Here is a 115,343-nt window from a genome sequence, read left to right as displayed (position 1 = left end):
TTGGTGATGGGATTGTAGTCGTTGACATCCAGGACGAGGTGGCAGACCTGCAGCGCGTTGTGCGCCGAGTCCCAGACGAGGTAGTTGACGAGAATCTCCGTCTCGCCCTTGCCGGCGCAGGCCGATACGCCCTTGGAAAAGACCTTCGCGGTCGCCTTGCTGGCACCGGCTGTGGCGGCCGGCAGCGAGAGCTGACACCAGTCCGTCTTGGAGCGGGTGCTTCCGGGGACGATGCGGACCGCGCACAAGGCGTTGTTCTGGGTGTCAATCCAGAAGATGTAGACGAGGTCGCCGAGCGAGACCGCGCCGATGCGCTTCTCGGTTTCGAAAGCGAGGGCGGACTGCGACGAGTCTTTCTCGATGGTGAAATGGGTCCAGGGGTCCAACCGGCTCGGATTCCCCGAGGTGCGGCTGAGGTAGGCGACGGTGGACGAGCTGATGTAGCCCTGGAGCGTGTCGTCGTCGACGCCCACCATGGCGAGGGAGGAGCCGGTCTGGATGAGGCGGAACTCTCCATCGTCACCGTCGACGTCCAGCGGCTCTTCAACGGGGATGCTGATGACAGGGGTGGGAGTGGGGGGGACCTGCGCTACCGAGGAGGACATGGATGTTCCAATCGCGCGGCGGTGTCTGGGCTTGATGTCGGCATGGAGCGCGTCATCGCGCTGTTGCGTTAGCAACACAGAGGCCACTCACGGAGGCGGGTCCATCCCAGGGAACGCCTGGGGTTTCTCGCTCGGGTCCGCGGCGTCTGCGTCCAGCGAGGACGCAGGTGCGTTCCCGTGGATGCGGGGAGCCGTGTGACCGCTCAGACACAGTGCCGCCCTGCCGTAACCGCTCACGGGGGCAGGCCACCAGAAAGGTGAACCGAGGTGCACCTGTTCACCGGGCTGCGCCTGTAGACACGCTCAGGAGCTCCAAGGCTTCGGAGCGTGGCAGGGATGTCCTGGATGTTCTCGAATCCCGGTTGTCGCTGATAAGGTGTTTCGTTGTCTCGCGCGTCCTCCCGACGCGTGGGGAGGGACGGCACACATGGCAATGACTGGCTGGAGACGCGGTGCGTGGATGGCGCTGCTGTTGTGGTCGCAGGCGGCCTTCGCTGGCACGGCGACTGTCTATTACTACACGCCCTACAAGGCATGGAGCACGGCGTACCTGCACCACGACGCGGGGGGCGCCTGGACGACGGTGCCGGGGGCTTCCATGTCCGCGGCGTGCACTGGCTGGGTGACGGCCACCGTCACCACCGGCACGGCGAGCACCTTCCAGGCGGTCTTCAACGACGGGCAGAACCGCTGGGACAACGCGGCCACCTCCACCGGCAACTACAGCGTGCCGACGTCCGGCACGCACCAGGTGAAGAATGGCCAGGTGCTGGCGAACGCTGGCAATCCCTGCACCTCCACGGGCACGAACAGCGCGGAGGTCTTCTATTACACGCGCACGCGCGGCTGGAGCGCGGTCAACTTCCACTATGCGCCCACGGGCGGCTCATGGACGACCCCGCCCGGCGTCGCGATGAACGAGACGGCCTGCACGGACTGGGTGAAGAAGACCGTGTCCCTGGGGGCCGCCACCGGGATGAAGGCGGACTTCAACAACGGCAGCTCCTGGGACAACAACAACGGCGCGGACTACACCCTGGGCACGGGACGAATCACCGTGAAGGACGGGGTCGTCACCGCCAACGCCGCCTCTCCCTGCGTGGCGTTGCCTCCGGACACGACGGCTCCCTCCGTGCCTTCGGGCGTCACGGCGACCGCCTCCGGAACGACCATCACCGTCACCTGGAGCGCGTCCACCGACGACCGGGGCGTCACCGGCTACACGGTCACCCGCACGGACCCGCAGGGTGTCTCCACCTTCATCACGAGCGGCACGAGCTACTCCGACAGCGGCCTGACGGCCCTGACGACCTACAGCTACACCGTGAAGGCCTCCGACGCGGCGGGGAACACGTCCGCCGCGAGCAGCACGGCCTCCGCGACGACGGGCTCCGCGCCGCCGCCTCCTCCGGCGGGTACACCCCTGGGCGGCGACATCCGCGAGGACTCCATCTACTTCGTGATGACGGCGCGCTTCTACGACGGCGACGCGAGCAACAACCGTGGCGGCAGCATGCACACGAAGTCCGGCAACGCGGCGAACAACGACCCGATGTTCCGGGGGGACTTCAAGGGGCTCATCCAGAAGCTCGACTACATCAAGGCCCTGGGCTTCTCCGCCGTCTGGATCACCCCCGTGGTGCTCAACCGCTCCGACTATGACTACCACGGCTACCACGGCTGGGATTTCTACCGCGTGGATCCGCGCCTGGAGTCCAGCGGCGCCTCCTACCAGGACCTCATCAACGCGGCCCACACCAAGGGCCTGAAGATCATCCAGGACGTCGTCTACAACCACTCCAGCCGCTGGGGCGCCAAGGGCCTGTTCTCCGCGAAGGTGTATGGCGTTCGGGACACCCAGTGGAGCTGGTACTACGACGCGCCCGCGTCTGGCTTCGAGTACGACGGCCTCACGGTGGAGCCGGCGAGCGGCAAGTCCTATTACAACGGCGACATGTGGTCGACATCGGAGCCCGTGGGCAACACCTGCCGCAACTGGGGTGTCCCGACTTCCTCCACGAGCCAGGAGGGCTACCGCATCTACAACTGCCAGTGGCCCAACCCCACCTCCGGCATGTTCCCCGCGAGCCTCTTCCACCAGTGCTGGATTGGAAACTGGGAAGGGGAGGACTCGCGCAGTTGCTGGATCCACGAGGACCTGGCGGACTTCAACACGGAGAACGCCACCGTCCAGGCGTTCCTCATCGACGTGCACAACCGCTTCATCGACCGGGGCGTGGATGGCTTCCGCGTGGACACGGCGGTGCACATCCCCCGCGTGACGTGGAACCGCCGCTTCCTGCCCGCCGCGCATGCCTACGCCGAGTCGAAGTTCGGCGCCAAGGGCCGCGACTTCTTCATGTTCGGCGAGGTGGGCTCGTTCGTGAACGACAAGTGGAACCGGGGCTCGCCCAACCACTCCGCGCAGTTCTTCACCTGGAAGGAGCGCCGCACGTACAGCAGTGACGACGTGGCGGCGGCGCTGGAGCAGTACAGCCATGAGCAGACGCAGGGCACGGCCAACCAGCCCACGTCCACCAACGCCTTCCTCCAGGGCAATGCGTGGCACGCGCCGGATGCGAGCCAGTTCTCCGGCATGAGCGTCATCGACATGCGCATGCACATGAACTTCGGCGAGGCGAGCAACGCCTTCTGGAATGGCAAGGACTCCGACGACAGCTACAACGACGCCACCTACAACGTCGTGTATGTCGATTCGCACGACTACGGTCCCAACAAGTCGTCCACGCGCTACGCCGGGGGCACCGACGCCTGGGCGGAGAACATGAGCCTGATGTGGACCTTCCGGGGCATCCCCACGCTGTATTACGGCTCGGAGATTGAGTTCCAGGCGGGCAAGCCCATCGACTGCGGACCTACCTGCGCGCTGGCCACCACCGGCCGCGCCTACTACGGCGCGAACCTGGAGGGCAGCGTCACGGCCAGCGACTTCGGCACGGTGGGCAGCGCTTCCGGCGCGGTGGCCACGACGCTGGGCAAGCCGCTGGTGAAGCACGTGCAGCGGCTCAACCAGATCCGCCGCCGCATCCCCGCGCTCCAGAAGGGGCAGTACTCCACCGACGGCATCTCCGGGAGCATGGCCTTCAAGCGCCGCTTCACGGACACGGCGAAGGGCGTGGACAGCTTCGTGCTGGTGACGGTGTCCGGCGGGGCCACGTTCAACGGCATCCCCAATGGGACCTACCGGGATGCCATCACCGGCGATGTGCGCACGGTGACGGGCGGTTCGTTGACCGCGACGGTGTCCGGCAAGGGCAACCTGCGCGTGTACGTGCTGGACCTGCCGGGGAACGCCGCGCCCGGGAAGATTGGCGTGGATGGGCCCTATCTGAAGCCCTGACACAGCAAGTTGGAGGGGGACGCATGGGTTGACAGCCCATGCGTCCCCCGACGTTCAATGGGGTTCCTCGCATGCCTCTCATTCCTCCCCTCCGGAAGCAGGGTGCGCCCGTGGCGGCCCCCGACACGACACCCGAGCGCGTCCTCGATGCCTGGACGGCCCTCGAAGTGCTTTCCCCGCCCGCGTTCCAACACCCCCGGGAGTTGGCCTTCGGGGATGCGGATGCGATTGTGCCGCTCGGGGTGGAGCGCCTTCCCTGGGACGCCCAGGGGGCGGTGCGTTCGGGCTATCAGGTCGTCTTGGGCACGGTGATGCTGGAGGCCGCGGCGGCGCAGCTCCTGGCGCGTCATGCGGATGCGCGCATCGATGGTCCGCCGGTCCGGGGCGAGGCACCCCTGGCGGTGGTCTTCCTGGATGAAACAGGTCGTCCTCGGGAGGGAGTCTTCACGGCCGTGTCGAGCCATGCCTGGGGGTTGCCCCTGGCCCTGCGCGGCGAACTGGCGCCCCTGGCTTCGTGGAGCGTGGTGGATCCGACGCTGGCGGAAGAACTCGGCACCCGGCTGAGACGGACGGGAACCGGGGGCGAGCCTCTGCCCGTCGATTGGCAATCCCTGACAGAGGCATTTGACGGGTTGGTGCGGACGCTGGGCCTGCCGCCGGAGCTGGTGCGGGCTCCGGCGTTCGCGGTCCGGAGTTCCGAGCCCGTGCCTCTCAACAGTCCCTTCCTCGCGGACCTCATCCAGGCACGTATCCAGTTCGGAGGGCAGGGGGCTTCGCAACAACTGCTCAGCTACCTGCGGGGCCTCCGGTCCGAACACCAGACGGGCCTCATCCGGAACGATCACCGCAGCCTGTATTACCTGCGGGACCTTCCTCCGGACTCCCGAACGAAGCACCTCCTGGACTCCGATGTCTTCGAGGGTGTTCTCGCACCGGAGCGGACACCTCCGGCGCGCTGGCCGGAAGACGGCCGTGAGCCGCTCGTGCTCATGGAGCAGGCGGCGGTGAACGTCGCCACTCTCGGCGGGGACGGGATGACCGCGGTCAATGCCCTCCCGGGGACGGGAGGAACCGCCGTGCTCCAGGATGTGGTGGCCGCGCTCCTCTGCTCCCGCGCGGAGGCCATGGCCCGTTTCGACGACCCCGCGTCCGCCTTCACCGCCACGGGTGCGCGCCTGGGTTCGACTTCCGAGGGGCCGGAGCTTTGGACCCTGGAGGGCAGCAGCCTGTGTGGCTTCGAGATGCTGTGGGTTTCCCCCGATGCGTCCCCAGACGTCGGTGCCGCGCTGCCCGTCTTGAAGGCGGAGGCCTCCGGTCTGGGCGCGCCCGCGTCGGATGCTGGCTCACGGAATGTCTCACTCTGGGGGCTGGCCGCCGAGGCGTTGGGAGACAAGGCGCCTCGGGTCGCGCTCGAAGCTCCGCCCCCCAGCCCCCAGGAGGCGCGTCAGCAATGGCAGACAGCCCGCGCCACCTTCCTCCAGACTCTGCAGGAGAGCCGCGACCTGCTCCAGGAGCGGGAGGAGGTCCGGAAACGCCTTCGCCTGGCGGAGAAGCTGCACGGCGATGCCTACTTCCAGGAGGGAGATCTGCGCCGCGCGGAGTCCGAGTTCAACGACGCGGAGGCCGCGCGGCAGCAGGTTCGCATCCGTGAGGCGCAGGCGCGTGAGGCCCTGGCTGCCGCGGAGGACGCGCTCGCGGAGCATGAGTCCGCCAGACCCTCGGCGATGTTGCGCATGCTTCAGCCTCAGCGGCTGCGCGACTGGTCGGCTGAACGGGCCCGGTTGGAACAGGCCCACCAGAAGGCCTCTCGGGACGTGCTGGGCACGCAGCCACACCTCACCGCGAGCGGGAACACGCTGGCGGCGGCTTCCGTCCACCGCGATGAGGCCGCGAAGGCGCTCGCGACCCTTCGCGTCCGGCTCGAGCAGACCCAGGAACAGGTCCGGGAGGATCGCCAGCGGCTGGGTCGTCGGTTCGTGGACGATGCCTTCTTCGAACAGGGCCACGATGCGGTCCAGCAATCCACGCCCTGGTTGGACCCCATGGAGCAGGGTCCCCGGGACGCGGTGTTCGTCGCCGCCGTGGCGCTGCATCAGGCGTTCAACGCCGTCGCGGCGAAACCCCTCCGGGACAGCCTGTGTGCGCTCCGGTTCGCATTGAGAGAGGGATTGCCCGCGGAGTACGCGGCCCTGCTTCCCCAGCTCTGGTCTTCGCTGTTCCTTGTCGCACCCTTGGTCTCGACGACGTTCGCGTCGGTGGGCCGGCTGTTCCGGGGCCTGCCGCCGGAGTCGCTGGGATGGCTCCTGGTGGAGGACGCGGGACAGGCGGCTCCCCAGGAGGCGGTGGGAGCCCTGCTGCGGACACGCCGTGCGGTGGTGGTGGGGGATTCGCGGCAGCTCCGCCCCGTCGTTCCACTGCCTGACGCCCTGACCTCGGCGGTCTGCGCGGCTCGGGAAATCGACCCCCAGCGCTTCAATGCTCCCGAGGCCTCGGTGCAGACGCTCGCGAACGCCGCCTCCCGGTATGTCCTCGGCAATGGGGGACCTGCGGGAAGCCGGACGCTCGGCATCCCCTTGTGGGTCCACCGGCGATGCGCGGAGCCGATGTTTGGTGTTTCGAACACGCTGGCGTACGCGAACCTGATGGTGCACGCCAATGCGTCCGCGCCTTCTCGCATCCGGGAGGTACTGGGCCCGTCCGCGTGGATCGACGTGCGGGAAGACGCGGGAGGCGAACGCGTCCTGGCGCTGTTGCGCCGCCTGTCGCAGGCCCGCGTCGAACCGGATGTCCTGGTCATCACCCCCTTCGAGACCGTGGCGGAAGACCTGCGACGTCTCATGCTCCAGAGCGGAGTCCTGCTCGGATGGGTGGAGGACCCCGAAGCCTGGGTCCAGTCACGGGTGGGCGTCGTCGATGCGCTCCCGGGCCGCGAAGCCGAAGCCGTGATGTTCGTGCTGGGGGCTTCCGCCGAAGCGCAGCGGAAGGAGCGGGATTGGGCGGCCCGCCAGTTGAACCTGCTCAATGCCACGGTGACGCGCGCACGGGAGCAGCTCTACGTCATTGGCAGCCGGAGGCTCTGGAGCGAAGCGGGCGTCTTCCGGGTGCTCAGCGAGGTGTTCTCACCGGAGGGCGCGATGTTTCAGGGGCGGGTGCATTGACTTCCCGTGTGTCACCGGGATTTGAATGCGCGCGTGAGGGGTGGACAGGCCGGGCCGTTCCTTCACGGACAGGGTCACCCCATGTCGTCGTTGCCCAAGGTCATGCTGTGCGGGGGGCTGCTCACGGGCCTCCTCGCCGCGCCACCCGCTGAAGCCCGCTTCGGCAAGCGCTCCGACTCCTCGGATGACTCGAAGCCCGTCCACGGGGCCTCCGCCATCGGCACCGACGACGGCAAGAAGGACGGGACGTCGGACGAGAACGAGAACCGGGCGGCGGCCGCTCCCAGGACGGTGTCCTCGTCGGACGACTGCTGCCGCTCCAGCGCGTCGGGCGACATCGCGGAGATCATCGCGGGCGCCGTCTTCGAACTGGTGCTCCGGGGGCTGGGTGAAGTCATCGTCAGCACCGGCACCCACCGCACCTTCCACCCCGAGGATCCGGAGACGCCGCCCCCGCAGCCGGGCTCCGGAAGGCACGCGGTGCCGTTCTCCTTCCGCACCGGCGTGCTGCTGTCGCCTCTGCAGGGGGGACCGGGCATGGACTTCTCGCTCGGGTGGGACCTGCGCCGCTTCGGCGCGGACCTGCGCGTCTCACGGTTGGACCTGATCCAGGGCGCCGAGGGCTCGCGCAATGAGCGCACCCTGGGGGAGCTGCACCTCACCTATTCGCCCGTCATCCACGAGGCCGTCCGCGTGCGCGCCGAACTGGGCGTCTCCACTGCGGACCTGCCGCAGGGCCTCTACGTGGGGCCCAGCTTCGGCATGTCCCTGGAGGCGTGCGTCCTGGGCCCCCTGGATGTGGAGGCGCGCATGCAGGTGACGCCGTTTCCGTACCGGCAGGTGGATGTGCGCTCCGGCTTGGCGCTGCACCTGGGCGGCTTCATGCTGCGCGGAGGCATCCGCGGCCTCTACCTGGATCCGTCCGTGAGCATCAGCTCCCGCGACAGGCTCTTCGGTCCGGAGTTCGGCGTCGGCTTCGCGTTCTAGCCTCGGAAAACACCACGGGCCCGGCCGCGAGGGTGAGTCGCGGTCAGGCCCGTTGGACGTCATGGCCCCGGCGTACGGGGCACGCGACCTGCGTGTTGCCTACTTCTCCTTGGACGCCAGCTTGCGCAGGGCCTTCTGGTCACGCACGCAGAGGATGCGGCCGACGTTGCCGAGCACGCCCTCGCGCTTCATCTCGTTGATCAGCGTGGACACGAAGGAGCGCGACGCGCCGACCAGGTCCGCCAGGTCCTGCTGCGTGATGCCGCGCAGGTCCGTCTCGCCGCCGTGCGGGCAGCGCTCGCCGTGGGCTTCCACCAGCGTCAGGAGGGTGTCCGCCAGACGGGCCGGCACTTCCTTGAAGGTCAGGCCGAGCACGCGCTTGCGCAGGGAGCGCACGCGGTCCGCGTAGGCGCGCACCACGTCCACCGCCAGGGCCGGACGGGCCTCCAGCTGGGCGCGGAAGTCACGGCCCTCGATGCTCCACACCTCGGCCTCGCCCGCGGCCACGGCCATCTCCTCGATGGGCGTCCCCTCGGGGCGGAACAGCTCGCCGAACAGGTCGCCCGGGCGAAGGATGGAGACCACCGAACGGGTGCTGTTCTTGCCAATGCGCATCAGGCGCACGCGGCCGGACTTCAGCAGGTACACGCGGTCCGACGTGTCGCCGGGGCGGTAGATGGTCGAGTTGTGCGGGAAGGACTCGACCTTGAAGTACCCCTTGAAGTCGATCGCCTCCTGGCCGGGAACCAGCTTGTTCGCCGTCACCATCATCCCGGAGCTCGTCGCCTGCAGGGGCGCCACGACGTTGGAACCGATGGGGCCGAGGGGGCGATTGAAACCGTGCATGGGACTCTCCTGGGAAGCGAAGGAAGCGGAAGGTTGGCTGGCTTGTCTGCTGCGAGCTGACCTTGCTCTTTCCAAGAGCCGTGCCATGGGCACTTCAAGTATTCCCAGGGGAACAGTTCCAGGAATGGCGGGTACTTAGCGCTACGGCAAAGTTCCAGCCCCCCCACTGTGTCCGAAACCTGAAACAAAACGTTCAAACAGTCTGATCAATTTGAACGAAACGTTAAAGGGGGCCCGGGGACTGTCGGGCCAGGGACAGTGTCAGGAAGCATCCTTCACCGGGTAAGGGTGCACCTGTGGACCCTGTCCCTGTGCAAGACCGAACTTTTGAAGCTTTCGTTCAAGGGTCGGACGGCTGATTCCCAGAATCTGACAAGTCCGTCCCTTGTGGCCCTTGGTCACCGTCATGGCCCGCGCGATGAGCTGCCGCTCGGCCTCTTCCAGGGTAGGGATGAGGCTCACATCGTCCACTGCGGGGGCGGCGAACATGGCGCCCGCGGTGCCGGGGGCCCGGTGGGCGTCGGGGCCCGGCGGGGCTTCCAGCGCGGGCAGGTCGTCGCCCCGGAGCACGTCGCCAGGGGCGAGCACCACGGCGCGGGTGAGGACGTTCTCCAGCTCGCGCACGTTGCCGCGCCAGGGCAACAGCGTGAGGCGCTCCATCACCTCCTGGGGCACGCGGGTGACGCGCTTGTGCACCTTCTCGTTGATGCGCTCCAGCATGTGCGTCACGAGCAGGGAGATGTCCTCGCGGCGCTCGCGCAGGGGCGGGATGAAGAGGGTGATGACCTTGAGGCGCTGGTAGAGGTCCTCGCGGAAGCGCCCTTGCGCCACCTCGTCGGAGAGGGTGCGGTGGGTGGCGGCGATGACGCGCGCGCGCAGCTTCACGCGCTTGACGCCGCCCACGCGCTCGAACTCGCGCTCCTGCAGGACGCGCAGCAGCTTCGCCTGGAGCATCAGCGACATGTCGCCAATCTCATCCAGGAACACCGTGCCGTCCTCGGCCATCTCGAACTTGCCGGGCTTGCCGGCGACGGCGCCGGTGAAGGCGCCCTTCTCGTGGCCGAACAGCTCGCTCTCCAGGAGCGTGTCCACGATGGCGGAGCAGTTGATGCCGATGAAGGGTCGCGCCTCGTCGTAGGAGTAGTTGTGGATGACGCGGGCGATGAGCTCCTTGCCCGTGCCGCTCTCTCCGGTGATGAGCACGGTGGCGGCGCTGCCCGTCACCTTGCCAATCTCCTTCACCAACTGCTGCATGGACGCGCTGGTGCCCACGATGTCGCCCAGGCGGACGACGGCGTTGTCGCGGTGGACTTCGTCCGCGCGGCGCGACAGCTGGCGGTACTCCAGCGCGCGCTCCACGACGAGGTCCAGGGCGGCCGGGTCGGGGAAGGGCTTGTGGATGTAGTCGAACGCACCGGCCTTCATGGCCCGGATGGTCGTCTCCATGTCGTGGTAGGCGGTGACGAGGATGATGCGCGCGTCGCCGCACAGGCCCTTCATCTCCTCGATGATCTCCAGGCCCGTCCGGTCCGGGAGCATCATGTCCAGGATGACCACGCTGGGCATGTTCTCCTGGGCCGCCCTGAGGCCCGCGGCGGCGCTCGTGGCGGTGAACACCTGATAGCGCGGCTGCCCGTCCTGCTCGATGTCCTCGAAATGCATCGTGAGGGTTTCGAGCAGCGACACGTCGTCGTCGACGATGAGGAGGGTCTCCATGGGGCTCTCAGGCAGCGAACGTCAGCGTGAACACCATCCCCGGTTCGGCGCTTCCCTCGGCGACCACCTCACCCCCCACGCCCGTCATCACCCTGCGCAAGGCGGCCAGGGACAGGCCCGCCCCCCGTGCCAGCCGGGAGCCGAACGGGTCGAACAGCGTGCCCCTCTCTTCGGGGGGCAGGGCGGCGGCCGGGTCGTCCAGGATGAGGCTGACCTGGCCCGGGGCGGCCTGACGCAGGGTCACCTGGACGCGGCCCTCCTCGGGCAGGCCCATGGCCACGTTGAGCAATACCTGAGCGAGCACGGGCCTCAAGCGGTTGGGATCCACCCTCACGCGGGGCAGGTCGGCCTCTTCCTTCACGTCCACTTCGATGCGGCGCTCGGCCAGTTCCGGCGCCACCATGGCGGTCGCCTCCTGGACGACCGAGCGCAGCGGGTGGGAATCCAGGTTCGCGGCGCCCTCGCGGCCGTACTCGGAGAGCAGCCAGAGCATGCGCTCCATGGTGCGGATCTCCCGGTTGGCGATGGTGAGCCGTCGCTTGTCCCGGTCCGACAGGCCGGTGTTCCGGGCGAGCGTCTGCACCGCCATCTTCACCGACGACAGCGGGTTGCGGATCTCATGGCTGAGCGAGGACGACAGCCGGGAGATCTGCACCGGGGGGGCGCCCTCCAGCACGGCGCCCAGGTCGAGCACGCCACAGGAGGCCTCCTCGCCGTCCATCCCCAGCACGAGGCGCAGGTAGGTCGCGGGCGGGCCGCCGGGCGAGGTGGAGACGAACTCCACCGCGCGGCGGTCCTCGCGGGCGCGGGCGTCCAGCTCCCGGGCGCGCTCCTGCGTGACGCCGAGGACCGTGTGCAGGGAGCTGCCGACCAGCGTGGAGGCAGGGCGGCGCAGCACCGTGGCGCAGTCACCCTCCGCGCGGGTCACCCGGAGTTGGGGAGACCAGGCGAGCTGTGCGGCTTGCAGGAGTTGGGCATTCATTGGTGGGCCTGAAACATACCGGTTAACGTCGCGCGCTGTCCCTATGACCCACACACCACGTCCTCCGAAGAACCTTGTGGCCGCGCTCCTGTTCCTGTCCGGTGCGACCGCGCTCGTCTACGAACTGGTGTGGTCCAAGTACCTGGGAAACGTCCTGGGTAACAGTGGCCAGGCGCATGCCGTGGTGCTGGCCACCTTCATGGGGGGGTTGGCGCTGGGGGCATTTGTCTTCGGGCGGACAGCGGACCGGGTGAAGAACCCGCTGGCGCTCTACGGCGTGCTGGAGCTGGGCGTGGGCCTCTACGCCCTGGCGTTCCCCTACGTGCTGGGCGCGCTGGAGCACGTGTGGCTGTCGGTGGCGGTCCATGTGCCGGAGCACCTGCGGGTAGGGCCCCGGCTGCTGGTGTCCTCGCTGTCGCTGGTGGTGCCCACGCTGCTCATGGGCGGCACGCTGCCGGCGCTGGTGCGGCACTTCGCCGCGAGCCTCGCCGGGGTGCGCAAGGAGCTGGCGCGGCTGTACGCCATCAACAGCCTGGGCGCGGCGGTGGGCGTCTACATCGCGGGCACGCGGCTGGTGCCGCTCATCGGCCTGTCCGCTTCCGCGACGCTGGCCGCCGGGCTCAACGTGTTCCTCGCGCTGGCGGCGCTGGCGCTGGCCCGTCAGCATCCGCCCGCGGTGGTGGTGGGGGCGGCGGCGGCCGTGGAGGACGTGGCCTATCCCCGGCGGGCGGTGCGCGCCGCGCTCCTGGGCGTGATGCTGTCGGGCTTCACGTCGATGCTGTACCAGGTGACGTGGATCCGCCTGCTGTCCATCGTCCTGGGGGCGTCCACCTATGCCTTCACCCTCATCCTGACGGCGTTCATCCTGGGCATCGGCCTGGGCAGCTTCTGGCTGATGACGCGCAAGGAGGGTGGGGATTCGCTGAAGCTGTATGGCTGGACGCAGGTGGGGCTGGTGCTGAGCCTCTGCGTAGCCCTGCCGCTGTACGTGCGGCTGCCGCACCTGTTCCGCTGGTCGGAGTGGATGCTCGCGCGCGAGGTGGAGACCTGGCCGCTGTTCCAGGCCATCACCTTCGCGTTCTGCTGTCTGGTGCTCCTCATCCCCACGTTCATCATGGGCGCGGCCTTCCCGGCCGCCGCGCGGGTGGCCACGGCGAAGGTGTCCGAGGTGGGGCGCCAGCTGGGCGGCGTGTACCTGTGGAACACGCTGGGCACCATCTCCGGCGCCGTGCTGGGCGGACTGGTGCTGATGCCCTTCTGGGGCATGCAGGGCAACTTCGTCGCGGGGGCGGTGGCGAACCTGCTGGCCGCGGGGCTCGCGTTCGAGGCGACCTCCCACGGCAAGCAGGCGGAGGGCGCGAAGCCAGTGCCGGCGTGGCGGGTGTTCGCGCCGGTGGGCGGGGCGGCGGTGCTGGCGCTCCTCGTGCTGGGCGGGATGCACGGCTGGCCGCAGCGGCTGAGCGACATCGCGGCGATCCGCGTGGACCGCAAGCCCCCGGAGAGCTACGCGACGTTGGTGGAGCGGACGAAGCGGCTCATCCGTCCGCTGTTCTACGCGGACGACACCTTCGCCACGGTGATGGTGGGCGAGTTGTCGAAGGAGAACCTCCGCTTCATGAAGATCAACGGCAAGGTGGACGCCTCCAACGGGGGCGACATCGAGACGCAGGTGGTCGCGGGCCACCTGGGCGCGTTGCTCCAGCCGCGCGAGCCGCGCAACGTGCTCCTGGTGGGTTCGGGGGCGGCCATCACCGCGGGCAGCGTGCTGGCGCATCCGGTGGAGCGCCTGGACATGGTGGAGATCTCCCCGGCGGTCATCGAAGGGGCGCGCCTGTTCAAGGCGGACAACCGCAACGCGGTGGATGATCCGCGCACGCACATCCACATCGACGATGCGAAGACGTTCATGGCGCTGGCGCCCATCAAGTACGACCTCATCGTCAGCGTGCCCTCCAACCCGTGGGTGGCGGGCGTGTCCGGCCTCTTCACGCGCGACTTCTTCCAACTGGTGGACAAGCACCTGGCCGAGGACGGCGTGCTGGTGCAGTGGATCCACACGTACGAGAGCAACCGGGAGCTGGTCCGGCTGGTGATGCGCACGCTGCGCGACACCTTCCCCCACGCCACCACGTGGCTGGGCCCCGAGGACCTGGTCATGGTGGCCAGCCGCAAGCCGCTGTCGTTCGACGCCGCGTCGGTCGCCGCGCGCATGGCCCGGCCGGAGGTGAAGGCGGACCTGGAGCGGGTGGACATCAAGGACCTGTTCGCGCTGCTGTCCAAGCAGCTGCACAGCGACGCCGGACAGAAGGCGTTCGCGGGGGAGGGCCCCATCAACACGGACGACCACAACCTGCTGGAGTACGCCTCGCCGGTGGCCTTCTTCCTGTCGCAGTTGGACGTGCGGGTGAAGGACGAGCGCCGGGCGCCGGACTCGGGCCCCGGGTTGCTGCTGCACGACTACGTGCGCCAGCACCCGCCCACCGCGGAGCAGGCCGCGGGGCTGTACCGCAACATCGAGCGCTACCACGCGGAGAAGGATCCGCTGGTGCGCGGCGTGGCGACGCTGTGGCACTCGCTGGCGCCGGAGGATCCCGCCGCGGTGCTCGCGCTGGGCAAGGCGCTGGTGGCGCAGGGCGAGCTGAGCGTGGCGGCGTCGCTGTTGGAGCCGGAGGTGGCCAAGGGAGGCCGTTCTCCGGAGCTGACGACGGCCTACCTCAAGCTGGTGTCCGCCCGGGCCTGGGCGGCCCGGACGGTGTGGACGCCCCGGAGCGATGACGTCGCCATCGCGCTGGCCCGGGAGGTGGTGCCGCGCCACCCGCAGGATGCGAAGCTCCAGAAGGCCTACAAGGAGTTCTGCGAGGCCATGCCCCCGGTCGCATGTGATCCGAAGGCTTCTGTGGTGCCGACGGCGGCCCCCGGAGGGCCGTGAAACACCCCTGCAAAGGCCTTGAGTGGGTCCAGGTGGCTGGAATCACTGGATCCGCCCCCCCATCCTCCCGATGACGGATGGAGGTTCGTGTGGGATCCTTCTACTGTCCGTTTCGACCCTGACATTCGCAGGGTGAGTTTTTCACCGCTGCAAGACCCCTGGAGAGACCCCCATGAACGCGATGGCGAAGAAGAAGAACCAGCTCCGTAAGTCCCGTGGTCAGGGCATGACCGAGTACATCATCATCGTCGCCCTGATCGCGATCGCGGCCATCGGCGTCATCACGCTCTTCGGCGACAACATCCGCAAGCTGTTCGGCGCGTCCGCCGCGGCCCTCTCCGGCAAGGACAACGTCGAGAACGACGGCCAGGAAGCGTCGGACGCGCTGAAGAAGAAGACGATGAAGACGTTCGGCCAGAACAACACGTACAACTGAGCCGCGACCCGGCTCCGCTGGGGGGCTTCGGCCGCCCTCGCGTCGCCAGGTTCTTCTCGTGAATGGCAGGTCCTTCCACTTGGAAGGGCCTGCCATTTTCATTTTCGCGGCGGTGGGGCGGGCCCGGCCCCTCGCGCCTTGCGGCCTACCGCGCTCCGGCCGCGGGGCTCGGCGAAGCGTTGGAGAGGCCCAGGCGGCGCAGCATCACCTGCCGGATGGAGGGGATGCGGAAGCGGAAGATGAAGGCATCCGCGTAGTAGTGGGCGAGCACCACCGCGAAGCCCAGGGACGTCAGGCCGCGAAGCAGGGGATGTGACAGCGCGCCGCTGCCGATGCTGAGCGAGCCCTTCACGGGCCCGTCCAGCAGGAAGCCATGCACCACGCCCAGCGCGAGCAGCGGGAGCATGGCCAGGACCATGGCGGGCCAGATGAACGCGCGGCGCAGGCGGGGCGCGTCGCCTTCGCGCGGCTCCAGCATGCGCGCGCTGAGCATGTAGTACTCCAGCCCGTGCATGCCCGGCAGCATCACGTAGCCCCATTCGGGGGCCACGAGCGCCAGGCCCGTCGCCGTCGCCATGCCCAGGAGGTAGAGCACCTTGGGGCCGCTGGCGGTGCCGGAGCGCAGCACGGAGCGGAACAGCAGCAGGAAGTAGCCCAGCCACAGGACGATGAGTACGGGCAGCATCTGCCACGGCAGCACGCGGCCCTGGCCCACATCCAGGTAGGCGCTGGCGTTGGGCGCGGCGGACTCCGCGACGAAGAAGATGCGGACGAGCAGGATGGACAGGAGCAGCGGGACGTAGAGCTGCTGCAACTTGCGCTCGAGCGGGGTGGGGGGCGAGAGGCCCGCCTGTCCACCGCGCAGGCCGTGCAGCGACCACAGGCCCCGGTGTTGCGACAGGGTGTGGTGCATGCCGAAGACGTTGAAGATGACGGCCACGGCGAAGGTGTGGATTGTGCGGTCGGCGTAGAAGGTGAAGAAGAACCCCGCGCCCACCGCGAGCATGGCGAGGGTGCCCGCGAGGATGTTCCGGGGCTGGCGGGGGGCGGCGGTGAGCACGTCCCGGTGCACGCCGAAGAGCAGGAACGTGAGCACCACGTGGGTGGCGTTGCCGAGGATGTTCTGGGCGGTCCAGGACATCAGCCGGTGGGCCCCATCCGAGGACGCGGGCGCCAGGAACGCGCTGGCCCCGGCCGCGCAGAGGGTGAGGGCCAGGGGAATGGCGAGGATGGCCAGGTCGGCCCCGGGAGAGAACAGCCACAGGCGGCGGAAGCGCAGCGAGCCGGGCACGGCCGGCGCGTCCTGCTCTGGGGAGGTGGCGACTCCGGGGCTGAGCGGTGTCATGGCCCGGGGAGTATAGCGGGGCCCCGGGGTCCCCAGAACCCCGGTGGTCCCTGCTGCCCTGCACGCTGGCCTGGAGAGGGCGGGACTCCTGCGCGGGATCCGGATGCTCTTCGTGGTGGCCGCGCCCTTGGCGGCCCTGGTGTCGCGGACACCGACCCCTTCGGGCACGTCGAGGTGTGGGATTGTCCTCATCCCGAGGGAACGGCTGCTAGCGTAGGATGGACTTCTCCCGGGGGTACGGGCGGTCCGTGGACGATTCCCCCGAATCTCCATCCATGGCGGGGTGGGGAGGTGCAGATGCGGTTCGTGCAGTTTGTATGGGTTGCTGTGGGAGCGTTCGTAGGCCTTCAGACGCTGGGTCTGCTGATGCTTGCCCTGCCTCGTCGTTTTGGACGGTGGCTGATGGCCGCAGACGTTTCATGGGGCGCAGGCACAATTCCAGTTGTCGTGATTGTCTGGTTGCTGAGCGCGACTTTGGGTGCCATTCTTTCTGTCTATGCTTGGAGGTGGAGGTTCAAGCGTTGAGGCTTCTTGATTTGGGGGCACTCATCGCGCAGGTGCCCGTGCTTCCCGGTGACTGGGGGGAGGGGCGCGTGTCGCGACTGGATCGTCGCTCCTGGTCTCGTGGACTGTTCCTGGAATCGGGACTACCACTGCGCAGCCCTGTCAGAGGGATGCGGATTGTCCTGCGGGCTGCGGCGGAAGTGCATGGGTCATGTGGGCCCTGATGAAATTACTTGTCCATGGAGCGATGCCGGGCTCGTTGAGGTGTTTCTGGTCCCTCTGCTGGGCCCACGGAATGAGGCGCGGCAAGGACCAGGAGTGCCCTGGTTCGTATGGGGGCAGAAGCATCGGGTGGATGGTTGGGTTGATGGTCTTCATGGCAGGTGAAACGGGCTGCCTCCGCGCGGTTCATGAAGATCGCTTCAACGACCTCCTCCCTGGGTGCCGCGATCTTCCAACGGTCGATTCTCCGTGCGACTGTCCTCCCTCGGCGCTGCGAGACGAGTTCTGTCCAAAGGGGGCGGATGGGGGCGTCGGTGAGGCATCGTCGCGGAGGGATGTGCATGGCTACCGTGCGAAGTGAAACCCTGGATGTGGCTGGAGATTTCTGCCTGCGCCTGGATGGGCGCCAACGTCTTGAAGTTGTACTGGCGGATGCCTGGCGGTCTTCAACCCACTTCGCCCTTGTTCGCCGTGGCCGGACGCGAGTCGACGGGGCCGACGCTGCGGTGCCTACTCCTGCGTTGAGGCGGTTGCAGCACGACTTCGAGAGGCTTCGACCGGTGGCAACGGAGGCGTTGTGGGTGTCGTCGTGGCCTGGAACGACTACCAGTCCCAACGTCCTGTGGGTGAAGTGTCGTACGAACGGTGGGGTGGATGTTCCTCTGGACGACGAGGCGCTTTGGAGGGGTATTGGGGCGTGGGAGGATCTGCAGTTGTTTGAAGGGAAGAGGTTGAAGATGTTTGTCTGCGGTCATGAGCGGTTTGGAGCCGTCTGGGGCTCTGAACGCTTCTTTCAGCGGCTGGGTGTTGCTTCGGTGCGAAGCGGGCCAGAGACCTACGAAGTCGTCGGCGAGCGTCTCCATCCCGCTGTATGGTCTCTGCTCACCCAGGGGCTCCAGGTCCTTTCTTGAGGGCGCGCACGCTGGAGGGCCTTGCCCTCGTCGTATTGGCAGCCTGCACTGCTCGTCCTGCCGTGACTTCACCGGAGCGAGCAACCCCTGTCGCTGCTAACAGTCGCGAGCCGGAGCCGAGTGTCGTGCTTGATGAGGCAAGTCCGGCAGAATCAAGTCCGGCATGGGACGTCAAATCGGAGATTCCTCCTTGGCCTTGCAATGTGAATCGCGCGTCCTGGAGGGTTCGAATCCTGGACGTCCATGTCAGTGCCGGAGACTGCCGTGTCTCAGTGGCTCCGCCCGATAAAATGGGTCGCTGTGCGGTCGATTGGCGTGAGTCAGCGCAGATCATTGGTTGCATTGGCTCTCCCGCGACGCACCTTGTCTACTCGATCGAGCCCGATGAGGATGTGCTCCTGTGCGGGCGTTGGTGGCGCTGCGGGTGTGATGGAGAGCGGCCCTGATATGGGGCCGCACCGCGAAGGAGGTGGAAAAGACAGGTTGGGGCCGTGAGAAATCTTCTTTGGGTGGTCGCGGTCGCGTCTGTTTCGGGCGGTTGTCATGCGTCGCGCGGCCAATTGGATGACGTGCGATATGATCCTCTCTCTGGTTTGAAGTGCGTCAGACCGGCGCGGAGTGATGCGCAGTGGTTCAAGACGCCCGAAGGTGTCGGCGTGTTTGGGCCAGGTCCTCCCGATCTTCGGGTGGTGACTCCTATTTTTGGAAGTGTTGCATATTCCAGGGTGGCTCATAGCTGGAGTGGACTGGACTGTTCTCGTAGCCTGTCTCTGGTTGTTGAGTTCAAGCTGGTCGGCCCGAGCGTGTTCTCTGAAGCGGCTCGTGTGGAAGCTGTCCAGGGGGATCGTTCGCTGACTGGGGGCTTGCCATGTAGGAGCACTTCGAGAGTCAGTGGCTATCCGTCGTTTGAGTGTATTTACGAGGTGGAGGGGTCTAAAGTCTGGAGGCGAATTGTTGTTGTCGGTCGGGATGTGGTGATTTTGACTGCGGGATCCCTGGCTGGTGATCCCTTTGATGAGGCCAATTTCTATATGGATTCCATGGTGGTTGATTCGTCATTGGTTATTCCGTTGAAAGGTTGATGCGCACCCTCGCTCGGTGAGTGAAGCGCCGTGGTATGTTCTGGGCGACGTTCAGATACAGTCTGGTGACAGCCAGAGCTACCCGTTTCCTACCCAGCTCACATGATTCCATTGCTGACAGCGCAGATGCTTGAACAAGCAGCGAAGGTCCTGGACTCGTTGGACCGGTATTGGCCAGGCCATCCCGAAGTCGCAAGGTTTGGAGCGGAACTCCGCCTTCTACCCCTGCTCGCGGATTGGACCGGCATCTTGGGTCTCGACATGACTGGCGGAATCTACTCGGTCTCCTATGACACTCCGGAGCATCGAGAGCGCCTGGTGGATGAGCTGCGCCTGAATCTTGCCTTCGGGGCTGCGGCTCGGCGATACGAGGAACTTGGCTGGCTGAAGCCGACTCGAGGGGAGGGGGATTTGACCTGCGGTTCCTGCGGGGAGGCTGGGTTTTCGACAGGACAGCACTTTCCATTCCCTGTCATTTGCCAGTGCGGTGGGCTGGGGTGGCTGCCGGCCAGCGTGAACAAGGCGTCGAAGATGTGAAGGAGGAGGCGTGTTCGCTCCTGCTCGATCAGGGCCCGCCGCCCGAGGCTTCTTGAGCCCCAGCGCCACCCAGGCCTACTCCCCAGGAGGGACAGGGTTCTTTCCCGACCCGGCCCCGTGCTAAAACGGGGATGTCCATGGAAGGCCGACTGCTGCTGAAGAACTGTGCCGTGTTCCGTGCGGACGGTCGCGTCCGCCACGGCATGGCTGTCGTGGTGGAAGAGGGCATCATCCGCCGCGTCGCCCCGGATGCCGAGGTGCCCGTGCTGCCCGGTGACTGGGAGGTCGCGTGTCGCGGCCGGCTCGTCGCCCCCGGCCTCGTGGACTGTCACTCGCACCTGGTCAACGGGCAGCTCCTGCCGCCCAACGGCGACTTCCTCCTGCGCCAGCCCCGCTCGCGCCTGGAGCGCATGCGCCAGGTGGCCAACCTCCTCATCGCCGAGGACGTTGAAATCCTCACCCGCTTCGCCGCCGCCCGCGCCCTCCTCGACGGCGTCACCCTCGTCGTCGACCACCTGTCCTGCCCCACCGACGTCTCCGGCGGCCTGGACGCCCAGGCCCGCGCCGCCGACGCGTTGGGGCTGCGCCTCGTCGCGTCCCACTCCACCCACAGCCTGGATGGGGCCGCCCAGGCCGACGCCCAGGCGGACGCCAACGCCGACTTCGTGCGCCGCCACCGCGACCACCCCCGGGTGCGCGGGGCGCTGGGCTTTCATGCGTCGTTCACCTGTGAAGACGCGCTGCTGTCCCGCATCTCCCGCCTGCGCGAGGAACTGAACGCGCCCCTCGTCTTCCACCTCGCGGAGAGCGAGGACGACCTCTCCGCCACCTACGCCGCGCATGGCCGCCGAGTCGTGCCCCGCCTGGATGCGCTGGGCCTCCTGGGCCCCTTCGCCATCGCCGGCTACCCGCGCGCCGTGGAACGCGCCGAAGCTGAACGGCTGGCCGCCTCCGGCACCTTCGTCGCCCTCACGCCCCGCGCCACCCGGTCCTTCGAGCGCGTGGGCGAGTCCGCGGAGGGCCCCCTGTCCAGCCTGCACCTCGTGGGCCTGGGCACCGGCGGCCATGGCACCCTCCAGGAGGAACTGAGCGCGGCGCTCGCCGGGATGCTGCACCTGGCCCGCTCCGGCCGGATGCCCGACCTGGACGACTCGCTGGCGCACCTGTTCGTCAGCGGCCCCGCGGAGCTGTGCACCCGCATCTATGGCCGGCCCTCCGGCGGCGTGGATGAAGGCAGCCTCGCGGACCTCGTCGTCTACGACGCCATCCCCGCCGCCGACCCGGAGACGGGCTACTCGCCCTTCCTCCTGGGACAGATCGTGCCCTCGCGCGTGGCCTGGACGGTCGTCAACGGCCGGGTCTGCGTGCGCGAAGGCCAACTGCTCGGCAGCGACTATGTGGACCTGGCCCGGGACGCCGCCGCCGCCATGGCCCGCGTCTGGTCCCGCGCACGGCTGGGCTCGTAGGGTAGAAGGGGCGCGTGAGTGCCCTGCCTCCCCACCTCGTGGACACCTTGCGTGCCGCCCGCGCACGTCGCGGTGCGCTGCTCTCCGACGCCGCCACCACCGCCTTCCGCCTGCTGAACGGCGCCGCGGACGGCGTGCCGGAAGTCACCGCGGATGTCTTCGGCGACGTCGTTGTCGTCAGCCTCTACCGCGACCTGTCCGAAGCGGAGGAGACCACGCTCCTCGACGCCGCCGTCTCCGCCTGGACGCCCCGGAGCGTCTACCTGAAGCGCCGCCCCCGCGAAGCCCGCGTGCTCGCCAACGTGGCGAAGGACTCGCTCGCTCCGGAGGCCGCCGCCCGGGGTGAGCCGGCGGAGGACTTCGTCGCGAAGGAGAACGGCCTGGGCTTCCACATCCGCCCGGGGCAGGGCCTCTCCGTGGGCCTCTACCTGGACATGCGCGACACCCGCGCGTGGCTCCAGTCCCAGGCCCGGGGCCTCACCGTGCTCAACCTCTTCGCGTACACCTGCGGTTTCGGGGTCGCCGCCACCGCGGGCGGCGCGAAGCGCGTGCTCAACCTGGACGCCAGCCGCCGTGTCCTCGAATGGGGCGAGGAGAACGCGCGCCTCAACGGCCAGGGCGTGGACCGCTACGACTACGTGGCCGGCGACGTCTTCGATTGGCTCCAGCGCCTCGCGAAGAAGGGCGAGTCCTTTGACGTCGTGGTCGCCGACCCTCCTTCCTTCTCGAATACCAAGACGAACCGCTTCTCCGCCGCGCGCGACTACTCCCGGCTGGCGGACGCCGCCGCCCGGGTGGTGGCCCCCGGCGGACGCCTGGTTGCCTGCTGCAACCTCGCGGGTCTGCCCGTGCGCCGGTTCGAAGCCATGGTGCTCGAAGGCGTGACGCGGGCCGGCAGGGCAGGGCGGACGGTGGGGTCGCTCGGTCCCTCGGGGCTCGACTTTCCAACACCTTCCGGCGAGGAGCCGGCGCTCAAGGTGCACGTCGTCCAACTTCGTTAGCCCCGCAGGGCGCGGCGCGGCTACATTGCCGCCATGGCTCCCCCTGCCTCCGCGCCCCCGCGCGACGCCGTCCGCTTTGGCAACTACCGACTCATCGACCGGATCGCCGTGGGGGGCATGGCCGAGATCTTCCTTGCGCACCAGGTGGACTCGCGCGGTGACGAGACGCCCATCGTCATCAAGCGCATCCGTCCGCATCTGTCCAAGCACGCCGCCTTCGTGAAGATGTTCCTCAATGAGGCGCGGCTGGCGTCCCAGCTCAACCACCCCAACATCGTGCAGATCCACGACCTGGGGAAGATCGTCGACAGCTACTTCATCGCCATGGAGTACGTGTCTGGCCGCGACATGCGCCGCATCGTGCCCAAGGCGGAGGCCATGGGGATTCCCTTCCCCCTCGTCTACGCGTTGAAGATTGCCTCCTGCGTCTGCGCGGGCCTGCACTACGCGCACCAGAAGAAGGACCTGCACGGCAACCCGCTCAACATCGTCCACCGCGACGTGACGCCGGAGAACATCGTCGTCGCCTTCGACGGCACGGTGAAGGTGCTCGACTTCGGCATCGCCAAGGCCGCCAACCAGGTGGAGGAGACGCGCTCCGGTGAAATCAAGGGCAAGCTCAGCTACATGAGCCCGGAGCAGTGCCTGGGCCGGCCGCTGGACTGCCGCAGTGACATCTTCTCGATGGGCACCGTCCTCTACGAGTGGCTCACTGGCTTCAAGCTCTTCACTGGCGAGTCCGATGTCGCCGTGATGCGCAGCATCACTGAAGCGAAGATCTACGCCCCGTCCTACTTCCGCGAGGACCTGCCGGAGCGCGTGGAGGCCATCCTGATGCGCGCGCTTGCCCGCGACCGCGAACGCCGGTACGCGACGGCCGCGGACATGCAGCGCGACCTGGACGCCTTCCTGGACGCGTACGACTTCACGCCCTCGCCGCTGCACCTGGCCAACTTCGTCAAGCAGCTCTTCGAAGACGAACGCTCGCAGGAGCTGCGCCGCGTCTCCACCCGCCAGTCCTCCGCGCCCACCTCCGAGGCGGCGCTGGAGTTGTCGGAGGTGGTGGCGTCCGTGGACGGCCCGCCCACGGAGGCGATGCGCCTGGATGACACCTCCAGCACGGAGCCGCGCCTGCTCGCGCTCCCACTGGACCCCGCGCTGTACGAGAAGCTGGAGGCGCAGGCTCGCAAGGCCGGTGTCGGCACGGCGAAGCTGGTGGCGGACCTGCTGGAGGGCTGGCTGAAAACGCGCTGAGTCCGCGCGTCCTGGTCACCACGTCATGCCCCGGCTGAAGTTGACGCTCGAATACGACGGCACCCGGTACGTGGGCTGGCAGGTGCAGCCCAACGGGCCGTCCATCCAGTCCACGCTCCAGGACGCGCTCCACAAGCTCCTGGATGAGCGCGTGTTCGTGGCCTCCGCGGGCCGCACCGACTCCGGCGTGCACGCCACGGGGCAGGTGGCCTGCTTCGACGCCGGGCGCGTGCTGCCCCTGAAGGCCTACACCATGGGCCTCAACGGCATCCTTCCGCCGGACATCGCGGTGGTGGCCGCCGAAGAGGTGTCCCCGGACTTCGACCCGCGCCGCTGGTCGCGCGGCAAGCGTTACCGCTACCGGCTGAGCAATCGGCGGATGCGCTCGCCGCTGTTGCGCACGACGCACTGGGAGCTCTTCGCCCCGTTGGATGTGGAAGCCATGCGCCGCGCGTCGCAGGCCCTGCTGGGCCGGCACGACTTCTCCGCCTTCCGCGCCGCGGACTGCCAGGCGAAGCACGCGGTGCGCGAGGTGCGGCAGGTGCGCGTGGAGGGCACCTCCGGTGACGCGGTGTCCGTCGTCGTGGAGGGCACCGCGTTCCTCAAGCACATGGTGCGCAACCTGGTGGGCACGCTGGTGGACGTGGGCAAGGGACGCCGCCCCGAGGCGTGGGTGGCGGAGGTGCTGGCCTCGCGCAACCGGAAACTGGCGGGCGCCACCGCGCCGCCCCAGGGGCTGGTGCTGGAGGAGGTCTTCTATGGCGATGGCCCGCCCCCTCGCTCGGTGGGGGACGCGACCGTCGCGGAAGAGGACGAAGGGTAAGAGTGCGCTAGGCTTTCGCGCCGTGAGCTCCAAACCCGGTGTCCTCGAGCCGTTGCGCGTCCGCATCCGTCGCTTCCAGTTCATCGTTGGACTGGGGTTCCTGTCGCTCGTGCTGGGCGCGATGCTCAGCGTGTCGCTGATGGTCCGCCTGAAGGAGGGGGTGGGCGCGCTGCCCTCCGACTTCCTCCGGCTCGTCGTGACGGTGGTGCTGCAGGACCTGTGGGTGCTCGCCGTGCTGCCGGCCCTCTGCTACGTCGGCTCTCGCATCGTGCCGCTGCGGCCGTGGAGCACGGCCCTGGGCGCCGCGGCGACCGGCGGATTCTTCGTCGTCGCGCTCAGCTTCGTGAGCGACGGCGGAGACGCGCTGACGGAGGGGTGGGGGCTCGCGTCGGCGTTGCGCCTTGGGACCTTCGTGGGCGGCGCCCTGCTCAGCGCCCAGGCCATCCGCGTGGGACGGACCGCCGCCGAACGGGGCTCCTCCGTCGCCCAGGTGAAGTCCGTGGCGCGCCAGTCGGAGTACGACGAGTTCCTCAAGGCCGCAGAGGCGGACGGCGCGCGCATGGAGCAGCGCGACCAGGCCGCCGCCGCTGCTGCTGCCGCACCCGCCGCGTCCCCGGCCACGCCCGAGGGGCAGGACTCCCCCCCAGGCGAAGCACCGAAGACGCCCGCGGCCTGAGGGCCGCGGGGATTCACCACGGGGACTACGGGTAGCAGGCCGCCTGGCGCAGGCCGGTGTCTTCCTCGAAGCCGAGCGCGACGTTGAAGTTCTGCAGCGCCTGCCCGGCCATGCCCTTCACCAGGTTGTCCAGCGCGGCCATCACCGCCACCGAGCGGCCCTTGGTGGCGACGGAGATGTCGCAGAAGTTGCTGCCGGTGACGGCCGCGACGCGCGGCGTACCCTCCACGATGCGCACGAACTTCGAGCCCTCGTAGTAGCGGCGGTACTTGTCCGTCAGCGACTGCGTCACCACCGCGCCGCCGTGCTCCGGCCACTCGAACTGCACGGTGGCGAAGATGCCGCGCACCATGGGCGCCGAGTGCGGCACGAAGGCCAGCCGATGCCGGGATGCCCCGTGCGCCACCAGCATCACCTCCACCTCCGCCTCGTGCTGATGCTCCAGCGGCTTGTACGCGCGGAAGTCGTGCGCACGCGTCGGGTGGTGCGTGCCCTCACCCGGCAGCGAACCGGAGCCGGAGGAACCCGTCACGCCCGACACGGCCAGCAGGCCCAGGCCCGGCGTGGCCGCGATGGGCAACAGTGCCAACTGCACCGCCGTGGCGAAGCAGCCCGGGTTGGCGATGCGCTTCGCCGTCTTCACCTGCTCGCGCTTCCACTCGGTGAGCCCGTAGGTGAACGTGCCCAACAGCTCCGGCGCGGGGTGCGGCCGGCCGTAGGCGCCCGCGTAGCGCCCCGGGTGGTCCAGGCGGAAGTCGGACGACAGGTCCACGAGCAGCATCCGGTCCGTGAGGCCGGCGTCCGCCCACTTCTTCTCCAGCCCCGCGAACTGCGACGCCAGCTCCCCATGGCCCAGCGCGCTGAACACCACCGGGCGCGGCGAGTCCTGGAGCCACTTCCAGTCCGGCTCCGCCTCGAAGCGGCCGTCCACCAGCCCGCGCAGGTGCGGGTGCACCTTGTGGATGGGCGAACCGGCATGGTGCCGGGACACCACGCGGATGCCGGCCACGCCGGGATGTCCGGACAGGAGTCGCAACAGCTCGCCTCCGCCGAAACCGGAAGCTCCCAGGATGTAGATGTGCGCAGGCGTCGTCATGACTTCCTCCCCGCGCCCAGCCGGGGCGCGAGCTTTTCCACGATGAGATTTCCCAGGGCGTTCGGATCCGCGCGCGCGTTGCGGGCCGGCAATCCCACCACCTGCTCCACGAAGCGCACGCCCACCGCGTTGTCCGTCGCGGGCCCCGCCACCATGTCCATCTCGATGCCGTACACCTCGCGCAGGTGCCGCACGCCACCGGCCGCACCGACCGGGTCATTGGCGCAGAGGATGAACGCGCTGCCCAGGGCCTTGAGCTCCGGGTCCGCCAGGATGGCCTGCACGCCGTACTCGCCCATGATTCCGTCGCCCGTCTCCGCGACGATGACGTCCACGTCCTGGGCCGCCATCTCCGAGAACACGATGCGCGCGACCTTGGACGCCGTGCGCGCCCCGGTGCAGACGATGCCCGCGTCCGTGAAGTCCATCACCACGTCCGCGCCGCTGTCCTGCATGGCCAGGGTGTCGCGCATCAGCGACACGCCGGTGAGCTTGGCGCCGCCCACGCGGTAGCCCGCCTGGGAGAGCTTTCGCACCACGACGCTGGCCGCGTACGTCTTGCCCGCGTTCATGCACGTGCCCACCACGTAGACCACCGGACACGTCACCGCCTTCGACGTGCCCTTGAGCGCGCCCGCGGAGACGTGCGCGTGCACGCCCGCTCGGGACTGGAACTCCGGGAACGTCAGCACCTGGCCCAGCACCTCCGCCTCGAAGGGCGCGCCCACGCCGGGGTTGTGCGACGTGCACTTCCCGATGACGCCGCCCATGTTGAGGATGTGGAGCCGGTCGCCCACCGTGACGGACGTGGGCACCACGCCCTCGTAGCCGTGCAGGGCGTTGCGGTGGCCCAGCGCGCCCACGACGATGTCGCCCGCGTGGAGCGTGACGAGCCGGCCGTTCACGTCCTCCAACTGGTTGTAGACGGTCTTCTCCCCGTGGATGCGGACCGCGATGACCGCGCCCTCCTCGCACTTCACCTCGTCTGCGAGGTGCACCGTGCGGCCCACCTGGAGGTTGCGAGTGACACTGCCCACCTTGTCGACCTGGATCTTCATGTCACTTGGCTTTCTGCGAGAGCATCTGCGCCACGCCGTAGAGTTTGGCGAACCCCGCCGCTTCCGTCCCCGTCCACAACACGTTGGCCTCACCGTACGTCGCCACCTTCGCGTCCATCAGCGAGTGCGGCGAACGCACGCCTTCCACGACGTGGATGCGCGGGGTGAGCACCAGTTTCACCTCGCCCGTCACACGCTCCTGAGAGGAGGCCAGGAACGCCTCCAGGTCCTTCACCAGCGGATCGAAGAAGTGCCCCTCGTGGAGCAGCGATCCGTACAGGTTGCCCAGCGTCTCCTTCCAGAAGAGCTGCTTGCCCGACAGCACCAGCTTCTCCAGCTCGCGGTGCGCCGCGATGAGCAGGTGCGCCGCGGGCGCTTCGAAGCCCACGCGGCCCTTGATGCCCAGGATGGTGTCGCCCAGGTGCACGCCCCGGCCGATGCCGTACGTGCGCCCCAGCGCGTTCAGCTTCTCCACGATGGCCACGGCCGACAGCGCCTGGCCGTCCAGCGCCACCGGCACGCCCTTCGCGTACGACACCACCAGCGGCAGGGGCTTCAGGTCGGTGGGGATGACGCCACCGGGGAAGGCCGCCTCGGGCAGGGTGCTCCACGAGTCGAGCGTCTCGCTGCCGCCCACGGACGTGCCCCACATGCCCTCGTTGACCGAGTACGCGCCCAGCTTCGCGGGCAGGTGCACGCCTCTCTCCGCGAGGAAGTCCAGCTCCTGCTTGCGCGACAGCCCCAGGTCCCGGATGGGGGTGATGAGCTGGAGCTGCGGCGCCAGGGTGCGGAAGGCCACGTCGAAGCGGACCTGATCATTGCCCGCGCCGGTGCTGCCGTGGGCCACGGCCTGCACGCCCAGCTTCTCCGCCATGCGCACGGCCTCCACGGCCTGGCAGGCGCGCTCGGCGGAGACGCTCAGCGGGTACACCTGGCCGCGCAGCACGTTGCCGGCGATGAGGAAGCGCAGGTAGCCCTGGAAGAGGGTGTCGCGCGCGTCCACCGTGTGGTGCGCCACCGCGCCCAGCTTCAGCGCCAGGGCCTGGATGCGCTCCAACTGCTCGGGCGGAAAGCCGCCCGTGTCCACGGTGACGGTGGTGACGTCCCAACCCTGCTCGCGCAGGTACACCGTGCAGAACGCGGTATCGAGGCCACCGGAGAACGCCAGCACCACGGACTTCTTGCTCATGCTCAGGACTCCTCTTCTTCAAAAAGGGATGGGAAGACTCAGGCGGCCCAGACGCGCTCGGCGGCCTGGGTCTGCTGCGCGTGGGTGCGCGTGAGCCACTCGCGCGCGTCCGCCAGTTCCTCGCGCGCGGTGGCGAGGCCCAGGTTGCCAGCGCCACCCAGGTGGGTGGCCGTCAGCGCGCCGCGGTCCGGCTGGAAGGTGCCGTCGTTCAACTGGCGGCCCACCTCCCGGTACGCGTCGCGGAAGGGCAGGCCCTTGGCCACCAGGGCGTAGGCATGGTGCGCGGCGTAGAGCGAGTCGTCGCACGCCGCGCGGGCCTTGTCCGCGTTCACCTTCAGCGCGGGCACCAGCCGCGCCAGCACCTCCAGGAGCGCCTTCGTGCTGGCGAGCGCCTGGAAGGTGGGGCGCTTCAGCAGTTGGAAGTCACGGTGGTAGCTGGACGGCAGACCGCCCGCCACCGCCTCCACCTGATGGGCGAGGCCCCGAAGCTCGCGGCAGCGGCCCCGCGCCAGCTCCACGACGTCCGGGTTCTTCTTCTGGGGCATGATGGACGAGCCCGTGGTGAAGGCATCCGGCAGGGCCAGGAAGCCGAACTCGTCCATGCTGTAGAGCTGCACGTCCCACAGCCACTTCTCCAGAGTGCCCGCCACCGAGCACGCCCAGGTGAGCAGCGCCGTCTCATGCCGCCCCCGACTGTCCTGCGCGTCGATGGGGCTGCGTTGAACCCGATTAAAACCGAGCAACCGCGCGACATATTCACGGTCGATGGGAAGCGGCACGCCGAAGCCCGCCGCGGCGCCCAGCGGACAGCGATCAATCCGGCCCCACACGCCCTTGAGCGCCTCCAGCTCCTCCAGGAGCCCTTCGGCGAACGCCATGCCCCACAGCCCGAAGGTGGACGGCATCGCGCGGCGCAGGTGCGTGTAGCCGGGCAGGGGCAGGTCCGCGTGCGTTTGCGCGAAGTCGAGGAACGTCCCGGCCAGCTCCGCCGTGCGCGCGCCCAGGGCGAGCAGCTCCTCGCGCAGGTACAGGCGCAGGGCCAGCAGCACCTGGTCGTTGCGAGAGCGCGCCAGGTGGATGCGCTTGCCCGCCTCACCCGTGCGCTCCACGAGCGCTGCCTCCAGCGCGGTGTGGCCGTCCTCCTGCTCCGGGCGGATGACGAAGCGGCCCGCGCGCGCTTCGGCGTGCAGGTCGTGCAGCGCGGCGACGAGCGACGTGGCGGCCTCCGGCGCCAGCAGGCCCACGTGCGCGAGCATGCGCGCGTGCGCGGCGCTGCCCAGCGCGTCGTGCGGCACGAGCGACAGGTCCACCACGGGGTCATCGCCCACGGTGAAGGCGTGGATGGCCGAATCCAGCGGCTGGCCCTTGCCCCACAAAGTCTCAGCCACGCGCCACCTCCTCGGAATAGCCGTGCAGCAGTCGTCGATAGAACGCGAGCCCCGCCTCCAGCTCCGCGCGCGTGAGGTACTCGTTCGCCTGGTGGCTGCGCAGCGTGTCCCCGGGCCCCACCTTCACCGCCGGCACGTCGCCCAGGAACGCCCAGTCGGACGTGGTGCTGGAGCCCACCGTGCCCTGTCCCGCCGCCGCCACCGCCGCGCGCACCAGCGGATGCGCCGCGTCCGTTCCCTTGGGCAGGTAGCGCGCCGAGTGCACCACCACTTCGCTCTCCAGCGCCGCGCCCACGTCTTCAGCCACCTTCGCGTGGTCCATGCCCGGCGTGGTGCGCAGGTCCACGAAGAACTCGCACCGGTCCGGCACCTGGTTGCGCGCCAGCCCTCCCGACACCTGCGTCACCTGCGCCCGCGCCTCACCCAGCAGCGCGTGCGCGGGGAAGCGCAGCGCGGACACGGCCTGGATGTCCCGGGCCGCCTTGAGGATGGCGTTGGCTTCCGAGCCCAGCCCGGCCGTGTGCGCGTGCGCGACATGGCCGGACTTCCCGTGCGCGATGCAGCGGAGCAGCAGCATGCCCCGCTGCGCCGTGCAGGGCTTGAGCGACGTGGGCTCTCCCACGATGGCGGCATCCAGCGGCCCCAGCGTGGAGAGCAGGGGCCCCAGGCCCTTGCCGCCCGTCTCCTCCTCGGCGGTGAGCGCGAAGACGTGCTCGACACCCTGGGGCGCGCCTTCTGTCAGGAGCGCTTTCGCGGTGAGGAGCATGGCGGTGACGCAGCCCTTGGCGTCGTTGGCGCCCAGGCCGTAGAGGGTGTCGTCCTTCCACACGGCCTCGTGCGGCTCGGTGGTCCACCCGGCGCACGGCTTCACCGTGTCCAGGTGCGAGTTGACGAGCAGGCGCTTCGAGCCGCTGCCCACGCTGAACCAGACGTTGTTGCCCTGGCGGTGCACGCGGGCACCCCAGGACTCGGCCTGGCCGGCCACGAAGTCCGCGATGCGGGCCTCGTCACCGGAGACGCTGGGCGTCGCGACCAGCGCGGTGAGCAGCTCGGTGGGGTTCAACCCTTGGCCTCACCGTGCTTCACCGGGTGCTCGCGCACGACCATGGTCCCGCTGCCCTCGTTGGTGAAGACCTCCTCCAGGAGCGCGTCGGACTGCTTGCCGCTGACCAGGTGCACGCTGCCCACGCCGCCCACGAGCGCGTGGCGCATGGCGTGCGCCTTGGGACGCATGCCGCCCGTGAGCCGGCCTTCGGCCTCCAGCGTGGCCAGGTCCGCCAGCGTGGCGAGCGAGATGATGGACGACGGGTCGGAGACGTCCTTCAACAGGCCCGGCACCTCCACCATGAAGAAGAGCTTTTCGGCATGCAGCGCCGCCGCGATGGCCGCCGCCACGGTGTCCGCGTTGGTGTTGTAGACAGCGCCGTCCTGGCCGCCCGATAGCGGGGCGATGACAGGCACGTAGTCCGCGGAGCGCAGGTGCTCCACGACGCGCGTGTCCACCGACTCGATGTCGCCCACGAGGCCGTAGTCCACCATGCGCCCCTGCGTCTCACCGGGCTCGGTGACCATGACGGGCGGACGCTTGCGCGCCTTGATGAGCCCCGCGTCCACGCCGGACAGGCCCACGGCGGGCACACCGGCCGCCTGGAGGTCCGCGAGCAGGTCCGTGTGCAGCTTGCCCGCGAGCACCATCTTCGCCGCGTCCAGCACGGGCGCGGAGGTGATGCGGCGGCCGGCCACCTTCTCGATGGGCAGGTGCAGCGCGTCGCAGAGCGCGTCCAGCTCCGGCCCGCCGCCGTGCACCACGACGGGGCGGATGGAGAAGGCCCACAGCAGGGCGATCTGCTCGCACGCCGTCTTTCGCGTGCGCGGGTCGCTCAGCACGGCGCCGCCCAGCTTCACCACGAAGGTCTTGCTGCGGAACTGCTTCACGTACTTCGCGGCATTGCGAAGTGCGGCGTACGGGTCGGGAGACAAGGGCACGGGGGACCTCTGGAAAGTCAGAAGGGGATGGAAGGGAAGGGCGGTCGGCGTGTGACTTCAGCCGCCGCGCATCCAGGCCAGCAGGGCGCGCTGCACGTGGTAGCGGTTGCCCGCTTCGTCCACGACGCGGCTGCTCGCGTGGTCCAATACGTCGTCCGCGACCTCCACGTTGCGTCGAACTGGCAGACAGTGGAGGAACGCCGCGTCCTTCTCCGCCTTCGCCATGTGCCGCCGCGTGGGCATCCACCCCGAGTACGACGCGAGCAGCGCCGCCACGTCCGCGGGCGAGTTCGCCGTCGCCGCGGTGGGGCCCCAGGACTTCGCGTACACCGCGCGGCTGCCGACCAGCGCCTCGTCCTGATCGTGCGTGTAGGTGATGCTGCCGCCGGTGGCCTTCGCGTACGCCTCCGCCTCCGCGCGCACGGCGGGGTGCAGATCAAAGCCTGGAGGATGCGCCACGCGCACCTCGCAGCCCGCGGCCGCCGCGGACAGCAGGAACGAGTTGGGCACCGCCTTGGGCAGCGGCTTGATGTGCGGCGCCCAGGTGAGCGTCACCGGCAGCTTCTTCGTGGTGCCGAACGTCTCGCGCAGCGTGAGCGCGTCCGCCAGGCCCTGGCAGGGGTGCTCGCGCGCGGACTCCATGCTCACCACCGGAACGGTGGCCCACTTGCGGAACGCGTTGATGACGGGGTCGGCCTCGTCCTCTTCGTCACCGCCACCCTGGGAGAAGGTGCGGATGCCCAGCATGTCCACGAAGCGCGACAGCACCGGCGAGGCTTCCTTGATGTGCTCCGCACGGTCCGTGTTCATCACGGCGCCCGGGCGGTCCTCCAGCTTCCACACGCCAGAGCCCACGTCGAGCACGATTGCGTGCCCGCCCGCGCGCAGCATCACCGCCTCGAAGGAGGTGCGCGTGCGCAGCGACGGATTGAAGAACACCATGCCCAGGATCTTCCCGGGGAACAGCGCCCCGGGGTCCTTCTGCTTCCACGCGGCCGCCTGCGAGAGGACCGCCTCGACGCCTTCCGGCCCCAGGTCCTGGATGCGGGTCACATGCTTCATGGGCTTCGTGCTCCCCCGGCCGCGCCGGATGGGTGGGGATCACTGAATATGCATAAAATGATTGCATATTCAGCAAGGAGGCGCGGATATTATGCAGAACGGCGCAGCGCGCAAGAACATTCTTGGGGATTTTCATGCGCCTTGCGTGCGTATTCAGGCGCATGCAAGGTGACGGTGAATGAACCTGGACGAGGCCATCCTTCAGCTCATCTCCCGGCAGGAGATCACCGATCAGGCCGTGCTGCAGGAGCAGTTGGAGGAGGCGGGACACGCGCCCAGCCAGTCCACGCTGTCGCGGCGGCTCAAGAAGCTGAGCGTGCAGAAGGTGAACGGGCGCTACCAGCGCACGGAGTCGCCGCCGGTGGTGGCGGCCATCGCGCCGCGCGTGTCCATCATCGAGGCGCCGCCCAACATGCTGGTGCTGAAGACGGCGCCCGGCTACGCGCAGATCTTCGGGGTGGCGTTGGATCGCGAGGAGGTGGCGGGGCTCGCCGGCACCGTGGCGGGCGACGACACCATCTTCATCGCGGTGAGGGACCCGTCGCTGCTCCAGGCGGTGCGCGCGACGGTGGAGCAGCTCATCCTGCGCGGCCCGGCGTGAAGGGGATGCGGCGCAGCGGTTCCCACGGGCCTCCCAGGTAGCGCCAGAGGAGCAGTGCCGGCGCGTGTCCGTCGAAGGAAGCCCAGCCCGCGGAGAGCTCCGCGAAGGCGGCCGTGGCGTCCTCCAGCGGGGCCTTGTTCATCAGCGTGACGTGGGGCCGGAAGGGCTGACGGTCCTGCGGCGTGAGCCACTGCGCGCAGGCGTGCGACAGCTCGCGGTGGACCGTGCCCAGGCCCGGTGCCTCCACGTCCACCGCCATGCCCCGACCCAACCTGCGCGGCCTCCCGAAGTGGAGCGCGGGGGCCAAGCGCTCAGCGACGGCTTCGAGCGCGGCCTCCACGCTCGCGTGCTCGTGCGGCGGCAGGTGGTGGAAGAGCGAGACGTGCGCGGGGATGAGGTTGCGCTCGGGCGGGAAGTAGCGCCTTCGCAGGCCATCCAGCCGTGCGAAGGCCTCTGGGTCCAGCTCCGCGGTGACGAGCAGGGGGGCTTCGGCGGACGAGGGCATGAAGCGGCTCCTGGGTGTCTTCGCCGAAGCCCGACTGGATCAGCTCTTGGACTGCGACGCGAAGTACTGCTTCAGCCCTTCATTGGCCTGCTGGCGGTAGCTCGGGATTTGAGCGCGGTCCGCTTCGGCGAGCGCCTTCTTCACGTGCGCCTCATCGAAGTCATGGGTGTAGACGGGCGTCCCGGGCTGCTGGCGCCAGGAGTCCGCGATGCCACCCGCGTCGATGGCGTCGAAGCCGAGCGCTTCCACGAGTTGGAGCACCTTGGCCTTCGCCTCGGGGGAGTCCCCCGCGACGGGCAGCGCGACCCGGCCCGGCGTCCCCTTGGGGACACCCTTCTCCAGGAGGCTCTTGGAGTAGATGTTGTTGAAGACCTTGATGACCGGCCGGCCGATCAGCTTCGCGACCCACTCGCTCTCGACCATGCCGTTGTCGATCTCCGAAAGGGCGCCATCCCGGATGGGGTAGTAGTTGCCCGTGTCGATGACGACGACCTCCTTCGGCACGTTCGCGAAGAGGTCCTTGGGCAGGTCGCGGACCGCCTTCTGGGGGATGGTGACGACGACGACCTCCGCGCCCTTCACGGCGTCGGCGGGGGTACCGGCCTTCGCGCCCGTCTCCGCCGCGACCTGCTTCAGCGTCTCCGGCCCGCGCGAGTTCGCGATCACCACCTCATGCCCCAGCTTGACCCAGTGCCGGGCGAGGGTGCCACCAATGTAGCCGGCGCCGATGATTCCAATCTTCATGTGTCGGTTCCTTCCAGGAGGAGCGAAGCAATTCGCGGGTGGGCGCACCGGCCTGAGTGCGCGGACCCGGGGTGCCACCCCAGATAGTCCCCGCACGGCCCTGTCGCCATGCATTCAACGGGAGGAGGCGATGTCGGAACGTGGACAGGCCGCGCTTCTCGTCGAGGGCTTCGCGCCGCGAGATGCACCGGGCCGCCTCTGTCCTCTTCCGGAGTGAGCATGCCGTCGGTGTCCGTGGTGCAGCTTCCCGAACTCAGATGGAGAGGATGTTGCCCGAAGCGACGGGTGTGCGGTGCAGGGTCGGAATCCTCGGCTCCCCCCGTTCAACGCACCATTCCCCAAAGGGGGGAGGGGACACCTGGGGGTGACGGGCTTGCATGGGCCCCACGCCCCGACCTACCTGCGAGGTCGGTGACACCCGCCATCGTCCGGCGCCGCCCGCTCCGAAGGCCGGTGTCGCGGGCGTGACACCGAACAGACAGTGTCCGTAACGGGGCCGGGCAGGGGCTTCCGCCATGAGGGACTCCTTCGATAACATTCTCGCGCGGACGGTCTTTGGGGGCCGGCCGCGCCGCCATGTCGAACCTTTCATCAGAGCTGGTCGCTGCCTTCCGTGGGGGGGCCACGCAGCGCTTCACTTCCGACGAGGAAGCCGGGCTCGCGCCCGTGTTGATGGACATCGTCGCCCGCTGTGAACAGGCCTGGCCCGTCGCGTGGCTCAAGCCCACGGACTTCGCCGCGCACCTGGGCCTCCACACGCCCGGGGGAAGGCCGCCAGCGGAGTCCCTGGCGGCGCTGTGCTGCGAGGACCTGTACCTGGCGCTGGCAGCGGTGGAAGGCCACCGGGCCGCGCTGGAAGCGCTGGATGCCACCGCGCTGGTGCCCGCTGGACGTGCGGTGCGCCGGGTGGAGGACTCGAACGCGTTCGTGGACGAAGTGCTCCAGCTCACCCGCCTGCGGCTCCTGGTGGAGCAAGGCACCCACGCACCCCGCCTCAAGGCGTACGCGGGCCGGGGGCCGCTGCGCCGGTGGGCGGAGGCGGTGGCGCTGGGCGTGGCGCTGTCGTTCAAGCGCCGGCCGGAGCGCACCAGCCCCCTGGATGACGCGTTGATCGCCGCGGAGCTGGGGACGCAGGATCCGGAGCTGGAGCTCATCCGCCACCGCTACCGGCCCGCCTTCCGCGCCGCCTTCGCGGAGGCCCTGTCGGCCCTGTCCCCGCGCGACCGCAACCTGCTGCGCCTGGGGCTCGTGCAGGGGCTGGGCGTGGAGTCGCTGGGCGCGATGCACCAGGTGCACGCCTCCACCGTGTCGCGGTGGATGGCGAAGGCCCGCGACGCGCTGCTCGACTCCACCCGCGAGGGCCTGGCCCGGCGACTCGCGTTGAACACCTCGCAGCTCGACAGCCTGTTGCGCGTCCTGGACGGCAGCCTGGATGTCAGCATCGCATCGCTCCTGAAGGAAGGCTGAAGCGCCATGTCCGATTCCGCGTCCCACCTGGAGGAGGTCGAACTGCTCGACCTCGCGGACGGCGTCCCGTCACAGGCCCTGCGTGAGCGCGCCGAAGCGCACCTGGATGCGTGCGCGTCCTGCCGCGAGGCCCTGGCCGACTTCATGCGCATCCGCGCCGCCCCCGCGCCCGACGTGCACAACGCGCGCACGGTGCTGCTCGTGTCGGAGTCTCCGGGTGCACGCCTGTCCGGCTCCGGAATGCCGCTCATCGCGCAGGGCACGTTGCTGGGCCGCTACGTGGTGCTGGAACGGCTGGGCGCGGGGGGGATGGGCGTCGTCCACGCGGCCTATGATCCGAGCCTCGACCGGCGGATTGGCCTGAAGTTGTTGCGCACGCTGCCCGAGGCGGGCGGCACGGGGGGCATGACGGAGCGGCTCTTGCGCGAGGCCCAGGCCGCCGCGCGCACGCGCCATCCGCACGTCGTCACCGTGCACGACGTGGGCACGTTCGGCGACGTGGTCTTCATCGCGATGGAGCTGGTGGACGGCGGCACCCTGCGACAGCACCTGCGGGCCTCTCCCCGGCCGTGGCGCGACGTGGTGCGGCTGTACCTCCAGGCGGGCAGGGGGCTCGCGGCGGCACATGCGGCGGGCGTCGTGCACCGCGACTTCAAGCCGGACAACGTCCTCGTGGACAAGGAAGGCCGCGCCCGCGTGACGGACTTCGGGCTGGCGCGAGTGGAGTCCGCGATGTCCACGCCGGTTGCTTCGGGTGGCATGCCCGGCATCGGCACGGGCACGGGCACGGGCGACAGCGTGTCCCCGAGCCTCGCGAACGCGGCCACCGCCGTCGCGGGCACGCCCGGGTACATCGCGCCGGAGGTGCTCGCGTGCGCTCCCGCTGACGCACGCTCGGATCAATACGCCTTCTGCGTGTCGCTGTACGAAGGGCTGCATGGCCAGAAGCCGCCGTCGCCGGAGCAGGGCGGCCCGACGAACCGGGGCTCCGTGCCGCGCGCTGTGCACGCGCTGCTCGTGCGCGGCCTGTCACCGGAGCCGGGAGCGCGCCATGCGTCCATGCCGGCCCTGCTCGACGCGCTGGAGCGGGCCGCCTTCCCCGTCTTCAGCAAGAAGGTGGCGGTCGCGGGCGTAGGAGCGGGGCTGCTCGCGGTCGCGGCCACCGTGTTCGTGGTGATGGGCACGCCGCCCTGCGCCGAGGATCCGCTGCGACTCGTTGGCGTCTGGGACGCGGACCGGAAGGCCGCGCTGCTCAAGGCCTTCCAGGCCACGGGGGCGCCGGGCGCGCTGCCCGCGCACGAGGCCGTGGCGCGCGCGCTGGATGCCTACGCCGCTTCCTGGCACGACAGCCGCCGTCAGGCCTGCGAGGCCACCCGGGGGCGCGGCAACCAGTCCGAGGCGGTGATGGACCTGCGGATGAACTGCCTGGAGCGCAGGCGCCGCGAACTGGGCGCGCTCACGGACGTGCTGCTCACCGCGGACCGCGACAGCGTCGCGAGCGCCCCGGAGACGGCGCAGGCCCTGAGCCCGCTCTCGCGTTGCGCGGATGTGGAGGCGCTGTCACAGCCGGTGCCCCCACCGGAGCGCCCGGAGGTCGCCGCCCGCGTGAAGGCCGCGTACGCGAAGCTCGACGAAGCGCGCGCCCGGTTGGGCGCGGACCGGTGGCAGGAGGCCGTGGATCGCGTGGGCCCCATCGTCACCGAGGCGGAAGCCATCGGTTACAAGCCGCTTTTGGGCGAGGCCCTGCTCGTCGAGGGCGAAGCGCGCGCCTTCCTTCGTGAGGAGGCCGCCACCACGACGTTGCGCCGCGCGATGCTGGCATCGCTCGCGGGCCGCGATGACCTCCACGCCACCGAGGCCGTGGTGCATCAGGTCTACATCGACGGAGAGCTCGCCCAGCGGCCGGAACAGGCACAGCTCCATGCCGAGCAGGCCCGGGCCCTCCTGGAGCGCGCCGGAGGCAACCCGGAGCTGGAGGCCCAGTTGCTGGTGTTCCAGGGAAGCTCGCTCGTGCAGCAGTCCCGCCCCGAGGAAGCCCTGCCGCTCATCCAGCAGGCCCTGGCCCTCCAGGAGCGACACCATGGGAAGGACTCCCCCCGGCTCGCGCGTGCGCTCAACCTCCTGTCCACGGCCCTGCGCAAGCTGGGGCGGGGAGAGGAGGCCCTTTCCTACAGCCAACGCACGCAGACCCTGCTCGAGGCCGCCTACGGGCCCGACCACCCGAAGGTCGCGATGCTGATCAACAACCGGGGCAGCACGCTGATGGAGCTGCGCCGCTATCAGGAAGCCCGGGTGTGCTTCCTGGAGAGCCTGGCCCGCTTCGAACGGATGTACGGCCCCGGCCAGCCGCTGCGCTACGCCCTGGGCCTGCGCGCGAACATTGGCGCGGTGACCTTCAGCATGGGCCTCTACGACGAGTCCGAGCGGATCCAACGGGATGCCCTGGCGATGTACCGCGAGCACTTTCCCGCGGGTTCGACCTCCCGCGTCCGCACGGGCAACAACCTGGCGCTGGTGCTCATCAACCAGGGCCGGCCCCAGGAGGCGCTGACGCTGCTTCACGAGATGGAGGCGGAGCGAGAGGTGGCGACCGCGGACGGCCGCGAGGATCCGGTGTTCGCCATGACGCTGATGAACGCGACGGAGGCCCACCTGCGACTGGGCCGGACGGATCACGCGGTCGCGTCGGCGACGCGCGCGGTGGCGCTCCTGCGAAAGCTGGGGGCGGAGGGCGAATTGCTCTCCGCACTGACGGCGCTGACGGGAGTGCTGACTCAGGACGGGCAGCACGCGGAGGCCCGGCGCACGGGCGAAGAGGCCCTGGTCCTGCACCGGCGGCTCGCGGGCGCGGACGCCCCACCTCCGCCCGACCTCTCCCAGGTGCTGGGCGAGTGGCTCCTGGCGCGGGGCGACGCCGCGGGTGCCTGTCAGCGGCTGGGCGAGTCCCTGGCGGCGTGGGAGAAGACGGATGCCCCTCCGCTGGAGCTGGCCGTGGTGCGCTTCTCCCTGGCGCGAGCGCTGCGCAAGGCCCACCGCGAGCCGGAGCGGGCCCGGGCCCTGGTGACGGCCGCCCGCGACGCCGTGCTCCCCACCGCCGAGCCCCGGCTGCTGCGGATGTCCGAACTGGAGGCCTTCCTTCGCGAGCGCTGAAGCCAGACGCCGAGGACTGCTAGGGTCGCGCCCCCTATGCGAACCCTCGTCGGATTGACCTCTTCGGGGTGGACGGAGAAGGCCCGGTGGGCCCTGGATCACCACCGCGTCGCCTACCGTTTCCACGACTACGTCCCCCTCATCCAGGAGCGCTGGCTGCGCAAGCAGGTGGGCCCCGGCGTGAAGGGCTCGGTGCCGCTGCTCATTGATCCGCCCGGCGCCGCGGTCCATGGGTCGCTCGCCATCGCGAAGCGCGCCGAGGAGCTGGGGCAGGGCAGTCCGCTCTTTCCCCAGGAGCATCTGGCCGCCATCACCCGCTGGAACGACCTCAGTGAGCAGGTGCTGGACGTGGCGCGCACCTACGCGATGCCGCGCATGCTCGCCAGCAACCGTGCCCAGGCCGAAGCGCTGCCGAAGTTCGTGCCGGGCTGGCTGCGCGGCGTGTTCGCGCCCACCGCCCGCATGGGCATGCGCTTCGTCATGCGCAAGCACCAGGTCCCCGTTAGCACCGAGGACGCCATCGAGGCCACCGTCGTCCCCGCCTTCGAAAAGCTGCGCGCGGCGCTGGGCGGACGGCCCTACCTGGAAGGCACCTTCACCTACTCGGACGTCACCGCCTCGGTGATGCTCGTGCTCGCGGGCCCCGTGGCGGACAGGCACCTGCCCCTGGGCCCTGGCACGCGCGCGGTGTGGACCCACGAAGGACTCGCCGCCCGCTTCCCGGACCTCATCGCCTGGCGCGACGCGCTCTACGACAAGCACCGCCGCACCTGAATGCCGTGAAACGAAAACGGGCCGCCCCCCAGTGGAAGGCGGCCCGTCCCGTACTGTCAGCGACGCGTGGGGCGCCTATCCGGCCGCGGGCTTCGCGCCCTTGGAGTTGTCCACCAGCACCTTGGCGAAGGTGAGCCCGTCGGGGCCCGCGTCCGCCTGGATGGTCTCACCCGGTGCGAACTCGCCGCTCAGGACCTTGAGCGCGAGCGGATCCAACAGGTACTTCTGCACGGCCCGCTTCAGCGGCCGGGCGCCGTACGTGGGGTCGTACCCGCGCTCCGCCAGCAGCTCCCGCGCGGCGTCGGTGAGGTCCAGCGCCAGGCGCTTGCCCTGGAGCAGCTTCTGGAGCTTCGCCAACTGGATGTCGACGATGCGGTAGATGTCCTTGCGCCGCAGCGGTTCGAAGACGACGACCTCGTCCACGCGGTTGAGGAACTCCGGGCGGAAGTGTCCGCGCAGCGCGTCCATCACCTCGCCGCGCGTCTTCTCGTTGAGCACCTCCGTGCCCGCCATGCCGTCCTGGATGGCCTGCGAGCCGATGTTCGACGTGAGGATGAGCACCGTGTTGCGGAAGTCCACCGTGCGGCCCTGGCTGTCCGTCACCCGGCCCTCATCGAGGATTTGCAGCAGGATGTTGAACACGTCGTGGTGCGCCTTCTCGATTTCATCGAAGAGCACCACCGTGTACGGCCTGCGGCGCACGGCCTCCGTGAGCTGGCCGCCCTCCTCGTAGCCCACGTAGCCCGGGGGCGCGCCGACGAGCCGCGACACCGCGTGCTTCTCCATGTACTCGGACATGTCGATGCGGACCATCGCCGTGTCGTCGTCGAAGAGGAACTCCGCCAGCGCCTTCGCCGTCTCCGTCTTGCCCACGCCCGTGGGGCCCAGGAAGATGAACGAGCCAATGGGCCGGTTCGGATCCTGCAACCCGCTGCGCGCGCGGCGCACGGCGTTGGACACGGCTTCAATCGCGCTGCGCTGGCCAATCACGCGCTGCGCGAGCCGGTCCTCCATGTGCACCAGTTTCTGCATCTCGCCTTCGAGCAGCTTGGAGACGGGGATGCCCGTCCACTTGGCCACCACGGACGCGATGTCCTCGGAGTCCACTTCCTCCTTGAGGAACTTCTGGTGCTTCTGCAGCTCCGCCAGCTTCGCGTTCTGCGCCGCGACCTCCTTCTCCAGGGAGGGGATGACGCCGAACTTAAGCTCCGCGGCGCGGTTCAGGTCGCCCTGACGTTCCGCGGCGGCCTGGTCGTTGCGCGCCTTCTCCTGCTTCTCCTTGAGCGTGCGCAGCGCGGCGATGGACTTCTTCTCCTCGTCCCAGTGCGCCTTCAACGTGTTGAACTTCTCGTTGAGGTTCGCCAGCTCCTTCTCGATGTGGGCCAGGCGCTCGCGCGAGTGCGGGTCGGTCTCCTTGCGCAGGCCCTCGCGCTCGATTTCGAGCTGCGTCACCTTGCGGCGGATGTCGTCGATCTCCGTGGGCATGGAGTCGATCTCGATGCGCAGGCGGCTGGACGCCTCGTCCACGAGGTCGATGGCCTTGTCCGGCAGGAAGCGGTCCGCGATGTAGCGGTGGCTGAGCGTGGCCGCCGCGACGAGCGCGGTGTCCTGGATGCGCACGCCGTGGTGCACCTCGTAGCGCTCCTTGAGGCCACGCAGGATGCTGATGGTGTCGTGCACGGAGGGCTCGCCCACGAAGACGGGCTGGAAGCGGCGCTCCAGCGCGGCGTCCTTTTCAATGTGCTTGCGGTACTCGTCCAGCGTCGTCGCGCCAATGCAGTGCAGCTCGCCGCGCGCGAGCGCCGGCTTGAGCATGTTGCCCGCGTCCATGGCGCCTTCGGCCTTCCCGGCGCCCACGAGCGTGTGCATCTCGTCGATGAAGAGGATGATCTCCCCGGCCGCGTCGGACACTTCCTTGAGGACGGACTTGAGGCGCTCCTCGAACTCGCCGCGGAACTTCGCGCCGGCCACCATCGCCCCCAGGTCCAGGGTGATGAGGCGCTTGTTCTTCAGGCCCTCCGGCACGTCGCCGTCGACGATGCGGCGCGCCAGCCCCTCCGCGATGGCCGTCTTGCCCACGCCGGGCTCACCGATGAGGACGGGGTTGTTCTTGGTGCGGCGGCTGAGCACCTGGATGCAGCGGCGGATCTCCTCGTCGCGGCCGATGACAGGGTCCAACTTCCCAGCGCGCGCGGCCTCCGTGAGGTCACGCCCGTACTTCTCCAGCGCCTGGTAGGTGGACTCCGCGTCCGCGCTCGTCACGCGGCCCGAACCCCGGACCTCCTTGAGGCCCGCCTGCACGCGCTCGCGCGTGACGCCGGAGGACTTCATCGCCTCGCCGACGGCGCCCTTGTCCTGGGTGAGCGCCAGGAGCAGGTGTTCGGAGGAGGTGAACTCGTCCTTCAGCGCCTTGGCCTCGTCCTCGGCCTTGTCGAAGAGCTTCATCAGGCGCTGGCTGAGCATGGCGCTCTCGCCGCCCTGCATGCGCGGCAGCTTCTGGAGCGTGTCGCCCAGGCGGCCCGCGAACAGCTTCACGTCCACGCCAATCTTGCGCAGAAGGGGTTCGACGAGGCCGTCCTTCTGACCCAGCAGCGCCGTGGCCAGGTGCTCCGGCTCATAGTGGGGGTTGTCGGCCCGGCGGGCGAGGGACTGACCCTCCTGGATCGCCTCCTGTGCCTTCACCGTGTATTTGTCGAGTCGCATGCCTTAAACGTAAGAGCCGCATCCCCCTTGGCAAGACGACACTCGCCGTGCGGCTTCCGATTTCCACGGAATACTTTGAGCCGCTGGAAGCAGCCGGCTTTTCGTGGTGCCGAAGTTGCCAGGGGGTAGGGGGGTCGGTTATAGGCGGCGCCCATCACTGGGGGCTTCACTGGACGCGCACGGCGGCTATCTCGTTCGACTCGACACCTTCTCCGGGCTGGCGCTGGTGCGCCTGGCCCGTGAGGCGCTGTCGATGGACAGCGCCCCGGGAGCCACGGCGCTGCGCGTCACCATCAACCGCCGCCGCAAGGTGGTGCGCCTGGCCTTCCTGGGGCCCTTCTCCCAGGGACGGCAGGGCGCCCACTGGTACGCGGCCCACCATGCGCTGGCCCGGCTGCTGTCGGCCGCCGCCAACGCCACCGTGCACGCCTACGTGTACGACGCGGACGAGGGCGAGGAGGTCATCGCCTACGGAAACGGCCGGCGGGTGGGAGGAGAGCGGGTGGTGTACGAGGAGGCGGAGCTGCCCTGCCCCCTGGATGAGCTGGACGACGAAATCTTCACCCGGCTCCAGTCGCGCTGGCCCATGGGCCACCTGGCGTACGTGTTCGGACTGACGCGGGACGAGCTGCTGCGCATCCCCAAGGCCCCGCTGGCCCGCGTGCTGCCCCTGGGGGGCACGGACGCCAGCGCCGAGGCGGAAGCGATGACGGCCCTGGAAGCCCTGCTCCTGGGCCCCGCCCAGCCTCCCCGTGCGGTGACGGACGCCGGCTGACCGCTGGCGCGCGGTTTCACGCCGCGCCGCGTTGGCCTGTCGTGTCAGTCCCCGGGGCTTCCACCGGAACCGCGCGGCGGACCCTGGAGCCTCAGGGCTCTTCGGTGGGGCCGTCGAGCGTGACGATGACGTCGCGCACGCCCTCGCTGCGGAAGTACTGGGCGAGCAGGGCGAAGCCGCCGGCCACCAGGAGGGTGGGCACCACGGAGGTGGCCATCAGCAGGTAGGGCACCACGGGGAGCAGGTCCGCGGTCATCGGGTCCTGGAACTCGGGCAGCTTCTTGAAGCCCTCCACCATGACGACGCTGGTGCGCTGGGCCACCACGGTCCATTGGGCCCCGTCGATGGTGCGCAGCACGGCGGCGAGGATGCCCGCGGTGCCAATCAACTGCCGGAAGCCTTCTCGGGGCATGCCGTCCGGCGCGCGCAGCATGCGGCTGGAGGCGAAGAAGAGCAGGGTGCACACCAGGGTGAGCCCGGTGAGGACCACCACGCGCGGCTCGCGCACGTGCTCCATGGCGGACAGCTGCGCCTCCACGATGCGCTGGCTGAAGGCAGGGTCCTTGCCCAAGAGGCCCAGCGAGGGCACCCGCTCCAACTGGAGCGTGCGGTGCTTCTCGAACTCCATCAGGACGGAGGCTTCGTTGCAGGAGAGCATCCCCGTCAGGGCGGAGAGCACCAGGCAGATGGACGCGGCCCACCGCAAGCCCCGAGGAAGCGACCCCGGGCGGCTGACTTCAGGAGGCTTCACTTCCGGCTTGCCTCCACGTAGCGCAGGCGCAGGTCGGACAGCAGGCCGTCCACCAGCTTCTCCTCGTCGGCGGTGAGGTTGCCGCGCGTCTTCTCGCGGAGCATCGCCAGGAGGTCCAGGTTCTGCCGGGCTGACGGCAGGTCCTTCTCCACGCGGTTCGTCTCCGGGTTCGGCGCGCCCCCCAGGTGGATGAGGACGGCGGAACCCAGGCCGACGACGAACGTGCTGAACGACAACGACTCCTCGGAGGCGGGGCTCGCTTCCCCCGTCATCACGAAGGTCTCACCCCGCTTCTCCGAAGGGCTCATTCGGCGGCCTTGTCCTCTTCGTCGGAGCCTTCCGCGGCGTCGTCGGCGTCGTCCGCCTCATCCTCGTCGTCCGCGTCGTCCGCGTCGTCCTCTTCGTCGAGGTCGTCCTCGTCGTCATCGAGGTCGTCGTCCATGATGTCGCCTTCCATCGTCGTCTCGATGGTGACGCCCTTGTCGGCCACGTCCGGCAGCTCCTCGAGGTGCTTCTTGAACGCTTCCTCGACCGCCAGATCGCCGCGCTGGTAGCGCTCCGTGGTGCGCTTGTCGGTGTGCTTCGGGTTGATGCCATCCGCCATGATTCAAATCCTCGGAATTGCTTGGAAAACAGCGCGCCACCTTATAGCAGGAAGGGCGCCTGTCAACGCCGCTGTCCCCGGCACCTGGAACCGATGAACGTCCCACCCCGCCCCCTGCTTCCCCGAGGCCCGTACTTGCTGTGCGACGACAGCCTCCGTTCGGAGCTGTCCCTGGTGGAGAAGGCCGAGCGCCTGCTGGCCGGTGGAGCCCGGGTGTTGCAACTGCGCATGAAGCGCACGCCGCCCCGGGAGGCCCTGGCCGCGGCCCGGGCGGTGGTGGCCCGCTGCCGGCAGGCGGGCGCGCTGTGCCTGCTCAACGACCGGGTGGACCTGGCGCTCCTGGCGGACGCGCACGGGGTGCATGTGGGCGACGAGGACCTGCCCCCGGAGGCTGCGCGGGAGCTCTTGGGGCCCGGGCGGCTCGTGGGCGTCACGGCGCGGGGCACGGAGGGGGCCCGGGCGGCCCTGGCGGCGGGGGCGGACTACGTGGGCGTGGGGCCCCTGTTCGGCACCACGACGAAGCAGGTCCAGGCGCCGGTGCTGGGGCTGGAGGCGTTCCAGCGGGTGGTGGCGGACAGCCCGCTGCCGGTGGTGGGCATTGGCGGGGTGGGCCTCTCCAACATCGCCCGGGTGGCGGCGACGGGGGCGCACGGCGCGGCGGTGGTGTCCGACGCCCTGCTTGCCCAGGACATCGCCGAGCGGGTGCGGCTGCTGGCGGAGGCGTTTGACAGGGGCGCCCGGGGGACTAGCCTCGAAACAGGGTAGTACCTCCCACCATGATGAACCATCCGCCTCCGCGTCACCACGGGCCGACCCCGCGTCGTCCCAACATCGGCCTCAGCCCGGACTGGGCCCAGCCGGCCGACTCCGCCTTTCCCCGCTACGAGCTGAAGGTGCCCTACGCGGAGGCGGTGCTGCGCGCGGGGGGCCTGCCTTTCGTGCTGCCGTACACGGACGACGCTTCCTGCGTGGACGCGTACCTGGAGCGCGTGTCGGGCATCGTGGTGACGGGCGGCGCCTTCGACATCCCTCCGGCCGCGTACGGCGAGGAGGTCCGCGAGGGCATGGGGCCGCTGAAGGAGGGCCGCACGGCCTTCGAGGCCCAGCTCATCCGGGGCGCGCTCAAGCGCAACCTGCCGGTGCTGGGCGTGTGCGGCGGCATGCAGCTGTTGTGCGTGGTGCTGGGCGGCACGCTGTTCCAGGACATCCTGCGGGAGGTACCCGGGGCGCGCGACCACGAGCAGAAGCATGACCGGACCCAGCCGCAGCACCCGGTGGAGGTGAAGAACGGCACGCTGCTGGCGGAGGCGGTGGGCCACGGGCAGTTGATGGTGAACTCCACGCACCACCAGGCGGTGAACAAGCCGGGCACGGACGTGGCGGTGAGCGCGCTGTCTCCGGATGGCGTGGTGGAGGCGATTGAGTCCACCGCGCACGCCTTCGCGCTGGGCGTGCAGTGGCACCCGGAGCTGATGTTGAGCACCATCCCGGTGCACCTGGGCGTCTACAAGTCGCTGGTGCAGAAGGCGCGCGAGCACCGCCGGTGAGACCGCGCGTCCTGCTGCTGGCGGGCCTGGAGCCCACGGGCAGGGCGGGGCTGTTGGCGGACGTCGCCGCGGTGCGAGCGCGCGGCGGCGACGCGGTGGCGGTGCCCACGGCCCAGACGGCGCAGGGGACGCACACCTTCGCCGTGGTGCCGGCGGCGCCCCGCATGCTGACGGCGCAGGTGGCCGCCGCGCGCGAGTGGGGCGTGCTGCACGCGGTGAAGTGGGGCGTGGTGCCCGGCCCGTCGCAGCTCGCCACGGCGAGGGCCGCGCTCAAGGGCACCGATGCGTGGTGGGTGGTGGATCCGGTGGTGCGCTCGTCGCGAGGACAGGAGCTGTCGCGCCTGTCGCCCCGGCACTACCTGGCGCTGGCGGGCCCGCGCGTGGTGGTGACGCCCAACCTGGACGAAGCGGGGTGGCTCCTGGGCCGGCCCGCGCCGGGCACGGTGGAGGAAGCGCAGGAGGCCGCGGAGGGCCTCTGCCGCCTGGGCTTCGGCGTGGTGCTGGTGAAGGGCGGGCACCTGCCGCAAGGGCAGGGGCTGGCGGACGTGCTGGCGTTCTCCGGCCGCACGCTGGTGATGCGGGGGCGCCGGCTCAAGCGGCCCCCGGAGCGTCGGGGCACGGGCTGCCGGCTGGCGTCCGCGCTGGCGGCGGAGCTGGGCCGGGGGACGGGCCCGGAGGCCGCGGTCCGGGCCGCCCGTGAGCACGTCACGCGCTACCTGCGCACCGGCCGCGACTGACGGCCGGGCCCTGGAACCGCCAGGGCGTCAGTCGCCCCGGGCGCGACTTTCGAAGCGGGTGAACTCCGACAGGAACACCATGTCCACGGAGCCAATGGGGCCGTTTCGCTGCTTGGCGACGATGAGCTCCACGGGGATGACCGCGCCGCCTCCTCCTCCGCCGCCTCCTCCACCACCGCCCTGGCCGCCTTCACCCTCGTCCTGATCCTCGCGGTGGATGAACATCACCACGTCGGCGTCCTGCTCGATGGAGCCGGACTCACGCAGGTCGGACAGCATGGGCTTGCCGCCCTTGCGCTCCTCCACCTTACGGTTGAGCTGGCTGAGCGCGATGATGGGCACCGACAGCTCCTTGGCCAACTGCTTGAGCGCGCGGGAGATCTCCGCGACTTCCAACTGGCGGCTCTCCACCTTGCCCTTCTGGTGCATGAGCTGGAGGTAGTCGACGACGAGCAGCGACAGGCGCGGATCCTTCTGCTTCACGCGCCGCGCCTTGGCGCGCAAATCGAACGGGGACAGGCCGCCGGAGTCGTCGATGTAGATGGGAGCGTTGTAGAGCGCGCCCGCCATCTCCTGGAACTTCTCCTCGTCGTGCGGCGACAGCCGGCCGCCTCGCAGCTTCTTCATGTCCACGCGCGCGGTGGACGCGAGCAGACGCATGAGCAGCTGATCCGCGGGCATTTCCAGGCTGAAGATGCCGACCGCCTTGTTCTCCTTGAGCGCGGCGTGCACCGCGATGTTCATCGCGAGCGACGTCTTGCCGATGCCGGGACGCGCCGCGAGGATGATGAGTTCGCCCGCGTGCAGGCCGGTCAGCTGCATGTCCAGGTCGATGAAGCCCGTGGAAAGGCCCGTCACGCCCGTGGACGCGGCCTTCATCTTGTCCAGCAGGTCGAGCGTCTGCTCCATCAGCTCGCTGACCGGCCGCAGGTCACCTTCGCGCTTCTTCTCCGCGAGGAGGAAGACCTTGCGCTCCGCCTCGTCGAGCAGGACCTCCAGTTCGCCCGTCTCCTGGCTGGCCAGGTCTTGAATCTCCCGGCCCACGTTGGCCAGGCGGCGGCGCAGCGCCTGGTCCTTGACGATGTGGGCGTACTGCACGGCGTTGGCCGCCAGCGGGACGACCTGGTCCAACCCCATCAGGTAGGCGGGGCCGCCCACCGCGACGAGCTGCCCCAGGATTTTCAGCTCCTCCGCGAGCGTCAGGTGATCCACCTGCTTGCTCTGCGCGTCCAGCCGCATCATCGCGCCGAAGATCTGCGCGTGCGAGGGACTGGAGAAGTCGTCCGCGTGGATGACCTCCGCCACGGGCGTGATGAGCCCGTTGTCCGCGAGCACGGCGCCGAGCACCGCGCGCTCCGCGGCGAGATCCTCGTGGACCCGCCGACCTTCCCTACCGTCCAGGACGTTCTGCATGGCTGCTTGGAACCTCTACTGCCAGCGTCTGACACGTTCGACGGAACGTCCAGTTTCCCTTCAACAGACCTGTAGCAAGGGGTGGGACCCGGACGCCCGGTGAAGGGCACCTCACTCGGCCGCGCCCCACTGCTGGAGGAAGGACTCGCGGTAGGTCCGACTCAGGATCACCGTGGAGCCATCCTTCAGGGCCAGGATGCCATCGCCGTGGGTCCAGGGTTCCAGCCGGGCCACGGCCTCCAGGTTCACCAAGTCTCCCCGGTGAACCCGTACGAAGCGGGCGGGGTCCAGGCGCTCCTCCAGGGCCCGCAGCGTCTGGCGCACCAGGTGCTCCCCCTGGGCGGTGTGCAGCCGCACGTACTTGTCCTCCGACGACAGTCGCCACACCGTGTCCAGCTTGAGCGGCACCCAGCCCTCGCCGGCCTTCACCACCAGCCGCTCCAGGGGCCGCTCCGGCCGGGCCCGCGCCACCGTCGTCAGCAGGGCCCCTAGAGAGGCCGTGTCCCGCGCCCCGGCACTCAGCAGCGCATGGGCCTTGTCGAGCGCCCGGGCGAAGCGCGCGGCGTCATAGGGCTTGAGCAGGTAGTCCGCCGCGTGGGCTTCGAAGGCCTGGAGCGCGAAGCGCTCATAGGCCGTGGAGAAGATGACCGCCGGGCACGCCTCCGGCCCGAGCGCCTCCAGCACCTCGAAGCCGGTGAGGCCGGGCATTTGCACGTCCAGCACCACCAGGTCCGGCCGCAGCGTTTCCATGCGGGCGAGCGCCTCCGTTCCATCCACGGCCTCGCCCACGGCCGTGAAGCGCGCATCGGCCGCCAGCAGGCGCAGCACCTTCGTGCGCGCGGGGGCTTCGTCGTCCACCACCAGCACGCGGAACACCGTCATGAGGCCTCCCGGGGCAGCCACACCGTCACCCGGGCGCCGCCCTCCGCTCCCGTGCCGCGCTCCAGCCCGGCCCGGTCCCCGTACAGGAGCGCCAGCACCCGTTCCAACTGCGCGAGCCCCACGCCCGGCCCCTTCGAAGGGGACAGGCCGCCGAAGCCGCGCCCGGTGTCCTCCACCTCCAGCGCCCAGCGCGCACCGTCGACGCGCCCTCGGATGCGCACCTCCAGCGGGGTGCGCAGGTCCTGGTTGTGCTTCACCGCGTTCTCCACCAGCGTCTGCAGGGCGAAGCACGGCACGCGTCGGGCCTCCAGCCCCGGCTCCACGCTCCAGCGCACGTCCAGCCGGTCCCCGAAGCGCGCCGCCAGGAGCGCGATGAAGCGCTCGGCATGGCCTCGCTCCTCGCCCAGGGTCCAGGTGGGCTCGGTGCGCTCCAGGCTGGCCCGCAGCAGCTGTCCCAGGTCGCTCAGGAGCCGGTCCGTGCGCGACAGGTCCTCGTACATCACGGAGCTGATGGTGTTCAGCGCGTTGAAGAGGAAGTGCGGGTGCAACTGGCCGGTGAGCGACTGGAGCTGCGCGGCCTTGAGCTCACCTTCCAGTGACGCCGCCCGCAGCGCCCGCCGTTGGCGCTCCCGCGACGCAGCCCCAAGCGAGATGACGGCGCAGATCAACCCGTAGCTGATGAGGTCCTTCTGGGCCTCCATCGGGAGCTTGTAGCTGAGCTGGCCGAAGTCGTACGGCCCCAGCCCCAGGAGCGCGTAGGTGGCATGGCGCAGGCCCGCCATCACCGCGATGTGCAGGGACGTGAAGAGCAGGAAGGCAACTGCGTGGACGCCCAGGAATCGGGCCCAGCCCACGCGGGGGCCCGGCGCGTTGAGGACCGCCGTCATCAACAGGGGAAACGCCAGCGCGACGGCCAGCGTGCTCGTGACCTCCCAGATGAACGCGGGGGCCCAGGGGCCATGGTTCCGGTAGGAGAGCTGCTCCAACCGCACCGCGCTGCCCTGCCATACGCCCAGGGCCAGGCAGAACAGCAGCACCTTCAGCGCGGACCGGGCCCGGAGGCGGGGCCAGTACCAGCGGAGGGGCGCGGGCTGGGACTCGGCGGACACGGGACTCACCCCACCATCCGGGGGGCCAGGGTGGCGGTCCGCGAGGTCCCGGCCTTGAGGCCGAAACAGGGCCTGAGCCAGGAGACGCGGGAGACCCCCACGGTCAGGGCGCACGTGAGGACGAAGGAACCGGTGAGCACCAGGCCCAGCAGCACCCAGGGGCCCACGGGAAGGCGCAACAGGAGGTAGCCCACGCAGACAATGACCGTCTGGTGGAGGATGTAGAACGGGTACGACGGCGCCGTGCGCACGTGGTGACGCGCATAGCCCAGCGCCGCCAGCAGCGTGCCCCAGAGGGCGACGCTCCCCGCCAGCATGCGCACCGGAGGCGGCAGCGACGACTCCGCCATCGCCGGAACGAGCCCCGCCACGGCGATGGCCAGCATCGCGTGCCGCAGCGTCACCAGCCGCGTCCAGACCCCGGGGCAGCGGCCAAGCAGGTGCCCGTACAGGAACAACAACCCGTAGTGGATGAAGGTGCGCGGATCATCCAACAGGGCATGCGTCTCCGACCAATCCCGCAGCAAGTACCGGTTGAGCGCGAGCGGAACCATCAGCCACGCCACGTTCCACCCGCGCGACAGCCAGGCATCCGCGTTCGCAATCCATCGTTCGCCTCGGGGCGTGCGCAGCGCCGCGAAGAGGGGCAGGGCCAGGATGCAGTAGGTGAACAGGTAGGCCACGAACCACAGATGGTGCCAGCTGAAGCTGCCGGCGGGGTAGGGCACGAAGTCGAACACCGTCGGGTAGAAGGCGGCATAGCTGCCCTGCAACCGCCCCTGGAACAACCGCTCCACGTAGATCTGCGGCGGCACCACCACGAACATGCCGAACACCAGCGGCCCCAACAGCCGCCGCGTCCGGTCCTTCGCGAAGGCCCCCACGGTGCGCCGGCGCAACGCGAACGCGGTGCCCACGCCGGAGATGAGCATCAACAGCGGCATGCGCACCAGGTGCAGCACCTCCATGGTGGGCTCCAGCGCCGGGAGCGCCTGGGGGCTCTTCACGTGCCACTCCCAGGTGTTGAACATCATCCCGGTGTGGAACAGGTGCAGCAGCACGATGGCCATCACCCGGAGCCAGTCCAGGTCGGGGCGGTGCGCGTCGGGGGAGGGAAGGGTGGGCGTGTCCATCCGGAAGGAACCTCCAGCAGGAGCGGGTTGCCCTGGAGATGCCCACGCCTCGCGCCCGGCCACCCCTGGGATGCCGTGGGAGGGACCCGGGACGGCGCGAAACGGACCGGAGAGGGGCCGGGACAAAGCAAAAGGGCCGCCCGGTTTCCCGGACGGCCCCTTCGCTTGAAGCGACGTCAGGTGAAGCGGTGGACTACTCGGCCACCACGTCGACCTTGATCTTCGCCGTCACTTCGCGGTGCAGGCGCAGCTCCACGTCGTAGCTGCCCAGCGACTTGATGGGGTCGGCCAGGTGCAGCTGGCGACGATCCACCTGCTGGCCCTGAGCGGCGAGCGCCTCGGCGATGTCCAGCACCGTGACGGAGCCGAACAGCTTGTCCTGGTCGCCGACCTTGCGCTTGATGGTGACCTTGACGGCGCCAAGCTTCTTGGCCTGCTCGTCGGCAACGCCCTTGAGCTTGGCGCTGCGAGCGGTCTGCACGGACTTCTCGTGCTCCAGCTGGCGCAGGTTCTGCTCGCTCGCCAGCACGGCCTTCTTGCGCGGCAGAAGGAAATTCCGGCCGAAGCCGTCCTTCACCGTGACGAGCTCGCCAGACTTGCCGAGATTGTCGATGTCCTCACGCAGAATGAGCTTCATGTTCTATCTCCTGGTGGGCCCGGCGGTCAGCCGACAACCGCGTTGTAGGGGAGGAGCGCGATGCCACGGGCGCGCTTGATGGCGATCGCCACCTCACGCTGGTGCTTCGCGCAGTTGCCGGAGATGCGGCGGGGGATGATCTTGCCGCGCTCGGTGACGAAGTACTTCAGCGTCGCCTGGTCCTTGAAGTCCACCGACGCGTTCTTCTCCGCGCAGAACCGGCAGACCTTCTTGCGGCCGAAGCCACGACCACCACGCTTGTCGTCGTCGCCACCCATGCCGCCGCGGTCGCCACGATCGCCGCCGCGGTCGCCGCCGCGGTCACCACCACGGTCGCCACCGCGCGAACCGCCGCCGTAGCCACCGCCACCACCACCACCGGGGCCGCGGGAACCGCCAGCGCCCTTGCTATCCATGCCGTTGCTCATGAACGTTCTCGTTTCCTGGAAGGTTTAGGGAAGGACCCAAAAGAAGGCTTACGCCTCCTCGGGGGCATCCTCTTCCGCGTCGGGGCCAACGAAATCGGGGGCCTCGGCCGCACCACGGAAGCCGCCACCCTCGCGCTCCGCGGGGGCACCCGGACGGGTCTCCTCCACGTCACCGGCCAGCTTCAGGTCCTCGAGGACCGGACGCGTCTCCGGGTCCACTTCGTCCGCGATCTTCACGGAGATGTACCGGGTGACCTCGTCCAGGTTGCGCAGGTTGCGCTCGATCTCCGCCACCAGCTTGCCGCTGCCCAGGAAGCTCGTGTGGACGTAGATGGCGCGGGGCTGCTTGGCCACGGGGAACAGGGTCTTCTTCTTCCCCCACACCGTGAAGCGCAGCACCTTGCCCTGCTCGCGATCGACGATGCCCCGGACGCGCTCCTTGAGCTTGTCCACGGCGTCATCGGTCAGGTCGGGCTTGACCAGGAAGATGGTCTCATACTCACGAAGCCGCTTGGCGGCCTGCGTCTCTGCCATGTTTCTCTCCCCTTGGGGTCGAGTGCCCCCCGGACCATCCGGGGAGCGGGGAAACGGTTGTAGGCCCTCGAAAGGCCACCACCGGGGACGGGAAATCATGCGCGCCCGTCACCACCGCGCCTTTTCCCGCTCAACAACACGGGGAGGAGGGGGGCTTCTAAGTGTCACCCCTCGCGAAAGTCAAGCAATGCCAGGGAAGGGGCCGTCCGGCCGGGTGCTTTCCCTCGGGCCAGCGGCCCTACCGCCCCTCAGGCCTTGCGGTTGTGCCGGTTCATCGCCGTGGAGAGCCCGTCGCGCACCCAGCTCTCCGTCATGTCCGCCGCCCGGGCGATCAGCTCCTCCAACTGCCGCTTCTCCCCGTCATCGAAGTTGGAGAGCACGTAGCCGGACACCCGCTCCTTGGCGTTGGGGCCCTCCGGCTTGCCAATGCCCACCCGCACGCGGATGAAGGCGTCCGCGCCCAGGCAGGTCACCATGCTCTTCAAGCCATTGTGGCCGCCCGCGCCGCCGCCCGCCTTGAGCTGCAGTCGCCCGAAGGGCAGGTCCAGTTCGTCGTGGATGACGAGCACGTCCTGCACGTCCACCTTGTAGAAGCGCGCGGCCTCCGCGACCGAACGGCCCGACAGGTTCATGAAGGTCTGCGGCTCCACGAAGAGGATGCGCTCGCCGCCCAGGCTTCCCTGGCCCACCCGGGCCTGGAACTTGTCCTGGGTGAGCTCCGCGCGGGCACGCGCGAGCAGCGCGTCCACCACCATGAAGCCGATGTTGTGCCGGTGGCGCTCGTACTCGCGCCCGGGGTTGCCCAGCCCGCAGATGAGCTTCATGGAAGGCTCCGTAAAGACAGCGGGGCAGGCCCTTCAACAGGCCCGCCCCGCGAGGAAACAAGGAACGGTGAGAAGGGACTACTTCTTCGCCGGGGCCTTGGCAGCGGCCGCGGGGGCCTTCGCGTCGGCCGCCTTGGGGTCCGCCGCCTTGCCCGCCGCCGCGGCAGGCGCCGCGGAGGTGATGGCCGCCGGGGCCGCCACTTCCGCCGCTTCCGGCGCCGCGAGGACCGCGATGGTGTAGTTGACGTTCGTCTTCACCGACACGCCCTCGGGCAGCTTGAGGTCGTTCACGTGAATGGCTTCGTTGATCTTCAGGTTGGTGACGTCCACTTCAATCTGGAGCGGGATGGCGGTGGGGAGCGACCAGACCTCCAGGTTGCGGCGGATCTGCGAGAGCAGGCCGCCGTCCAGCACGCCCGCGGCCTTGCCCGTGAGGACGACGGGCAGGTTGACCTTCACCTGATCCGTGTCCTTCACCGCGATGAAGTCCGCGTGCAGGATGTCCCGGGTGAGCGGGTCCATCTGGTAGTCCTTCAGCAGCACCTGCTCGCCGCCCGAGCCCAGCTTGATCTGGATCAGCGTGTTGAGCTTGGCCGGGGTGTTGATGGCCGTGCGGATGGCCTTGGGGTCCACGGAGATGTGCAGCGGCGCCTTCAGGTGCTTGCCGTAGACGACCGCGGGGATCTGACCCTTGGCGCGCAGGCGGCGGGCCGCGCCCTTGCCGGAACCTTCACGCGCGGAGGCTTCGAGGATGCTCTTGTCGGTGGCCATGGAGAATTCTCTTTTCAGTGGGGGACTGCGGGTGCGACCGGTTCCAGAGGGCGCCCTCGGCATCCCGCCACCATGGCGGGCCCCGAAGACGGCGCCCGGGCCGTGAAGCCCGTCGAACCGGCAGAGGTGGCCGGACATGCCAGCCTGAGGGGGGCGGCGTCAAGCCACCCGTCACTCCCGGCCGGCAGGTTAGCGCCGCCTTCAGACGAACAGCGAGCTCAGCGAGTCCGCGCGGTGGATGCGCGCGATGGCTTCACCGAAGAGCGCGTCGGTGTTGAGCGCGCGAATCTTCGAGCAGGCCTTGGCGCTGGGCGAAAGCGGCACCGTGTCCGTGAAGACGACCTCTTCGAGCACGGAGTCGGTGATGCGCTGGATGGCGGGGCCGGACAGGACGGGGTGGACGGCGTAGGCCAGCACCCGGCGCGCGCCCTTGTTCTTCAGCGCGGCGGCCGCCTGGGCGAGCGTGCCCGCGGTGTCCACCATGTCGTCCACCAGGATGGCGTCCTTGCCCATCACGTCGCCAATGAGGTTCATCACCTCCGACGCGTTCGCGCGCGGCCGGCGCTTGTCGATGATGGCCAGGCCCGTGTCCAGGCGCTTGGAGTAGGCGCGCGCGCGCTCCACGCCCCCCGCGTCCGGGCTGACGATGACGACGTCGCCCAGCTCCGGGAAGCGCTGGCGCATGTCCTCCAGGAACACCGGCGAGCCGTACAGGTGATCCGAGGGCATGTTGAAGAAGCCCTGGATCTGCCCCGCGTGCATGTCCATGGAGACCACGCGATTGACGCCCGCGACCTCCAGCATGTCCGCCACCAGCTTCGCGGTGATGGGCGTGCGGGCGGCCACCTTCCGGTCCTGCCGCGCGTAGCCGTAGTAGGGCATCACGGCGGTGATGGAGCCGGCGCTCGCCCGCTTGAGCGCGTCGCACATGATGAGCAATTCCATCAGGTGGTGGTTCGTCGGCGGGCAGGTGGACTGGACGATGAAGACGTCCTGTCCCCGCACGTTCTCGCCGATCTCCACGTGGATCTCCCCGTCGGAGAAGGTGTCCACGATGGCCTTGCCCAACGGCCGCTGGAGATATTCGCAGATGCGATGCGCCAACGCCGGGTTCGAGTTCCCGGCGAACACCTTGAAGTCACGCTGCTGCATGGGGGCGCTGACTAACCCGTGCGCGCGTCGAAGGGAAGAAGCTTAGTCGAGTTCCGCAGCCACCGGAGCAAGCGTCCCTGTCTGCGCCTGGTGAAGGTGTTTCTCATACTCAATGAGGATGACGCGCTCCATCTGGCTGCGCGTGTCCGCGTTCAGCGGATGAGCGATATCCTTGTAGGTCCCGTCCTTCCGTTTCTTCGCGGGCATCGCGATGAAGAGCCCGGTGGAGCCGTGGATCACCTTCAAGTCGCGCACGACGAAGCAGTGATCCAAGGTGATGGTGACGTACGCCTTGAGCTTGTCCTCTTCGACCGGAAACACCCGGACGTCGGTGATGTTCATGGTCCCCCCCGAACCTGAAAGGCCCGAGCTATAGGGAAGCCTGGGACAGACCGGAGGTGAAAAGCAAGCACCCCCGACCCGACGCACCGGGTGATCGTTCACTGGGAGGGCCGACTCAAGCCCCGAAGGGCCAGTGACTCACCAGGTGGGCGAGGAACGCCAGGTGGTAGACCACGATGATGGCGTACACCACGGCGCCCGCGCGGATGGCGAACCGGCTCGCCTTGAGCTTGCGGTGCAGGCACAGCAGGCACAGGCCCGCGTTCACGATGAGCAGCTTGGAGAACATGAACACCAGCGGTGACTGCTCGTACGCCACGCGCATCACCGGGTTGAGCTCCTCCGCCACTCCCAGTTGCAGGAAGAGCAGGGTGAAGAGCCCGTCCAACAGGTTCAGCATCAACAACGCCACCGACGCGGGCGACATGTAGAAAGAAGCACCCTGCGTCCACGACCCCACCTGCATCTGATTCGCCGTCGCCGCCACGCCCTACCCCCTGGTCCCGTCCATGCTGCCCGGGGGACTCCCTATTCAATTCGCTTGCCAAGGCTTCCGGGGCTTCCTGGAAGCAGCCGGGCAGGCAGGGGCGAATGGGGGGGTTGGCAGGCGGGAAACGAAATTGACGGGAAGGGGTGGGTGCCCGAGATTGGCCCCGTTCCAGACCCTCCCCGACGAGCGCCCATTGCATCAGTTTCCCAAAGATATCGGGTGGATAGAGGTCATCTGCGGCTCGATGTTCTCCGGCAAGACGGAGGAGTTGATCCGCCGCGTCAAGCGCGCGCTGTACGGCCGGCAGAAGGTGCGCGTGTTCAAGCCGCGCATCGACAACCGGTATGACGAGACGCAGGTGGTGAGCCACAGCCAGTTGAAATTGACGTCCATCCCGGTCGAAAGGGCTGAAGAAATTTTCCGTCACCTGCCATCCGACATCCAGGTGGTGGGAATCGACGAGGTGCAGTTCTTTGGCGGAGAGGTGGTGCAGGTGTGCGAGGCGCTCGCCCACAAGGGTGTGCGCGTCATCTGCGCGGGCCTGGACCAGGACTACCAGGGCCGCCCCTTCGAACCGATGCCGCAATTGATGGCGGTGGCCGAGTACGTCACGAAGGAGCTGGCCATCTGCGCGGTGTGTGGGAATCCGGCCAATCGCTCGCAGCGCATCATTGGAAGCGGGGAGCGGGTGGTGGTGGGCGCGGCGGGCGAGTACGAGCCCCGGTGCCGCAAGTGTCATGTGCCCGAACCCACCGAGGCGAGCCCCCCGCAGACGCTGAAGCTGTTCGACTGAACCCCTGGCGGACTGCCCCCGGGAAGGGGCGGTCCGCTGTTTCCTTCGCCTGGAGCTGAAGCCCGATGCGGGACACCCTGTACGCGAACGTGCCGTTCCGGATGAACGAGATGACCCACCACTATGGGCCGCACGTCCATCTGGTGGGCAATCCGTTTCTCCTGTCGCAGCTGGCCACCCTGTGCGCCAAGGGCACGCTGCAGCCGCAGATCAACCGGCTGGTGGAGCAGCTCTACGCGGACCTGGTGAAGACGGTCATCAACGCGGAGTTCCCGCGCAAGATGGTGACCATCCCCACGCGGATGATCGACTCCACGCCCCTGGGCATCTACCAGGGCGAGGTGGTGGACCCGCAGTTGCGGGTGGTGACGGTGAACATCGCGCGGGCGGGCACGCTGCCGTCGCAGGTGACGTACGACCTGCTGAACTTCACGGTGGACCCGTCGCTCGTGCGCCAGGACCACATCATCATGAGCCGGATGATCGACGCGGCCCAGGCGGTGGTGGGCTCTGAGATTGGTGGCGCGAAGATTGGCGGCGACATCGATGATGCGTTCGTCCTCTTCCCGGACCCCATGGGGGCCACGGGCGGCAGCCTGTCCACGGCGATTTCGCTCTACAAGACGAAGGTGCCCGGGACGCCCCGGCGCATCATCACGTTGAACCTCATCGTCACGCCGGAGTACCTGCGCCGGATGACGAAGGAACACCCGGACGTCATCATCTACGCGCTCCGGCTGGACCGGGGCCTGTCTCCGCCGGAGGTGTTCGGCACGGCGCCGGGCCTGCTCTGGGACAAGGAGCGGGGCCTGGATGACCGGCAGTACATCGTCCCCGGCGGCGGCGGCTTCGGGGAGATCATGAACAACGCCTATGTGTAGACAAGGGAGTTCCCGGTGACGTTCCACGAGAAGGATGTCGACGTCCTCATCTCCGAGCAGGCGGTGCAGGCGCGCGTGAAGGAGCTGGGCGCGGAGATTACCCGCGACTACCAGGGCAAGGAGCTGACGCTCATCTGCGTGCTCAAGGGCTCCGCGTACTTCGCCATCGACCTGTCGCGCGCCATCGACCTGCCGCTCACGCTCGAGTTCCTGGGCGTGTCCAGCTACCACGGCGGCACGGAGTCCACGGGTGAGGTGCGCATCACCACGGACGTGTCCAAGCCCATGGCGGGCAAGCACCTGCTCGTCATCGAGGACATCATCGATACGGGGCTCACGATGACGTTCCTCCTGGAGAACCTCCAGGCGCGTCACCCCGCGTCGCTGAAGCTGTGCTCGCTGCTGGAGAAGCCCGCTCGCGCGCGCACCAAGGTGAACATCGACTACAAGGGCTTCGTCATCGAGGACAAGTTCGTCGTCGGGTACGGCCTGGACTACGGGGAGAAGTACCGGAACCTGCCGTTCGTCGGAGTGTGGAAGAACGCCTGAGCGTTTTCGCGGGCCGTCGGGTGCCTGGGCGTCCGTCCCCGGAGGGTGGGGGCTTCAGGACGCCGGGGGCCAAAGCCATGCGCCGCTGTCCGACCATGTGGAACGCGTGCGCGTGGTGGGGCGCGCATGCATGCGCAGCATCTCCTGGGACAACCATGACGCCGTGGGAAGGCTTGCGTTGTCTGGGAAACCTCCCGGAACCGCGCGGCCCCTGACTGCGTGAGGAGGCTGCGCATGCGAGAAGAGACAGTGAGGGCCGCTCGGGCAGCACCCGTCGGCGGCGATGCGATGCAGAAGTACATGGCGGAGGCGGTGGGCACCTTCGTGCTGGTGCTCGGCGGCGTGGGAGCGGCGGTGCTGGCGGGCGACCGCATCGGCTTCCTGGGCGTGTCGTTCGCCTTCGGACTGTCGCTGCTCGCGATGGTCTACACGATTGGCCCCATCTCCGGCTGTCACGTGAACCCCGCGGTGACGGTGGGCCTGTTGATGGCGGGCAAGTTCGACAAGCGCCATGTCGCTGGCTACATCATCGCGCAGTGCGTGGGGGCCATCCTCGCGGCGGGGCTGGTGCTGCTTATCGCGAAGGGCGCGCCGGGCGGGTACTCCGCGGGCGCGGAGGGCCTGGGCAGCAACGGCTACGGGGCTGCTTCGCCGGAGGGCTACGGCGGTGGCGCGGCCTTCCTCGCGGAGGTGGCGCTCACCTTCCTGCTGGTGCTGACCGTGCTGGGCGCCACGGATTCGCGCGCGCCGGTGGGCTTCGCGGGCGTCGCCATTGGCCTCGTGCTGACGCTCATCCACCTGGTGGGCATCCCCATCACCAACACGTCGGTGAATCCGGCGCGCAGCCTGGGGCCGGCGCTCTTCTCCGGAGGCGCCGCGCTGGGGCAGTTGTGGATGTTCATCATCGCCCCCTTGTTGGGCGCGGCCTTCGCTTCGGCGGTGTACCGCCTGGTGAACCGGCCGGCCGTGCAGATCTCCGCCACGCGCGCGGAGCAGTCGCTGGAAGGCGAGCGCCGTCAACGGCTGGGCGAGCGCGACATCGAGCACCCTGTCTAGCGCGCGACGGAAGGCACCTGACGCACGAAAGCCGTGCCTCGCATGAGAGCGGGGCACGGCTTTCTTGCTTGAAGCAGGAGTGGCTAGAAGGCGGCGTCGAAGACGACGTCGTTCGCGGCGCCCACGCCCACGCCCACCTGGTAGGACGACACGCGGCGCTCGAAGAAGTTGGTGAGCTCCTGCACGTCCTGCAGGTCCATGAAGTGCAGCGGGTTCTTGGTGTGGAAGATGGGGGACATGCCCAGCATCTGGAGGCGCTGGTCGGCCACGTACTCCAGGTAGCCGCGCATCTCCTGCACCGACAGGCCCATCACGCCGCCGCCCAGCACGTCCTGGGCGAACTGCGTCTCACACTCCACGGCTTCACGGAGCATCTGCACCACGTCGCGCTCCAGGCTCGCGTCGAAGAGCTCCGGCTCCTCCTTGCGCACCGTCTGGATGGCTTCGAACGCGAACGCCATGTGGGCGCTCTCGTCGCGGAACACCCAGTTGGTGCCCGCGGCTAGGCCGTTGAGAAGGCCCTTGCTGCGCAGGAAGTACACGTACGCGAAGGCCGCGAAGAAGAAGAGGCCTTCGATGCAGCCCGCGAAGCAGATGAGGTTCAAGAGGAACTGGCGCCGGTCCGAACGCGAGCGCGTCTGGTCCATGGACTGGATGCTGTCCATCCACTTCATGCAGAAGCGCGCCTTGCGCTGGATGGACGGGATGTTGTCCACCGCCGCGAACGCCTTCGCGCGCTCGGCGGGGTCCGGCATGTAGCTGTCCAGCAGCGTCAGGTAGAACTGGACGTGCAGGGCCTCTTCGTAGAGCTGGCGCGACAGGTACATGCGCGCTTCGGGCGCGTTCAGGTGCTTGTAGAGGTTGAGCACCAGGTTGTTGCCGACGATGGAGTCGCCCGTGGCGAAGAAGGCCACCAGCCGGTGGATGAGGTGACGCTCCGCGTCCGTCATCTTCGAGCGCAGGTCCACCAGGTCCGTGGAGAAGTCGATCTCCTCCACCGTCCAGGTGTTCTTGATGGCGTTGCGGTACATCTCGAAGAAGACGGGATACGCCATGGGGCGCAGCGTCAGGTTCATTCCCGGATCGAGCAGCATTTCTTCGGCACTCCCTTACAAGGACGGCACGGGCGACGGATGGGGCAGGGGACGACGGGGCATGCCGGGAACTACTGGCACGCCTCGCAGGCCTCGGGGTTCTCCAGCGAGCACGCCACCGCTTCGGCTTCCGCGGTCACGGTCTGCGCTGCCGCCTGCACGGGGGCGGGCGTGGGGACGGCGGTGAAGGTCTGCCCGCCCTGGTTCACGGTCGTCTTGGCGATGCGGGTCGCCGGACGCGAGCGCATGTAATACGTGGTCTTCAGCCCCTTCTGCCACGCGTAGAAGTACATCGAGGACAGCTTCCCGATGTTCGGCGTCTCCACGAAGAGGTTGAGCGACTGGCTCTGGTCGATGAAGGCGCCGCGGTCCGCGCCCATGTCCAGGAGCGAGCGCATGGGGACTTCCCAGGCGGTGCGGTAGATGGCGCGCAGCTCCTCCGGCAGCTCCGTGAGGTCCTGCACGCTGCCTTCGGCCATCTTGATGCGGTTGCGCGTGGACTCGTTCCACAGGTTGAGCTGCTGCAGGTCACGCACCAGGTAGCGGTTCACCTGGAGGAAGTCGCCCGACAGCGTCTCGCGCTTGAAGAGGTTGGACACCTGCGGTTCGATGCACTCGTAGCAGCCGGCGATGGACGCGATGGTGGCCGTGGGCGCGATGGCGATCATCAGCGAGTTGCGCAGGCCCACCTTCATGATGCGCGAGCGCAGCGCGTCCCAGCGCAGCGTGTCCTCCGGGACGACGCCCCAGCTGTCGAACTGGAGCTCGCCCTTCGCCGCGCGCGTCTCCGGGAAGGAGGCGTGGGCGCCGAACTGCTCCGCCAGGTCCGACGAGGTGACGAGCGCCGCGTAGTAGATCTCCTCGGAGATCTTCTTGGACAGGTTGCGCGCCTCGACGGAGTCGAAGGGCATGCGCAGCTGGAAGAAGACGTCCTGGAGGCCCATCAGGCCCAGGCCCACCGGGCGCCAGCGGCGGTTGGAGTCCGCGGCGGTGGTGATGGGGTAGTAGTTGAGGTCGATGACGCGGTCGAGCTGCTTGATGGCGAGCTGTGCGTTCGCGCGCAGCGTGTCGAAGTCGAACTTCCCGTCCTTCACCATCCGGCTCAGGTTGAGCGAGCCCAGGTTGCACACCGCCGTCTCACCCTGGCTCGTGACCTCCAGGATTTCGGTGCACAGGTTGGACAGGTGGATGACGTTGCCCGGCTGGCCCGTCTGGTTGCTCTTGCGGTTGGAGGTGTCCTTGAAGGTCATCCAGCCGTTGCCCGTCTGGGCGAGCACCTTCATCATCCGGGCGTACAGGTCGCGCGCCTTCACCTTGCGCACGGCCTGGCCCTGCGCTTCGGCCTCCGCGTAGGCCTTCTCGAAGGCGTCGCCGTAGAGGTCGGTGAGGTGGGGGACGAACTTCGGGTCGAAGAGGCTCCAGTCCTGGTCGGCCTCCACGCGGCGCATGAAGAGGTCCGGGACCCAGTTGGCCAGGTTCAGGTTGTGCGCGCGGCGAGCCTCGTCGCCGGTGTTGTCGCGCAGCTCGAGGAAGTCCTCGATGTCCGCGTGCCACGTCTCCAGGTACACGCAGCACGCGCCCTTGCGCTTGCCGCCCTGGTTCACCGCCGCGACGGATGCGTCCAGCGTCTTGAGCCAGGGGACGATGCCGTTGGAGTGCCCGTTGGTGGATTTGATCAGCGAGCCCCGCGCACGCACGCGGCTGTACGCCACGCCGATGCCGCCGGAGAACTTCGACAGCATCGCGATGTCCGAATACTTCTTGTAGATGGCGTCCAGGTCGTCCGCGGGCGAGTCCAGCAGGAAGCAACTGGAGAGCTGCTCGTGGCGCGTGCCCGAGTTGAACAGGGTGGGGGACGAGGGCAGGTACTCCAGCGAGCTGAACAGGCGGTACAGCTCGATGGCCTCGCGTGCGTTGTCGCCGGAGATGGCGCACGCCACGCGCAGGAAGAAGTCCTGCGGCGTTTCGATGACTTCGCGCGTCTGCGGGTTCTTCAGGAGGTAGCGGTCGTAGACGGTGCGCAGGCCGAAGTACTCGAACAGGTCGTTGCGGACCGGGTCGATGGCGGCGTTGAGCTTGCGCGCGTTGGCCTGGACGAAGGTGAGCAGGCGGTCCGCGATGAGGCCGTGCTTGTGGCCGGCGGCGACGGACTGGCTGAAGGACTGGATGTCCTGGTTGCTGACCTCCTTCTGGATGAAGGTGGACAGCAGGCGCGCGGAGAGCCGGGCGTACTCGGGCTCCTCCACGATGAGGGCCGCGGCGGTCTGGATGGAGAGGCTGTCCAGCTCGCGCGTGGTGGCGCCGTCATACAGGCCGCTGATCGTCTTGGTGGCCACGCGCATCACGTCCACGCGCGACAGGCCCACACAGGACTTGCCCACCGCGCGGACGATCTTGTTGAGGTCCACGGGCTCCGCCGTGCCGTTGCGCTTCTTCACCCGCATCGTGGTGGCGAAGTCGCCGCCGGACGACGGCGCCGGGGCGGCGGTGGCCGTGGCCGTGGGGGCGGAGTCGGGGGGCGGCGAGGCGACGACGGTCGGCTTCAGGGGCGTCTGGACAGTCAAGGGCGTCTCACTCCGGGCAAGGCAAAAGCGCAGCCATCAGGACGCGAACCGCCGTCCTGTTCGGGGCCAACAGACCCCGTTGAAATGACTCAAGAATGTGTGGGGACGGGCGCTGTCCTGCGATCAGAACCCGGGGATCTGGGGACAACAGACCGACATGTAGCTATTTGTCGGCCAGAAGCAGGTGTCGCGCAAGAAAACCACACTGCCTCCGGGTCTTGGTGCGGTCGCCCGGAACCGGGGGCAGCCGCGCAGCCGCACACAAGCTATGGGGGGGCATCCAGTGTGTCAACGCTAGATCCTGTGGGAGCCTGCCCGGCCGCTGGGATCGATGCTTGCAATCTATGATCACTCAGCAGGGCTGTTTTCGACGTTGGGCGGCGGACATTTCAGCGCCACGAATCAGGGGTCCAGCCGCGTGTTTTGGAGGGGGTCTCCCAACCCCTGGAGATCACGGCGTGAGGCCTGCGTCAGGGGTTGGGGACGCGGGAAACGGCTGCAACGAGGTATCCCCGGACGCGGGCGTGACGGGGCGCGGCGTGGGGGCCGGTGCTACAGGGCTGTTGTCCCGATTGTCCGGGCCGCTCTGGGTGTGGACGGCGCGGCGCAGGGCCTCTTCCAGGTCGCGGGCGGCGGGGCCCACGGTGGACAGCATCTGGTTGGCGCTGCGGGCGTGGCGGTTCTCGGTTTCGGAGGCGAGCTTGAGCTGCGCGAGGCCTTCGGAGACGAGCCGGCGGGCGTCCTCCAGCTTCTGGCGGGCCTGGTAGAAGGCCACGTCGGTGAGCATGGACTGGAGGCTGCGGCGCTGCTCCTCGGTGATGCCGGACAGCTTCTCCGCGCGGCGCAGGTAGTAGAGGCCGCGCTCCACCTTGGGGGGCTCGCCGGACGCGATGCGGGGGCGGGCCAGGGTCTCCAGGAGGGGGAACAGGGCCCGGTCCAGGTCGTCGCGGTCGGTGAACTTTTGCTGTGTCAGCAGGGTGACGTCCTGGCCTTCCAGCGGCAGGGGGGCGTAGGCGTCCGCGAGGCGCGGGTCGCCGGGGCGGTAGGCGGCGGCGCCGGTGGGCAGGGCGCGGCCCTTCATGACCATCAGCTCGCCGTTCTCCTGGACGAGGGTGAAGGTGCGGGAGTTGAGCTGGCCCAGGAGGAAGACGACGCCGCCGCCCAGGCCCAGGATGACGAGGAAGACGAGCAGGCGGGTGAAGGTGCGGCGTGCCCGGTAACCGAAACCCTGGGGTGAATTCGTGGTCATGTCGCCTGCCCTCCGGTCGGACGGGCGCTTCGCCCGTGCTTGTAAGCGCCCTGAAATTGGGACGTCCCTGCCTCAGACGCTACAATTCCCGCCCCCCGGGAACATCATTTGCAATCTACCTTTCGTCGGATGGGGCCCAGCGAGCTGCTGCCCCGCTACATCTTCGCGGAGAGCCTGTTCGCGCGCCGTCGCGTGCTGGAGGTCGACGCCGTGGCCTCCACCGGGGGCGAGAGCGCGCGTTTCCTGGTGGAGCGTGGGGCTCGCACGGTGGTCGCGTGCGACGCGGACGTGGCGGCGGTGGAGGCGGCGCAGAAGGCCCATGCGCACCCGCAGCTCCGATTCCGCGCGAACATCTACGACGACCTGGAGCCGGCGAGCTTCGACCTGGTGCTGGTGACGGACCTGGCGCCCTACGTGCGCGCGCCGGAGCTCTTGGCGGAGCTGGCGCGGCTGGTGGCGCGGCAGGGGTTCCTGGTGGGCGGCCTGCGCAACATCGCGGGCCTGGCGCTGCCGCAGTTGATGGAGCCGGAAGAGGACGTGCCGCCCATGTACGGGCAGCTCCTGGATGCGCTCAAGGCGCACTTCCCCCATGTGGAGGTGGCCACGCAGTCGCCGGTGCTGGGCTACCAGCTCGCGTTCGAGCACGGGGATGGGTTGCAGGTGGACGGCTCGCTCGTGCGGCACAGCGAGGCGGCGTACTTCGTGGTGATGGCGGGCCTGGAGCCGGCGCGGGTGGTGGACCCCACGTGGGTGCAACTGCCGCCAGAGCCGCTGGCCTTCACGCGCGGCAAGCTGGATGAGATCGCCGTCCGGGCGAAGACGTGGGAGGAGCGGGCGGGACGGCTGAAGGACGCGGTGTCCAAGCTGCGCGCGGAGGTGGGCGACCGGGAGGCGGAGGTCATCGCGCTCAAGCCTGCGCTGGAGGGCGCGCGGCAGGACATGGCGCGGCTGACCGCGCAGTTGGAGACGGCTCGGGGCACGGTGGAGTCCGCTCGCGAGCGGGACGACCTGAGCAGTCGGCTTCGGCGGCGCGAGCTGGAGTTGCAGGTCGCGACCGAGCGCATCGCGGATGCGGACCGGCGACTGACGGCGCAGCGGCTGGAGGTGGAGGGCGCGCAGCGTGCGCAGGCGGACGCGGGCGTGCAGGCGCTGGCGGCGCAGGAGACCTTGCGGCTGGAGCGGGCGCGGCGCGAGGAGACGGCGGCCTCATTGGATGAGGCTCGCGAGCGGCTGACGCAGGCGTATACGGAGCTGCGCACCCTCCAGGACGAGCTGGGGTCGCTGCGCATCGACCGGGAGCGCGACCGGCTGGCGGCGGAGCGCGCTCAGGACGGGGCCGAGGACCGGCGTCGGCAGGCGGAGGCGGCGCGCGAGCGGGAGCTGCGCATCGCGGAGCAGTACTCCACGGCGCTGGCGGCGGTGGAGCACCTGAAGTCGGAGCTGGCGCGTGCGCAGGACCAGGCACGGGCGGCGGGCGACTCGGTGCCGGTGAAGGAAGCGGAGCTGGCTCGGGCGCGGCGGGAGCTCTCGGATGCCCAGCAGCGGATGCACTCCGCCGATGGGGCTCGCAAGGAGTCCGAGGCCCGGCTGTCGGAGCGCGAGGCGGTGCTGCGGGGGCTGGAGACGGAGCTCACTTCCGCGCGCGAGTCGGAAGCCCGGTTGCGACGCGACCTGGAAGGACAGGCGCAGGGCGAGGCTGCGGCGCGTGCGCTGGCGGCCCGGCTGGAGGAGTCGCTTCACGCGGCGGAGCAGCGGCTGGCGGCGTTGGAGGCGGAGCAGAAGCGCGTCGAGTCCGCGCAGCATGTGGCGGGGCAGCGGCTGGCGGCGGCGGAGACGGAGCGCGTCCGGGTGGAGGCCGCGCTCGTGCAGGCCATCGACGCCGAGCGGGCCCAGGCACAGGCGCGGTTGGAGGAGTCGCTGGCGGAGGCCCGCGCCGAGGCCAATGAGCGGGTGACGAACGCGCTCGCCGCCGCGCACTCGGACGCGGATGGACGGCAGGAACGTGCGCTGGCGGAGGCTCGGGAGGCCGCGGAGTCGGAGCTGACGGAGGCCCTCGCGCGGGCCCGGGCGGAGGAAGCGGCGGCCGTCGAGCGTGCGTTGGCGGAGGCGGAGGCAGAGCGCCAGCGCGTGCTCGCAGAGGCCCTGTCCGACGCGGAGGCTCGGCTGGCGCGGGCGCTGGAGGAAGCCGAGGCCCGGCGGACGCGGGCGCTGAGCGAGACGGAGGCCGAGCGGCATGCGGCGCTCGTCGACGCCGAGGCGCGGTGGAAGCAGGCCCTGGCCGAGGCTCGCGCGGAGGTGGAGGCGGAGTCGGCTCGGGCGCTTGCCGACGCGGAGATCCTGGAGGGGCTGAAGATCGAGGAGGCCGAGGCCCGCGCGGCCCGTGCCCTCGCTGAAGCGCGCGCGGAGGCGGAGGTCCAGCAGGCCCGGGCTCTGGAGGAGGCGGAAGGCCGCGCGGTCCGTGCCCTCGTGGAAGCGCGTGCGGAGGCGGAGGCCCAGGTTCGCGCTCTTGAGGCCCGCGTGGCCCAGGTGCTCGCGGACGCGGAGGCGCAGCAGGCCCGTGCGCTCGCGGAAGTGCGTGCGGAGTTGGAGGCCCGGCAGGCCCAGGCGCTGGCGGAAGCGGAAGCCCGTGCCCTCGCGGACGCGGAGGCCCGACAGGCTCGTGCTCTTGATGACGCGGAGACGCGCGCGGCCCAGGCGCTGGTCGCGGCCCGCGCCGATGCGGATGCGCGGGTGGCCCGGGTGCTCGAGGAGGCCCTCGCCGAATCGAGTGGCCAGACGGAGCAGGTGCTCTCGGGCGTCCGGGCCGAGGCGGAGGCCCGGCTCGCGCAGGGGCTCCAGGTGGCGCGTGCCGAAGCGGAGCGCACCCTTGCCGAAGCGGAGGCGCGTGCTGCTCAGGAACTCCAGGCGGCTCGCTCCGAATGCGGGACGCTGCAACTGGCCCTCTCCGAAGCCCGCGACGCGCTGGCTCGCGAAGTGTGGGAGCACGGGGCCCGGCTCGCGGAATCGAACCAGGCCCGTGAGGAGACCTTGGGCCGCAACGCGGAACTGGAGGCCACCCTCCGGACCGCGCGTCAGGAGCTGACCGACGCGGAAGCCCTGTCGAAGTTGATCCAGGAGGACCTGACGCGGGAGCAGCAGGCCCGGGCCTCGATGCAGGCTTCGCTCGACGCCACGCAGGTGAAGCTGGACGCGGTGGAACAGTCGCTCGTGGCGGAGCGCGCCCAGCGGCAAGAGGTGGAGACGGCGCTGGGCTCCACGCGGCAGGCGCTGGCGCAGGTCCAGGAGTCGCTGACCGCCGAACAGGAGCGGGGCGCCCGTTGGGAAGCGGCGCTCGCCGACACCCAGACGCAGTTGCTGTCGGAGCGCGAACAGCAGGCCCGCGCGCAGGTGGCCCTCGCGAGCGTGCAGGAGTCACTGGACGCCGAGCGCGCCCTTCGCACGCGGCTGGAAGGATCGGAGTCCTCGTGGTCCGAGGCCCAGAGCGCGCTGGAAGCGGACCGGCTCCGGCTGGATGCCGCGCTGGGCGTTGCTCGCACGGTCCTGGAGGAGGAGCGCGCGCAGCGGGTCCGCCTGGAGGATTCGCTCGCCCGCCTCAAGGAAGAGTCCGCGACGGCGCTCGATGAAGAACGGTCCCTGCGGACGAAGGCCGGGGCGACCCTCGCCTCGGTCCAGTCCTCGCTCGATGAGGAGCGCGCCGTGCTGACCCGTGTCGAGGCGTCGCTGGCCTCGACGCTCGAAGCCCGGAGTGAACTGGAAGCGGAGCTGGCGACGACCCGCGCCGCGCGGCTGTCCACCGAGGACGCGTTCGAGCACACGCGTCAGACGCTGACGGAGGTCCAGGCCGCTTTCACCGAGGCGCAGCGCGCGAACGAAGCCGCGCTGCTGGACCTGCGCCAGTCGCACGAGAAGGCCCTGGCGACCGCCTCGGAAGAATCCCAGGCGAGCGCACAGGCCCTGGCGGAGGCCCGCGCCGCGCTGGCGGACGCGAAGCAGGCGCAGGCGGCCCAGGACGTTTCGCTGCGGGAGCTGCGCGCGGAACTCACCGAGGCGCGACGGTCCGAAGTCGAGGCGCTGTCCTCGCTGGACGACGCCCGCACGCAGGAGGCCCGCGAACGCGAGTCGCGCGCGAAGGACGAAGCCGCGCTCGTGGAGGCCCAAGCGGCCCTGGCCGCGCTTCGCGCGGAGCTGGAGACCCTGCGCGGGGAGTCCACGGCGCAGCAGGAGCGCCTGTCCGAAGCGGAGCAGACGCTCACGCAGGAGCGTGCCGCGGCTCAGTCCCGCGATGCAGCCCTGTCGGAGGCCGAGTCCCGGCTTGTCTCCGAGAGCGCGCGGCGCGCAGAACTGGAAGCGTCGCTGTCGGACGCCGAGTCCCGATACGCCGCCGAAGCCGCGCGCCTGCCCACGCTGCAGCAGGCCCTCGCGGACTCGGAGGCCCGGCTTGTCTCCGAGACCACGCGGCTCGCGTCGGTGGAGCAGTCGCTCGCGGAGGCCCAGGCCCGGCATGTCGCCGAGTCCGCGCGGGTCACCTCCCTGGAGCAGGCGCTCACGGAGGCCGAAGCCCGTCAGTCCGTTGAGGCCGCGCGTCGCGCCGAGCTGGAAGCGTCGTTGCAGGCCGCCGAAGCACGCGGTTCCGAGGAGGCCGCGCGTCGCGCCGAACTGGAAGCGTCGCTGAAGAACGCCGAAGCCCATCAGGGCTCCGAGGCCGCGCGTCTCACCACGTTGGAGCAGGCGCTGGCGGAAGCGGAGACGCGGTATGCCTCCGAGGTCGCGCGACTCTCCACGTTGGAGCAGGCGCTGGCGGCGGCGGAGAAGCGCGCTGCCTCCGAGACCGCGCGACGCACCGAACTGGAAGCGTCGCTGACGGAAGTGGAGTTCCGGCTCGCCGCGGAGACCGCGAACCTGGGGGCGTTGGAGGACTCGCTCGCGCAGGCGGAGGCCGCTCGGAAGAGCGCGGAGGCCCGGTTCGAGGAGGGCGCCCAGTCGCAGGAAGTGGCGCGCGAGGCCGAAGCACGGGCGACGCGCCTCATGCAGTCCCTGTCCACGCGTGAGCAGGAGCTGCGCGAGGCCGGGGCCCTGCGCGTGTCCATGGAAGCGCAGATGGAAGGCGCGCTCTCCCGGGCCGAGCGTCAGCAGCAGGACCTGGACGAGGTGCGCGAACAGCTCGCGCTGAAGGAACAGGAACTGGCCACCCTGCGCGCGGATACCGCTCAGTTGGGCGCCGCGCACCAGGAACTGATGCGCCTGGGCTCCGAGCTGCAACGCGCCCACGCCGCGCTGCACGAGCGGGGACAACAGGTCGGCCGGCTGGAAGCGGAGCTGACGGACGCGAGTGATCGACTCGCCGCCACGCGCGAACACGCGGAGCTGCTCGTGGTGCAGTTGGAGACCGCGCGGCGCTTCGCCGGCAAGGCCACGAACCTGGAGTCGTCGCTCGAAGCGGAGCGGACCGCCCTCGAAGCCCTGCGCGCCGAACTGGAGACCGCCCGCGCCGAAGCGGCCCGTTTCACGGAGACCGCCCGGAGCGAGAACGCGCGCGCGTCCACCCTGGAGCAGCAGCTCGCCCGGGACGCCGAGGAACGCGAAGCCCAGCTCGCCGAAGTCGCGGCCCAGGCTCGTGCGGCACAGGATGCGCTGGAGGCCCGGCTCGCGGAGGCGTTGTCGCTCGCGAGCACCGAGAAGGCCCAACTGGAGGAAGCGCTCGCCGCCGTCGCCGCGCGCACCGAGGGCGAACAGGCATCGTTCGAGGCCCGGCTCGCGGACCTCACCGCTCGCGTTGAGCAGGAGAAGGCCGACCTGGAAGCCCGCCTCGCAAGCGCGGGCTCCGACAGGGCGGAGCTGGAAGTGCGGCTCGCCGAGGCCCTGGCGAACGCGGGCACCGACAAGGCGGACCTGGAGGTGCGCCTCTCCGAACTCACCGCGCAGGCAGGGACGGAGAAGGCCACCATCGAAGCGCGCCTCGCGGAAGTCACCGCCCAGGCGGCGGCCGAACGGGCGGAGCTGGAAGCCAGGCTCGCGGCCCTCTCCACGCAGGCCGAGCAGGGAAGGGCGGACCACGAGTCGCGGCTCGCGGAAGCGCTGGCCCGTGCCGCGACGAATCAGTCCGAACTGGAGGCCCGCCTCGCGCAGGCCGCCGAACAGACGCGCGAAGCCCTCTCCGCCCTGGAGACCCGGCTCTCCACCGCGCTCGCGGACGCGCGCACCGAACAGGCTGCGCTGGAGGGCCGCGTGGCCTCCCTCACCCAGGCCGCCACCGCCGCCGAAGCCCAGGCCCGCCGCGCCGACACCGAACGCACCGCCATGGCTTCCGAGCGCGAACGCCTCCAGTCGGACCTGACCGTGGCCCGGTCCGCCCGCGTCCGCCTGGAGGGCCGCGCCACGTCGCTGGAGACCGCGTCCGCGGATGCCGCGCGCATCCTGGACGCCGAGCGCGCCGAACGCGACCAGCTCACCACGCGGATCCGCGAGCAGCAGGCCCGGCTGGAAGCCCTGGAGACGGAGCGCGAGACGCTGGTCCAGGCGCTGGAGGAGTCGAAGGCCTCCTCGTCCGGCCAGCCCCCGGAGGCCGTGCTGGAGATGGCCGCTGAGATGGAGGTCCTTCAGGCCCACGTGGAGACCATGCAGGACCAGTTGGCCGCCCGGGAGGCGGAGCTGGCCGAGCTGCGCCGCTCCAGCGGGCCCGCCGCTCCCACGTCCTCGCGTCGGTCCATGCCCGCGCTGGACCTTCCGCCCTCATCCAAGAAGGTCGGCGAGCGCGAATAAGGGCGGCCGTCTAGACTTGGTCCCGTGGACGCAAGCGAACGCATCTTCAAGTACCACGGCCTGGGCAACGACTTCGTCGTCCTGGACCGCCGTCGCACGGGCGTGGACATCACCCCGGAGCAGTCCCGCTGGCTGTGCGACCGGCGCCGGGGCATTGGCGCGGACGGCGTGCTGGCCATCCTCCCCTCCACCCGGGGAATGGCGCGCATGGTCGTCCACAACGTCGACGGCAGCATCGCGGAGATGTGCGGCAACGGCCTGCGCTGTGCGGTGAAGTATCTGGTGGATCACTCCGGAGAACACCCCGCGCTGCTTGACGTGGAGACGGGGGCGGGCGTGCTCACCTGCGAGCCCGGCTACGGCGACGGCGGTGTGGTGGGCGTGGACATCTCCATGGGCCCGGCGCGACTGGTGGCCGCGAACCTGCCCTCGGGGACGACGGGGCAGCCCTTCGTGGCTTCTCCCGTGCCCGGACACCCGGAGCTGATTGGCACCGCCGTGAACATGGGCAACCCGCACCTGGTCCTCCTGGATCAACCCCTGGAGGACGCCGAGCGCCTGGGGCCTGGCCTGGAGCTGCACCCGGCCTTCCCGGACCGCACCAACGTGGAGTTCGTGCGCGTGGACGAGGACGGGCTCACCGTCGTCGTCTGGGAGCGGGGCTGCGGCCTCACCCAGGCCTGTGGCACGGGCGCATGCGCCTCCGCGGTGGCGGCGGTGCTGGCGAAGCGCTTGCCGGGCAATGCCTGGATGCGCGTCACCCTGCCGGGCGGGGATTTGCGCATCCGCGTTCCGGACGACCTGTCCGACATCCGACTGCGCGGTCCGGTCGCCTTCGTCTTCGAAGGCGTTGTAGCCCTTCCAAGGGCCCGATAACCTTCGCTTTTCCTCCCTTCTCCCCCGAGCGCCGTGGCTGGTCCCATCCTCGTCGTCGACGACGACCTGTTCTTCCGACAACTCGCCACGGACCTGCTGTCGCAGCGCGGGCACCGCGTGGTCTCCGTGGAGAACGCCACCCTCGCGCTGGAGGAGGTGGCCCGGGCCACGTTCGACCTGGTCCTCACCGACGTGGTGATGCCCGGCGTGGACGGCTTCGCGCTCACGTCCCGCCTGCGGGAACGCGACCCGGAGCAGGAGGTCATCCTCGTCAGCCACCGCACTGACGTGCAGGGCTCGGAGGTCGCGCTGCGCCTGGGCGTGGCGGACTGCCTCACCAAGCCGATTGAAGAGGCGGACCTGCTGCTCGCGGTGGACCGCGCCATGGAGCGCGCCCAACTGCGGCACGAACGCTCGCGGCTCCAGGATGAAAACCTGGAGTTCGCACGCTTCCACAACCTCCAGCAGCGGTGCCTGGAGCTGCTGTCCCATCCGGATCTGGAGTGGCTCCAGGAGCGCGTCCTCGCGGACCTGGGTTCGGTGTGTGACGCGCAGAGCGCCGCGCTGTGGGTGGTGGACGACCGGGGAGACCTGGGGCTGCGCTCGTACCGGGGGCTGCTCGACAAGCAGTTCCTGCCGGAGAAGATGAGCCCGGAGGGGCCGCTGTCCCTGCGGCTGCGGGAGGCGCTGCCGTGGCTTGCGCGCGACGAGCGCTCCACGGTGCTCTACGTTCCGCTGGTGGCCGCGGGCGAGGTGATGGGCTTGGCGCAGTTGTCGGATCCGCTCACCGGCGACTTCCGCGCGGAGCACACGCGCGACGCGAAGGTGCTGGCGGACTTCGCCGCGGTGGGCGTGAAGAACGGCCGCAAGCTGCTCGCGCTCCAGCGCCTGGGCCTGCGCGACCGCGACACGGCCGCGTACAACCTGAGCTACTTCACCGACTACGCGTCCAAGGAGATCTACAAGGCGCGGCGGTACGGGCGCACGTTCTCACTGCTGACCTTCAGCATCGACAACCTGCCGCTGGTGCGCGTGCGGCTGGGTGCGTCCGAGGCGAAGAAGGCGGTGCGTGGCATCATCAAGGCGCTCAGTAAAATCATCCGCGACTCGGACGTCATCGCGAAGGCGAGCGACCAGGAGTTCTACCTCCTGCTGCCGGAGACGGACTTCTTCGGCGCGATGATGTTCGTGCGCCGCGCCGTGGCGGCGGTGCGAGACGAGCCAGAGGTGCAGGACGTGGAGCAGCGCCTGCCCCTGGCGCTGGTGGGCGGTGCGAGTACGTTCCCCAAGGACGGCGAGGACTTCGACGAGCTGGTGCACCGCTGCCGCCGCCGGATGGACGAGCGCCGCGCGTCGCTCCAGCGCCGGCTGATGCTGGACGGGCTGCCGTTCTGGGACGAAGTGGACCTGCTGCTGGGCACGCCCAACAGCCCGCGACTGCCCACCGACGACCGCGCGGAGCCCAGCCGTCGGGGCAAGGTGGCGGACGTGCTCTTCGACGAACTCCAGGTGGAGATCGCCCGGGAGCTGGTGCGCGACCCCGGCTCTCGCGGACTGCTCTACGTGGGAGGGCCGGAGATTCGCGCGGACCTGCCGTTGGCGGTGGGTCTGGAGCAGGCGCCGCCGGACCTGTCCTCGCGCATCTACCTGCTGGGCCGGCGCGTGGACCTGGAGTCGCATCCGGCGCTCACGCCGGTGTTCCTGGAGGGCGACGAACGGGTGGCGCGCCACGAGTTCATCCTCTGGCTGTCGGAGAGTGCGTCGTACGCGCTCATCCAGCGGCGCGGACGGGGCGCGACGTGGGGGTTCCACACCTCGGACACCGCGGTGGTGGACGGGCTCATCTCCAAGCTCCAGGCCGAATACGACCTGCAGCCCTACTGACGAAGTGGAGCCCTGACCGTGGCACAGGTGCGGAAGATCCTCATCGCCGACCCCGACCTCGACTCCGTGCGCGCGCTGTCGCGTGCGCTCAGGACCAAGGGCTATCAGGTGCACTACGCGCCGGACGGCTCGCGGGCGCTGGAGGTCGCGGTGCTCCGGCACCCGGACCTGACGCTCTTTGACGAGGCGTGCCGGCTGCTGGATGCGCGCACGTTCGTGCAGATTCTCCGCACCAACCCGCGCACCGAAGACATCCCGGTGGTGCTCACCACGTCCAGCATGGACACGGACCGGGCGCGGGGCCCGCGCGACGGCATGCTGCGCAAGCCCTTCAATCTGGACGAGGTGCTCAGCCGCATCGAGCACATCTTCCGGCGCAACGAAGCGGCCAAGGACCTCAAGAGCGAGCAGCAGGAAATCGAAGGGTCGCTCAGCCAGCTCAGCATCCCGGACCTCATGCAGATTCTCGGCATGAACAAGCGCAACGGCCGGCTGTCGCTGGAGCGCGGTTCGGAGCGCGGGGAGATCACCGTCTCCGACGGGCGCACGGTGAATGCGCGACTGGGAAGGGTGGAAGGGGAGAAGGCGCTGTTCCGGCTGCTGTCGTGGACGGAGGGCAACTTCACGTTCACGCCCGGCATGAACTCGGCCCGGCCGCGCATCAACCGCGCGATGGACGACGCGCTGCTGGAAGGCATGCGGCAGTCGGATGAAGTGAATCGGTTGTTGCCGAACCTGCCGCCGCGCCACACCCGGCTGATGCTGGCGCCGGAGGTGGACCTGTCCGAAGCGCAGCACCCGGTGACGGCTCAGGTGATGGAGCTGCTGCGCCAGCCGCGTGCCCTGGGCGAGGTGCTGGACCTGGCGCCCGCCACGGACATGGAGGTGCTGGGCGTGCTGTCCACGCTGCTCCAGAAGGGCGTGGCGCGGCCGACGGAGAGCGAAGGCCAGAACCTGGGCGCGGGCGACCTCATCGGCGCGGCGGAGGTGCACGCGCTGCGAGGCCGCCTGTTGCGCACGAGGGCCCCGGCGCGGGTGGCCACGGCGAAGGTGTTCGTGTGCGGCAGCGGTTCATCCGCGGCGCGGCGCATCCTGGCGAGGGTGCCAGGGCTTGAGGCGCTGTCAGCGGATCCGACGGCGGTGAAGAGCGGTTTCGGGACGCTGGGGCGGCTGGAGCTCAGTGACGTGTTGAACGTGGACTTCTGCGTGCTCCCGCCCGCCGAGGCCGCGCGTCCACTGTGGCGTCCGTTCAGCGCGGGCGCCATTGGGGCGTTGTTGATGGACTCCTCGGAGCCTGCGGTGAAGCTGGCGCACTATCTGGCGTGGGAGGTCCGCATCCCCATCGTGGTGGTGGGCACGGAGATTCCCTCGCCGCTGCTGGGCGCGCCCGCTGGAGCGATCGCTCCGGGCGAGGACCTCACTCAGGCCCTGAGAGCCATGCTCCTCCAGGCGCTCAATCCCGCGCCCACGCTGCCTGGAGTGTCCCAGGTACAGCGCGCGGCCGTCGTGCCTCCCTGAATCCTCAGGAACGGGCCACGGGGCTCCGCCGCTCCAGATGCATGGGCAGCCCGCCGAAGGGCCGCAGCGACAGGTGCGACTCCGGCTGCAACGTGAATCCGGGCGCCTCGCGCAGCCGGTAGCGCTGCGCGACGGTGGCGAGCACGAGCTGTGACTCCATCATCGCGAAGCTGTTGCCGATGCACTGGCGTGGCCCGCCGCTGAACGGGAACCAGGCGAAGCGGTGCCGTTTCGCGGCGGCCTCCGGGGCGAAGCGCTCCGGTCGGAAGAGGTCCGGCTCCTCCCAGAAGTCCGGATGTCGATGCGTGACGTAGGGGCTCACGTCCACCGCGCTGCCCTTCGGAATCTTGAAGCCGCAGATGACGTCGTCCTCCATCACGGTGCGGCTGAAGATGACCGCCGCCGGGTACAGCCGCATCGCCTCCTCCACCACCTGCCGCGTGTAACCAAGCTTCGGCACGTCCTCCACCGTGGGAGCACGGCCCGCGAGGACCGCATCCACCTCCGCGTGCAGTCGGGCCTCGACCTCCGGGTGTTTCGCCAGCAGACCAAAGACCCAGCTCAGCGTCGTGGCCGTCGTCTCGTGGCCCGCGAGGAGCATCGTCAGCACCTCGTCCCCCAACTGCGCGTCCGTCATGCCCGTGCCCGTGTCCTCGTCGCGCGCGGCCATCAACATGGAGAGCAGGTCGCCGGTGTCCTCGGGGCGCTGTCTGCGCGTGGCGATGATGCCCTGCACCGTCTCCTTCAGCGTGGTGCGCGCCGCGCGGAAGGCCCGGTCGTTCCGGGTGGGAAGCACGGGCGGCAGCATGTTGAAGGACCGGAAGCGGTCAGCGATCTGCCGGCTCAGCTCGTTGAAGGCCGCGCCCACCCGCGCCGTCTGCTCCTCCACGGACGTGCCGAAGAGCGCCTCGCCAACGATGCCCAGCGACAGCCGCATCATCTCCTCCGTGATGCCCACCGGCGTGCCCTGCGCGGCGGAGGCCTCCCAGCGCTGGAGCATCGCCTCCGTGGACTGGATCATCCGCGCCGCCATGCCGGCGATGCGCTGCCGGTGGAACGCGGGCTGCGCCAGCCGCCGCTGCCGGAGCCAGAAGTCCCCCTGGCTCGTCAGGAGTCCATTGCCGGTGATCCACTTCCCCATCCGGTATGAGAGGTGGTCCTTCGTGTAGTTCTTCACGTGGTCCTGCAACACGTGACGCACCCCGTCCGGGTGGGCGATGAGGTGCGACTTGATGGGGCCCAGACGGTAGCTCACCACGTCCCCGTACTCGCGATGGATGGCCGTCAGGAAGCCCAGGACGTCGCGGCGTACCTGGGGCAGTACGCCCATCAGCAGGTGGCCCCGGGGGCCGGTGGGAATGCGGGCAGCGGGGGCGGCGGCGGTGGTCATCGGGTGACTCCTCCTGCCGGGAGGTATCGCGCCCCGCCGGCCCGAGCGCATGGTCTCCGGACGCCAACGCGTTGTCCCCGGGCGCCAAGGCGCATTGCGAGTCCCGAGTCGGCTGGGCCATGCTGGCGGGTGATGCGTCCCCAGGCGCTCCTGTCCTCCCTCTTCCGCCCGCTGTTCCACGTCGGTGAGTCACTGGGAATCCCGCGCGCGCTCCTGCTGGAAACCGTGGGCGAGGAGGAGGACCGGCTGGCGCGGCCGGACGTGCGGGTGCCCTACACGGCACTGGAACGCCTCTGGACCCTGCTCGTCCAGGTGGGCGGCACGGAGGCCCTGGCCGTTCGGCTCGCGCAGGCCGTGGAGCCCACGCACGTGGGGCTCGTCGGCTATGTGCTCGTCAACAGCCCGGACTTGGGCACCTCCCTCCAGCGCTACTGCCGCATCAACGCGCTGCTCGACCCGCGCACGAAGTGGCGCGTGCTCCAGACGGACCGCGCGCTGCGCGTGGAGCTGCACCTGGATCCGCTCGATGCCTGGGCCCCGCGCCTCCAGCACCCGCCGGAGGGGCTGCTGGTGACGCTGGTGTCCAGCGCCCGGCTGCTCAGTGGCGAGGACTGGAATCCCACGCGCATCTGCTTCGCGCACCCCCGCCATGCGGCCTCCGCCGCCGTGGAGGACTTCCTGGGCGTCACCGCCGAATACGACGCGAGCGCCTATCTGGTGGAAGGGGACGCGGCCGCCGCGCGGCTCCCCATCCGTCACGCGGACATCGAACTGGGCAACCTGCTCCACGCACGTGCCGAAGCGGAGCTGGCGCAGCTGGGCATCCACGAGACCCGCTCCTGGCGCGAACAGGTGGAGGAGGTGCTCGCGGCCCAGCCCCGCACGGGCGACCTGGTGCCCGCGGATGTCGCGTCACGGCTCGCGGTGAGTGAGCGCACGCTCCAGCGCCGCCTGCGGGAGGAGGGCGTCACGTTCGCGGGCCTGGAGGACGCCGTGCGCCGCGACCGCGCCTTCCAGTTCCTGCGCGACGGGCTGCTGCCCCACTTCGAAATCGCCTTCCTCCTGGGCTTCAGCGACCCCAGCGCCTTCGCCCGCGCGTTCCGCCGCTGGAGCGGTACGACCCCGGGGCACTGGCAGCAGGAGCAGGGTGCGAAGGACGGAGCCGCGTAGGCGGCCCGGCGTTGGAATCCGTGCCGTGCGCGGAATGTTTTTCCCATGGGCGAGGCACCCGTCGCGCCCATGAGAGGGACACGCGAATGGTCAAGACGTTGAGGGACGCGGAGGAGCTGGTGCGCACGCGCCACGTCATCACCGAGGTGCCCACCCACGGGCCCACGTCCCTCGTCGAACAGGTCATGGGTGGACGGCCCGCCGGTAGCTGGCGCGAACATGCGAAGGGACGGCTCGCGTACCGGCTGGGCCGCCAGCTGCGCGCCTCGCCGGACGTGCTCGCCGTGCGCCTGGTGGAGGGCAAGGTGGCCTTCGTGGATCCCACGCTGTGGGCCTCCGTCTACCGCGTCGCGATGGAGCCCGGGCGCCGCCGGCCCTCGCTCCAGGGCCTGTCCCAGGAAGCCCGTTCGCTGCTCTCCACCGTGGAGCGGGACGGGCGGGTGCGGCTGGACAAGGAAGGCCCCTGGACCAAGGCGCGGGAAGCGCTGGAGGAGCGCCTGCTGGTCCACTTCTCCGAAGCGCAGGAGGAGGACGGCCACCATGTGGCGGTGCTGCGCTCGTGGCGGGACTGGGCCTCCCCGGAGCTGAAGGCGGATGCGGCCCGGCTGTCCTACGAGGACGCCCAGGCGCGGCTGCGAGCGGCGTGTGACGGGGCGCCCACGGGCCTGGGGCCCTGGGTGTTCTGAAAGCGCAGGGCCGCCGTCAGCTCAGGCGGCTTCCTCGCGCACTTCCAGGGCGTCGCGGATGCCCGGAAGCCGCAGGAGCAGCTCGTACTCCGCGGGCTGGATCATCGACACGCGGCGGCCCGCCACGCGCTCCATCCAGATTTCGATGCGGTGCTCTCCAGCCGGATTGACGTGCCGGAAGATGCGGGCCCGGCGGCCTTCCGCCTGACAGGCGAGGATGTCCTGCTGGAGGCTGCGCAGCCGCCGGAACACCTTCAGCGCCGTGCGACCCTCGGGGGTGTCGAACGTGTGGAAGTGCCGGTTTCGCGACAGCGGACGGCCGGGGTCATGAAGCCTCTCGATGAGGCGGCGCACGAAGGGGTCCATCGACGGAGGAGGATAACATCCGCTACCCTGTCGCTCAGTGATGCCTCAGCGATTTTTCCCTCGGCCCTGGACGCTCGTCCTGCTCCTTCCGCTTGCCTGCAAGGACCCGGAGACGGCAGCCGCCCAGACGCAGGCCACCCAGGTCCAGTCCTCCCTGTCCGAAGGCCGCGAGGCGCTCACCAAGGGCAACTACGGCCGCGCCATCGCCGCACTCCAGAAGGCCTCCAATTCGGCCCCGGAGAGCGTGGAGCCGCTGCTGCTCCTGGCGGAGGCCCACCGGCTGAGCGGCAACTCGGGCGCCTCCATCCTGACGCTCAAGCAGGCGGAAGGCCTGTTGCCCGGCAGCGACCCCGTCATCCAGAAGCAACTGTCGGACCTGTACCTGCGCGAGGGGCAGGCCTCCCTGGCCATCTCCACGCTCGTGTCCCTGCGGGACGAGGGCAAGCTGACGCCCGGCGACATCCTGGCCCTGGCGCGTCTCCAGGCCCGGCAGGGGCACGCCGAGGACGCCTTCACCACGCTGGAGCGCACCCTCCGGGAGAACCCGGACGACGCCGCGACGAAGACGGTGGAGGCGGAGATCCTCCTCATGAAGGGCGAGGAGCTGCTCGCGGCGAACCTGATGGACCGCGTGCTCCAGCACTCGCCCAGCTTCACGGCGGCGCGCCTGCTGCGTGCGCGCTATTTCCTGATGAGCGGCTTCTCCGACCTGGCGGAAGCCGACCTCCAGTCCGTGTCGCCGGAGGACGCGGCGACCACGGACGTGGTGGCCATGAAGGCCCGCGTGCTGATGGCGCTGGGCCGCCCGGCGGAGGCCGAGGCCGCCCTCAAGCTGCTGCTGGAGGACGACGCGGACAACGCCGAAGCGCTCGCGTGGCTGGCGGACATCATCCGGGCCCAGGGCCGCCTCACGGACGCGCAGCAGTCGGTGGACCGCGCACTGCAACTGCGCCCCCGGTTGGCCCGCGGGCTGTACGTGCGCGGCCGGGTGCAGGAGGACCAGGAGGATGTGCGCGCCGCCGAGGACAGCTACCGCTTCGCGCTCAAGACGGAGCCCGCCTTCGGCCCCGCGCTCTCGCGCATCTGGCGGCTGTACTTGAAGGCCGGCAAGAAGCTGGAGGCCCAGGCCACGCTGGAGCGACTGCTGGGGCTGGGCGAGGCGTCGGTGGAGGAGAAGGCCGCGCTCGCGGGCATCTACGCGCAGTTGGAGACGCAGCTGCCGCGCGGCAAGAAGCTCATCGACGAGGCCCTGCAGCGCGAGCCGCAGAACCCCGAGTACCTGCGCATCCGTAAGGCCATCGAGAAGGCCACCCCGAGGAAGCGGGGCGCCTCGTCGGGCCCCATCATCATCCGCGGGGGACGGCGCTGACGGACGAAGGCAGCGCGGCTTCCGCGACCACCTTCTCCAGCGCCTTCTGGCCCTTCTTCTGGCCCACGGCGACCACCAGCAGGTTCTCGCGGGTGAAGTAGCGCCGGGCCGCGTCGCGCACCTGCGCGGCCGTCTGGCGATCCACCAGGTCCGCGCGGTGGCTGAAGGTCTCCGGCGTGCGGAACAGCTCCGTGCCGCCGAACCACCCGGCCAATTCGCCCGGTGAGTCCTGGGAGAACTCCAGCAGCATGCGGTGGCGGCGCTTGGCGCGGTTGAGCTCCTCCGCGCCCACCTCCTCGTCGCACAGCGCGCCGAGCACGCGCAGCGACTCGGCCACCACCTGCGACGCCTTCTCCGGGGCGCTGGCCGCTTCAATCTCGAACAGGCCGGTGTCGTGGTACGTGTCCAGCCCGGCGCTCACCGAGTACGCAAGCCCGCGCTTCTCCACGATTTCGAACGGCAGCCGCGACGACAGGCCGTCGTCCAGCAGGCGCCGGAGGATCTGGAGCGCGGGGTAGTCCTCGTGCTGCTCCGGCACGACGCGGAAGGTGAGCTTGAACTCCGTCTGCGACTCGTCGTGCGTGACGAAGTGGAAGTGCGGCCCGGGCCCGATGAGGGGCGGCGGCGCTTCGGTGGAGGCCTCGCCTCGGGGCAGGTGGGCGAAGGCGCGCTCGGCCAGCGCCATGACTTCCGAGTGGCGCACGCGGCCCGCGGCGGTGACGACCAGGTTGCCGGCCACGTAGTGGCGCAGGAAGTGTTCGCGCACCTGGTCGTGGGTGAGGGCCTTCACGGAGTCGCTGGTGCCGGCGATCTTCAAGGACAGCGGGTGGTCCGGGAACAGCAGCCGCTTGGACAGGTTGTCCAGGTCGATGTCACGGCCCTTGTCGTCCACCTCGTCGAGCATCTCCTCCAGGATGATCTGCCGCTCGACCTCCATGTCGGTGAGGCGGGGGCGGGTGAGCATGTCCCCGATGACGTCCATGCCCACGCGCAGGTGCGACGGGTGCAGCGGCGTGTAGTAGTAGCCGTGGTCGCGGGTGGTGGCGCCGTTGAGGTTGCCGCCGACTTCCTCCACGGCGGCGTTCATCTTCACGGTGTCCGGCCAGCCTTCGCTGCCCCGGAAGAAGAGGTGCTCCAGGAAGTGGCTGACGCCGTTGTTTCCGGGCGTCTCGTGACGGCTGCCGGTCCGCACGTAGACGGCCAGCAGGGAGGTGTGCAGGTGTGGCGTCTCGACGGTGACGACGCGCAGCCCGGAGGGCAGCACGTCCCGGAACGGTTTAAAGCTCATGCGCAGGGAAGTTTTAACACGAAGGTCGTCCCCTGGCCGGGAATACTCTGGCAGGAGAGCGAGCCCCCGTGGGCCTGGAGGATTTGTTGGCTCACCGCCAGTCCCAGGCCGGTGCCCCCTTCCTTCGTGGTGAAGAAGGGCTCGAAGAGGTGGCGGCGGACCTCCTCCGTCATCCCGTTGCCGGTGTCGCGCACGGACACCTCCACGTCGCCCTCGCGCGGCAGGGTGGCCACCGTGAGCCGGCCCCCGGAGGGCATGGCCTCGCGGCTGTTGCGCAGGAGGTTGAGGAATACCTGGCGCAGCTGCCCCTGGTCCGCGAGCACCCGGGGCGTGCCGGGCGCGAAGTCGCGCACCACCTCCACGCCCGCGCGCACCAGCTCCTCGCGGGTGAAGTCGAGCACCCCGTCGAGCACCGCGATGATGTCCTCCGGCTCCAGGTCCGGCCGGGCGGGGCGGGCCATGCGCAGGTACTGTTCGGTGACGTCGGTGAGGCGGTCCACCTCGGAGGTGACGGCGGAGAGCAGCTCGCGTGCCTCCACGGCGGTGTCGGCGGAGTCGAACTCGGCGGTGGCCACCGCGTCCTGGAGCAGCTCCACATTGAGGCCGATGGAGGACAGCGGGTTTCGCACCTCGTGGACGATCTGCGCGGAGATGCGGCCCACGGCGGCCAGTTGTTCGGCGCGCATCAGCGCCTCTGCCTGGGACTTGAGCTGGGCTTCGCGGGCCTGGAGCGAGCGGGCCATCTGGTCGAACTCGCGCGCGAGCAGCGCCACCTCGTCGTCGCCGCGCACGCCCAACTGGGCGGAGTAGTCACCCTTGCCGATGCGCGACACGCCCTCGATGAGGGTGCGCACCGGGCGCAGCGTGCGAGCGGACCACGCGGTGACGCCCACGCCCACGCCAATGGCCATGATGGACAGCGCGATGATGGTGAGGCCGGTGCGGCGCTCGCGCTCTTCGGCGCCGTCCACGCGCTCGCGGATGCGGTTGCCCAGCGTGGCGCGCAGCACGCGCAGCTCGCGGCCGATGGCGGCTTCCAACTGGCGCAGCTCGGAGGTGGCGCGTGCCACCTCGTCGCCGCTGGGGGATTCGGATGCGAGCGCGGCGAACACGGCCTCCACCGCGTGGCCGTAGGCCTGGGAGTTCTTCGACAGCTCTCCGAAGCGGGAGTCCAGCTCCATGACGAAGGGGATCTCCCCCTCGGGGGCGAAGGTGAGCACCTCGCGGGCCTTGGCGCGGGCGGCCTCCAGGCGCTGGGCCATCTGGGGCGAGTAGTAGAGGCTCGCGAGCCGGATGAGCGCGCGGCGCGTCTCCACGCTGTTCTGCTCCAGCACCCGCTCGGTGTCCTTCTCCTGGCTGGTCTGGAAGGTCTCCAGCGCGGCGGCGTCCTGGGAGAGCTGGAGGTAGCCCTGGCTGACGAGTCGGATCTCCAGCCGGTTGCGGTGCAGCTCCGCCACGCTGAAGAGGGACACCGTCCCGAACGTCAGGAGCACCAGCGCGTAGCCCAGGAAGATGCGGGTGGCGAGCGAGAGCTTCATTCGGGAGGGGACAGGACATACGTCCTGGGGCGGGCGCATTACAGCGCAATCCCCGCCGGCCCGCCTGCTTCCGCCCTCGCCGGGCGTCCAGACTTCGTCCCTCCAGGCTGGAAGCGGGCTGGTAGCGTCCGCCGCATGTCTCCGCGCCCCGTTCGTTCCATGCTCCTGGCCACCCTGCTGGCCCTGTCCGCCGGCTGTGGCGCGAAGGAGGTCACCCCTTCCCTGGACCTCGTCTCCGCCTCCTGTGCCGGCACGCCGCCCCTGATGGGGGTGACGCACCTGCGCTTCCGCGTCAGCGGGCCCGGGATGGATGCGCCCCGGGATCGGGTATCGACGGTGCGGTGGACGGCGGAGGATGTCCCGGCGATTCCGCCAGGCAGCGCGCGGGTGCTGGAGGTGCGGGCGTACGCGGGGGCTCCGGACCGGGGCGGCCAGTTGCGGTCGCTGGGCAGGACGCCGCCCTTCGACGTCGCGGAGGGGCAGGGGACGTCGGTGCGGGTGTTCCTGCGCAGGTTGGGGGAGTTCGCGCCGGCGAATCAGGCCGTGAGCCCCGACACGTGCGCGGTGCCGCGCGAGGCGAGGGCGGGGCACACGGCGACGCTGTTGCAGGACGGACGGGTGCTGCTCGCTGGAGGCCATGGGCTCGGGAGGGATGGGGCGCGGCCGGTGTCGGGGACGACGGAGGTGTTCGACCCGAGGGAGGGAATGTTCAGCTCCGGGCCGGACGTGGGCGCACGGGCCTTCCACACGGCGTCGCTGCTGCCGGACGGCAAGGTGCTGCTCGTGGGGGGCGCGGAGTCGCTGGAGCAGGTCTCGTTGCAGCGCACGGCGCGCGTCGTGGACGTGGCCGCGGGGGAGGCGAGCACGTTGGATCCGAAGGTCGCGCGCTACCAGCACTCGGTGGCGATGGATGCGGAGGGACGCGTGCTGCTGGTGGGCGGACGTTCCGCGGACGGGCGCGCGGTGTCCACTCCGGAAGGCTTCCATGCGGGACGGGGGCAGTTCTTCGACGTGCCCACGCAGGTGCCTCGCGTGGACGCGGTGGTGACGGCGACGCGGGATGGCCGCACGCTGTTGGTGGCGGGGGGCGCGAATGAGGCGGGACTCCAGGCGGGGATCCTGGGCTTTGTGTTCGATCAGGTGACCTTCTCCCCATCGTCGCTGACAGGGGCCCAGCTCAAAGTGCCCCGAGTGGGGGCTTCCGTGGCGATGCTCGGCCTGACGGAGGAGGTGCCCCGCCCGCTGGTGATGGGCGGCCTGGACGGCGTGGACCCGGTGAAGGGTGCGCGTTCCGTGGGGTCGTCCGAGTTCCTGGAGGGCGTGGCCCTGGCGAGCACCGGTCCCGTGTTGTTTCCCCGGAGCAATGCCTGCGCGGTGTCGCTGGCGGACGGTCGGGTGGTGGTGCTGGGCGGGCAGGGGATTGAATCCGGCACGCCGCGCGCGACGGCATGGGCGGAGTTGATCATTCCGGTGAAGGATGGTCAGCCCGTCGTGCTGGGCCTGCCGCTGTTGCCGCAGCCGCGCGCGGGGCTTTCGTGCACGGCGCTCGCGGATGGTTCGGTGCTGGTGGTGGGAGGCGTGGACGACACCAGCGGCGAACCCCGGGCGCCCATCGAGGCCCTGGTGCTGATGCCGCATCCGCGCGACTGAAGTGGGCACGCTCCGAGCGGGCTGTTAGCGTCCAGGTCCTATGGTGACCTGCCTACCTGCCCGGTTTGCCCTGGCCGTGCTCCTGCTGAGCGCGGCGGTGGAAGCGCGGGAGCCCGTGGTCCGCACGGTGCTCCTGTCGGAACACCCCGAGGACTTCACGCCGAGCGTCTACGTGAAGGGCGCGGTCTCCACCGTCCTGCGCTTCGAGGCCCCCGTGGATCCGGCGAAGACCCGGATGCTGGCCTGGGAGGGCCGGTTCGAGCCGCTGCTGGTGGGTGGCCGCAAGGTGGTCGTGGAACCGCTTCGGGACCTGGAGGAGGACGAGGGCGTGCCCCTGCTCGTGACGCTCACGAACGGAAGGGAGATCCCGTTCCTTCTGAAGCCTCCTGGGCAGGGCCGAAGGGCCGAGCTGGATCAGCAGGTGAACGTGTACGAGGACCGGCAGCGCTACGAGGCCATGTACTCGACGCTGATGGATTCGCTCAAACAGCAGCGAGCACTGAAGGAAGAGAACGCGCGACTGCGCCAGGAGGAACGCTCTCCGGATCATGCACTCGCCACGCTCGTGGCCAATGGGGACCTCAAGCAAACCCCCTTCGCGCTCGGCCAGCGATGGCGGCTCAAGGAGGAAGGTGCGGACATCGTCGTCGAAATCCTGACGAGCAAGAAGGTGCCGAAAGTGGCGGTGCTGTTCAACGTCACCAATCGCGATGCGAAGAGACCCTGGAAGCTGATGGAGGCCCAACTGTCCACGGTGTCAGGGAAGAAGCCACGTCCGTTCGCGCTGCGCATGCAACAGGATGAAATCGCGCCGGGCTCCATGGGCCGGATCGCCGTCATCGCGGATGACAGCGTCTTCCAATCGCCCCAGGGCGTGGAGCAACTGGCGCTGGAGCTGTTCCGGGCGGACGGGTTGTCGCAGGCCTACCTCGTCCTGGAATGGCGCCTCTTCAAGGAGTAGATCGAACCGACATGAGCCCATCGCGCATGATGTCGCCCGTCGTTCTTGTGCTGGCCCTGGCGTTGGGCTGCACCACGACCCGAGGGGGCGTGGGGGTGCGCCCGGATGGAACTCCGGGGCCCGAGGACTGCCCCGAAGATGCGCTGCAGACGATGCGGATCCTCCGTCTGCGCGTCAGCGATGGCGCCTGGACCGAACTCGACATCAATCAAGACGCTATCAGTCCCATCACGCTCTATGACGGTCCCGTGGAGAGTCGGTTGAACACCAGCCTCGGGCCGTTTGAACCGGGCACCCGCCTCTACGGGCGTGTCTGGACGGGAGGTCCCCAGGCGGTCGTCCGGTACTACGAAGCGCATCCGACCGACGGCGACAAGGTCTCCATCTGCGCGGTGGCGCGGCTGTCGAAGGGACAGCTCCGGAAGCGACCCGACTCCAAGCCGGGGACGGCCATCCTCGAGTTCTCGAGCGCAGCGGTCGACATCGTGGATTCGTTCCGCTGAAACACGAAGGCCTCGCGTCCCGGTGAAGGGAGGCGGGGCCTCGGTGCTTCAAGCGGCTACTTCGTTCAGGCGTTGGACGACGAAGCCTCGGAAGGCTTCGCCTCGCCCTCGGTGGAGGCGACCGGCGCGGCGGTCTCCACGGGAGCGGCCTCGGTCGGCGTGGCCGGGGCGGCGGCGCGGGCCTCCGCTTCGGCGCGGGCGCGTGCAACCTCGTCGCTGCGCTGGTCGCTGGCGGCGACCTCGTCCGGCGTCAGCTCCGTGCGGTCGGCGAGCATGCCCGTCTTCTTCTCCAGGTCCTTGATGGCCCGGCGAAGCAGGTCGCGCTCCAGCAGCGTGCGGTTCAGGCGCTTCTCCAGGGCCTTGTACTTGTCCTTGCCCAGGTCGGCCTCGGACTTCGTCACGGCCAGGATGCGGGCCTGGGTGTCGGTGCGGCCCTTGATGCGGCGCAGCTCCTTCTCCAGCTCCACGGCGCGCGCGCGGTCCTTGTTCGCCGCCGTCTCCAGCCGGTCCATCTTCTCGCGGTCCGCGTCGTTCAGCTCGCGGTAGCGGCGCACGGGCTCGGCAGGGGCCACCGGCGTGGACGGCACCGACACCGCCGCGCTCACCACGGGCTCGCTCGCGGGCGCCGCGATGAGGTCCGCCGACGCGGGAGCGGCCGCGACAGGGGCGGGCGTGGACGTCACGGTCTGCACGGGGGCGGGGGCTTCACGGCGGCGGTTGCCACCGCGAGGGTCGGCCTCGGCGCGCAGCTTGGCGTTCTCCGTCAGGGCGTGCGACAGCTCCTCGCGCGTCTGCGCGAGCTGGATGCTGGCGTTGCGCTCCACTTCGGCGCGGGCCTTCACCAGGTCCTGCGCGCCCTTGTCGCCTTCCTTCTGGTCGAAGAGCTTGCGCTTCGTCTGCTTGAGCTGCTCCTTGACCTCCTGGAGCTGCGCGCGCTGTTCGTCCAGTTCCTTCTGCTTGCGCTGGACCTCCGACTCCGCCTTGGCGCGAGCCTTGGTCTCCGACTCCAGCTCCCCACGGAACGAGGACGATGAGACCGACGGACGGTTCGCGGTACCGCCGGACGCGCCGCCCTTGTCTCCGAAGAGGAGCAGGCCGAGCGTCACGGCGAAACCGACCGATACGAGGATGAGAGCAACGACCAAGGGAACAACCTCCACAGAAGGATGCAAAAAGCGGGGCAGCCTACCGCCGGGACATGGCGCGTCAAGGCTTCACTGGCAGACACACCCCCGGGCTCCAGCCGCGCCGGCCGGGCCTCGAAGCCCCGCCTGCCGTGCGCCGCCCTTTCCAGGCCCGGTCCTGGCGCCCGCCCCGGCGAATCCGTAAACAGGGGGTTCGCAGCCCTCCTCACGGGAGTCCAAGCAAGCCCATGGCGCACCTGGAGCTGAAGCCGAAGCAGGACGTGTCGAGCTTCCGCAAGCTCGCCATCGGGAGCTGGACGACCGCCTACGACCCCACCGTCTACGGCACGCTGACGGTGCGCATGGACGCGGCGCTCACGTACCTGGACGCGCTCCACCAGCGCACCGGGGTCCGTCTCACCCCCCTGCACCTGGTCCTCAAGGCCCTGGGCGAAGCGCTGCGCCGCTGCCCGGACGCCAACGCGCTCCTGCGCTTCCAGCGCATCTACCTGCGCCAGCACATCACCCTGGGCGCGCTGGTGTCCGACGCGGACCCCCAGCGGCCGGGGCTCACGCCCGCGCGCATCGAGGACGTGGATCAGAAGAGCCTGCACGCCGTCGCGCTGGAACTGGACGCCGCGGTGGCGCGGGCGCGCGAAGGCCGTGACGCCGCGCTGGAGAAGGGCCGGGGCCTCCTGAAGCGCGTTCCTCCGTTGCTCCTCCACCGCTTCACCGGACTGATGTCGTTCCTGTCGTACTCGCTGAACGTGGATCCGGACTGGCTGGGGCTGCCGAAGGATCCGTTCGGCTCCGCGGTGGTGGTGGACGCGGGCACGCTGGGCCTGGACACGGCGTACCTGCCGCTCGCGCCGTTCACCCGCGTGCCCATCTTCATCGCGCCCGGCGCGGTGCGGGAGGTGGCGGTGGTGGAGGAGGGGAGGGTGGTGCCCGGCCGCGTGATGAGCATCAACGCGTCCTTCGACCACCGCTTCATCGACGGCTACCACGCGGGCGTCATCGCCAACACGCTGCGCGAGCTGCTGGAGCACCCGGCGGAGTTCTTCGACGCGCCGCCGGGCGCCCCTGCTTCATCCCGCTAGTACGCGTACTCCCAGCCGCCGCGCGCCCGCGCTCCACCGCCCCGGCGCGCGCTCATCTCGCGCAGCCGGCGCACGCGCTCCGGAATGGGCGGGTGCGTGGAGAACAGCGACATCACCCCGCCGTGGTGCAGCGGGTTGACGATGAACAGGTGCGACGTGGCGGGGGCCCTGTCATAGGGCATGGCCTGCGCGGCGTTCTCCATCTTCAAAAGGGCGCTCGCCAGCGCATCCGGATCCCCACACAGCTCCGCGCCCGTGGCGTCCGCGCCGTACTCGCGCGAGCGGCTCACGGCCAGTTGCAACAGCGTGGCCGCGATGGGCGCCACCAGCAGCAGGCCCAGGTTGGACAGCGCGCCGGCCACGCCGCCCTCTTCGTCGTCACCGCGGCTGAGCATGCTGCCGCCGAACCAGAAGAGCATCTGCGCCGCGTAGCTGATGACGCCCGCGAGCGTCGCCGCCACCGTGCCGATGAGCGTGTCCCGGTTGCGCACGTGGCCAATCTCGTGCGCCAGCACCCCTTCCAGCTCGCGCCGGTCCAGGATGTCCACGATGCCCGCCGTCACCGCCACCGCCGCGTGGCTGGGGTTTCTGCCCGTGGCGAACGCGTTGGGCTGCCGGGTGGGCAGCAGGTACACCTTCGGCTTCGGCATGCCCGCGCGGGCGGACAGGCGCTCCACCATCTCGTGCAGCCAGGGCGCCTGCTCGTAGGGGAGCGGCTGCGCGCCGTGGATGGCCAGCGCGATGCGGTCGCTGAACCAGTACGAGCCGAAGTTCATCACCACCGCGAAGAAGCCCGCCATCGCGAGCCCCTGCGCGCCGCCCAGCCGCTGGCCGATGACGAGCACCAGCGCCGTCAACCCGGCCAGCAGGACGGTCGTCTTCAAGGCGTTGCCCAGCCGGTGCCACCCGCCGCCCTTGAGCGCCGGTGCGGCCGGTCCTCGGGATGTCATGTGGGGGTCACGCTGCGCCATGGTCCTCGTTCCGTGCCTTTCGTCCCGGTCAACCGCTGGGGACCCAGGAAACGTAAGCAGGCGCGGGGAGGCGTCAATGAAGAGGGGGCCGGGCTGCCCCGGCGTCCGTCCTGCTTCCGCGACGGGATTTCCTCACAGGTAGAAACGATCCGTCACGCCCGCCGTACGCTGGAGGATGGCGCTCCAGCCCAGCCAGATGTCGATGCCGCTGTCGCCCGCCTTCGGCTCGCCCCCCAGGGCGCCGAGCGAGCCCGTGCAGCCGGCCACCGTCGCGAGCCCCGTCTCGCGGATGTGCTCCAGCAGGGCGCGCAGCGTGGGCATGCGGCGCTTCTCGAAGCGATCGCTGATGTCCTCACGGCCGGTGAAGTCCGGCTCGTCCAGGTGGTCCAGCAGGAAACGCTCCAGTGCCCACCAGAACAGGTACACTTCCGCGCGCCGCCCGGACGCCACCGCCGCCGCCGCGATGGACAGGCCCTGGTGCACGCGGTCGTATTCGCCACTGTGCAGGAAGACGACGACCCTGTTCTCCGGCGCGTTCACGGGACGGGCTCATACCGTCCAGAAGCCGTGCCGTCCATCCGCGCCCCGAGTGCGACCGCTCGGGTCCTTTGGCTTGCACCCCGGCCCCGCCACTTGCTAGGAATCCAACGGAATTACACGTTTTTTGCAACGACAGAGCGGGCGGCTTTCCGGGACATGGGCGACGAGACGACAGCCAGGCGCAAGGATGCCCACCTCGACCTGTGCGCCACTGGCGACGTGGAGCCCGCGCAGAACTCGACGCTGCTGGAGCACGTCCACCTCATCCACTGCGCCATGCCGGAGCTGGCGGCGGACGAAGTCGACCTGGGCACGCCGTTCATGGGCAAGGCGCTGCGGGCGCCCCTGCTCGTCACCGGCATGACGGGTGGCACCGAGCGCGCGGGGGTCGTCAACCGCGAGCTGGCGCTGCTCGCCGAGCGGCACGGGCTGGCCTTCGGGGTCGGCAGCCAGCGCGCGATGGCGGAGGACGCCTCGCGCACGGCCTCGTACGCGGTGCGCGACGTGGCGCCCACGGTGGCGCTCATCGGCAACATCGGGCTGTACCAGGCCATTGGCCTGGGCGTGGACGGCGTGCGGCGGCTGTCGGACGCCATTGGCGCGGACGGCATGGCGCTGCACCTGAACGCCGGCCAGGAGCTGACGCAGCCCGAAGGCGACCGCGACTTCCGGGGCGGCTACCGCGTGGTGGAGGAGCTGGCGCGGGCCTTTGGCGACCGGCTGCTGGTGAAGGAGACCGGGTGCGGCATCGGCCCGGACGTGGCGCGGCGGCTGGTGGAGCTGGGCGTGCGCAACGTGGATGTCTCCGGGCTGGGCGGCACGTCGTGGGTGCGCGTGGAGCAGCTTCGCGCGAGCGGACCGCAGGCGCAGGTGGGCGCGGAGTTCAGCGGCTGGGGCATCCCCACCGCGGCGGCCATCGCCAGCGTGCGCAAGGCGGTGGGGCCCGACGTGCGGCTCGTCGCCAGCGGCGGGGTGCGGGGCGGGTTGGATTGCGCGAAGGTGCTCGCCCTGGGCGCGGACCTCGCGGGCATGGCGCTTCCGTTGTTCCGGGCCCAGCAGCAGGGCGGCCTCGCGGCGGCGGAAGAGGCGTTGAAGGTCATCCTGACGGCCCTGCGACAGGCGCTGGTGCTGACGGGAAGTCGGAACGTCGCGGAGTTGCGGCAGCGTCCGCGCGTGGTGTCCGGAGCTCTGAAGGATTGGTTGGCGGCCCTGTGAAGCAGGGCGGCTCCCAGGTTGGGAAGGAACTACATGTCTGACACCGTCACATCCCGGCTCTCCGGATTCCACAAGCTGCCGATGGAAGAGCGCCTCGCTCAGATCGGACGCATGTTCCGGTTGTCGGACGAGGAGCTGGAGCAGCTCCGCGGTGTGGGCACGCTGGAGCCGGTCCTCGCCAACCAGATGATTGAAAACGCGGTGGGCATCTTCTCCCTGCCGCTGGGACTGGGACTCAACCTCAACGTCAACGGGCGCGACTACATCGTGCCCATGGCGGTGGAGGAGCCCTCCGTCGTGGCGGCGGTGTCGTTCGCGTCGAAGATCGTCCGCGAGTCCGGCGGCTTCGTCGCGGAGGCCGACGAGTCGATGATGATCGGCCAGGTGCAGGTGTCGAACTACGGCGACCCCACCCTGGCCTCCGAGCGCATCCTGGACGCGAAGGAGGAGATCCTCGCCCTGGCGAACAGCTTCCACCCGGCGATGGTCGCCCGTGGCGGTGGCGCCCGGGACGTGGAGGTGCGCCTGTTGCCCGCGCCGGAGGGCCCGCGCGGCGAGCCGCTGCTCATCGTCCACATCCTCATCGACACGCAGGAGGCGATGGGCGCGAACCTCATCAACACCGTCGCCGAGGGCGTGGCGCCGCTGATTGAACAGGTGACGGGCGGCCGGGTGTATCTGCGCATCCTGTCCAACCTGTCGGACCGCCGGCTCGCGCGCGCCACCTGCCGCATCCCGCTGTCGATGCTGGCGGACTTCGACCTGCCGGGAGAGACCATCGCGGAGGGCATCGCCCAGGCGAGCCGCTTCGCGGAAGCGGATCCGTACCGCGCCGCCACGCACAACAAGGGCGTGATGAACGGCATCGACGCGGTGGCCATCGCCACCGGTCAGGACTGGCGCTCCATCGAAGCGGGCGCGCACGCGTTCGCCTGCCGCGGGGGCCAGTACCGGCCGCTGTCCACCTGGTACCTGGAGGAGGGGCACCTCGTCGGCCGCATCGAATTGCCGCTCGCGCTGGGCACGGTGGGCGGTCCCATCAAGGTGCACCCGGGCGTGCAGGTGGCGCTCAAGCTGCTGCGCGTGTCGGGCGTGCGCGAGCTGTCCATGGTGTTCGCGGCGGTGGGGCTCGCGCAGAACTTCGCGGCGCTCCGGGCCCTGGGTTCAGTGGGCATCCAGAAGGGCCACATGGCCATGCACGCCCGCAGCGTCGCGGTGACGGCGGGTGCGCGCGGCGGCGACGTGGAGAAGGTCGCGAACCTCCTGGTGAAGGCCGGCCACGTGAAGGTGGAGAAGGCGAAGGAGATCCTGGCGAGCCTGATTCTGGAGAAGCCCGGCGTCGCGGTCACCATCACCAACGGCTGATTCCTCCCCCGCGCTTGTTCGCGGGGACCCTGGCGGGGCGGTGCGCTTGGTAAAGTGCCCGCCCCTCTTCCTTGTCCAGTGCCCGGTGCCATGACTGCCTCGACGAATTCCCTGGTCGCCTTCGGTGCCGGCAAGGTCATCCTGCTGGGCGAGCACAGCGTGGTGTACGGCTACCCCGCGCTCGCGGGACCCCTGAGCTTCGGCGTGACGGCGCGGGGCGTGCCCGCGCGCTCGTGCCAGCTCGACGTGCCGGTGACGGCGGACGCCGCGCAGAAGCGGCTGATGCGCAAGGCGTTCGCGAGGGCGGCCCGGTTGGTGGGCGAGCCCAAGGTGAAGGTGACGCTGGAGCCGCAACTGCCCTTGTCCGCGGGGCTGGGCAGCTCGGCGGCGCTGGCGGTGGCCCTGTCGCGCGTGCTGCTGCAGGCTTCGGGACAGGTGCCCACGCCGAAGGCGACGGCGATCCTCGCGTGGGAGATGGAGCAGGAGTTCCACGGCACGCCGTCGGGCGTGGACCACACCACCAGCGCGGAGGAGAAGCTCATCCTCTACCGCCGGGTGCAGGGACCGTCGGGCGTCATCGGCCGGGCGCGCGAGGTGAAGAGTCCGCGCGCGCTGTCGGTGGTGGTGGCGCTGGCGGGGGCGCGCAGTCCCACGAAGGTGACGGTGGGCGCGCTGCGCGAGCGGCAGGCACGGTGGCCGGAGCGCTACCGCCGGCTGTTCGCGCAGGTGGGGAAGCTCGTCACCGAGGCGTCGAAGGCGGTGGAGGCCGGTGACCTGGAGGGACTGGGGGACGCGATGAACGTCAACCAGGGCCTGCTGGGCGCGCTGGGCCTGTCGTCTCCGGCGCTGGAAGACATGGTGTACCGGCTGCGCGGCATGGGCGCGCTGGGCGCCAAATTCACCGGGGCAGGGGGTGACGGCGGCGCTGTCATCGGCCTCTTCCTCGAACCCGGGCCCGTGGTCGCGAAGCTGACGCGCGACGGCGTGCGCTGCTTCGCCAGCCAACTGGCGGGACCGCGGCCCCACGGAGACCATTCATGAAAGCAACAGTCCGGGCCCATCCGAACATCGCCCTCGTGAAGTACTGGGGAAAGCGCGACGAGGCGCTCATCCTCCCGCACCAGTCCAGCCTGTCGCTCACGCTGGCGCCCATCCACGTGACGACCACCGTGGAGTTCGGCGCCGCGTCCGACCAGGTGGAACTGCACGGCCACGTCGCGAAGGGCAGCGAGCGCGACCGCGTGCTGCGCCTCCTGGACGCCGTGCGCGTGCAGGCAGGCCGCGACCTGGGCCCCGCGAAGGTGGTGTCGCGCGGCGACTTCCCCATGGCGGCGGGCCTCGCCAGCAGCGCGGCGGGCTTCGCGGCGCTGGCGGTGGCGGGGCGCGCGGCGGCGGGCCTTCCGGCGGACACCCGCGCCTCCAGCATCCTCGCGCGACGGGGCAGCGGCTCCGCGTGCCGCAGCGTGCAGGGCGGCTTCTGCGAGTGGATGCGCGGGGAGCGCGAGGACGGCGAGGACAGCTACGCCGTGCAGCGCTTCGACGTGGGGCACTGGTCGGATCTGCGCATGGTGGTGGCCATCGTCGACCGCGGCGAGAAGGAAGTGAAGTCGCGCGACGGCATGAAGGGCACGGTGGAGACGAGCCCCTACTACCCGGCGTGGGTGAAGGACGCGGAGGCGGAGGTGCCCCGCGCCCGCGAGTTCATCGCGAAGAAGGACCTGGAGGCGCTGGGCGAGCTGTGTGAGCGCAACGCGTGGCGCATGCACAGCACGTCGCTCGCGGCCGACCCGCCGCTCTGCTACCTGAGCCCGGCCACGCTGGGCCTCATCCAGAACCTGCGCGAGCAGCGCAAGAAGGGCGTGCCGGTGTGGTTCACGCTCGACGCCGGGCCCAACCCGGTGCTGCTGACGGACGCGGCGCACGAGGTGACTGCGGAGGCCGTGGCCCGCGCGTGCGGCGCGGTGGACGTGGTGCGCTGCGTGCCCGGTGGGGACGCGACGCTGCTGACGGAGCACCTGTTCTGATGGAGCGCGCCCTCTCCGCACCCGGCAAGCTGTTCGTCTCCGGCGAATACGCCGTGCTGTGGGGAGGCGTCTCGCGCGTGGCCGCGGTGGCGCCCCGCACGGCCGCCTACGTGCGCAGGCGGCAGGACTCGCGCGTGCACATCTGCCTGGAGGAGGGGACGCTCCAGGGCCTCACCACGCCCCGGGGCGTGAAGTGGGAGCGCGACGTGCCGGCGGGCTTCACCTTCGTCGCGCGCACGCTGGACGAAGCGCTGCGCGCGCACGGACGGCCCAGCGTGGGCTTCGATGTCGCGGTGGCGCCGGGCGCGCTGGGGCCGGGTGGCCACAAGCTGGGTATTGGTGGCAGCGCGTCCGCGACGGTGCTCGCGGCGGAGGCAGCCCGCTTCATCCTGGAAGAGAAGTTCGACGTGCTGAAGCTCGCGCTCGTCGCGCACACACTGGGGCAGGGCGGTAAGGGCAGTGGCGGCGACGTGGCCTCCAGCTTCGCGGGGGGCCTCGTGCGCTACCGGCGCTACGACGTGACGGAGCTGACGGAGGCCGCCAACACCGGCCGCTTCCACGCGGCGCTCGCGGAGTCGCCCCCGGTGGACCTGTGGCGCATGCCCGCGCCCCGCGTGGCCATGCTCTACGCCTTCACCGGAGAGAGCGCGTCGACCAAGCTGCTCATCGCCCAGGTGGAGGCGAAGCTCGCGGAAGCGGGCCGCCAGTCGTTCGTGGAGCGGTCGGACGCACTGGGCCAGTCGATTGAGGACGGCCTGGGCGGTGGGGACTTCCGTGCGTTCACGGACGCGGTGAAGGCCCAGCACACGCTGCTCTTGGAGCTGGGCCCGCTGGAGACGGAAGGCATGCGCCGGGTGCTGGCCATTGCCGCGTCCTACGGCTGCGCAGGCAAGCTGTCCGGCGCGGGCGGCGGGGACGGGTGCATCCTCTTCGCCCCGGACGCGCAGGCGCGCGAGGAACTGCGCCAGGGCCTGGAGTCGCGCGGCTTCCTCACGCTGACGCTGGACGTGGAGCCCGGCGTGCGCGGTGAAGCGCAGGCGGACCCACGGCTTCGCGGCTGGGTGGACGCGCTCGTCTGAAGACGGTGCTGCGCGCGTCCGGCCCGGCCGTTAGAACATGTGACCGAACGTGATGTAGAAGCGCTGGCGGCCCGTCTCGGTGGAGCGCGCGTAGTCCATGCGCACCACGGCCGCGCGGCGCGAGAAGCGCAGGCCGCCGCCGATGCCCGGGTGCCACTCATGCCACTTGCCATCCGTCACGCCCGGGTGCCACACGCGGCCCAGGTCCAGGAACACCACCGCGCCCAGCGCGAGCGGCTGGCCGAAGACGGACATCTTCGCCGCCTGGAAGCGCAGCTCCGAATTGCTGAAGGCCTTCACGTTGCCGGCGAAGCGGTTGCGCTCGATGCCGCGCACGCTGCTCATGCCGCCAATGCCCTCGGACACGTTGACGCCGCCCGTGGTCATCCACTCGAAGAAGGGCACTTCGCCAAACAGCATGTCCAGCGTGAGCCGCTGCGCGAAGACGAGCCGTGGCGACAGCCGGATGTAGCGGCGCTCGCTCAGCGTCACGCCCGCGTACTGGTAGCGGCTGAAGGTGGCCAGGCCCGACACGCGCAGCGCCACCTCCTCCACGCCGCCAGATGTCGGGTCCGCTTCGTCGTCGCGCGTGTCCCAGAGCGCGCCCGCCAGAATCTGCCCGCTGGTCCCGCCCTCGATGCCGATGGGCTTCTCCTGCGCGAGGATGGACGTCTCGTAGGGTGACACGACGGTGTTGCGCCAGCCGTAGCCCACGTAGGACTGGAACGGGTGCGTCTCACCGAAGGGCCGGCCGCGCAGGCGGACCCAGAGGCCTGGCGAGCCCTTGTCGTAGTTATAGCGCTGGTCGTCCACGTTGCCGCGGAAGTCCGGGGCGGACAGGTTGCCCGCGCCGAAGAAGGGACTGCTCTTCTCCTTGCGGTACTCCAGCCGGCCTTCCAACCGCAGCGGCCCCAGCAACTGCGGGCCGTCGTAGCGGAGGTAATGATTCATGGCGCCGCGCGCGCTGAAGAAGACCTGCGCGGACAGCGCGTGCGCGTACGGCGTCTTGCCGGGCGCGTACAGGTACATGCCGCCCACGGCGCCGTAGCCGAAGCCCTGATCCGAGCTGAAGCTCACCAGGGGCAGCGCGATGCCGTCCATCGTCGGCGTCTTCTTCACGGGCAAGAGCCCGGGCGCGGTCCGACCGGCCGCGGCGGCGCTGAGCGTCAGCAGGAGGAAGAAGAGACAGACGAAAGGAGCCAGCATCGAAACCCCGTGAAGCCCCAGGGGGGCGCATCGATTCCAGCCCGGGATCAGTGAACGTTCTGCCCGCCTGCTCTCCAAGAGAGCATCGCGGCCCCAGAAGCTCCTGTCCCCCTGAATGCCCATTTTGCCTCGCGGGATGGGGGAGCCGTCAACGTGCGCGAAAGTCTGAGCGAACTCGTCAGCGAGAATTCACGGAATTGGGCGAACACCCTCGTCCGGCGCATCGGGGCGAAAGTTCCGCCCGTGGCGGCGCGTCGTGCGCGCAACGTCTTGCTGGTGCATCTGGACGGGGTGCCCAAGGCCCTTCTGGACGAGGCGATTGTCACGGGCCGGATGCCCTTCCTCGGACACCTGGTGCGCTCGGGCGCGTACCACCTGGAGAACGCCTTCTGGGGCGCACCCACTTCTACCCCGTTCTTCCAGGCGGGTTTGCTCTACGGGCTCCAGCATCCGAACCTGCCCGGTTACAGCTGGTACGACCGGGCGCTTGGCCGCAAGGTGCAGATGAACGTCCCGGGCGACGCGATGGCCATCGACGCGCGCCTGCGGGGCCACGGCCGTACGAGCCTGTTGGATGACGGCGGGCACACCTACTTCTCGCTCTTCCACGCGGGCGCCACCAACCGCATGTGCATGAGCACGCTGTCCAGCTTCAAGCTGATGGCGCGCTCGTTCGCGTACGAGATGCAGGGCCTGGGCGCGGCGCGCACCCGGGGCGCATGGGACTTCCTGCGCTCGTTCGGGATGGAGTCCTTCCATGCCGTGCGCGAGGTGCGTCAGTGGGCGCACTCCGTCAATGACTGGCGCCACGAGCAGGGCTTCCTCTTGAGCCGCATCCTCCTCCAGCGGTTGGGCTGGAGCTTCGCGTACACCAAGTCCCTGGTGGACATGGTGCGCGGCGTGCCGCTCATCTACCTCGTGTACGGCAACTTCGACGAGGTCGCCCACCGGCGCGGCCCGCGCTCCGAGCTGGCGATGCAGGAGCTACACCGTGTCGACGCGTCCCTGGCGGAGCTGTTCGCCGTGGCCCGCGCCGCGCCGGAGCCCTACGACGTCATCCTCCTGTCGGACCACGGCCACGTGGACAGCCTGCCCCTGGAGCAGCGCCAGGGCCGGCGTCTGGAGGCGGTGCTCTTCGAAGGCCCCACGCCGCCGTTGCGCGACGACGTGCGACGCGGCCTGCTGGATGGGCGCGAGGCGCCGACGCCGGACACGGCCGCGCGTGAGCCCTTCGTGCCCGTGGTGGTGGAGGCCGGCAACTTCGCGCACATCTACCTGAGCGGTCGTGCCGCGCCGCTGGAGGCGCGTGAGCTGCTGGCGCGGTATCCGGAGGTGCTCGCACGGGCCATGGACAATCCGGACATCGGCATGGTGGCGATGCGCCGGGGTTCGGAGGCGGTGGTGGTGATGGGCGGGGGCGTCTACGGCCCGGCGGACCTGGACCGCGCGCCCCTGTCATCCGAGTACAGCCGGCGCGCCGTGGCGGACTTCCTCCACGGCCTGCAGCACATGGAGACGGCGGGCGACTTGGTGCTCTTTGGCGAGGCCGTCCAGAAGGGCGGCACGGTGGGCTTCGCGTGGGAGTTCGGCTCGCACGGGGGCCTTACGAAGGTGGAGTCCGACAGCCTGGTGATGTGGCCCGCGAACGGGCCGGTGGACCTGTCTGGCCTGAGCCACTGCGCGCGGCTGCACGAGCGGCTGGCGGAGGCCTACCTGGACACGGGCTCGCCGCGAATCCTGCATTGAAACCCGAAGGGAGGACCATGCGGCTTCCCAACGCCGGTGGACGCACGTGGCTCAAGGTGCTGGGCGCCGTGGTGGGGCTCGTTCTGTCCGTGCTCCTGCTGTCCACGGCCTTCTTCAAGTGGAACCTGAGCGGGGGAGGGGACCTGCTGATTCCCCGCTTCCCGCTGCGCCAGTTCGTCGCGGACCTGCCCGGGCACCTGGTGTGGCTGGTGCCCTTCATGCTGCTCCAGGCGTCGCTCGTGCCGCTGCGGGCGGTGCAGTGGCAGGCCACGCTGCGCAAGCCCATCCCTTTCAAGGAGCGCTACCACCTGGTGGGCATTGGCGTCTTCGTGCACAACGCGCTGCCGGGTAAGCTGGGAGAGGTGACGCGGGCCTTCCTGCTCGCGCGCACGCAGCACGTGCCCTTCATCCGGGGCCTGGGCTCCGTGGGCGTGTGCAAGCTGATGGAGTTCGCCTGCCTGATGCTGCTGGTGGCCTTGTCCTTCCTGGGCCCCTTCGGCATGACGATGGCCCACTTCCAGGGGCAGTTGAAGGTGGCCATCTCGCTGTGCATCGGGCTGGTCGCGCTGGTGGTGTTGCTGGCCCACTGGGCGGCGCCCCTGGGTCGCTGGCTGCACAAGCGTCACAGCCTGCCGCGCGTGGAGAGCTTCTTCGCTCACGTGGGCGAGGGCCTGGGCACCGCGCGCTCGTTCAAGGGCATGGCGAAGGTGTTCTTCTTCTCCATCTTCCCGGTGTCCGCCTCCGCGCTGGCGTATGGCCTCGCGCTGCACGGCATCGGCATCCCCGGCGGTCTCTTCGCGGGCGCGGTGGTGCTGGGCGCCATCTCCCTGGGACAGGCGCTGCCGGGCGTCCCGGCGGGCATGGGCATCTACTACTTCGTGACGAGCTGGGCGGCGCGCTCCCTGGGGGCCAGTCCGGAAGCGGCGGCGGCCTTCGCCACGCTCACCCACCTGGGCACCGTGCTCAGCCAGGTGTCCGTGGGCGCGCTGTCCGTGCACCACAGCAAGCTGCGCATCCGCGACCTGCGCAAAGGGGGCCGGCTGGCCAACGCCGCGGCGCACCATGTGGCGCATGAGGCCGTGGAACCCGCGCCGCCCTGATCCGCGCGAAGGCCTGCTGCCGGAAAACAAAAAGGGCCCCGACTTGTGGTCGGGGCCCTTCTTTACTTCATGCCCGGGAGAGGACTCGAACCTCCATGCCCTTGCAGGCGCTAGACCCTGAATCTAGTGTGTCTACCAATTCCACCACCCGGGCGGGTTGGCGCGGCGTTGCGACGGGGCAGACGTATAAAGAACCTCTTCTGCCCGGTCAAGCCCCGTTTTTGGCCTACTTCTTCAGGGGCCATTTCCCTTCGGATTCGAGCTTCCGGCGGATGGCCGGGTTCTCATCCATGAAGGCGACGAGGGACTCCTCGGTGATCTCCACCGTGACGTCCTCTTGGGCAACTTCCGTCTGGCAGGACAGGCGGGAATAGGGCCGCACGTCGAAGCCCATGTCCAGGCGGTCCATCTCGTCGTCCCGCTGCTCGCTCAGCGAGTCGAAGCCCTTGCGGATCCACACATGGCAGGTGGAGCACCCGCACACGCCGCCGCAACTGTGGCCCACCTGGGCCTCGCCCTTCTCCGCGGCGTCCAGCAGGGTGGTGCCCGGGGGCACGTCCACGGCGACCTCCGCCAGGGGGCTCTTGAAGGTGACCTTGGGCACGGTCAGTACTCCTCCACGGAATGGCCGGACACCACCTGGGTGATGGCGCGGTTCATGACCCGTTCGATGAAGGCCCGGGACGCCTCGTCCAGCGCGTGCAGGGCCTCCTTCACGGCCAGGTAGTCCTTGCCCTTCGCCGTCTCGCGCACGCGGGTCATGGCGGCCTGGATGGCCTCCGGCTCGCCGGCCTCCAGCAGGGCCGCGTTCTCGCGCAGCTGGCGGTCGGCCTCGGTGAGGACGCGCTCGGCTTCCACCTGCTGCTCGCGCACCTGGCGGGCCTGGATGTCGTCTTCGGCGTAGTCGATGGAGTCGAGCAGCATCTGCTCGATCTCCTCATCCGACAGGCCGTGGCTGGGCTTCACGGTGATGGTCTGCGCGACGCCGGTGCTCTGCTCCTTCGCGGTGACGGACAGGATGCCGTCCGCGTCCACCTGGAAGCGCACCTCCACCCGGGCCAGGCCCGCCGCCAGGGGCGGGATGCCGGAGAGCGTGAAGCGCGCGAGGCTGCGGTTGTCCTGCACCAGTTCCCGCTCGCCCTGCACCACGTGCACGTCCAGGCCCGTCTGGCCGTCCTTGAACGTGGTGAACACCTGCGCCGCCGCGGTGGGGATGGTGGAGTTGCGTTGGATCAGCTTCTCCGCGATGCCGCCCATCGTCTCCAGGCCCAGGGACAGGGGCAGCACGTCCAGCAGCAGCACCTCGTCCTGGCGGTTGCCGTCGGTGAGGAGGCTCGCCTGCACCGCCGCGCCCAGCGCCACGACCTGATCCGGATCGATGTCGCCCAAAGGCTCGCGGCCGAACAATTCCGCGACGAAGCGGCGCACCGCCGGCACGCGCGTGGAGCCGCCCACCAGGATGACGCCGTCCAGCTCCCCGGCCACCACGCCCGCGTCCTTCAGGGCCCGGCGGCACACCATGCCTGTCTTCTGCACGAGCGACTGGATCCATGCCTCGAAGTCCGCGCGGGTGACGGGCTGCGAGTGCCCGCCCACGGTGAGCGTCACTTCGCCTGCGTCCGTCAGCGCTTCCTTCGCCCTGCGCGCCGCCGCCATCGTCTCCGCGACCTGCGATGGGGTGGGGGAGGAGGCGCCCATCGCCTGGAGCACGCGCTCCGCGATGGCGCGGTCGAAGTCGTCGCCACCCAGGGCCGAATCGCCGCCGGTGGACTTCACCTCGAAGACGCCGTCCTCCAGCTTGAGGATGGAGATGTCGAAGGTGCCGCCGCCCAGATCATAGACGGCGAACATGCCCTGGCTGCCCTTGTCCAGGCCGTAGGCCAGGGCCGCCGCGGTGGGCTCGTTGAGCAGCCGCAGCACCTCCAGGCCCGCGAGCTTCCCCGCGTCCCGGGTGGCCTGCCGCTGGGCGTCGTCGAAGTAGGCGGGCACGGTGATGACGGCCTGCTCCACCTTGCCGGAGAAGTGCGCCTCCGCGCGGCGCTTCAGGGCGCGGAGGATTTCGCCGGAGACTTCAATGGGCGTCACCGGCTGGCCGCCGGCCACGTCGAAGCGCACCACCTGCGAGCCGGGAACGAAGCGGTAGGCCCCCAGCTTGCGTGTCTCCGCGTCATCCGGGCCCCGGCCCATGAAGCGCTTCACCGACACGATGGTGTCCGTGGGGGCGCCGGCCGCGAGCAGCCGCGCACGCGCGCCCACCACCACGCCGCCGTCCTTGCCGTAGTGCACCACGGAGGGCAGCAGGAGCGAATCCCCGTCGTCCACCGGGACGCAGCGGGGCTTGCCCTGGGACACGGACGCCACCAGCGAGTGGGTGGTCCCCAGGTCGATGCCCACCACGTGCCCCTTGGGCTTCAGCGGGTCGTGGATCTGCATAAAGCCGTTGTTGCTCACGCGAGCACCTCCTCCTCGAACGCGTCCACCTGCTCGAGGAAGCGCGTGAAGTAGCGCACCCGCCCCAGCGCGTGCGATGCCTTTCTAATCCCGTCCTGTGAATCGCCCGCTCCCTCCAGTGACTGGAGCGCGGACACGGCCTCCGCGAGCGCCGCCTGCTTCCTCGCCGCGACGTCCTTCGCCATGGCCTGGGCCTTGGGCAGGTCCTTCGCCGCGATGGTGTCGTCCAGGTCCTCGCGCAGGGTCATGACCTCCTCCAGGAACGCGAGGGGCATGTCCTTCTGGGCACCGGCGTCCTCGCGGTCCAGGTCGATGCCGTGGAGCTTGAGCAGGTAGAAGGCGCGGCGGACCGGGTCCTTGAGCGTCTTGTACGCCTCGTTGAGGGCGGTGGTGCCCTCCAGGGCCTGGAGCCGCTCGCGGGCATTGCCCTGGGCGACGCGGTCCGGATGCAGTTGGAGCGACAGCTCCCGGAACTGCTTCTCCAGGGCCGGCACGTCCACGGCGTGGGAGCGGGGCAGCCCGAACACGTCGAAGTGGGTCCTCACGGTGGGGGAATCCTCATGGGGGGCGAAACGAAAAAGGGGCCCGGCACCGGGCCGGACCCCTGGTACCCGCTCCCTGACCGACGGGGCGGGCGGGTGGACCGCGCGTCACGTCAGACGGAGAAGCTCTCTCCGCAGCCGCAGGCGGCCTTCACGTTCGGGTTGTTCAACTTGAAGCCGGAGGCCATCAGCGTCTGCTCGAACACCAGCTCCGTGCCGATGAGGTACAGGTAGCTCTTCGGATCCACGAAGACGCGCACGCCGTCCTTCTCGAACACCTTGTCGCGCTCGCGGGACTTCTCCGACCACTCCATGGAGTACTGGAGGCCGGAGCAGCCACCGCCCTTCACGGCGATTCTCAGCCCTGCTTCCGGCGTCTGGCGCTCCTCCAGCAGCACCTTGAGGCGCTCCACCGCGCTGTCCGCCAGGCCAATGCCCTTGGGCGCCGGCTTGGGGGGCGTCTGAGGGGCCTGGGTCGTCTGGGCCTGCTCGTTCATGGGGTCGTCCTCGCTTCCTGAAAGGTGCAGCGTGCGTCGAGAGCCGCCAACTACGACTGCCGCGCCGCGCGCTTCTTCTTGAAGTCCTCGATGGCCGCCTTGATGGCGTCCTCGGCCAGCACGGAGCAGTGGATCTTCACGGGGGGCAGCGCCAGCTCCCGCGCCACGTCCTTGTTGGAGATGGTCATCGCCTGGTCGACCGTCTTGCCCTTCACCCACTCGGTGACGAGCGAGCTGGACGCGATGGCGGAGCCGCAGCCGAAGGTCTTGAAGCGCGCGTCCTCGATGACGCCCGAATCGCTGATCTTCAACTGGAGGCGCATCACGTCGCCGCAGGCGGGGGCGCCCACGAGGCCGGTGCCCACGTTCGGGTCGTTCTTGTCGAGCGTCCCCACGTTGCGGGGGTTCTCGTAGTGCTCGATGACCTTCTCGCTGTAAGCCATGCGTAACGCTCCTTCACACAACGCTTGAACTGATGCGCCAGGGGGGCAACCGATGCGCTGCCGGGCGGGCGGGGGCTCCCGTGCCCGGTTGGAATCCGTGTCGGTGGAAAAACCTGCGCGGCTAGTGCGCCGTCCACTCGATGCTCTTCAGGTCGATGCCTTCCTTGGCCATCTCGTACAGGGGGCTCATGTCTCGCAACTTGCGGACTTTGTCCACCACGAGGCGGATGACGAAGTCCACCTCCTCCTCGGTGTTGAAGCGGCCCAGGCCGAAGCGGATGGAGCTGTGGGCCATGTCCTCCTCCACGCCCAGGGCGCGCAGCACGTAGGAGGGCTCCAGGGAGGCGGAGGTGCACGCGGACCCGGACGACACCGCGACATCCTTGATGGACATCATCAGGGCCTCTCCTTCCACGTAGGAGAAGGAGATGTTGAGGCTGCCCGGCATGCGGTGCTCCAGGCTGCCATTCACCACCGTCAAGTCCAACTGCTCCATGATGCCGGTGCGCAGCCGCTCGCGCAGGCGGAACAGGCGCGCGGCTTCCGCCGGCAGGTCCTGCTTCGCCACTTCCGCCGCCGCGCCGAAGCCGACGATGGAGGCCACGTTGAGCGTGCCGCTGCGCATGCCGCGCTCGTGCCCGCCGCCGTCCACCATGGGGGCGATGCGCACGCGCGGCTTGCGGCGCACGTACAGCGCGCCCACGCCCTTGGGGCCGTACATCTTGTGGGCGCTGATGGACGCCAGGTCCACGTTCATCGCCTCCACGTCGAAGGGCACCTTGCCCACGCCCTGCACCGCGTCGCAGTGGAAGAGGACGCCCTTCTCACGGCACAGCTTGCCAATCTCCGCCACCGGCTGGATGACGCCGATCTCGTTGTTGGCGAACATGATGGAGACGAGCACCGTCTTGGGCGTGATGGCCGCGGCCAGCTTCTCCAGGCTGATGCGCCCGTCGCGCTCCACGTCCAGGTAGGTGACGCGCGCGCCGCCCGTCGGCATCTCCGCCCACTTCTGGTACGTCGCGTCCGACTCCAGGTCGAACTTCACCGCGAGCTCCGCCACGTCCTCGGGCTGCACGTCGCGCTCGGCGAGCTGGCCCAGGCGCAGCAGCTTGAGCTCGTCCAGCCGCTCCTGCCGCACGCGCTCCAGGCGCTTGCAGGTGTCCAGGATGGCCTTGTGCTCGGTCTTCAGGGTGATGATGTGGTCGCCCTTGGACTTGTAGAACTCGATGACGCCCTTGATGGCCAGGTTGTCGGACTCGGTGGCGCCGGAGGTGAAGACGATCTCCTTCTCCGACGCGCCGATGAGCTCCGCAACCTGCCGGCGCGCCTTCTCCACCGCTGCCTCGGCCTTCCAGCCGAAGGCGTGATTGCGGCTGGCCGCGTTGCCGAAGTCTTCACGGAGGTAGGGCAACATCACTTCCAGCACCCGCGGGTCGAGCGGGGTGGTGGCGTGGTTGTCCATGTAGATGGGCAGGTTCAGCATGGCTTCCTCGGAAGAAAAGATGCGGGAGGGTGTGACTTCCCCTCCGCTCCCCGGCGACGCGGTGGGTCCGCGCGCAGCGGCAGGGTCTACATCGGCCCACACGAATGTGGACCGAACTGGTCAATTATAAAATCGACCCCCCTCGGGTCAAGGGAACATAAGGCGAGGTCCCTCCTTCGGTGACGCGCCGGGCCGGGAAGGCGTCAGGCACCGCGCCGTGGCGGTGCAACGCTTGTCCAGAGTGGATCACTCCGGGTGCACCGTCCTGGCACGTTCCGCGCCGAAATGGTGCCCCGTCAGGTCGCAAGTGCCCGTTTCAAGGCATCGCGGGGGATGGCCGGGCGCCTGCACTGGAAGGCGCCCGGAGGATGCACACATGAGCGCCAACGCGAAGTCGCAGGCCCGGGGCAACGGACAGGACGTGGGAGGGGAGGCGGCAGGTCGGCCGGCCCTGGTCCGGCTGGAAGGCGGCCTGGAGCGTTCCCGCTACACGGACGGGTGGCGGGCGGGCAAGCCAGCGGAGGACCCGGACAAGGTGAAGGGCTGGGGGCTCATCACCGCGCGGCCCAGCGAGTTCCTCATCCACATGCGCCGGGGCCGGGTGCGCGAGGTGAGTGGCCAGGGCGCGAGCTGCTTCAAGCTGCCCGGGGACTCGGTGGCCATCGTGCCTACGAGCATCCAGCGGTTGCAGTTCACCGCGGATCAGGTGACGAGCGAGAAGGTGGGCGTGGCGGTGACGGGGCTCGCGGTGTACCGCATCGCGGATCCGCTGGTGGCCTTCCGGATGCTCAACTTCAGCTATCCGGAGCGGGCGCAGGAGAAGCTGGCGGAGCTGCTGCGGGAGATGTTCGTGGGCGCGGCGCGGCGGCTCGTCGCGAACCTCACCGTGGAGGAGTGCCTCACGCGGCGCAAGGAGGGCATCGCGGAGGAGCTGATGCGCGAAATCGCCCCCGTGCTCTCCGGACAGGGCCGGCTGGAGGACCGCACCGACATGGGCTGGGGCGTGCTCCTGGACACGATTGAGATCCAGGACGTGCGCGTGCTGTCCGCGTCCGTCTTCGAGCACATGCAGGCCCGCTTCCGCCGCGAACAGGAGCGCCAGGCGCGTGAGGCGGAGCTCACGAAGGAGCGCTTCGTGCGGCGCGAGGAGACGGAGGGCGAGCGCGTGCTCAACCTCCAGAAGCTCGCTGCCCGGGAAGAGGTGCGCCAGCGCACGCAGGCCACCGAGGAGCAGGCGCGTCTGGAGCAACTGGCGGTGGAGGCGCGCGTCGCCGGCACGCGGCTCGCGCAGGAGCGGCAGGCGCAGCAGGAGCAGACGGCGGTGGAGCGCGAGGTGGCGCTCGCGAAGCTGGCCGCGCAGGAGGAGGTGCGCACGCAGACGCAGGCCGCGGAGGAACAGGCCCGGCTGGAGGCCCTGGCCGCCGAGGCCCGGCTCGCGGAGGCGCAACTCAACAGTGAGCGGCAGCTCGCGTTCAACCGCGCGCAGGGAGAGCTGGAGCAGCTGCGGCTGGCGCAGGAGGCGGAGGTCGCGAAGGCTCAGGTGGAGCTGGAGCGCCTGCGTCGGCAACAGGAGGCGGAGGCCGCGCGCCATGAAATCCAACTGGCGGAGGCGCGGCAGGAGGCCGAGCAACTGGCCGCCCGGCTCCACGTGTTGCTGGCGAAGCAGTCCATCGCGGAGGCGGAGGTCGGCATCACGGAGCTGGAGCTGCGGCGCACCCGGGCGCAGCAGGGCCTGGAGCTGGAGCGGGCGAAGGCGATGCGGGAGATTGAGAACACGGTGAGCCAGGAGGTCATCCAGATGACGCTGGCGCGGCAGCTTCCCCAGGTGGCGGCGGCCTTCCAGCAGAAGATGGGCGAGGTGCACGTGACGGCGGTGGATGGGGCGAATCCCTTTGGCTACATCGCCGCCGCGGTGGAGGGGGTGATGGGGCTGGCGCGATCGGCGGGGCTGAAGGTGCCGGTGCCCCCGCATGCGATGCCGGTGGAGTAGCCGCCCCGCCGGGCTCCGCATATAGAAGGGAGCCTCCCGGGTCCGGGACGAGCGGGGAGCCAGGCACGCATGGACTTCAAGAAGCTGACGGTGGCGGCGGTGGTGGCGGGTGTGGCGGTGGCCGTGGTGCCCTGGCTGCTGCCCACCGGGCCCACCACGGGGCTGGACGCGGCCCAATTCCTGGAGTCGGGAAGCCTGGCCTGGGGTGCGCTGGTGGTGTTCGCCGGCGGCCTGCTCACCGCGCTGACGCCGTGCGTGTACCCGCTCATCCCCATCACGGTGTCGGTGTTCGGCGCGAGGAAGGCGGAAGGGCGCGGCCGTTCGCTGGCGCTGACCTCGTCGTACATCGTGGGCATGGGCGTGGTGTTCAGCGCGCTGGGCATCCTGGCGGCGAAGACGGGGCAGGCCTTCGGCTCCATGCTGGGTAGCCCCCTGGTGGTGACGGGGCTGGCGGTGTTCCTGCTGGTGCTGGCGACGTCGATGTTCGGCGCGTTCGAGCTGGCGCTGCCGTCGTCGCTCCAGTCGAAGCTGACGAGCGTGGGCGGCGCGGGCATCGCGGGTGCGTTCCTGATGGGCAGCGTGTCCGGGTTCCTGGCGGCGCCGTGCACGGGGCCGGTGCTCACGGGCCTCTTGGCCTTCGTGGCGAAGTCCGCGAACACGACGCTGGGCGCGACGCTGCTGTTCATCTACGCGCTGGGCATTGGCGTGCCGTTCTTCCTCATCGGCGTGTTCACGGTGCGGCTGCCGCGCGGTGGCGTGTGGATGGAGTGGGTGAAGAGCGTGCTGGGCATCATGCTGGTGGCGCTCGCGTTCTCGTACCTGAAGGACGCCTTCCCCTGGGCGCGCGACACGGTGAAGATGCTGGGTGCGCAGGTGGGGCAGTTGCCGGGCGCGGCCATCGCCGCGGTGCTGGCGACGGTGGGTGTGCTGGTGGGCGCGGTGCACCGCTCGTTCAAGGAAGGCGCGCGCGACTTCGGCTTCAAGGCGCTGGGCGTGGTGCTGGTGGTCGGCGCGCTGGTGGTGCGCGGCGGCGCGCTGGACGCGCGGCCCACGGGGGAGCTGTGGGTGCGCATGGGTCTCGCGACGCCTCCGAAGGCTCCGTCCTGGCAGTGGCACCACGTGATGCCGCCCAAGCAGACCCCGTTTGATCCGCTCCAGTTCGAACAGGTGCTCGCGACCGCGAAGGCGGAGGGGCGGCCGGTGCTCATCGACTTCTTCGCGGACTGGTGCGCGGCCTGCAAGGAGCTGGACCGGGAGACCTATCCGTCGAGCATGGTCATCACCCAGGCGGAGTCCGGGCGCTTCCTCACCATCAAGATCGACGCGACGAACACCGAGGACCTCCTGGACGCGCTGATGGAGAAGCTGGGCGTGGAGGGGCTGCCGACGGTGGCGTTCGTGCATCCGGATGGCACGGTGATGACGAGTCCGCGTGTCACGGGCTTCCTGCCTCCAGCGCCCTTCACGGCGGAGATGCGCAAGGTCGTCGTGCAGTAGGACTTCCACCGGGAGCGCGGAAAGGGAACACCCCTTCCGCGCCCTCGGGGAAACCGTCAGCCCTGCCAGCGCTGGAGTGAGCCTTCCAGGTACTTCTCGCGGCACGCGCGGCGCTGGATCTTGCCGCTGGAGGTCTTGAGGATTTCATCCGACTGCAGCAGCACGAAGTCGTGCAGCTCCACGGAGTGCGCGGCGGCCACGGACTGCTGCAACTTGCGGGTGACCTGCTTCAGGTCCAGGGCTCCTTCGCCTCCTGCGGGCGGAGCGTAGCGGCGGTCCACCTCCATCAGCACCACGAGCTTCTCCTCGTTGTCGCGCTCGACGGAGAACGCCGCGCAGCTTCCCACCCGGAAGGCCGGGTGTTGGGACTCGACCGTCTGCTCGATGTCGTGGGGATAGTGGTTGCGACCGTCGATGATGATCATGTCCTTGAGGCGCCCGGTGACGAACAGCTCTCCGTCGAGCAGGAAGCCCAGGTCGCCCGTGCGCAGGAAAGGGCCTTCATCACTGCCCGTGATGCGAGCGCCAAAGGTCTGCGTTTCCGTCTCCGCGCGGCCCCAGTAGCCCTGGGTGATGTGGGGACCCGCGACCCAGATTTCTCCCACCTCGCCGTCCGCGCGCGCCTTGAACGTCTCCGGCTCCACGATGCGGATGAGCGAGTCTCCCCAGCTCCTTCCGCTGCTGACCACCGGCCGTGCGTTCGCCGTCCCGGGTTCGACCGTGACGACGCGGTGCTTCTCCAGCGCGCTCGCATCCACGGTGCGCTGGGTGAACCCCGTGTCAGGCGTCACGCCTGTGACGAAGAGCGTCGCCTCGGCCAGGCCGTAGCAGGGGTAGAGCGCCTGACGCTGGAAGCCCACCGGGGCGAAGGCCTCGGCGAAGCGGTTCAGCGTGTCCGCTCGCACGGGCTCCGCTCCGTTGAACGCGACCCTCCAGGAACTGAGGTCCAGGCCCTCCTGCTGTTCGGGCTTCACCTTCCGCACACAGAGCGCGTACGCGAAGTTGGGAGCTCCGCTGAGATTCGCGCGGTAGTGGCTGATGGCGCGCAGCCAGCGCGACGGCTTCTGAAGGAAGGACCACGGCGACATCAGCACCGCGCGCGAGCCGTTGTAGAGCGCCTGCATCACGGTCCCGATGAGACCCATGTCGTGGTAGAGCGGCAGCCAGCTCACGATGGTGGACTGCTCGTCCAGCGCCATGCCGCGCTGGATCATCGCCTGGTTCGACATCAGGTTGCGGTGCAGCACCATGACGCCCTTGGGCGTCGACGTGGAGCCGGACGTGTACTGGAGGAACGCCAGGTCATCCCCCTTCACGTTGGGCGCCTTCCACGTCTCCTCGATTCCCGCAGGCAATGCATCCGTCGCGATCCACTGGATGTCACCCAGCTGTGGGTACTCGCCCTGGAGGGCCCGCACGGTCTCCAGGATGGCGGCGGTCGTGAGCGCGAAGCGCGGCCGGGCATCCTGGAGGATGGAGAGGATGCGGGAGATGGACTGGAAATACTGCGGCGGATAGGCCGGCACGGCGATGACGTTCGCGTAGAGGCAGCCGTAGAACGCGCCCAGGTACTCCAGGCCCGGTGGGTAGAGCAGCAGCGCCCGCTCACCACCGGCCTTGTACGCCTGGAATTGGGCCGCGACCGCGCGCGATTGCCGGTCCAACTCCGCGTAGGTCCAGTTCTGCTCTGCGCCGTCCCCGTCCGGCAGGAAGGTGTAGGCGTACGACTCCGGATGGCGCTGGGTGCGCCAGCGCAGCAGGTCGGTCAGGGTCTCAACAGGGGCATTGGCTGGCAGCATGGTGTTCGGGCTCCGATGATTCGAAGGGATTGAGGAAGGTCAGGGGCTGCTGGCGACATCGCTGGCGGGGGCGGCGTCGGGTTCATCCAGGCCACGCAAGGGCCGCGAGAGCGCCGCAAGTACCGTCACGAACATCGTCAGGAGGCCCGCGAGGATGAACATCACCGCGATGCCCCGTCCCGCGCCCTCGCCCACGAAGCGCCCCAGGAGCGCGGCGAGCGCACCACCTGGACGCAGCGCGGGTTCGAACACCTGATCCGCCAGCGGGCCGGAGAGGGTGTAGGCCAGCGGCAGCATCGCGCCAGTGAGGGTGCCGGTGAAGGCGAACACCCTCCCGCGCAGCTCCAGCGGGACCTTGCGCTGGAGCAGTGTCTGGCTGGCGCCGTTGACGAGCGGGATGCTGAAGAAGAAGCAGAAAGCGATGCCCGTCAACAGCGGGATGGACGTGACACACCCCACGAGGATGAAGAGCACCCCGCTGATGAACTGGACCGCGAGGATGCCGTGGACCATGCGGCGGGGGCTGCCCAGGGCGCTCATCGCCAGACTGCCCGCGAGCAGGCCGACACCGCCCGCCGTGGTGATCGCCGCCAGCGCGCCCACGTTGGACAGGGAGAGCACCAGCGGGGTGACCAGCACCTCCACGACGCCCACGAAGAAGTTGCTCGTGGCCAAGAGGCCGATGAGCACCAGCAGGCCGGGCGACGTTCCCAGATACCGCGCGCCCGCGCGCACGGACTCCCCGAGCGACGGTCGCTCCTCCTGGACCGGCGTCGTCAGGAACCGCTTCGGGATGCGCAACAGCAGCAGCGGCGTCGTGCCCAGGATGAACGTCACCGCGTCGATGATCAGGATGCCCTGGAGGTGGATGGTCGCCATCAGCGAGGCGCTCGCCAGGGGCGCGATGAGCTGCGAGGCGGCCAGCCCCAACTGGACCATCCCGTTGGCTCGGCCCAGGTGCCGCGCCGGAATGACCGTGGAGACGAGGACACCGAAGGCCGGTTGCTGGAACGAGCTGGCCGCGGACACGACGGCGGTGGTGACGTAGGCATGCCACGGCTGGAGGTTCCCGCTGAACAGCAGCATCGCGAGCACCAGCGACATCAGGCCAGCGACCGAGTCACTGACGATCAACACCCAGCGGCGGTTCCAGCGGTCCACCAATGCGCCCGCCACGGGCCCCAGCAGGATGGCCGGAAGCGTGGCGGACAGCATGACGAGCGCGAAGCGCGTCACGCCCCCGGTGGTCTCGTACATCCAGACGCCCAGCGCGAAGCTGGTCAGCCCGGAGCCCAGCAGGGACACGCACTGTCCCAGCCAGATGAGGACGGCGAACGCGAGGGGGAAGGCTGGCGGATGTTCGGTCTCGGTGGTGGCGGCCGTCATCCGGAGACCCCTGTCTGGGCGCGGTCCAGGTGCTCGCGCAGCTTCTCCGCCAGCGGGTCCACATGCGGGGCGACCATCATCGTCATGTGATCGCCCGGGACCTGCTCGATGCGTACGGCGCCGTCCGCGAAGCGCGTCCAGCCCCAGGTCGCATCGCCCGCGAAGTCGGTCGGGACGATGCCGTCATCCTCGTGTCGCTCGTGGGCCTGGAAGAGGGTGACGGGCACGGGGACGGTGTCCCGGGGGAGGTAGTCGATCCGGTAGGCGGTCTTGTAGACCTCGATGAGACCGTGGACGTGCTGGCTGCTCGTGCCGGGCGGTAGAAGGCCCGTCGCCACCAGCCGCCGCGTCAGCTCCGCGCGACGTTCCTCGGGGGAGAGGGGGCGGAGCACTTCGGCGGAGATGGAGAGGTCCGCGCCGTACAGGCGGCCCGCGGTGCTGGCCACGCTGGCCATCCAGTCCGCGTCATCGAAGGCGGGGGCTTCCGTGTGCGCGGTCGGTTCGAGCGGAATGGTGGTGTTGAGGACGCCCAGGAAGGCGACGGTCTCCCCTTGCTTGCGCAGCCGCTGCGCCATCTCGAATGCAATCCAGCTCCCGAAGGAATGGCCCAGCAGGAAGTAGGGCCCGTGCGCCTGGACCTGTCGCAAGGCCTCCACGTAGCACTCCGCCATCTCCTCCACGGACTGATGCGCGGGGGCGAGCCCATCCAGTCCCCGGGCCTGGAGGCCATACACGGGGCGCGTGGAGCCCAACCGCTTCGCGAGGTCACGCAGGTAGAGGGTGTTTCCTCCCGCGCCGGGCACGCAGAACACGGGAGGCTGTCCACCGCCGGAGTGCAGTTGCACCAGCGGCGACCAGGGCCGCGCGGGTGCGTCGTCCTGGAGAGCCCGCGCGAGCTGTTCGATGGTGGGGCCCTGGAAGAGCGTGGCCAGGGGCAGGGCGCGTCCCAGTTGCTCGCGGATCCGCACCGTCAACCGCACGGCCATCAGCGAATGTCCGCCCAGGTCGAAGAAGCTGTCGTGCACACCGATGGGACGCATCGACAGCAGCTCTTCGAAGACGGCCGCGAGTTGGCGCTCCACGTCGTCGCGCGGGGCGACGAAGTCGTCCTGCTGTGCGCGCTGGATTCCCTTGGGGGCGGGCAGGGCCTTGCGGTCCACCTTTCCGTTGGGTGTGAGCGGGAACGCCTCCAGGACGATGAAGGCCGAAGGGATCATGTACGGCGGCAGGTGCTGCTTGAGGTGCTGCCGCAGCTCCTCCGGGCCCACCGCTCCTGGCGTGGTCAGGGTGAGGTACGCGACGAGCTGCCGGTTGCCGTCCTCTTCGTGTACGAGCAGTTCGATGGCTTGCACCGAGGCGTGCTCCAGGAGCTTCGCCTTGATTTCATCCAGCTCGATGCGGTGACCGCGGATCTTCACCTGCGAGTCATTGCGGCCGATGAACCCGATGGTCCCGTCCGCCGCATAGCGCGCCATGTCGCCGGTGCGGTACAGGCGCGCGCCGGACGTGGTGTCGAAGGGGCTGGGGATGAACCTCTCGGCGGTGAGGCCCGCCTGTCCCCAGTAGCCCTGCGCCAGTCCGTCGCCTCCCACGTACAGCTCGCCGGCAACGCCGATGGGCAGCGGCTGCATCTGCGGGTCCAGCAGGTACATCCGGCTGTTGGCGAAGGGGCGGCCAATGGGGACGATCTGCTCGCTGGGCGTGGGCGTGGCGTTCTCGAAGAAGGTGCTGTCGATCGTCGCCTCGCTGAGCCCGTAGGAACTCACCAGCCGCGTGTCCGGACCGCACAGGGTGCGGAGCTGGTGGTACTCGCGCATGTCCCAGGTGTCGGAGCCGACGATGACCAGCCGCATGAAGTCCAGGCGCTGCCGCTGCTCCTCCAGGTAGCCCATCAGCAGGCGGACCACCGCGGGCACGAACTCACCGCAGTCCACCTGTTCGCGCAGCATCAGGGCGTGCAGCTTCTCCGGTTCGAGCAGCCACTCGCGAGGGCACAGGACCAGCGTCGCGCCAGAGCCCAGGGCGCGCGTGAAGTCGCCGGAGAAGACGTCGAAGGAGAAGCTCGCCATCTGGAGATGGGCGCGCAGCGTGGGCAGCCGGTAGGCGTCCTCCCAGGCGAAGTACGCGTTGGCGAGGCTCCGGTGCGTCACCATGACGCCCTTGGGACGTCCCGTGGAGCCCGACGTGTAGACGACGTAGGCCAGTTGCTCCGGCTCCACGACCTGCGTGGGGGCCGTGGCAGGCTGACGGGAGATGGCGGATGCGTCGGTGTCCAGACGCACCGTCGGCGGCAGTGACGCGGGCAGGATGGCGCGCAGCGTGTCGCGGGTCACCAGGACCTGGGGACGGCTGTCCGCGAGCATCAACGCCGTGCGGTCCTGGGGGTAGGACGGATCCAGCGGGACGTAGGCGCCGCCGGCCTTGAGCACGGCGAGCACCGCGACCACCACCTCCACGGACTTCTCCAGGAAGATGCCCGTGAGCCGCCCTGGTCCGACGCCGAGCGTGCGCAGGTGGTGCGCGAGCTGGTTCGCCTGACGGTCGAGTTCGCCGTAGGTGAGACGCCGCGTCGGATCCACCACGGCGATGGCGTCGGGCGTGCGCGCCGCGTGCCCTTCGATGAGGTGGTGCAGGCAGACGTTGGCGGGGAACGCGCGCTCCGTCTGGTTCCACTCGCGCAGCAGCCGGCTTCGCTCCGTCTCCGGGAGCAGGGGAAGCTTTCGCAGCCGCTGTTCGGGATGGCCAGCGATGCCGGCGAGCAGCGTCTGGAAGTGGGCGACCATGCGCTCGATGGTCGAGGCGTCGAAGAGGTCGCGGTTGTACTCCCAGATGCCTTCCAGTCCTTCGGCCTCCTCCACGAGCCAGAGCGTCAGGTCGAACTGGGCGTGGGGCTCACCCGCGACGGAGAAGGGCTCCAGGCGCAGCCGGCTCGGTCCGGTCGAGGC

The 115,343-nt window shown here is 69.7% G+C and carries 92 protein-coding genes and 1 tRNA gene (2 of these 93 cut by a window edge); 42 read left to right on the top strand and 51 right to left on the bottom strand.

Going from position 1 to position 115,343, the window contains the following annotated elements:
* Positions 1-605: the 5' portion of a hypothetical protein gene (locus tag OV208_RS31980; RefSeq protein WP_267577714.1), read on the bottom strand. Its footprint begins 2,482 nt before the window's first position; only the first 605 of its 3,087 coding nucleotides appear in the window; its start codon is at positions 603-605; the stop codon falls past the left edge of the window.
* Positions 606-1,065: 460 nt separating this feature from the next.
* On the opposite strand from OV208_RS31980, the gene OV208_RS31975 reads away from it, so the two are divergent.
* The 3 genes from OV208_RS31975 to OV208_RS31965 all read left to right on the top strand — a co-directional run bounded on the left by OV208_RS31975 (position 1,066) and on the right by OV208_RS31965 (position 8,111).
* The gene (locus OV208_RS31975; protein ID WP_267577713.1) at positions 1,066-3,966 is read left to right on the top strand and encodes a carbohydrate binding domain-containing protein; all 2,901 of its coding nucleotides are present in this window, start codon (positions 1,066-1,068) and stop codon (positions 3,964-3,966) included.
* Between the two features lie 71 nt (positions 3,967-4,037).
* Entirely contained in the window at positions 4,038-7,124 is a 3,087-nt protein-coding gene (locus OV208_RS31970; RefSeq protein ID WP_267577712.1) for a DEAD/DEAH box helicase, read from the top strand.
* Positions 7,125-7,205: 81 nt separating this feature from the next.
* The gene (locus OV208_RS31965) at positions 7,206-8,111 is read left to right on the top strand and encodes a hypothetical protein (RefSeq protein WP_267577711.1); all 906 of its coding nucleotides are present in this window, start codon (positions 7,206-7,208) and stop codon (positions 8,109-8,111) included.
* Between the two features lie 99 nt (positions 8,112-8,210).
* Here OV208_RS31965 and mrpC read toward each other — a convergent pair whose 3' ends face one another.
* The 3 genes from mrpC to OV208_RS31950 form a co-directional block, all read right to left on the bottom strand.
* Positions 8,211-8,957, bottom strand: coding sequence for a Crp/Fnr family transcriptional regulator MrpC (gene mrpC, locus OV208_RS31960; RefSeq protein ID WP_014395195.1), 747 nt, complete (start codon positions 8,955-8,957; stop codon positions 8,211-8,213).
* A gap of 261 nt (positions 8,958-9,218) precedes the next feature.
* Positions 9,219-10,673: a sigma-54-dependent transcriptional regulator gene (locus OV208_RS31955; RefSeq protein ID WP_267577710.1), complete on the bottom strand. Its 1,455-nt coding sequence runs from the start codon at positions 10,671-10,673 to the stop codon at positions 9,219-9,221.
* Positions 10,674-10,680: 7 nt separating this feature from the next.
* Positions 10,681-11,655: a sensor histidine kinase gene (locus tag OV208_RS31950; protein WP_267577709.1), complete on the bottom strand. Its 975-nt coding sequence runs from the start codon at positions 11,653-11,655 to the stop codon at positions 10,681-10,683.
* 43 nt (positions 11,656-11,698) lie between these two features.
* On the opposite strand from OV208_RS31950, the gene OV208_RS31945 reads away from it, so the two are divergent.
* Together OV208_RS31945 and OV208_RS31940 are read left to right on the top strand one after the other, a co-directional pair.
* Positions 11,699-14,584 carry a fused MFS/spermidine synthase gene (locus tag OV208_RS31945; RefSeq protein ID WP_420715064.1) on the top strand — a complete coding sequence of 962 codons (2,886 nt, stop codon included), beginning with the start codon at positions 11,699-11,701 and terminating at the stop codon, positions 14,582-14,584.
* Between the two features lie 172 nt (positions 14,585-14,756).
* Positions 14,757-15,020, top strand: a complete 264-nt coding sequence (locus OV208_RS31940) for a hypothetical protein (RefSeq protein ID WP_267577707.1) — start codon at positions 14,757-14,759, stop codon at positions 15,018-15,020.
* 145 nt (positions 15,021-15,165) lie between these two features.
* Here OV208_RS31940 and OV208_RS31935 read toward each other — a convergent pair whose 3' ends face one another.
* Positions 15,166-16,311 (bottom strand): hypothetical protein, encoded by a 1,146-nt coding sequence (locus OV208_RS31935; protein WP_267577706.1) that lies wholly within the window; start codon positions 16,309-16,311, stop codon positions 15,166-15,168.
* 3,447 nt (positions 16,312-19,758) lie between these two features.
* On the opposite strand from OV208_RS31935, the gene OV208_RS31930 reads away from it, so the two are divergent.
* Genes OV208_RS31930 through OV208_RS31910 form a run of 5 tightly spaced genes read left to right on the top strand, consistent with a single transcriptional unit; the run spans position 19,759 to position 24,841 of the window.
* The gene (locus OV208_RS31930; RefSeq protein WP_267577705.1) at positions 19,759-21,087 is read left to right on the top strand and encodes an amidohydrolase family protein; all 1,329 of its coding nucleotides are present in this window, start codon (positions 19,759-19,761) and stop codon (positions 21,085-21,087) included.
* 14 nt (positions 21,088-21,101) lie between these two features.
* On the top strand, positions 21,102-22,088 hold the full coding sequence (locus OV208_RS31925; protein ID WP_267577704.1) for a class I SAM-dependent rRNA methyltransferase: 987 nt from the start codon (positions 21,102-21,104) through the stop codon (positions 22,086-22,088).
* Between the two features lie 33 nt (positions 22,089-22,121).
* Positions 22,122-23,342 carry a serine/threonine protein kinase gene (locus OV208_RS31920; RefSeq protein ID WP_267577703.1) on the top strand — a complete coding sequence of 407 codons (1,221 nt, stop codon included), beginning with the start codon at positions 22,122-22,124 and terminating at the stop codon, positions 23,340-23,342.
* 25 nt (positions 23,343-23,367) lie between these two features.
* The gene (gene truA / locus OV208_RS31915; RefSeq protein ID WP_267577702.1) at positions 23,368-24,165 is read left to right on the top strand and encodes a tRNA pseudouridine(38-40) synthase TruA; all 798 of its coding nucleotides are present in this window, start codon (positions 23,368-23,370) and stop codon (positions 24,163-24,165) included.
* 22 nt (positions 24,166-24,187) lie between these two features.
* A complete protein-coding gene (locus OV208_RS31910; protein WP_267577701.1) occupies positions 24,188-24,841 on the top strand; it encodes a hypothetical protein in 654 nt (217 codons plus the stop codon).
* A 25-nt stretch (positions 24,842-24,866) separates the two neighbouring features.
* Here the strand turns inward: OV208_RS31910 and argC are convergent, their stop codons facing one another.
* From argC to OV208_RS31875, 7 genes are read right to left on the bottom strand one after another with little or no spacing between them, the layout of a single operon-like run.
* The gene (gene argC, locus OV208_RS31905) at positions 24,867-25,937 is read right to left on the bottom strand and encodes an N-acetyl-gamma-glutamyl-phosphate reductase (RefSeq protein ID WP_267577700.1); all 1,071 of its coding nucleotides are present in this window, start codon (positions 25,935-25,937) and stop codon (positions 24,867-24,869) included.
* Positions 25,934-26,995 carry a DUF1611 domain-containing protein gene (locus OV208_RS31900; RefSeq protein WP_120540267.1) on the bottom strand — a complete coding sequence of 354 codons (1,062 nt, stop codon included), beginning with the start codon at positions 26,993-26,995 and terminating at the stop codon, positions 25,934-25,936. Before OV208_RS31900 ends, argC begins: the two co-directional genes overlap by 4 nt.
* Before the next feature lies 1 nt (position 26,996).
* On the bottom strand, positions 26,997-28,184 hold the full coding sequence (gene argG, locus OV208_RS31895) for an argininosuccinate synthase (RefSeq protein ID WP_267577699.1): 1,188 nt from the start codon (positions 28,182-28,184) through the stop codon (positions 26,997-26,999).
* A gap of 38 nt (positions 28,185-28,222) precedes the next feature.
* On the bottom strand, positions 28,223-29,572 hold the full coding sequence (gene argH / locus OV208_RS31890) for an argininosuccinate lyase (protein ID WP_267577698.1): 1,350 nt from the start codon (positions 29,570-29,572) through the stop codon (positions 28,223-28,225).
* Positions 29,565-30,635, bottom strand: coding sequence for a M20/M25/M40 family metallo-hydrolase (locus tag OV208_RS31885; protein ID WP_267577697.1), 1,071 nt, complete (start codon positions 30,633-30,635; stop codon positions 29,565-29,567). Before OV208_RS31885 ends, argH begins: the two co-directional genes overlap by 8 nt.
* Entirely contained in the window at positions 30,632-31,558 is a 927-nt protein-coding gene (gene argB / locus OV208_RS31880; protein WP_267577696.1) for an acetylglutamate kinase, read from the bottom strand. The genes OV208_RS31885 and argB overlap by 4 nt, the downstream gene beginning before the upstream one ends.
* A gap of 57 nt (positions 31,559-31,615) precedes the next feature.
* The gene (locus OV208_RS31875) at positions 31,616-32,620 is read right to left on the bottom strand and encodes an N-acetylornithine carbamoyltransferase (RefSeq protein ID WP_267577695.1); all 1,005 of its coding nucleotides are present in this window, start codon (positions 32,618-32,620) and stop codon (positions 31,616-31,618) included.
* Positions 32,621-32,798: 178 nt separating this feature from the next.
* Here OV208_RS31875 and OV208_RS31870 point away from each other — a divergent pair, with 178 nt between their 5' ends.
* Positions 32,799-33,221 carry an arginine repressor gene (locus OV208_RS31870; RefSeq protein ID WP_267577694.1) on the top strand — a complete coding sequence of 141 codons (423 nt, stop codon included), beginning with the start codon at positions 32,799-32,801 and terminating at the stop codon, positions 33,219-33,221.
* Here OV208_RS31870 and OV208_RS31865 read toward each other — a convergent pair.
* Entirely contained in the window at positions 33,199-33,726 is a 528-nt protein-coding gene (locus OV208_RS31865; RefSeq protein ID WP_267577693.1) for a 2'-5' RNA ligase family protein, read from the bottom strand. The genes OV208_RS31870 and OV208_RS31865 overlap by 23 nt on opposite strands.
* Before the next feature lie 39 nt (positions 33,727-33,765).
* Positions 33,766-34,470, bottom strand: coding sequence for an NADPH-dependent F420 reductase (locus tag OV208_RS31860; protein WP_420715063.1), 705 nt, complete (start codon positions 34,468-34,470; stop codon positions 33,766-33,768).
* Positions 34,471-35,046: 576 nt separating this feature from the next.
* On the opposite strand from OV208_RS31860, the gene OV208_RS31855 reads away from it, so the two are divergent.
* Genes OV208_RS31855 through OV208_RS31845 form a run of 3 tightly spaced genes read left to right on the top strand, consistent with a single transcriptional unit; the run spans position 35,047 to position 39,861 of the window.
* Positions 35,047-35,937 (top strand): RNA polymerase subunit sigma-70, encoded by an 891-nt coding sequence (locus tag OV208_RS31855; RefSeq protein ID WP_267577691.1) that lies wholly within the window; start codon positions 35,047-35,049, stop codon positions 35,935-35,937.
* Between the two features lie 6 nt (positions 35,938-35,943).
* On the top strand, positions 35,944-39,087 hold the full coding sequence (locus OV208_RS31850; RefSeq protein WP_267577690.1) for a tetratricopeptide repeat protein: 3,144 nt from the start codon (positions 35,944-35,946) through the stop codon (positions 39,085-39,087).
* 36 nt (positions 39,088-39,123) lie between these two features.
* On the top strand, positions 39,124-39,861 hold the full coding sequence (locus OV208_RS31845) for a glutathione S-transferase N-terminal domain-containing protein (protein WP_267577689.1): 738 nt from the start codon (positions 39,124-39,126) through the stop codon (positions 39,859-39,861).
* A gap of 75 nt (positions 39,862-39,936) precedes the next feature.
* On the opposite strand, the gene clpB is transcribed toward OV208_RS31845, so the two are convergent.
* Positions 39,937-42,564 (bottom strand): ATP-dependent chaperone ClpB, encoded by a 2,628-nt coding sequence (gene clpB / locus OV208_RS31840; RefSeq protein ID WP_267577688.1) that lies wholly within the window; start codon positions 42,562-42,564, stop codon positions 39,937-39,939.
* 226 nt (positions 42,565-42,790) lie between these two features.
* Between clpB and OV208_RS31835 the strand changes: the two genes are divergently transcribed.
* Complete coding sequence (locus OV208_RS31835; RefSeq protein WP_267577687.1) at positions 42,791-43,339, top strand: hypothetical protein; 549 nt, start codon at positions 42,791-42,793, stop codon at positions 43,337-43,339.
* Between the two features lie 91 nt (positions 43,340-43,430).
* Here OV208_RS31835 and OV208_RS31830 read toward each other — a convergent pair whose 3' ends face one another.
* The 3 genes from OV208_RS31830 to OV208_RS31820 are packed head-to-tail and all read right to left on the bottom strand — an operon-like array spanning position 43,431 to position 44,694.
* Positions 43,431-44,090, bottom strand: a complete 660-nt coding sequence (locus tag OV208_RS31830) for a hypothetical protein (protein WP_267577686.1) — start codon at positions 44,088-44,090, stop codon at positions 43,431-43,433.
* Positions 44,087-44,398 carry a DUF1844 domain-containing protein gene (locus OV208_RS31825; protein ID WP_120540283.1) on the bottom strand — a complete coding sequence of 104 codons (312 nt, stop codon included), beginning with the start codon at positions 44,396-44,398 and terminating at the stop codon, positions 44,087-44,089. Before OV208_RS31825 ends, OV208_RS31830 begins: the two co-directional genes overlap by 4 nt.
* On the bottom strand, positions 44,395-44,694 hold the full coding sequence (locus OV208_RS31820) for a hypothetical protein (protein WP_267577685.1): 300 nt from the start codon (positions 44,692-44,694) through the stop codon (positions 44,395-44,397). The genes OV208_RS31825 and OV208_RS31820 overlap by 4 nt, the downstream gene beginning before the upstream one ends.
* 93 nt (positions 44,695-44,787) lie before the next feature.
* On the opposite strand from OV208_RS31820, the gene thiE reads away from it, so the two are divergent.
* Genes thiE through thiD form a run of 3 tightly spaced genes read left to right on the top strand, consistent with a single transcriptional unit; the run spans position 44,788 to position 46,978 of the window.
* Positions 44,788-45,459 carry a thiamine phosphate synthase gene (thiE, locus tag OV208_RS31815; RefSeq protein ID WP_267577684.1) on the top strand — a complete coding sequence of 224 codons (672 nt, stop codon included), beginning with the start codon at positions 44,788-44,790 and terminating at the stop codon, positions 45,457-45,459.
* Positions 45,460-45,470: 11 nt separating this feature from the next.
* Positions 45,471-46,241, top strand: coding sequence for a gamma-glutamyl-gamma-aminobutyrate hydrolase family protein (locus OV208_RS31810; RefSeq protein WP_267577683.1), 771 nt, complete (start codon positions 45,471-45,473; stop codon positions 46,239-46,241).
* Positions 46,238-46,978, top strand: a complete 741-nt coding sequence (gene thiD / locus OV208_RS31805) for a bifunctional hydroxymethylpyrimidine kinase/phosphomethylpyrimidine kinase (protein WP_267577682.1) — start codon at positions 46,238-46,240, stop codon at positions 46,976-46,978. The genes OV208_RS31810 and thiD overlap by 4 nt, the downstream gene beginning before the upstream one ends.
* 27 nt (positions 46,979-47,005) lie before the next feature.
* On the opposite strand, the gene dnaB is transcribed toward thiD, so the two are convergent.
* The 12 genes from dnaB to OV208_RS31745 form a co-directional block, all read right to left on the bottom strand.
* Positions 47,006-48,391 carry a replicative DNA helicase gene (gene dnaB / locus OV208_RS31800; RefSeq protein WP_267577681.1) on the bottom strand — a complete coding sequence of 462 codons (1,386 nt, stop codon included), beginning with the start codon at positions 48,389-48,391 and terminating at the stop codon, positions 47,006-47,008.
* Between the two features lie 111 nt (positions 48,392-48,502).
* The gene (locus OV208_RS31795; RefSeq protein WP_267577680.1) at positions 48,503-49,273 is read right to left on the bottom strand and encodes a LytR/AlgR family response regulator transcription factor; all 771 of its coding nucleotides are present in this window, start codon (positions 49,271-49,273) and stop codon (positions 48,503-48,505) included.
* A complete protein-coding gene (locus OV208_RS31790) occupies positions 49,270-50,391 on the bottom strand; it encodes a sensor histidine kinase (protein WP_267577679.1) in 1,122 nt (373 codons plus the stop codon). The genes OV208_RS31795 and OV208_RS31790 overlap by 4 nt, the downstream gene beginning before the upstream one ends.
* Positions 50,388-51,515 (bottom strand): acyltransferase family protein, encoded by a 1,128-nt coding sequence (locus OV208_RS31785; protein WP_267577678.1) that lies wholly within the window; start codon positions 51,513-51,515, stop codon positions 50,388-50,390. The genes OV208_RS31790 and OV208_RS31785 overlap by 4 nt, the downstream gene beginning before the upstream one ends.
* A gap of 193 nt (positions 51,516-51,708) precedes the next feature.
* Positions 51,709-52,152, bottom strand: a complete 444-nt coding sequence (rplI, locus tag OV208_RS31780; protein ID WP_120543438.1) for a 50S ribosomal protein L9 — start codon at positions 52,150-52,152, stop codon at positions 51,709-51,711.
* 26 nt (positions 52,153-52,178) lie between these two features.
* The gene (gene rpsR / locus OV208_RS31775) at positions 52,179-52,580 is read right to left on the bottom strand and encodes a 30S ribosomal protein S18 (RefSeq protein ID WP_120538059.1); all 402 of its coding nucleotides are present in this window, start codon (positions 52,578-52,580) and stop codon (positions 52,179-52,181) included.
* Between the two features lie 48 nt (positions 52,581-52,628).
* Positions 52,629-53,114 carry a 30S ribosomal protein S6 gene (gene rpsF, locus OV208_RS31770; protein WP_120538060.1) on the bottom strand — a complete coding sequence of 162 codons (486 nt, stop codon included), beginning with the start codon at positions 53,112-53,114 and terminating at the stop codon, positions 52,629-52,631.
* A 248-nt stretch (positions 53,115-53,362) separates the two neighbouring features.
* Positions 53,363-53,938, bottom strand: coding sequence for an aminoacyl-tRNA hydrolase (pth, locus tag OV208_RS31765; RefSeq protein WP_120543437.1), 576 nt, complete (start codon positions 53,936-53,938; stop codon positions 53,363-53,365).
* A gap of 78 nt (positions 53,939-54,016) precedes the next feature.
* Positions 54,017-54,709: a 50S ribosomal protein L25/general stress protein Ctc gene (locus tag OV208_RS31760; RefSeq protein WP_267577677.1), complete on the bottom strand. Its 693-nt coding sequence runs from the start codon at positions 54,707-54,709 to the stop codon at positions 54,017-54,019.
* A gap of 201 nt (positions 54,710-54,910) precedes the next feature.
* Entirely contained in the window at positions 54,911-55,861 is a 951-nt protein-coding gene (locus OV208_RS31755) for a ribose-phosphate pyrophosphokinase (protein WP_267577676.1), read from the bottom strand.
* Positions 55,862-55,903: 42 nt separating this feature from the next.
* On the bottom strand, positions 55,904-56,203 hold the full coding sequence (gene spoVG, locus OV208_RS31750; RefSeq protein ID WP_120538064.1) for a septation regulator SpoVG: 300 nt from the start codon (positions 56,201-56,203) through the stop codon (positions 55,904-55,906).
* 115 nt (positions 56,204-56,318) lie between these two features.
* A complete protein-coding gene (locus OV208_RS31745) occupies positions 56,319-56,669 on the bottom strand; it encodes a DUF5658 family protein (protein WP_120543440.1) in 351 nt (116 codons plus the stop codon).
* A gap of 217 nt (positions 56,670-56,886) precedes the next feature.
* Between OV208_RS31745 and OV208_RS31740 the strand changes: the two genes are divergently transcribed.
* From OV208_RS31740 to aqpZ, 4 genes are all read left to right on the top strand, one after another.
* The gene (locus OV208_RS31740) at positions 56,887-57,486 is read left to right on the top strand and encodes a thymidine kinase (RefSeq protein WP_267577675.1); all 600 of its coding nucleotides are present in this window, start codon (positions 56,887-56,889) and stop codon (positions 57,484-57,486) included.
* A gap of 65 nt (positions 57,487-57,551) precedes the next feature.
* Positions 57,552-58,367: a uracil phosphoribosyltransferase gene (locus OV208_RS31735; RefSeq protein ID WP_120543434.1), complete on the top strand. Its 816-nt coding sequence runs from the start codon at positions 57,552-57,554 to the stop codon at positions 58,365-58,367.
* Positions 58,368-58,382: 15 nt separating this feature from the next.
* Positions 58,383-58,916 carry a hypoxanthine phosphoribosyltransferase gene (gene hpt / locus OV208_RS31730; protein WP_267577674.1) on the top strand — a complete coding sequence of 178 codons (534 nt, stop codon included), beginning with the start codon at positions 58,383-58,385 and terminating at the stop codon, positions 58,914-58,916.
* 234 nt (positions 58,917-59,150) lie between these two features.
* On the top strand, positions 59,151-59,972 hold the full coding sequence (aqpZ, locus tag OV208_RS31725; RefSeq protein ID WP_120543432.1) for an aquaporin Z: 822 nt from the start codon (positions 59,151-59,153) through the stop codon (positions 59,970-59,972).
* 83 nt (positions 59,973-60,055) lie between these two features.
* On the opposite strand, the gene OV208_RS31720 is transcribed toward aqpZ, so the two are convergent.
* The 3 genes from OV208_RS31720 to OV208_RS31710 form a co-directional block, all read right to left on the bottom strand.
* On the bottom strand, positions 60,056-61,066 hold the full coding sequence (locus OV208_RS31720) for a ribonucleotide-diphosphate reductase subunit beta (protein ID WP_267577673.1): 1,011 nt from the start codon (positions 61,064-61,066) through the stop codon (positions 60,056-60,058).
* Between the two features lie 71 nt (positions 61,067-61,137).
* Positions 61,138-63,510, bottom strand: coding sequence for a ribonucleoside-diphosphate reductase subunit alpha (locus tag OV208_RS31715; protein ID WP_267578051.1), 2,373 nt, complete (start codon positions 63,508-63,510; stop codon positions 61,138-61,140).
* Between the two features lie 571 nt (positions 63,511-64,081).
* Entirely contained in the window at positions 64,082-64,879 is a 798-nt protein-coding gene (locus tag OV208_RS31710) for an IF-2 protein (protein ID WP_267577672.1), read from the bottom strand.
* A gap of 129 nt (positions 64,880-65,008) precedes the next feature.
* Here OV208_RS31710 and OV208_RS31705 point away from each other — a divergent pair, with 129 nt between their 5' ends.
* From OV208_RS31705 to OV208_RS31690, 4 genes are read left to right on the top strand one after another with little or no spacing between them, the layout of a single operon-like run.
* Positions 65,009-71,638, top strand: coding sequence for a methyltransferase domain-containing protein (locus tag OV208_RS31705; RefSeq protein WP_267577671.1), 6,630 nt, complete (start codon positions 65,009-65,011; stop codon positions 71,636-71,638).
* 24 nt (positions 71,639-71,662) lie between these two features.
* The gene (gene dapF, locus OV208_RS31700; protein ID WP_267577670.1) at positions 71,663-72,514 is read left to right on the top strand and encodes a diaminopimelate epimerase; all 852 of its coding nucleotides are present in this window, start codon (positions 71,663-71,665) and stop codon (positions 72,512-72,514) included.
* Between the two features lie 33 nt (positions 72,515-72,547).
* Entirely contained in the window at positions 72,548-74,398 is a 1,851-nt protein-coding gene (locus OV208_RS31695; protein ID WP_267577669.1) for a response regulator, read from the top strand.
* Positions 74,399-74,416: 18 nt separating this feature from the next.
* Entirely contained in the window at positions 74,417-75,916 is a 1,500-nt protein-coding gene (locus OV208_RS31690; protein ID WP_267577668.1) for a DUF4388 domain-containing protein, read from the top strand.
* A 4-nt stretch (positions 75,917-75,920) separates the two neighbouring features.
* Here OV208_RS31690 and OV208_RS31685 read toward each other — a convergent pair whose 3' ends face one another.
* Positions 75,921-77,306: a cytochrome P450 gene (locus tag OV208_RS31685; protein ID WP_267577667.1), complete on the bottom strand. Its 1,386-nt coding sequence runs from the start codon at positions 77,304-77,306 to the stop codon at positions 75,921-75,923.
* A gap of 132 nt (positions 77,307-77,438) precedes the next feature.
* Here OV208_RS31685 and OV208_RS31680 point away from each other — a divergent pair, with 132 nt between their 5' ends.
* Positions 77,439-78,476, top strand: a complete 1,038-nt coding sequence (locus OV208_RS31680) for an AraC family transcriptional regulator (RefSeq protein WP_267578050.1) — start codon at positions 77,439-77,441, stop codon at positions 78,474-78,476.
* An 86-nt stretch (positions 78,477-78,562) separates the two neighbouring features.
* Positions 78,563-79,162 (top strand): RNA methyltransferase, encoded by a 600-nt coding sequence (locus OV208_RS31675; protein ID WP_267577666.1) that lies wholly within the window; start codon positions 78,563-78,565, stop codon positions 79,160-79,162.
* Positions 79,163-79,183: 21 nt separating this feature from the next.
* Here OV208_RS31675 and OV208_RS31670 read toward each other — a convergent pair whose 3' ends face one another.
* Complete coding sequence (locus OV208_RS31670) at positions 79,184-79,528, bottom strand: hypothetical protein (RefSeq protein ID WP_120538891.1); 345 nt, start codon at positions 79,526-79,528, stop codon at positions 79,184-79,186.
* Between the two features lie 40 nt (positions 79,529-79,568).
* On the opposite strand from OV208_RS31670, the gene OV208_RS31665 reads away from it, so the two are divergent.
* On the top strand, positions 79,569-80,897 hold the full coding sequence (locus tag OV208_RS31665; protein WP_267577665.1) for a tetratricopeptide repeat protein: 1,329 nt from the start codon (positions 79,569-79,571) through the stop codon (positions 80,895-80,897).
* On the opposite strand, the gene OV208_RS31660 is transcribed toward OV208_RS31665, so the two are convergent.
* Together OV208_RS31660 and OV208_RS31655 are read right to left on the bottom strand one after the other, a co-directional pair.
* Positions 80,875-82,185, bottom strand: coding sequence for a M16 family metallopeptidase (locus OV208_RS31660; RefSeq protein WP_267577664.1), 1,311 nt, complete (start codon positions 82,183-82,185; stop codon positions 80,875-80,877). The genes OV208_RS31665 and OV208_RS31660 overlap by 23 nt on opposite strands.
* Entirely contained in the window at positions 82,182-83,723 is a 1,542-nt protein-coding gene (locus tag OV208_RS31655) for a sensor histidine kinase (RefSeq protein WP_267577663.1), read from the bottom strand. The genes OV208_RS31660 and OV208_RS31655 overlap by 4 nt, the downstream gene beginning before the upstream one ends.
* 135 nt (positions 83,724-83,858) lie before the next feature.
* Here OV208_RS31655 and OV208_RS31650 point away from each other — a divergent pair, with 135 nt between their 5' ends.
* The 3 genes from OV208_RS31650 to OV208_RS31640 all read left to right on the top strand — a co-directional run bounded on the left by OV208_RS31650 (position 83,859) and on the right by OV208_RS31640 (position 86,837).
* Entirely contained in the window at positions 83,859-85,373 is a 1,515-nt protein-coding gene (locus OV208_RS31650) for a hypothetical protein (RefSeq protein ID WP_267577662.1), read from the top strand.
* Positions 85,374-85,449: 76 nt separating this feature from the next.
* A complete protein-coding gene (locus OV208_RS31645; protein ID WP_267577661.1) occupies positions 85,450-86,334 on the top strand; it encodes a DUF2381 family protein in 885 nt (294 codons plus the stop codon).
* Positions 86,335-86,345: 11 nt separating this feature from the next.
* The gene (locus OV208_RS31640) at positions 86,346-86,837 is read left to right on the top strand and encodes a serine/threonine protein kinase (RefSeq protein WP_267577660.1); all 492 of its coding nucleotides are present in this window, start codon (positions 86,346-86,348) and stop codon (positions 86,835-86,837) included.
* A 65-nt stretch (positions 86,838-86,902) separates the two neighbouring features.
* Here OV208_RS31640 and OV208_RS31635 read toward each other — a convergent pair whose 3' ends face one another.
* Positions 86,903-87,982: a cell envelope biogenesis protein TolA gene (locus tag OV208_RS31635; protein WP_267577659.1), complete on the bottom strand. Its 1,080-nt coding sequence runs from the start codon at positions 87,980-87,982 to the stop codon at positions 86,903-86,905.
* Between the two features lie 227 nt (positions 87,983-88,209).
* Between OV208_RS31635 and OV208_RS31630 the strand changes: the two genes are divergently transcribed.
* Positions 88,210-89,061, top strand: a complete 852-nt coding sequence (locus OV208_RS31630) for a 2-oxo acid dehydrogenase subunit E2 (RefSeq protein ID WP_267577658.1) — start codon at positions 88,210-88,212, stop codon at positions 89,059-89,061.
* On the opposite strand, the gene OV208_RS31625 is transcribed toward OV208_RS31630, so the two are convergent.
* Together OV208_RS31625 and OV208_RS31620 are read right to left on the bottom strand one after the other, a co-directional pair.
* Positions 89,058-90,011: a zinc metalloprotease HtpX gene (locus tag OV208_RS31625; protein ID WP_420715072.1), complete on the bottom strand. Its 954-nt coding sequence runs from the start codon at positions 90,009-90,011 to the stop codon at positions 89,058-89,060. The genes OV208_RS31630 and OV208_RS31625 overlap by 4 nt on opposite strands.
* Before the next feature lie 153 nt (positions 90,012-90,164).
* Positions 90,165-90,572, bottom strand: coding sequence for a hypothetical protein (locus OV208_RS31620; protein WP_267577656.1), 408 nt, complete (start codon positions 90,570-90,572; stop codon positions 90,165-90,167).
* A 156-nt stretch (positions 90,573-90,728) separates the two neighbouring features.
* Between OV208_RS31620 and fni the strand changes: the two genes are divergently transcribed.
* From fni to OV208_RS31595, 5 genes are all read left to right on the top strand, one after another.
* Entirely contained in the window at positions 90,729-91,787 is a 1,059-nt protein-coding gene (gene fni, locus OV208_RS31615) for a type 2 isopentenyl-diphosphate Delta-isomerase (RefSeq protein WP_267577655.1), read from the top strand.
* Between the two features lie 33 nt (positions 91,788-91,820).
* Positions 91,821-93,152 (top strand): hydroxymethylglutaryl-CoA reductase, degradative, encoded by a 1,332-nt coding sequence (locus tag OV208_RS31610; RefSeq protein ID WP_267577654.1) that lies wholly within the window; start codon positions 91,821-91,823, stop codon positions 93,150-93,152.
* Between the two features lie 90 nt (positions 93,153-93,242).
* Complete coding sequence (mvk, locus tag OV208_RS31605) at positions 93,243-94,193, top strand: mevalonate kinase (RefSeq protein ID WP_267577653.1); 951 nt, start codon at positions 93,243-93,245, stop codon at positions 94,191-94,193.
* On the top strand, positions 94,190-95,176 hold the full coding sequence (gene mvaD, locus OV208_RS31600) for a diphosphomevalonate decarboxylase (RefSeq protein WP_267577652.1): 987 nt from the start codon (positions 94,190-94,192) through the stop codon (positions 95,174-95,176). The genes mvk and mvaD overlap by 4 nt, the downstream gene beginning before the upstream one ends.
* A complete protein-coding gene (locus tag OV208_RS31595; protein ID WP_267577651.1) occupies positions 95,176-96,255 on the top strand; it encodes a mevalonate kinase in 1,080 nt (359 codons plus the stop codon). The genes mvaD and OV208_RS31595 overlap by 1 nt, the downstream gene beginning before the upstream one ends.
* Before the next feature lie 30 nt (positions 96,256-96,285).
* Here OV208_RS31595 and omp85 read toward each other — a convergent pair whose 3' ends face one another.
* Positions 96,286-97,461, bottom strand: coding sequence for an Omp85 family outer membrane protein (gene omp85 / locus OV208_RS31590; RefSeq protein ID WP_267577650.1), 1,176 nt, complete (start codon positions 97,459-97,461; stop codon positions 96,286-96,288).
* 153 nt (positions 97,462-97,614) lie between these two features.
* On the opposite strand from omp85, the gene OV208_RS31585 reads away from it, so the two are divergent.
* On the top strand, positions 97,615-99,207 hold the full coding sequence (locus OV208_RS31585; protein ID WP_267577649.1) for an alkaline phosphatase family protein: 1,593 nt from the start codon (positions 97,615-97,617) through the stop codon (positions 99,205-99,207).
* A 17-nt stretch (positions 99,208-99,224) separates the two neighbouring features.
* Positions 99,225-100,307 (top strand): lysylphosphatidylglycerol synthase transmembrane domain-containing protein, encoded by a 1,083-nt coding sequence (locus OV208_RS31580; protein WP_267577648.1) that lies wholly within the window; start codon positions 99,225-99,227, stop codon positions 100,305-100,307.
* Positions 100,308-100,377: 70 nt separating this feature from the next.
* On the opposite strand, the gene OV208_RS31575 is transcribed toward OV208_RS31580, so the two are convergent.
* The 7 genes from OV208_RS31575 to OV208_RS31545 form a co-directional block, all read right to left on the bottom strand.
* A tRNA-Leu gene (locus tag OV208_RS31575) sits at positions 100,378-100,461 on the bottom strand.
* Positions 100,462-100,533: 72 nt separating this feature from the next.
* Entirely contained in the window at positions 100,534-100,911 is a 378-nt protein-coding gene (locus OV208_RS31570) for a 2Fe-2S iron-sulfur cluster-binding protein (protein ID WP_267577647.1), read from the bottom strand.
* Between the two features lie 2 nt (positions 100,912-100,913).
* The gene (gene hscA, locus OV208_RS31565) at positions 100,914-102,758 is read right to left on the bottom strand and encodes a Fe-S protein assembly chaperone HscA (RefSeq protein ID WP_267577646.1); all 1,845 of its coding nucleotides are present in this window, start codon (positions 102,756-102,758) and stop codon (positions 100,914-100,916) included.
* Positions 102,755-103,303: a Fe-S protein assembly co-chaperone HscB gene (gene hscB, locus OV208_RS31560; protein ID WP_120538870.1), complete on the bottom strand. Its 549-nt coding sequence runs from the start codon at positions 103,301-103,303 to the stop codon at positions 102,755-102,757. The genes hscA and hscB overlap by 4 nt, the downstream gene beginning before the upstream one ends.
* Before the next feature lie 110 nt (positions 103,304-103,413).
* The gene (locus tag OV208_RS31555; RefSeq protein WP_267577645.1) at positions 103,414-103,797 is read right to left on the bottom strand and encodes a HesB/IscA family protein; all 384 of its coding nucleotides are present in this window, start codon (positions 103,795-103,797) and stop codon (positions 103,414-103,416) included.
* 50 nt (positions 103,798-103,847) lie between these two features.
* Complete coding sequence (gene iscU, locus OV208_RS31550; protein WP_120538869.1) at positions 103,848-104,240, bottom strand: Fe-S cluster assembly scaffold IscU; 393 nt, start codon at positions 104,238-104,240, stop codon at positions 103,848-103,850.
* Positions 104,241-104,361: 121 nt separating this feature from the next.
* Positions 104,362-105,723, bottom strand: a complete 1,362-nt coding sequence (locus tag OV208_RS31545) for an IscS subfamily cysteine desulfurase (RefSeq protein ID WP_267578049.1) — start codon at positions 105,721-105,723, stop codon at positions 104,362-104,364.
* Positions 105,724-106,102: 379 nt separating this feature from the next.
* Here OV208_RS31545 and OV208_RS31540 point away from each other — a divergent pair, with 379 nt between their 5' ends.
* A complete protein-coding gene (locus tag OV208_RS31540; RefSeq protein WP_267577644.1) occupies positions 106,103-107,716 on the top strand; it encodes an SPFH domain-containing protein in 1,614 nt (537 codons plus the stop codon).
* 69 nt (positions 107,717-107,785) lie between these two features.
* On the top strand, positions 107,786-109,213 hold the full coding sequence (locus OV208_RS31535) for a protein-disulfide reductase DsbD family protein (protein WP_267577643.1): 1,428 nt from the start codon (positions 107,786-107,788) through the stop codon (positions 109,211-109,213).
* A 56-nt stretch (positions 109,214-109,269) separates the two neighbouring features.
* Here the strand turns inward: OV208_RS31535 and OV208_RS31530 are convergent, their stop codons facing one another.
* The 3 genes in view from OV208_RS31530 to OV208_RS31520 are tightly spaced (at most 39 nt apart) and all read right to left on the bottom strand, a layout consistent with a single transcriptional unit that may run on beyond the window.
* Complete coding sequence (locus tag OV208_RS31530; protein WP_267577642.1) at positions 109,270-111,012, bottom strand: fatty acyl-AMP ligase; 1,743 nt, start codon at positions 111,010-111,012, stop codon at positions 109,270-109,272.
* A 39-nt stretch (positions 111,013-111,051) separates the two neighbouring features.
* Positions 111,052-112,398 carry an MFS transporter gene (locus OV208_RS31525; protein ID WP_267577641.1) on the bottom strand — a complete coding sequence of 449 codons (1,347 nt, stop codon included), beginning with the start codon at positions 112,396-112,398 and terminating at the stop codon, positions 111,052-111,054.
* Positions 112,395-115,343, bottom strand: the 3' portion of a protein-coding gene (locus OV208_RS31520; RefSeq protein ID WP_267577640.1) for a non-ribosomal peptide synthetase. It continues 1,218 nt past the right edge of the window; 2,949 of the gene's 4,167 nt are visible here — the last part of the coding sequence; its start codon lies beyond the right edge, outside the window — the gene reads right to left on this strand; its stop codon occupies positions 112,395-112,397. The genes OV208_RS31525 and OV208_RS31520 overlap by 4 nt, the downstream gene beginning before the upstream one ends.

Source organism: Corallococcus sp. bb12-1, assembly GCF_026626765.1.
GTDB classification, from domain to species: domain Bacteria; phylum Myxococcota; class Myxococcia; order Myxococcales; family Myxococcaceae; genus Corallococcus; species Corallococcus terminator.
This window is presented reverse-complemented; position numbering and strand designations above follow the sequence as displayed.

Coding starts and splice junctions, on each gene's coding strand:
- OV208_RS31975 (WP_267577713.1), top strand. CDS start 1,066: ATGGCGCTGCTGTTGTGGTCGCAGGCGGCCTTCGCTGGCACGGCGACT.
- OV208_RS31970 (WP_267577712.1), top strand. CDS start 4,038: ATGCCTCTCATTCCTCCCCTCCGGAAGCAGGGTGCGCCCGTGGCGGCC.
- OV208_RS31965 (WP_267577711.1), top strand. CDS start 7,206: ATGTCGTCGTTGCCCAAGGTCATGCTGTGCGGGGGGCTGCTCACGGGC.
- mrpC (WP_014395195.1), bottom strand. CDS start 8,957: ATGCACGGTTTCAATCGCCCCCTCGGCCCCATCGGTTCCAACGTCGTG.
- OV208_RS31955 (WP_267577710.1), bottom strand. CDS start 10,673: ATGGAGACCCTCCTCATCGTCGACGACGACGTGTCGCTGCTCGAAACC.
- OV208_RS31950 (WP_267577709.1), bottom strand. CDS start 11,655: ATGAATGCCCAACTCCTGCAAGCCGCACAGCTCGCCTGGTCTCCCCAA.
- OV208_RS31945 (WP_420715064.1), top strand. CDS start 11,699: ATGACCCACACACCACGTCCTCCGAAGAACCTTGTGGCCGCGCTCCTG.
- OV208_RS31940 (WP_267577707.1), top strand. CDS start 14,757: ATGAACGCGATGGCGAAGAAGAAGAACCAGCTCCGTAAGTCCCGTGGT.
- OV208_RS31930 (WP_267577705.1), top strand. CDS start 19,759: ATGGAAGGCCGACTGCTGCTGAAGAACTGTGCCGTGTTCCGTGCGGAC.
- OV208_RS31920 (WP_267577703.1), top strand. CDS start 22,122: ATGGCTCCCCCTGCCTCCGCGCCCCCGCGCGACGCCGTCCGCTTTGGC.
- truA (WP_267577702.1), top strand. CDS start 23,368: ATGCCCCGGCTGAAGTTGACGCTCGAATACGACGGCACCCGGTACGTG.
- argC (WP_267577700.1), bottom strand. CDS start 25,937: ATGACGACGCCTGCGCACATCTACATCCTGGGAGCTTCCGGTTTCGGC.
- OV208_RS31900 (WP_120540267.1), bottom strand. CDS start 26,995: ATGAAGATCCAGGTCGACAAGGTGGGCAGTGTCACTCGCAACCTCCAG.
- argG (WP_267577699.1), bottom strand. CDS start 28,184: ATGAGCAAGAAGTCCGTGGTGCTGGCGTTCTCCGGTGGCCTCGATACC.
- OV208_RS31875 (WP_267577695.1), bottom strand. CDS start 32,620: ATGAAGCATGTGACCCGCATCCAGGACCTGGGGCCGGAAGGCGTCGAG.
- OV208_RS31870 (WP_267577694.1), top strand. CDS start 32,799: ATGAACCTGGACGAGGCCATCCTTCAGCTCATCTCCCGGCAGGAGATC.
- OV208_RS31865 (WP_267577693.1), bottom strand. CDS start 33,726: ATGCCCTCGTCCGCCGAAGCCCCCCTGCTCGTCACCGCGGAGCTGGAC.
- OV208_RS31860 (WP_420715063.1), bottom strand. CDS start 34,470: ATGAAGATTGGAATCATCGGCGCCGGCTACATTGGTGGCACCCTCGCC.
- OV208_RS31855 (WP_267577691.1), top strand. CDS start 35,047: ATGTCGAACCTTTCATCAGAGCTGGTCGCTGCCTTCCGTGGGGGGGCC.
- OV208_RS31850 (WP_267577690.1), top strand. CDS start 35,944: ATGTCCGATTCCGCGTCCCACCTGGAGGAGGTCGAACTGCTCGACCTC.
- OV208_RS31845 (WP_267577689.1), top strand. CDS start 39,124: ATGCGAACCCTCGTCGGATTGACCTCTTCGGGGTGGACGGAGAAGGCC.
- clpB (WP_267577688.1), bottom strand. CDS start 42,564: ATGCGACTCGACAAATACACGGTGAAGGCACAGGAGGCGATCCAGGAG.
- OV208_RS31825 (WP_120540283.1), bottom strand. CDS start 44,398: ATGAGCCCTTCGGAGAAGCGGGGTGAGACCTTCGTGATGACGGGGGAA.
- OV208_RS31820 (WP_267577685.1), bottom strand. CDS start 44,694: ATGGCGGATGGCATCAACCCGAAGCACACCGACAAGCGCACCACGGAG.
- thiE (WP_267577684.1), top strand. CDS start 44,788: ATGAACGTCCCACCCCGCCCCCTGCTTCCCCGAGGCCCGTACTTGCTG.
- OV208_RS31810 (WP_267577683.1), top strand. CDS start 45,471: ATGATGAACCATCCGCCTCCGCGTCACCACGGGCCGACCCCGCGTCGT.
- dnaB (WP_267577681.1), bottom strand. CDS start 48,391: ATGCAGAACGTCCTGGACGGTAGGGAAGGTCGGCGGGTCCACGAGGAT.
- OV208_RS31795 (WP_267577680.1), bottom strand. CDS start 49,273: ATGACGGTGTTCCGCGTGCTGGTGGTGGACGACGAAGCCCCCGCGCGC.
- OV208_RS31785 (WP_267577678.1), bottom strand. CDS start 51,515: ATGGACACGCCCACCCTTCCCTCCCCCGACGCGCACCGCCCCGACCTG.
- rplI (WP_120543438.1), bottom strand. CDS start 52,152: ATGAAGCTCATTCTGCGTGAGGACATCGACAATCTCGGCAAGTCTGGC.
- rpsR (WP_120538059.1), bottom strand. CDS start 52,580: ATGAGCAACGGCATGGATAGCAAGGGCGCTGGCGGTTCCCGCGGCCCC.
- rpsF (WP_120538060.1), bottom strand. CDS start 53,114: ATGGCAGAGACGCAGGCCGCCAAGCGGCTTCGTGAGTATGAGACCATC.
- pth (WP_120543437.1), bottom strand. CDS start 53,938: ATGAAGCTCATCTGCGGGCTGGGCAACCCCGGGCGCGAGTACGAGCGC.
- OV208_RS31760 (WP_267577677.1), bottom strand. CDS start 54,709: ATGGCCACCGACAAGAGCATCCTCGAAGCCTCCGCGCGTGAAGGTTCC.
- OV208_RS31755 (WP_267577676.1), bottom strand. CDS start 55,861: ATGCAGCAGCGTGACTTCAAGGTGTTCGCCGGGAACTCGAACCCGGCG.
- spoVG (WP_120538064.1), bottom strand. CDS start 56,203: ATGAACATCACCGACGTCCGGGTGTTTCCGGTCGAAGAGGACAAGCTC.
- OV208_RS31745 (WP_120543440.1), bottom strand. CDS start 56,669: ATGCAGGTGGGGTCGTGGACGCAGGGTGCTTCTTTCTACATGTCGCCC.
- OV208_RS31735 (WP_120543434.1), top strand. CDS start 57,552: ATGCGGGACACCCTGTACGCGAACGTGCCGTTCCGGATGAACGAGATG.
- aqpZ (WP_120543432.1), top strand. CDS start 59,151: ATGCGAGAAGAGACAGTGAGGGCCGCTCGGGCAGCACCCGTCGGCGGC.
- OV208_RS31720 (WP_267577673.1), bottom strand. CDS start 61,066: ATGCTGCTCGATCCGGGAATGAACCTGACGCTGCGCCCCATGGCGTAT.
- OV208_RS31715 (WP_267578051.1), bottom strand. CDS start 63,510: ATGCGGGTGAAGAAGCGCAACGGCACGGCGGAGCCCGTGGACCTCAAC.
- OV208_RS31710 (WP_267577672.1), bottom strand. CDS start 64,879: ATGACCACGAATTCACCCCAGGGTTTCGGTTACCGGGCACGCCGCACC.
- OV208_RS31705 (WP_267577671.1), top strand. CDS start 65,009: ATGGGGCCCAGCGAGCTGCTGCCCCGCTACATCTTCGCGGAGAGCCTG.
- OV208_RS31685 (WP_267577667.1), bottom strand. CDS start 77,306: ATGACCACCGCCGCCGCCCCCGCTGCCCGCATTCCCACCGGCCCCCGG.
- OV208_RS31680 (WP_267578050.1), top strand. CDS start 77,439: ATGCGTCCCCAGGCGCTCCTGTCCTCCCTCTTCCGCCCGCTGTTCCAC.
- OV208_RS31675 (WP_267577666.1), top strand. CDS start 78,563: ATGGTCAAGACGTTGAGGGACGCGGAGGAGCTGGTGCGCACGCGCCAC.
- OV208_RS31670 (WP_120538891.1), bottom strand. CDS start 79,528: ATGGACCCCTTCGTGCGCCGCCTCATCGAGAGGCTTCATGACCCCGGC.
- OV208_RS31665 (WP_267577665.1), top strand. CDS start 79,569: ATGCCTCAGCGATTTTTCCCTCGGCCCTGGACGCTCGTCCTGCTCCTT.
- OV208_RS31660 (WP_267577664.1), bottom strand. CDS start 82,185: ATGAGCTTTAAACCGTTCCGGGACGTGCTGCCCTCCGGGCTGCGCGTC.
- OV208_RS31655 (WP_267577663.1), bottom strand. CDS start 83,723: ATGAAGCTCTCGCTCGCCACCCGCATCTTCCTGGGCTACGCGCTGGTG.
- OV208_RS31650 (WP_267577662.1), top strand. CDS start 83,859: ATGTCTCCGCGCCCCGTTCGTTCCATGCTCCTGGCCACCCTGCTGGCC.
- OV208_RS31640 (WP_267577660.1), top strand. CDS start 86,346: ATGAGCCCATCGCGCATGATGTCGCCCGTCGTTCTTGTGCTGGCCCTG.
- OV208_RS31630 (WP_267577658.1), top strand. CDS start 88,210: ATGGCGCACCTGGAGCTGAAGCCGAAGCAGGACGTGTCGAGCTTCCGC.
- OV208_RS31625 (WP_420715072.1), bottom strand. CDS start 90,011: ATGACATCCCGAGGACCGGCCGCACCGGCGCTCAAGGGCGGCGGGTGG.
- fni (WP_267577655.1), top strand. CDS start 90,729: ATGGGCGACGAGACGACAGCCAGGCGCAAGGATGCCCACCTCGACCTG.
- OV208_RS31610 (WP_267577654.1), top strand. CDS start 91,821: ATGTCTGACACCGTCACATCCCGGCTCTCCGGATTCCACAAGCTGCCG.
- mvk (WP_267577653.1), top strand. CDS start 93,243: ATGACTGCCTCGACGAATTCCCTGGTCGCCTTCGGTGCCGGCAAGGTC.
- mvaD (WP_267577652.1), top strand. CDS start 94,190: ATGAAAGCAACAGTCCGGGCCCATCCGAACATCGCCCTCGTGAAGTAC.
- OV208_RS31595 (WP_267577651.1), top strand. CDS start 95,176: ATGGAGCGCGCCCTCTCCGCACCCGGCAAGCTGTTCGTCTCCGGCGAA.
- omp85 (WP_267577650.1), bottom strand. CDS start 97,461: ATGCTGGCTCCTTTCGTCTGTCTCTTCTTCCTCCTGCTGACGCTCAGC.
- OV208_RS31580 (WP_267577648.1), top strand. CDS start 99,225: ATGCGGCTTCCCAACGCCGGTGGACGCACGTGGCTCAAGGTGCTGGGC.
- OV208_RS31555 (WP_267577645.1), bottom strand. CDS start 103,797: ATGAACGAGCAGGCCCAGACGACCCAGGCCCCTCAGACGCCCCCCAAG.
- iscU (WP_120538869.1), bottom strand. CDS start 104,240: ATGGCTTACAGCGAGAAGGTCATCGAGCACTACGAGAACCCCCGCAAC.
- OV208_RS31540 (WP_267577644.1), top strand. CDS start 106,103: ATGAGCGCCAACGCGAAGTCGCAGGCCCGGGGCAACGGACAGGACGTG.
- OV208_RS31535 (WP_267577643.1), top strand. CDS start 107,786: ATGGACTTCAAGAAGCTGACGGTGGCGGCGGTGGTGGCGGGTGTGGCG.
- OV208_RS31530 (WP_267577642.1), bottom strand. CDS start 111,012: ATGCTGCCAGCCAATGCCCCTGTTGAGACCCTGACCGACCTGCTGCGC.
- OV208_RS31525 (WP_267577641.1), bottom strand. CDS start 112,398: ATGACGGCCGCCACCACCGAGACCGAACATCCGCCAGCCTTCCCCCTC.